Raw genomic sequence first — 109,909 nt, forward strand, 5'->3', positions numbered from 1 at the left:
CGGTTGGCGATGAGCAGCTCGCCCGGGACGCGGGGCCGGGTGGCGCCGGTGCGTGGCGCCCGGCGGGCACGGCCGGTGCGCAGCGCGGTGTGCAGGTCCTTGCGCAGCGACCCGCGGCCCTGGACGTACAGCTCGGTGTAGAGCGTCTCGTGGGAGACCCGCATCGAGCCATCATCGGGGAAGACCACCCGCAGCCGATGGGAGACCTGCTGCGGGCTCATCCGCTGGCTGCCTCCCAGCCACGCCTGCACCGTGGCCGCCAGCACCCGGTGCCGGGAGAGCTTCGTCGGCTTCGGCCGGCGTGCCCGGTCCTCGGTGCGCACCTGCGCGATCCGCGCCGCGTAGGGCCGTAACCCCGGCCTGCCGGCCTGGGTGCCTCCCACCCCCCGGTGGTTACGGGCGACCTCCCGACAGATCGTCGAGCGCGCCCGGCCCGTGGCTCGCGCGATCTCGGCCCGGCTGTGGCCCGCGGCGAGCATCTCCTCGACCAGCTCCCGCTCCTCGAACGAGAGCCGGAACCCACTGTCGGCAACACGCATCCTGATCACCCCGCCAGCCTCGCGGACCCACCGGTACGCCACATGGGTGCCCACCCCGGCAACCTCAGCCGCGACCTCCACCCGTCCGTGCCGGCGGTACTCCCGCCAGAACACATCCTCGAAACGACGAGCCACCTTCAACGTCACAACACACCTCCGCAGGTCGTGTTGCACTCACCCCTTGAAGTCGCCGGCCCGATGCCCTGCGTGTTGCCCGATCTCGACGGCGGAGCGGGACGGACGGTCCGCCGGATGCCGCGCGACCGCGACGCCGTCAGTCGCCGAGGACCGCCATGTAGTGCACGTCGACCCACGCGTCGTCGAGGAGCAGGGCGTCCCGTCCCGTGCCCTCGTGGACGAACCCCGCCTTCTCGTAGACGTGTCGGGCGCGGTCGTTGAAGGCGTACACCTCGAGCGAGATCCGGTGCAGCCCCATCGTCCGCAGCCCGTGCTCGACGACGAGCCGGGTCGCCTCGGTCCCGAGCCCCCGGCCCCGCCCCGCGGCGCCGACCAGCGTCCGGAACCCGCACGACCGGTTGCCCTCGTCCCAGTCGCCCAGCACGACCTCCCCGACGAGGTCCCCGCTCTCCCGGTCGACGACACCCAGGACGAGCCGGTCGTCCGCGACCGCCCACGCCCCGTAGACCTCCCGCAGACGCTCGGGCGGGATCGGATCGGGCGCCTCGCCCCGGCGGTGGACCGACCCCGTCATCCAGGCGATGTCGGGGTCCTCGGCGACGATCCGGTCGATGACGTCGGCGTCCTCGGCCCGGATCGGACGCAGCACGACGAGCTCCCCCTCGAGCGTCGGCTTGTCCGTGAACGGCGTGCTCATCCCCCGCGCTTGACCGACTCGAGCCTCTTCCCCCTCGCGACCTCGTCGACGACCTTGTCGAGCTGGCGGACCTTGCGCATCACGGGGTCCTCGATCTCCTCGACCCGGTGCCCGCAGATGACGCCGGTGATGAGCTCGGCGTGCGGGGAGTAGGCGGGCGCCTGCGCGAAGAACGTCTCCACGTCGGTCTCGTCGTCGAGCACCCGCTGCAGGCCGGCCTCGTCGTACCCGGTGAGCCAGTGGATGACGTCGTCGAGCTCGCCCTTCGTGCGCCCCTTGCGCTCGACCTTCGCGACGTAGTGCGGGTAGATGCTCGCGAACGGCGTCGTGAAGATGCGGTGCCCGGCCATACGCGCAGTGTGCCAGCGCCCGACCCCGTCGCGCCACGGTCTTCCCCGGCGACCGCTGACCCCGCACGCCGGCCGCCGCCGGCCTCACCGGACGTCAGACCCCGCCGCGCTCCAGCCGGTCGAGGTCGCGGACGGCGTAGCGGTGGTGCTCCCACTCCTCCTCGAGGATCGTCTGGACGCAGGACAGCACCGTCTCGGGGTACTCCGGCGCCCACGGGTTGCGGCACTCCGCCACGAGGTCGTCCTCGGTGACCCCGGCGAGGAACGAGCGCACCATCGCGACCCGCTCGTCGCGTGCGGCGAGGACCTCGGACCACGTCGGGTTCGGCGTCGAGAACACCGACGGGTCGTGGCCGTCGGCCTCGTACTCCGCGTTCGGCACGCCGACCGGGTGGTACGGCCGCTCCACCCCCTGGACCGCCCGGCGCAGCCAGGTGTCGGTCGCCATGACGAGGTGGCGGAGGGTCTCGGCGAAGGACCACTCGCCGTCGACCCGCACCTCGAGCGACCCCACCGGCATCGCCTCGGCGCGCTCGACGGTCGCGGCCCACGTGGTCTCCAGGGCGGCCCACGCCGACCGCAGCCCGTCGGGGGTGTCGGCGGTACGCAGCGACCGCCCGGGAAATCGGCGGTCCAGCTCGGCGTCGACGAAGGGGACGACGTCGACACCGTTGACGAGGAGCGGCTCCTCCGGGTCGAGCCACGGGGCGTCGAGATCGGTCCCTCGGACCTCGACCCCGCGCAGGACGGCGCCGGAGAGGTCGCACCGGGTGAAGCGGGCACCGCGCAGGTCGGTGTCGACGAAGCGGCCGGGCTCCTCGCTCATCCCGGCATCGTGGCAGACCGGGTCCGCCGCCGCAGCCCGACCGGCCCGCGGCGGGGCGGCCGGATGAGCCCGCGACGTGGGCGGCCGGATGAGCCCGCGACGGGCGGCCGGGTCAGACCGCGACGGGGATGACCGGGTCATCCCGCGTCGAGGACGCGCTCGACGGCGTCCGCGACGGCGGCCACGGCCTCCTCCTCGAGGATCACCGCGTAGTGGTTCGTGTCGACACCGGTCGTGCGCAGGGCGTCCGGCAGGTCGAGCGCCGCCAGCCGCCCGTCGTCGTAGAGACCTTGCGGCTCGTCCTGGAGGCCCCGGTGGGCCCACACGAGCTCGACGGGCAGTCCGTGCCCGACCGCGACCCGAGCGGCGGCGTGCGCCTCGGGGTCGGCGAGCACGTCCGCGCCGTCCTGGCGCACCGCGTCGAGGACGCACGAGCTGCGCCACCCGGCGCCCGCGTCCTCGGCACTCCCCGCGTCCGCATCGCCCCGGTCCGCGCCGCCCGCGGCGACGAGGTCGTGCAGCACGTAGCGCCGCACCGCCTCCCCCGCCGGCCCGCGCAGCACCGGTCCGATCGCCGGGTGGGCGTCCCAGAAGGCCAGGTACTCGTCCTCGTCGGCGAACCGCATCGACAGCCGCTCCATCGCGGGACCGAGCACGGCGGCCAGCGCGGCGTCGACGTCGAGGTCCGCCGGCGCCGGGAAGGCCAGCCCGCCGTCGACGAGGACCACACCGCCGAACCGGTCGGGGTAGCGGGCGGCGGCGAGCGCCGTGACGAACCCGCCCATCGAGTGCCCGACGAGGACGGGGCGCGCGGCGAAGGCGGAGGCGACGGCGGCGAGGTCGTCGGCGTGCACCCCGAGCCCGTAGGGGCCGGCGGCGTCGGCGCTCGCGGCCCGCCCGCGCAGGTCGGGCGCGAGGACGCGGACGGCTCCCGGGCGACGACGGCCGAGCTCGTCGGCGACCCGCTGCCAGGACAGCCCGTTCGCGGTGATGCCGTGGGCGGCGAGGACGACCGGGGCCTCGGGGTCCACCGGACCGGCGACGAGGTCGTGGACGGCGAGGTGGCCCTCGGGCAGCTCGAGGGCGAACGTCGGCTCGGTGGGGGTCATGGACGCACAGCCTTCCGCACGAGCCGGCCGCCGAGCCCGGTGAGCCCCGTCGGGGCGAAGTACACGACGACGACGAAGAACGTCCCGAGGATGAACAGCGGCTCCCCGAGGACGTCGGCGAGGACGTCCGGCAGCACGTCGAACACCCCGGACCCGCTCGCCTCGACGAGCCGGGCGTCGGCGTAGTGGTAGAGGAACCCGCCGACGAGGGCGCCCCAGCGGCTGCCGGCGCCGCCGAGGACGACCATGACGAGCAGGGCGAGGGTGAACTCCGCCGACGTCAGGTGCGGGCTCGACCCGCCGAGCACGAGGGCGTGGACGACGCCGCCGAGGCCGCCGAGGAAGGCCCCGACGACGATGGCGAGCAGCTTGACCCGGTAGGTCGTGAAGCCGAGAACGGCCGCCCGGCCCTCGTTCTCGCGCACGGCGGCCATCGCGTGCCCGGCGCGGGAGGCGACGAGCGCCTGGACGAGGAGGAAGGCGACGACGACGAACCCGAGCGCCAGCCAGTACCGGTAGGGCGCGTTGGACACCCCGACGAGGATCGACGGGACGGCGTCGCGGGCGAGCGCCTTGCCCTCCTCGCCGCCGGTGACCCCACCCGGGTCGCGCAGGACGATGATCGACGCCGCCTGCGCGAACGCCAGCGTCACCATCGCGAAGGCGATGCCCCCGACGCGCAGCGCGATGCCGCCGACGACGACGGCGAGGAGCGTCGTCCCGCCGAGCGCGACGAGCAGGGCGAGCGGCAGGGGCATCGACCACGACGACACCGAGATCGTCAGCAGGTAGCTGCCGGACGCGACGAACAGCGCGTGCCCGAAGCTCAGCAGCCCGGTCCGGCCGAAGATCACGTCGTAGCTGAGCGCGAAGCCGGCGAACACGAGGCACGTCGCGAGCAGCTGCATCGAGCCGGGCCCGTTGACCCGGCCGGGCAGCAGGCCGGGCAGCTCGACCGGCACGTACGGCAGCCAGGCGAGGACGAGGAGCAGGACGACCGGCGGCAGGTGCCGCAGCCAGGGTGGGCGGCGCCGCGGTCCGGGCTCGGGCTCCACGGCGTCGGGGCGGGTGGGGGTCGCGACGTCGGCGGTCATGCGTGGGCTCCCTGGAGCGAGGACGGACGCAGCAGGAGGACGAGGGCGAGGAGCAGGACGACCGACAGGTCCCCGATGCCGCTCGCCGCGTAGTAGTTCGCGAGCTGCTGGACGAGGCCGACGGCGAACGCGGCGACGGCGGTCCCCGTGAGCGACCCCATGCCGCCGATGACGACGACGATGAACGCGTAGATGAGCAGCGACCCGCCCTGGAGCGGCGAGACCGTCCCGGCGTACTGCGAGAACAGCACCCCCGCGAGCGCGGCGACGGCGCCGCCGAGGCCGAAGACGATCGTGAAGGTCCGCTGCACGTCGATGCCGAGCGCCTCGACCATCGTCCGGTTCTCGACACCGGCGCGGATGACGAGCCCGAGCCGGGTGTACCGCAGCAGCGCGAGCAGCCCGCCGAGCAGGAGGAGGGCCACCGCGAGGTAGACGAACCGGTCGACCGGCAGCCGCGCCCCGAGGACGTCGACCGTGCCGCGCATGAACGACGGCTTGGCGACCGGGTAGGGGTCGCTGCCGAACACGCCCTGGACGGCGGCGACGCTCGCGAGCGAGAGCCCGACGGTCACGAGCACCTGCTGGATGTGGTGCCGGTACAGCGGCCGGATGAGGACGACCTCCACGACGACGCCGACGAGGGTGCCGACGACGAGGGCCACGAGGACGGCGACCAGGAGGCGGAGGCCGACGGCGGTGCTCGACGGCATCGCGTCCATCGTCACCCAGGCGGCGTACGCGCCCGCGGTCATGAACGAGCCGTGGGCGAAGTTGAGGACCCCCATGAGCCCGTAGATGAGGGACAGGCCGGAGGCGGCGAGGAAGTACAGCGCCCCGAGGCCGAGCCCGGTGACGAGGATGAGGAGCAGGTCGCTCATGCCGCCCCCTTCGCCCGCATCGAGACACCGAGCAGCTCGGTCGTCAGCTCCGGGTCCTCGACGAGGGCCGCGGCGTCGCCGCGGTGGACGACGGTGCCCGCGTCGAGGACGACGACGGTGTCGGCGATGCGCCGCACGAGGGGCAGGTTCTGCTCGACGAGGAGGATCGGCGTCGTCGTCGCGACCCGGGCGAGGACGTCGGCGACCTCGGTGACGAGCTTCGGCGCGAGCCCCTTGGTCGGCTCGTCGACGAGGAGCAGGTCGTTGTCGCGCAGCAGGACCCGGGCGAGGGAGACCATCTGCTGCTGGCCGCCGGACAGGGTGCCGGCCCGCTGGTGGCGGCGGGCGACGAGGTCGGGGAAGAGCTCGCCGACGATCGGCGCGTCGACCCCGCTCGCCTGGTCGACGAGGCGGAGGTTCTCGTCGACGGTGAGCCCGCCGAAGACCTCGCGGTCCTCGGGGACGTACCCGACGCCCCCGGCGACGATGCGGTGGGTGCGCTCGCCCTGGACCTCGCGGTCGCGTACCCGGATGGTGCCGGTGCGCGGGGCGAGGCCGAGGACGGCCTTGAGGGTCGTCGTCTTGCCGACGCCGTTGCGCCCGAGCAGGGCGGTGACGCCGGTGTCGGGGACCTCGAAGGACACCCCTTGCAGGACGTGCGAGCCGCCGTAGCGGACGTGCACGTCCTCGAGGGTGAGGACGCTGGTCACAGTGCTTCTCCCAGGTAGGCCTGCTGGACGCGGTCGTCGGAGGTGACCTCGTCGGGGGTGCCGACGGCGAGCATCGACCCGTGGTGCAGGACGGCGACACGGTCGGCGAGACCGAGGACGACGTGCATGTGGTGCTCGACCATCGCGACGGCCACCCCGGAGTCGCGGACGGCGCCGATGATGCCGGTGAGCCCGTCGACGTCCTCGGCCGAGACGCCGGCCATCGGCTCGTCGAGCAGGAGCGCCCGGGGCTCGGACGCCAGGGCCATCGCGAGCTCGAGCTTGCGGCGACCGCCGTGCGAGAGGTCGCCCGCGAGGACGTCGGCGGAGCCGGGCATCGTCACCCGCTCGAGGAGGTCCTCGATCCGGTCCCGCCCGACGGTCCCGGCCCGTCGGAACGCGGTGATCGGCGAGGCGCCGGAGCCCTGGACGGCCAGCCGGACGTTCTCGCCGGCCGTGAGCCCGTCGAAGAGCGCCGAGGTCTGGAAGGAGCGAGCGAGCCCCATCCGGGACCTGCGGGTGGCCGAGGCCCGGCTCACGTCCTCCCCGTCGAGGGTGACCCGGCCGGTGCTCGGACGGGTCACCCCCGAGAGGATGTTGACGAGCGAGGACTTCCCGGCACCGTTCGGGCCGATGATCCCGACGAGCTCACCCGGCGCGACGTCGAGGCTGACGTCGTCGAGGATCTGCGCGCCGCCGACCCGCCAGCCGACGCCCTCCGCCCCGATCACTGGTCCGCGACGGGCGGGGCGACGTCCGCCGGGTCCAGCGTCTCGCCGAGCACCGGGACGACCTTGTCGCCCTGCTGCTCGAGGGTGGCGGTGAACATCGGCTGGAGCAGGGCGTGGTCCTCGGCGCGGATCTCCATCGCGCCCTTCGGCCCCTCGAAGCTCCAGCCCTCGAGGGCCGCGACCATCGCGTCGGTGTCGTCGGGGCTGGCCTCGAGGGCGTGGACGATCATCTGCGCGGCGACGAACCCGTCGTCGGTGAAGAGGTCGACGCTCGCGCCCTGCTCCTCGAGCCCGCTCGCGAGCGCCTGGTAGGCCTCGTTGTCGGCGGCGCCCTCGAAGAAGTGCGACAGGAAGTCGATCTTCGTCGCCGACTCGCCGAACAGCGCGTGGGTCGGCTTGATGTCGAGACCGGTGACGACGGTCGTCACGTCGAAGACGCCCTGCTGGGACAGCGTCGTCCACATCTGGGTGGCGTTCGTCCCGGCCCAGGCGACGAACAACAGGTCCGGCTCGGCGGACTTCACCCGCGAGGCGAACGGGGTGAACTCCGTCGCGGCGGCGGGGACCTCGACGGCGGAGACGTCCGCCCCCTGCTCGCCGAGGATGCTCGTCACGGCGTCGATGTTGGCCTTGCCGAAGGCGCTGTCCTGGGCGAGGACGGTGACCTTCTTGCCGTCGACGTCGCCGATCATCGTCCCGGCGGTCGCGACGTCCTGGTAGGTCTGGCGGCCGGAGCGGAAGGTGTAGTCGTTGACCCCGGTCACCGCGTCGACCGCCGCCGGGCCGGACACGAACAGCACCTGGTTGTCCTGCGCGAGCGGCGCGACCTGGAGCGCGACGCCCGAGGACGTCGAGCCCGCGAGGACCTGGACGCCCTGGCCGATGAGGTCGGTCGCGGCGGCGACGGCCTTCGCGGGGTCGCCCGCGTCGTCCTGCTCGGTGACCTCGATCGTGCGACCGTTCACCTCGCCGCTGCCGTCGGTCGCGTAGTCGAGGCCGGCGGCGAAGCCCTGGCGGTACTGCTCGCCGTAGGACGCGAGCGGGCCGGACTGGGAGTACACGAGGCCGACCTCGATGGGGGCGCCCTCCTCCGCGCCGTCCTCGGCCGGTGCGGAGCCCGGCTGCCCGGGCGACCCGCAGGCCGTGAGCGTGACGGTCAGGGCGGCGCTCGCCAGGGCGAGGGTCAGGCGACGGGACACGGTTCCTCCTCCGGCGGGCGCTCGCGCCATTGCTGCAACGAGATCCGTTGACGCCCGATCCGACCCGGTGACCGTAGCCGCGACGGCCGACCGGACGTCGTGTGGTCGGCGGCCACATTCCGCCGGGGAGGGTGTGGCGCCCGGCCACCGTCGAGGACCGCGACCCGGTCGCCTCCGAGGGTCCGGCCTCCGTGCCGGAACAGCGCCCCCGCCGCGCGCGCCGGGGTGGCAGGCTGGGCGCCGTGCGAGCCCTCACCTACGCCGCGCCCGCGGCCGACCCCGTCGTCGCCGACGTCCCTCCGCCGGTCGCGGCGCCGGGGACGGCGGTCGTCGAGGTCCGCGCGACGGGGCTGTGCCGCAGCGACTGGCACGCCTGGGCCGGCCACGACGACGACGTCTCGGTCTTCCCGCACGTGCCGGGGCACGAGTTCGCCGGTGTCGTCGCGGCGGTCGGCGAGGGCGTCGACCCGGCGTGGGTCGGCCGGCGGGTCACGGCGCCCTTCGTCCAGGCGTGCGGGTCGTGCCCGACGTGCGCGGCAGGGAACGGCCAGGTGTGCCCGGACCAGCGCCAGCCGGGGTTCACCGACCCCGGGTCGTTCGCCGAGCGGGTCCTCGTCCGGGCCGCGGGGACGAACCTCGTCGCCCTCCCGGACGGGGTGGACGACGCGACGGCCGCAGCCCTCGGCTGCCGGGTCGCGACGGCGTACCGCGCGCTCGTCGCCCGGGCCCGCGTCGCGCCGGGCGAGAGGGTGCTCGTCCTCGGGTGCGGCGGGGTCGGCCTGGCCGCCGTGCAGGTGGCCGTGGCCCGTGGCGCGGTCGTCTGCGCCGTCGACACCGACGAGTGCGCCCGCCGGCGAGCGCTCGACGTCGGTGCCGCGGCCACGCTCGACGCCCGGACCGACGAGGGGGAGCTGCTCGAGGCGGTACGCGCCTGGTCCGGGGGCGAGGGGGCGGACGTCGCCGTCGACGCCGTGGGGTCCCCCTCGACGTGCCGCACCGGGGTGCTCGCCCTGCGGCGGCGGGGTCGTCACGTCCAGGTCGGCCTGCTGCCCCCGGCGGCCGGCCGCGCGGAGGTGCCGATGGAGCGGGTCATCGGGTGGGAGCTCGACGTCCTCGGCAGCCACGGGATGGCCGCCTCCGACTACCCCGCCCTGCTCGACGACGTCCGGTCCGGCCGCCTCGACCTCGGCGCCCTCCTCGACCCGGCGGGACCGGTGGGCCTCGCGGAGGCCGGCCGGCGGCTCGCCGCGATGGGGTCCGCCCCGTCGCGGGGTGTCGTCGTCGTGGACCCGGGCCGCTGAGGACGGCGACGGTGGCCCGCGGATTCTGGCGGGAGCGGGTCCTCCCGCGCCTGAACCACCGCGCCCTCGCCGGCGCGGACGCGAGCGCGTGGCGGGCGCCGGTGTGCGCCGGCGCCGTCGGCACGGTCCTCGACATCGGCTTCGGCTCGGGGCCGGACCTGCCGTTCTACGGCGACGCGGTGACCCGGGTGCTCGCGGCCGAGCCGTCGGACGTCGCGTGGCGCCTGGCCGCGGAGCGGGTCGTCACGTTCGGGCGACCGGTCGAGCGGGTCTCCCTCGACGCCGCCGACCTCGCGGGGATGCCGGACGAGGCCGTCGACACCGCCGTGAGCGCCTGGTCGATGTGCACCGTGCCCGACCTCGTCGGGGCCCTCGTGGAGGTCCGGCGCGTCCTGCGGCCGGGGGGCGAGCTGAGGTTCGTCGAGCACGCCCGGTCACCGGACCCGCGGGTCGCCCGGGCCCAGGACCGGGTCCAGCCGGTGTGGGGTCGCGTCGCGGGCGGCTGCCACGTCGACCGGGACCTCGTCGGGATGCTCGACGCGGCCGGCTACGACGTCACGGTCGCGCGCGCCGTCTCCGTCGCGGGCGGACCGGCCCGGCCGTGGTCGTGGTTCGTCACCGGCTCGGCGCGGCCACGCTGACCGCCACTCCGGCGACCGGGTCGCCGCACGTGCCGACCGCCGACCCGCGTGCACCGGACCAGGGGTGGCTGCGGGATGCTCCGGATCCGGAGGGAATGCTCCGGATCCGGAGCATTCCGGGACGACCCCTTGTCGGTCCGCCGTGCGACTCGGCCGCGGCTCAGCACCGCCGTGCGGCTCGGCCGCCGCGGCTCAGCACCGCCGTGCGGCTCGGCGGCCGAGGACCGCACCCTCCGTCCGCCTCAGCGGCCGAGGATCTTGGCGAGGAAGCCGGTACTCGGCTCCCCCTCGTGGCCGCGGCAGCGGTCGCCCGCGGGCACCCCACGCATCACCTGGTCGACGTGCTGGCCGCAGCCGGCCCACGTCGTCTTGCCACAGGTCTTGCAGGTCACGGCTCGGCACACGATGGTTCCTCCGCTCGTCGGTGCGTTCGCGCAACTATACCCCATGGGGTATGTGACGTCAGGCGTCCGACGGATCGCCCAGCCGGCGCAGGACGACGACCGTGTCGAGCGCGGGACGTCCCGCTCCGTCGACGACGCGCTCGCGGACCTCGGCCACCTCGACGTCGACGGGCAGGTCCGCGACGGCGGCGACGACCGCGTCCGGGTCGTGGAGCACCGAGGCGTCCTGTGGACCGCCGACCCCCTCCCCGAGGTTGCGCTCGGCGTGCAGCACGACGACGACCGTCCCACCGGGGGCGCAGGCGTCGACTCCGTGCTCGAGGGCGGTCCGCCACGGCCCGTCGGCGAGCTGGAGGTAGCAGAAGAGGACGAGGTCGAACGACGAGCCGGGTGCGGGCTGCGTCGCGTCGGCGACGACCGCCTCGAGCCGCTCCGCATCGCCGCCGAGCCGGCGGTCGGCGATGTCACGCATCCGCCGGACCGCGACGGGGGAGAAGTCCGCGCCCACGACGCGCCAACCGCGCTCGGCGAGCCACACGGCGTTGCGCCCCTCGCCGGCGGCGACGTCGAGCGCCCGCCCGGGGGTCAGGCGTCCGACGAGGTCGGCCACGTGGACGTTCGGGGAGCCCGACCACACGAGGTCGGCGCCGGAGTACCGCTCGTCCCAGGCCGCGGGGTCCATCGGGTGCCCCGGCTCACGCGAGGGAGAGGAAGAGCTTCTCCATGGACTCGACGTCCATCTCACCGGCCTCGGGATCGGTGATGCACTGCTTGAGCCCGGTCGCGATGACCGCGAAGCCGGCCCGGTCGAGGGCCTTGGACACCGCCGCCAGCTGGGTGACGACGTCCTGGCAGTCCCGGCCGTCCTCGATCATCTTGAGGATGCCGCCGATCTGCCCCTGGGCGCGCTTGAGCCGCTTGACGACGGCCTGCATCTCCTGGGCGTCGAGCTGCACGGCGACCTCCTCGTGGTGGGTGACGACGGGATCATACCCCTCGGGGTACAGGGGCTCAGCCGGCCTGCTGCTCGGCGACCTTGGCCCGGACCTCGTCCATGTCGAGGTCCTTGATGCCCTGGACGACCTGCTCGAGCGCCGCGGGGGGCAGCGCGCCGGCCTCGCGGAAGACGAGGATGCCGTCGCGGAAGCCCATGAGGGTCGGGATCGAGGTGATCTGGACCGCACCGGCGAGCGCCTGCTCGGCCTCGGTGTCGACCTTGGCGTGCACGACGTCGTCGTGCTTCTCGCTCGAGGCCTCGAAGGTGGGGGCGAACTGGCGGCACGGGCCGCACCAGCTGGCCCACCAGTCGACGAGGACGATCCCCTCGTCGGTGACGGTCTTCTCGAAGGTGTCGGCGGTGAGCTCGACGGTGGCCATGACGTCTCCTCTGGGTCGTAGGGTGCCTTCACGACGTGACAACGGATACCCCCTAGGGTATATTCCGTCCCACGCCCTGTCACGGAAGGAACATGCACGATGGTCGAGATCATCCCCGTGGAGACCCCGTCCCTCGGTGACCGCAGCTACCTGGCCCACGACGGCGAGGTGGCCCTCGTCGTCGACCCGCAGCGGGACGTCGACCGGGTGCTCGCGCTCGCGGACCAGCACCAGGTGCGGATCACCCACGTGCTCGAGACGCACATCCACAACGACTACGTGACCGGCGGGCTCGCCCTCGCCGAGCGGACCGGTGCGGCCTACCACGTCAACGCCGAGGACCCGGTGGCCTTCGACCGCACGCCGGTCCGCGACGGTGACGTCATCGAGGTCTCGCCGGCGATGACGCTCACCGTCATCGCGACCCCGGGGCACACGTTCACGCACCTCTCCTACGCCCTGACGTCCGGCGACGAGGACGTCGCCGTGTTCACCGGGGGCTCGCTGCTCTTCGGCTCCACCGGCCGGCCGGACCTCCTCGGCCCGGACCACACCGACGCCCTCGTGCGCCACCAGTACGCCTCGGCGCACCGGCTCGCGGACACCGTCGCCGACACCGCCGCCGTCATGCCGACCCACGGCTTCGGCAGCTTCTGCTCGGCCACCCAGTCGGACGCCACGGAGTCGACGATCGGGCAGGAGAAGCGGACCAACCCGGCCCTGACCCAGGACGAGCAGGACTGGGTGCGCGACATCCTCGACGGGCTCGACGCCTATCCCGCCTACTACGCCCACATGGGCCCGGCCAACCTCGCCGGACCGGACGCGCCCGACCTCGAGGCGCCGAGCCGGGCCGACAAGGACGAGATCCGCCGTCGCATCGAGGCGGGCGAGTGGGTCGTCGACCTGCGTATCCGCACCGCCTTCGCCGCCGGGCACGTCCCCGGGTCCTTCAACCTCGGCATCGACGGACAGCTCGCGACCTACGTCGGCTGGATGAAGCCGTGGGAGACCGAGATCTCCGTCCTCGGCGACACCCCCGAGCAGGTCGCCGAGGCCCAGCGCGAGCTCGTCCGGATCGGTATCGACGAGGTCGCCTCCTCGGCCGACGGGCGCCCGCAGGACTGGACCGACGGCGACCTCGCGACGCTGCGCCGGGCCACCTTCGCCGACCTCGCCGACGTCCGGCACCACCGCCGGGTCCAGGTGCTCGACGTCCGGCGCGCCCCGGAGTTCGCCTCCGGACACATCGAGGGCGCGGTGAACATTCCGATCCACGAGATCGTCGGCCGCGTCGACGAGGTCCCCGACGGCGAGGTGTGGGTGCACTGCGCCGGGGGGTACCGGGCCTCGGTCGTCGGCAGCATCCTCCAGGCCGCCGGCAAGGACGTCGTCGTCGTCGACGACAGCTTCGACAACACCCGCGCGGTGGGACTGCTGCCCACCTGACCCGTCGGCACCCTCGTGAGGGGGAGGATGGCCCGGTGGCCGCCCTCCCCCTCACGCACGCCCTCGACGCCGTGCTCGCCGGTGTCCCGACGGGCGACCTGCACCGGGCGACGGGATCGCTCATCGAGGCGTACCGCTCCGGGGCCCCGCCGGCCGACCTCGTCCTGCGGGACCCCGTGCGCGCGGCGGCGTACGCCGGGTACCGCATGCCCGCCACCGCGGCCGCGGTCGGACGGGTGCTGCGCGAGGCGCGACGGCTCGTCCCGGACCTGCCGGTCGCGACCCTCACGGACGTCGGGGGCGGGACCGGCGCCGCTGCCTGGGCCGCCGCCGAGACTCTCCCCGACCTGCGGGACGTGGAGGTCGTCGACGCCTCCGCCGACGCCCTCGCCCTCGGCGCCCGGATCGCCGCCCACGGCCCGCCACCCCTCACGGGGGCGCGGTGGACGCGGCGGGCGCTCGGCGTCGGCTCCGGCGTCCCGGCGGCGGACCTCATCACCGTCTCCTACCTCCTCGGCGAGCTGCCCGACCCCACGCGGCACGCGGTCGTCGACGCCGCGGTCGGCGCCGCCCGGTCCGTGGTCGCGGTCGTCGAGCCCGGCACCCCGCGGGGGTTCGCTGCTGTCGTCGAGGCCCGCGACCGGCTCCTCGGAGCCGGCTGGCACGTGCTCGCCCCGTGCCCCCACGAGGACGTCTGCCCGCTGGCAGCGGCCGGGGACTGGTGCCATCTCGCGGTCCGGCTCGACCGCACGGCGCTGCACCGTCGGCTCAAGGACGCCGTGCGCGGGCACGAGGACGAGAAGGTCTCCTACGTCGTCGCGACCCGGGAACCCCTGGGCCGGGCGCGGGGCCGCGTCCTGCGACACCCCGTCACCCGCAAGGGGCTCGTACGGCTCGAGGTCTGCCGGGACGACGGCGACGCCGCCCCCGAGGTCGTCACCAAGCGCGACCGGGAGCGCTACCGGGCCGCCCGCGACGTCGCGTGGGGCGACCCCTGGACCCCGTCCGGGTGAGCGGTCCCCGCCGCCCGGACGGGCCGTCCACGGCGCGCCGAACCGCGGCGGAATGCGCGATTTCCCGCGTCGCTGTGTACGTTGGCAACGAAAGACCCCCGAACGAAGGATGACTCCGTGACCAAGAAGGAACTCGCCCAGGCCCTCGCCGGGAAGACCGACCTGTCGGCCAGCGCCGCCGAGGAGGTCCTCAACACCGCCCTCGAGCTCGTCAGCGACTCGCTCGCCAAGGGTGAGGACGTCAAGCTCGCCGGCTTCGGCAACTTCGAGACCCGCGAGCGCGCCGCCCGCACGGGCCGCAACCCGCAGACCGGCGAGGAGATCCAGATCGCCGCGTCGACGTCCGTCGGCTTCAAGGCCGCGACGCAGCTGAAGCGCGCCGTCAACGGCTGACGCTCCACGCACCGTCCGACGGGGCGCCGACCACCACGGTCGGCGCCCCGTCGGCGTGTCCGGGCGCCGGGGGGTCAGCCCTGGCGGGCCTTGAACCGGGGGTTCTGCTTGTTGATGACGTACACGCGGCCGCGCCGTCGCACGACCTGCGAGCCCGGGACGGCCTTGAGCGAGCGCAGGCTGTTGCGCACCTTCATCGCACGACCACCCGCCCCTCGGCGACCGCGCGCACGAGGCGTCGCGGCACGTGGACCTCGCGCCCGTCGACGGTCACGGGCACGAGTCCTGGCACCGACGCCTTCCAGGTCGAGCGGCGGTGGCGGGTGTTGCTGCGGGACAGACGCCGCTTGGGCACTGCCATGGGGATCTCCTTCGGGCTGTCGGGCTGTTGGGCTGTCGGGCCGTTGTGGCCCGCCGGGGGGGTGGGGGCGAGGTCAGGCGACGTGGCGGACCGGGCCGAGCCAGGCCTCGAGACCGTCGCCGGTGACGTCCCAGAACGGACCGCGCTCGGCCAGCTCGGCGTCGGTGAGCAGGGCGCGGTCGAACGCGGCGCGCAGCTCCTGGCGGTGGTCGTCCCTCCGCAGACCGGTGACGAGGATGCGGGTGACCGGTGCCGACCGACCCCAGCGACCCTGGACACCGACGCTCACCTGGCCACCGGCGCCGTCCCAGACGCCGACGTCGCCGGGACGGCTCGCGAGCCAGAAGCAGCCCCGGGTGCGGAACGGCCCGCCTCCGAGGACGTCGAGCTGCTCGTGCAGCCGCCGGGGGTGCAGAGGTCGGTCCGACGTCAGCTCGAGGGTCCACACGAGCCGGCTCTCCGCGGCGCGGCTCGGGCCGTCGTGGACCTCGGCGACCCAGGCCTCCGTCGCATCGTGGTCGTGGACCCCGGGAAGCAGCGTCTCGGCGCGCATCCCGGGCCAGTCCCGCGTGACGAGGGCGCGCGGCCTCGCAAGGAACCTCGTGAGGTCGAGCGCCGCGTCCGGCACGTCGCCGAAGAGGGCGACGGCGTCGGCGTACTCGACCATCCCGCAGAGCACCTCGCCGACCCCTCGCAGGTCCGTCGGGAGGGTGCCGAGGCCTCGTTCGGCGAGGACGTCCTCCCCGAGCAGGTCCTCGAGGGCCGCCTCCCCGTCGAGCGCGGCGACGACGCCACCGACCCGGACGTCCGGTGCGGCATCGGCGTCCCAGGCGAGCACCCGACACACGGACAGCGCGTCGGCCGTGACGGGCAGGTGCGCGACGACCGCCTGCCAGCGACCGAGCTCGGCGAGCCGCTGGAGGGTGGGCACGACGTCCTCGCGGACCGCGCAGCTCGTGCACGGGTGGTCGAGGACGACGACCTCGCGCTCGAGCAGCCCGGTGACGTCGCTGACGGTCCGGACGAGGTGCCCGGCACCCGCGTCGAGGTCGTGCCGGACGACCACCGCCGACGGCAGGTCGAACTGCAGCGCGATCGTCGCGGCGGCCATCGCTGACTCGTCGATGCCGGTGACGAGGAAGGCCGGCACGCGGCTCACGAGCGCGCCCCGTAGCGCCGCCGGTAACGCTCGACCCGGCCCTCGCTGTCGAGGGTGCGGGCGCGGCCGGTCCAGAACGGGTGGGAGTCCGAGGACACCTCGACGTCGATGACCGGGTAGGTGCGCGCCTCGTACTCGACGGTCCGCTCGGGGACCAGCGTCGAGCGGGTGAGGAACATCGCCCCCGTCGTGCGGTCGCGGTAGACGACCTCCTCGTAGCGGGGGTGGATTCCGGAACGCATGGGCATTCTCCGTTCAAGTTGATAACGGTTCTCATTCTATGCCACAGTCGGCGCGTCCCCGCAACCGAACGAGGAGCAGCCATGTCCCGCTTCTGTGTCGTCACCGGAGCCCGTCCGGGCTTCGGTCACCGCATCTCCCACTCCCACCGGCGGACGAAACGGCGCTTCGACGTCAACGTCCAGCGCAAGCGCTACTGGGTGCCCAGCCTGCGCCGGTACGTCCGGCTCACCGTCTCGGCCAAGGGCATCAAGACCATCGACACGCGCGGCATCGACGCCGTCGTCGCCGACCTGCGGCGTCAGGGGGTGCGGCTCTGATGGCGAAGCGATCGGCCGACGCCCGTCCGAAGATCGTGCTCCGCTCGACCGCCGGCACCGGGACGAGCTACGTCACCGAGAAGAACCGGCGCAACGACCCCGACCGACTCGTCCTGCGCAAGTACGACCCGAAGGTCCGCCGACACGTCGAGTTCAAGGAGTCCCGCTGATGGCCAAGCGCAGCCTCGTCGCCAAGGACGAGAAGCGGCGCGAGGTCGTCGCCCGGTACGCCGAACGCCGCGCCGACCTCAAGGCACGCGCCCGCGACCCGCGCGCCACGTCCGCCGACCGGGCCGCGGCCCGTCTCGCGCTCCAGCGACTTCCCCGGGACGCCTCACCGACCCGGCTCGTGAACCGCGACGTCGTCGACGGGCGAGCCCGCTCCGTCCACCGGGCGTTCGGCCTTTCCCGGGTCCGTCTGCGCGAGATGGCCCACCGCGGGGAGCTGCCGGGGGTGACGAAGAGCAGCTGGTGACGCCGCTCGCGCCCGGGACCGCGGTCCTCGTCGCGGAAGGATCGGGGCCGCGCCCCTGTTGGCAGGAGGACAGCCCGTAGTCACCGACGACAGGAGCAGTGATGAGCCTCGACCGACCGGTCGCCCCGAACCCCTACGAGATGCTGCCGCAGGTGCCCTCGTTCACCGTGACGAGCGACGACGTCACCGACGGCGCACCCCTGAAGGACGACCAGGTCGCCAGCGGCGGCAACACCTCCCCGCAGGTGTCGTGGTCCGGCGCCCCCGAGGGCACGCAGAGCTACGTCGTGTCGGTCTTCGACCCGGACGCCCCGACCCCGTCCGGCTTCTGGCACTGGACGCTCGTCGACGTCCCCGCGGACGTCACCTCGCTCGCGGCCGGCGCCGCGTCGGGAGACCTCCCCGGGAACGCCTTCCACGTCCGCAACGACGGCGGCGAGAAGGGCTTCATGGGCGCGGCCCCGCCGGAGGGGGACGTGCCGCACCGGTACTACCTCGTCGTCCACGCCGTCTCGGAGCCGACCCTCGGGGTGGACGCGGACGCCTCCCCGACCGTCGTCGCCTTCAACCTCGCGTTCAAGACCCTCGGCCGCGCGGTGATCCACGGCACGTACCAGGCCTGACGGACGGGCCCCACGACGTCCCGGTCCGGCTAGGGTTCCCGGCGTGGACCGGGACGTCGTCGCCGCGGGCGCCTGGCGCCAGCTGTCGCTCATCGCAGGGGTGCAGGTCCTCGTCCTCGCGTGCTGGTTCGCCGCGTCGGCGGTGTCGCCGGCGTTGCGCGAGGAGTGGGGCGTCACGTCCGTCCAGTCGGCGCTGCTGACCGTCGCCGTCCAGCTCGGCTTCGTCGTCGGCGCGGTCGCCTCGGCCGTCCTCAACCTCGCCGACCGCTTCCCCGCCCACCGGATCGTCGGGACGGCGGCAATCGGCGCGGCCGCCTCGACCGCCGCCATCGCGCTGTTCGTCGACGGGCTCGCCGCGGCCGTCGCGCTCCGGCTGCTCACCGGGATCTTCCTCGCCGGCGTCTACCCCGTCGGCATGAAGCTCATGACGTCGTGGTTCGTCCGCGGCCGCGGCTTCGCCCTCGGCGTGCTCATCGCGTCGCTGACGCTCGGCAGCGCCCTCCCGCAGCTCATGACGAGCGTCGCAACCCTGCCGTGGCGCGGTGTGCTCCTCGCCGCGGCGTCGACCGCGGCCGTCGGTGCGCTCGTCGCCGTCCTCACCCTCCGGCCCGGCCCCTACGCGACCGCGGCCCCGCCGCTCGCGCCCGGGTACGTCGTCACCCTCTTCCGCCAGCGCGGACCGCTGCTCGCGAACCTCGGCTACTTCGGGCACATGTGGGAGCTCTACGCGATGTGGACGTGGGTCCCCGCCTTCCTCACCGCCTCCGTGCTCGCGGATACCGGGACGGAGCCGTCGCGCACCGTCGTCGGTCTCACCGCCTTCACCGTCATCGGCGTCGCCGGGGTCGCGGGCTGCCTCGTGGCCGGGCGGCTCGGTGACCGGATCGGGCGGGCCCGGGTCGCCGGGTGGGCGATGCGGGCGTCCGCGACGTGCTGCGTCCTCGCGGCCCTCGTCTACGGCGCGCCGCTGTGGCTCGTCCTGCCGGTGCTGCTCGCGTGGGGTGTCACCGTCATCGCCGACTCGGGGCTGTTCTCCAGCTGCGTAGCGGACGTCGTCGACCCGCGCTACGTCGGGACGGCCCTCACCACCCAGACGGCCATCGGCTTCCTCCTCACGATCGTCACGATCAACGCCGTGCCCGTCGTCGTCGACCTCGTCGGCTGGCGGGTCGCCGTGGCGATGCTCGCGGTGGGGCCGGTGGCCGGTGCGGTGGCGATGCAGCGGCTCGACGTCATGCTCCGCGCGGAGGAGCCCGCCACCGCCCGGTGACCTGTGGACGGCGTTGCGCGGATGTCCCCGCGGCGTCGTACGGTGGGTCGTTCGGAGGTCGCCACGCCGGGTGGGCGACGGGTCGTGGAGGAGGTCGGGATGCCCCGGGTCGTCGCCGCCCACCGCCTCGCGGCCCTCACCAACCGAGAGCTCGGCGACCTCTGCGGCACGATCACCGTCGCCCGCGGGCTCGCCTACGCCCGAGAGGGCCGCGTCGTCGACCTCGAGCTGTCCGACGACGGGCTCGAGGCCACCGGATGGGTCGGTGGCAGCACCGGACAGACGTACACGACCCGCGTCACGCTGAGCGACGTCGCGGGGACCGCCCGCGGGGCCCGCCGCTGGCACAGCCGGTGCACGTGCCCGGTGGCCGGCGACTGCAAGCACGCCGTCGCCGTCGCCGTGCGTACCCGCGAGGACGACCCGCTCACCGGCGACCGGCCCGACGACTCCGACGCCCCCGCCCCGACGTGGGAGCAGGCGCTCGGCGGCCTGCTCGAGGACGAGACACCGCCGGACATCACCCCGGTCGGGCTGCTCCTCGAGGCGACCGGTCCGGGCAGCCGGCCTCGGGTCACGACCGACACCGGCCGCGGTGGGCTGCGGCTGCGGCCGGTCGTCCCCGGCGTGCGCGGCCAGTGGATCCGTACCGGGGTCTCGTGGGAGACCTTCGCCGGCGGCTACTACGGCTTCGGGCACGTGACGTTCTCCGACGACCACCGCGACGCCCTCACCGCCATCGCCGACGCCCACCGCCGGTCCGCCCGGGGCTTCGGGTACGGCCGGATGCCCGACGCCGTCCCGCTCGACACCCTCGGCCCCGGCTGGGTCGGGCTGCTCCGGGCCGCCGACCGCGCCGGCGTCCGGCTGCTCGCCGACCTCTCCGGCGAGGGCGTCGTCGCCTTCGCCCCCGACCCCGCCGAGCTCGTCGTCGAGATCGAGGCCATCGACGACGGTGCGGAGCTGCGGCCGCGGCTCGACCTGCCCGTCGCGCCCGGCACCGACACCCACCTCGTCGGGTCTCCGGCGACCGGCTTCTGGCTGCGCGACGACGACACCCTCGTCCTCGGCCCGCTCGCCGAGCCCCTCGACGCCAGCAGGCAGCGGCTGCTCGACCTCGGCACCGTCGAGGTCCCCGAGGCCGACTGGGCCCGCTTCTGCGTCACCCACCTGCCGGGGCTGCGCCGCAAGGCCCACGTCCGCAGCCTCTCCCCCGAGCTCGAGCTGCCCGAGGTCGTCCCGCCGCGTCTCGAGCTCACCGTCACGGCCGAGCCGGGCCACCGCACCCACCTCGCATGGGGGTACCGCTACGGCGGGCCGACCGGCGTCACCGTCCCGCTCGACTCCGACGACCCGGATCCCATGCGCGACCGCGCCGCCGAGCGCCGGCTCGTCGACGCCCTCCGCGAGGTCGAGGAGGTCGCCGGGTTCGCCCCGCTGTGGCAGACCGTCGCCCAGCAGCCGCGCCTGGTCCCCGAGATCCGGCTGCACGGGTTCACGACCGTCGCGTTCTCCGAGGTCCTGCCGGTCCTCGAGGAGTCCGACGCGGTCCAGGTCACCGTCGTCGGGGAGGTCGCCGACTACAGCGAGGCCGAGGAGGCACCGCTCATCCAGGTCTCGGCCACGGACCGCCCCGGCGGCCGCGGGTCGACGGGCTCGACCGACTGGTTCGACCTCGGTATCTCGGTGACGGTGTCGGACGAGGACGTCCCGCTCGCCCCCCTCATCGAGGCGATCGCCAAGGGCCAGGAGCACCTCATCCTCGACAGCGGGACGTGGTTCTCGCTCGATCGCCCGGAGCTCGAGCAGCTGCGCCGGCTCGTCGAGGAGGCCCGCTCGCTCCAGGACAAGCCGTCCGACCCGCTGCGGATCTCCGCGGTCCACGTCGGGCTCTGGGAGGAGCTCGCGGCGCTCGGCGTCGTCGAGGAGCAGAGCGAGCGCTGGCAGGCGAGCGTCGGGCGGCTCGTCGACGGCATCGGTCTCGACCCCGCGGAGGTCCCCGTGGGCCTCGACGCGACCTTGCGGCCCTACCAGGTCGAGGGGTTCCGCTGGCTGTCGCTGCTCTGGGACACCGGGCTCGGCGGCGTGCTCGCCGACGACATGGGTCTCGGCAAGACCGTCCAGACCCTCGCGATGGTCCAGCGCGCGCACGAGCGCGGCCAGCTGACCGACCCCGTCCTCGTCGTCGCCCCGACGTCGGTCCTCTCGACGTGGGCCGGCGAGGCCGAGCGCTTCGTCCCCGGGCTGCGGACCGCCGTCGTCGACCGCACCCGCGGCAAGGATCGGCGCTCGCTCGAGGCCGCGGTCGGCGACGCCCACGTCGTCATCACCTCGTACACGGTGGCGCGGATCGACGAGGCGTCGTGGCGCTCGCGTCCCTGGGGGGCGGTCATCCTCGACGAGGCGCAGTTCGTCAAGAACCACCAGGCGAAGACGTACCAGGCGGTCCGGCGGCTCTCGGCGCGGGCGAAGTTCGCGATCACCGGGACGCCGCTCGAGAACTCCCTCATGGACCTGTGGTCGCTGCTGTCGATCGTCGCCCCCGGCCTGCACCCGAAGCCCGGCGCGTTCAAGGAGCAGTGGGCCAACCCCATCGAGCGCGACGGCGACCAGGACCGGCTCGACACGCTGCGCCGCCGGGTCCGCCCGCTCATGCTGCGCCGGACGAAGGAGGCGGTGGCCCGCGAGCTGCCGCCGAAGCAGGAGCAGATCCTCACCGTCGACCTGCACCCGCGCCACCGGGCGGTCTACGACCGGCACCTGCAGCGCGAGCGGCAGCGGCTGCTCGGGCTCATCGACGACCTCGACGGCAACCGGATGGCGGTGCTGCGGGCGCTCACGGCGCTGCGGCAGATGGCGCTCGACCCGGCGCTCGTCGACGACGAGTACGCCGGGCTCGCGACGTCGGCCAAGGTCGACACGCTCGTCGAGTACGTCGGCGAGCTCGCCGAGGAGGGCCACCGGGCGCTCGTGTTCTCCCAGTTCACCGGCTTCCTGTCGATCGTGCGCGAGCGGCTGGCCGCCGAGGGCATCGCGTACGAGTACCTCGACGGGCGCACCCGCGACCGTGCCGACCGGATCGCCGCCTTCCGCGAGGGCGACGCGCCGGTGTTCCTCATCTCCCTCAAGGCCGGCGGGTTCGGCCTCACGCTCACCGAGGCCGACTACGTCTTCGTCCTCGACCCCTGGTGGAACCCCGCCGCGGAGGCGCAGGCCATCGACCGGGCGCACCGGATCGGTCAGACGCGGCCGGTCAACGTCTACCGGCTCGTCGCCCGCGACACCGTCGAGGAGAAGGTCGTCGCCCTCCAGGAGCGCAAGCGCGACCTGTTCCAGAAGGTCGTCGACGAGGGCGCGGCGATGAGCAAGGCCCTCACCGCCGACGACCTGCGCTCCCTCCTCGACGGCTGACCGGTCGTCCACCGACGTCCCTGTGCATCCCGATTCGGGATGCACAGCCGCTACGATGGGTGAATGAGCACGCAGATCGCCGTCCGGCTCCCCGACGCCATGGTCGCCGCGCTGGATCGCGCCGTCGCCGACGGCCGGGCGCCCAGCCGCGCCGCCATCGTCGGGTCGGCCCTCGAGCGGGAGATGCGCCGTCTCGCCGCGGAGCACGACGCCCTCCTGCTGGAGCAGCAGGGAGCCCCGGACGACCTCGATGCCGTCGTCGCGTGGACGGCCACCACCGTGGACCTCGGGGACTGACGTGCGGGACATCCGTCTCGTCCGCCTCGACAAGACCCGCCCGGCCGTGGTCCTCACGCGCGCCGCCGCCCGCGCGGCGATGACGAAGGTGACCGTGGCACCGATCACCTCGACCGTCCGCGGCCTGAGCAGCGAGGTGCCCGTCGGGCCGGCCAACGGGCTGGACCACGAGTGCGCCGTGGCGCTCGACAACGTCGTCACCGTCCCCGCCGACCGGCTCGGCCGGGTCGTCGGTCACCTCACCGCGGCGCAGGAAGCGCAGCTCGCCCGCGCCGTCGTCCTCGCCTACGACCTGGACCTGCCCCTGCTCGACCGCTGATCGCACCGACCGGCGGACGCCGGGGGTCACCTACTCGCAGACGACGCCGTCTCCGTCGCGGTCGGTGTACCAGTGGTACTCCGGGTCGGTGCCCCGGTAGTACGGGCCGAGGCCGGACGGGAGGTCCTTGCAGTACGGGTAGCGCGCGTCGGTGGAGGGCGCCTTCGGCGTCGGGACGGGCTTCGGCTTCGGCTTCGGCGGCGCCACAGCCTTCGGGCTCACCTCCTTGCCACCTCCCAGGGGGACCGCCGTGGACCGGGGGAGCCCTCGCTCCGGACAGGTGCGGAGGATGCGCTCGATGGCATCGCGCTCCGCCGCGGTGACCCACAGGTCGTACTCGCGCTTCACCGCCACCTGCCGGGCGACGTACGCACACCGGTAGGCCTTGCGGGGTGGCAGCCAGGTCGCGGCGTCGCCGTCGCCCTTCGCCGCGTTCGTCGGGCCGTCGACCGCGAGGAGGTTCAGGGGGTCGTTCGCGAACGCGGTCCGGGTGCGCTCGTCGAGCTGCTGGGCGCCCTTCTGCCACGCGTCGGACAGCGCGACGACGTGGTCGACCTGGACGGCAATGGACGTGCTCGCCCCGCGGACGAAGTCGATGCGGTCGCCGGTGTACGGGTCCTCGAGCCGTCCGGTGAGGACGAGGCAGCCGCGGGTCCCTGCCTTGAGGGTGAAGCGGGTGAGGTCGCGCCGCAGGACGTCGTTGCGGGTGTCGCAGCCGTTGCGGTCGGTGTCCGCCCAGGCCTGCCCGAAGCGGTCGCGGTCGTAGCCGGTCTTCGGCGCCCGGCCCTTGACCGGCAGGGCGGCCAGGGCAGCGAGCGCGGTCCCGGCGGCCGGGGCGGAGCGGGTGGGTGACGGGGTCGGCGTGGTCGTCGGTGTCGGCGTGGCCGTCCGAGCCGGGGTGGCGGTCCGGGTCGGCGTCGGCGTCTCCGAGGGGGACGGCGTCGGAGGGGCCGTCGGAGTCGCCTCGTGCGACACCGTCGACTCGGAGGTGGTCTCGTCGTCGGTGGTCGCGACGGCGGCCGCGGTCGACGCACCGTCACCCGGGCCGGCTGCGGCACCGCCGACCCCCGCGAGCACGAGCGCGCCCGCGAGCGCCGCGCCGGCCGCTGCGCGTCCGTTGATCCGCGCCCATCGCACCCGACCTCGGACCAGGGCGACGACCGAGACGACGAGCGCGTAGAGGGCGGCCATGAGCACCGCGTCGGCAGCCCCGCCGACGGCACCTCCGAGGAGTGCGGACACGGCGAGCCCTCCCCAGCCGAACCACGCCGCAGGTCCGCGGGACCGGTGCGCCGCGGCAGCCGGCGACGCCTGACCGGGTGGTCGCGGCGCGACGTGCTCGGTCCAGTCGCTTCCGTCCCAGTACCGGTGGCCCTCCGGCACCGGGTACCACCCGGCCGGTGCGTGGCTGCTCATCCGCGATCCTCCCCGTGTCCCTGTGCCGCTGTGCGCTCGCGGCACGCTACGGACGACGGGCGGGCGGTACCCCACGTTCGGGGTCCGGGTCGTCCGAACGGACGGGAAGCACTCGCCCGTGGGGGCGGTTGCATCGGGCGACGAGGACGTCGGCGAGTGGAGGAGAACGGCATGTCGGACTGGAACCAGCAGATCATCGACGAGTTCCGGGCGAACGGGGGCACGGTCGGGACGATGGGCTTCGGCCGGGCGCTCGTCCTCCTGCACCACGTCGGGGCGCGCAGCGGCACCGAGCGGATCGCCCCGCTCGCGCACATCCGCGACTCCGCGGACCGGTGGTTCGTCGCGGCGTCGAAGGCGGGCGCCCCGGACAACCCGGACTGGTACCACAACCTGCGGGCCCACCCCGAGGTGGCGATCGAGACCCCCGACGACGGCACGGTCGAGGTCCGGGCCCGCGTGCTCGACGGTGACGAGCGCGACGCCGCGTGGGCGCGCTTCGAGGAGATGTCCGACGGCTTCAAGGGCTACCAGGAGAAGACGAGCCGGGTCATCCCCGTCGTCGCCCTCGAGCGCCGCTGACTGCCCGCCCGCGAGGCGTCAGTCGGGGCGGGTCATCGCCTCGGGGTCGACCCACCGGTCGTAGTCGTCCTCGCTCACGTGGCCGGAGGCGACCGCGGCCTCGCGGAGCGTCAGGCCGTCGCGGTGCGCCTGCTTCGCGATGGCCGCGGCGTGGTCGTACCCGATGTGCGGGGCCAGCGCGGTGACGAGCATGAGGTCGGCCTCGAGGTGCTCGGCGATCCGGTCGCGGTCGGCCTCGAGCCCGACGACGCAGTGCTCGGTGAACGAGCGGCAGGCGTCGGCGAGCAGCCGGATCGACTCGAGCACCCCGTGCGCCATGACCGGGGTGAAGACGTTGAGCTGGAAGTTGCCCTGCGTCCCGGCGAACCCGACGGTCGCGTCGTTGCCGAACACCCGGGTCACGACCATCGTCATCGCCTCGGACTGGGTGGGGTTCACCTTGCCCGGCATGATCGAGCTGCCCGGCTCGTTCTCGGGGATGCGCAGCTCGCCGATGCCGGTACGCGGCCCGGAGGCCAGCCAGCGGACGTCGTTCGCCAGCTTCATGAGCCCGCCGGCGAGGGTGCGCAGCGCCGACGACACGGCGACGAGCCCGTCGTGCGCCGCGAGCTGGACGAAGAGGTTGTCGGCCTGCCGGAACTCCAGGCCGGTCTCGGCGGACAGGTGCTCCGCGACCTTCGGCCCGAACGCCTCCGGCGCGTTGAGCCCGGTGCCGACCGCCGTCCCGCCGATGGCGAGCTGGAGCACCCGGTCGCCGGAGCGCCGGACGTCCCGCCACGCCTCGCGCAGCTGACCGGACCAGGCGCCGATCTCCTGGCCGAGCGTCACCGGCGTCGCGTCCTGGAGGTGGGTACGGCCGACCTTGACGACGTCGCCGAGCTCCTCGGCCTTGGCGTCGAGCGCGGCGACGAGACCGTCGACCGCGGGGAACAGACGCTCGGTGAGCTCGAGGGCGACGGCGACGTGGACCGCCGTCGGGAAGGTGTCGTTGCTCGACTGGCTGCGGTTGACGTGGTCGTTCGGGTGGACGGGATCCTTCGAGCCCAGCTCGCCGCCGAGGATCTCGATCGCCCGGTTCGCGACGACCTCGTTCGTGTTCATGTTGCTCTGGGTCCCGGACCCGGTCTGGAAGACGACGAGCGGGAAGTGGTCGTCGAAGTCGCCCTGTGCCACCTCGTCCGCGGCCCGGACGACCGCGTCGGCGATCTCGTCCGGCAGCAGACCGAGGTCCCGGTTCGCCTGCGCGGCGGCCTTCTTCAGCAGGCCCAGCCCGCGGACCACCGGCCGGCCCCAGACGAACGTGTCGCGCCCGATGTCGAAGTGCTCGAGGCTGCGCTGGGTCTGGGCTCCCCAGTAGCGACCGGCGGGCACCTCGATCTCGCCCATCGTGTCGCGCTCGGTCCGGGTTGTCGTGCTGCCGCCGTAGGACGTGGTGCGGTCCGTGCTCATGTCCCCACGGTAGTCCGGGGTCCTGCGGTCTCCGAGCGTCGACCGCACCGTCGCGGGTCGAGCGCCGGTACCGTCGGACGATGAGCCGCCGGTTCCGCGACGACCCGGACCTGGTCTACCTCGTCCGCGACTACGACGCGGTCTACCGGCGCGGCTCGGCCGGGGGCAGCCGGGTCATCCGCGGCCATCTGCGGACCGTGCGCGAGGCGGTCTCGGACGTCTTCGAGGCCAACCCCGAGGTCGCCGACCGGCCACCGCAGGCCCTCCCGGTCTGCGCCCACCTGCCCCGCGCGCTGCACGCCGGGACCCGGGGGCCGATGGCGGACATGAGCCACTCGCTGCTGCGAGTGGCGGACCGGTTGCACTGGGAGTACGGCTACGAGCGGGTCCCGCGGGGGCTGACGGAGAAGTACGGATACTGCGAGGTCGTGGGTCCGCGCGGCCCGGTCCTCGCGGACGACCTCGTCCTCGGGCTCGTGCTCTTCGCGCCGAGCACCACCTACCCGCAGCACCACCACGCGGACATCGAGGAGTCCTACGTCGCGATCAGCGGCGCGTGGTCCGAGAACGACGCCGCCGTCTACGCCCCCGGGTCGCTCATCCTCAACGTCGCCGCCCACGACCACCGGATCACGACGGGCTTCTCCGAGCCGACCCTCCTCGCCTACGCCTGGGTCGGGCCTGCCGAGCGGCTGCGCGACCCGGCGATGCGCTTCTCGCCGAGACGCCGCTGACCTGCGGGGACGCCGGTGGCGTCGCGCCTTCGACGACCACGGCGACCGGCCGTCTCCACAGGCTCCGGCCCCATCAGCACGACCTAGGGTGAGGCGATGCCGTCATCCCGCTGGGCCACCCCGCTCGACGCGGTCTTCCTCGCCGCGGAGACGGACGAGACGCTCATGCACGTCGGGATCCTGCTGCACCTCACGCCCCCGGACGGCGAGGCCGCCGCCTTCGCCCGCGACCTCGTCGCCGAGCTGCACGCGGGCCCGGTCGAGCCACCGTGGACGCTGCACCTGCAGACCCGACGACTGCTGCGCCAGCTGCTGCACCGCTGGGTCGAGGACCCCTCGTTCGACGTCACCCACCACGTCCGCCTCACCGCGCTGCCGCACCCCGGCGGGGAGCGGGAGCTCGGCGTCCTCGTGTCACGTCTGCACTCCGAACGGCTCGACCTGCGGCGCCCGCCGTGGGAGGTGCACGTCATCGAGGGCCTGGAGCCGGGACGCGTGGCGGTCTACGTCAAGGTCCACCACAGCCTCGTCGACGGCGTCTCCGGAATGCGCCTGCTCGAACGGGGCCTGAGCACCGACCCCGACGACCGGGCCCACCCGCACTTCCTCGGCATCCCGCCCGCGCGGGGTGCGGACCGCTCCGAGAACACCGGCGACGGGCTCGGCCTCCTCCGCACCCTCCTCGGAGGTGCCCGCGCCGCCCCCGTCGCGGTCCGGACCGCCGTCGCGACCCAGCTGCGCCTCGGTGACGACGCGGGGGCGACGGCCGTGCCGTCGTACGTGGCGCCGCGGTCGGTCCTGAACGCCAGGACCGGGCGAGCCCGACGCTTCGCCACCCAGCGCCTCGACCTGACCCGCCTGCGCGCCGTCGCCGCGGTCGGCGGCCACACGGTCAACGACGTCCTGCTCACCGTGTGCTCGACCGCCCTGCGGCGCTACCTCGACGAGATCGACGCCCGCCCCGACGAGCCCCTCGTGGCGCTCGTCCCGGTCGACGTCCGTGCTCCGGAGGGGCACGGCGGCGGCAACTACGTCGGCGGGACGCTCGTCTCGCTCGCGACCGACGTCGACGACCCCGTGGCCCGGCTGGAGGCGGTCGCGGCCTCGGCCGCCGCCGCGAAGGCGCGCACGGCCGACCTGCACCCCGACGCCGTCATCGCGTACAGCGTCCTGCTGCTATTGCCGGCGGCGCTCGAGGCGACCCGCGCGGCGTCCCGGCTGCCGTTACCGGTCCCGACGACCCTCAACCTCACCGTCTCGAACATCCCGGGGCCGCGGGAGGTCCTCTACTGGCGGGGCGCCCGGCTCGACGCCGCGTTCCCCGTCTCGATCCCGGTCCACTCGATGGCCCTCAACATCACGGCGCAGTCGTACGCGGGCTCGCTCGACGTCGGGTTCGTCGGTGACCGGGACGCCCTGCCACACCTCCAGCGGCTCGCCGTGCGCACCGGGGAGGCGCTCGACGAGCTGGAGACCGCCGTCGTCAGGTCGGAGGCCGCCGTCGTCAGGCCGAGGGCGGCTCGCCGGTCCCGAGGTTGACCATCCACGCGATGCCGTAGCGGTCGACGAGCTGGCCGTACTCGTCGCCCCACATCTGCTTCTCGAACGGCAGGGTCACCGTCGCTCCCTCGGACAGGGCCTCCCAGTACCCGCGGATCCGCTCGTCGTCCCCGCTGATCGAGACACTGACGTTCGTCGTGCCGGGCATCTCGCCGCTCTGCCCGGGCGGCATGTCGGAGGCCATGAGGACGAAGCCGTCGTCGGTGCCGAGGTAGGCGTGCATGACGTCGTCGGCACCGGTGCCCTCGGTGCCCATGTCGCCGAAGGTCATCACCTCGAGCGTGCCGCCGAAGACGCGCTGGTAGAAGGTCATCGCCTCGCGGGCCGTGCCGTCGAAGGCGAGGTAGGGGTTGAGACCGATGGACATCGCGTGCTCCCTGCACTGGTCGTCGTCCGGCCCCGTCGGTCGGACGCTGGGACGCTACTCCCGCCCACCGACGGGTGTCACCGACCCGACGCCGTCCGGGCACCGACCTCGGCATACTCCGTCCATGCCGACACGGCATCGGACCGTCGACCTCGTCCACCTGCCCGTGCGCTCCACCGCGACGGACTGGGTGTACGGCAGCGCCGTCGTGCCCGTGCCCGGCACCGCCGCGGTCGCCGTGAGCCCGCCGACCGGCGCCTCCCGGGCGCCCTGGTGCCTCGTCGACGTCGACACCGGTGAGGTGCGTACCGGCACCGGGCTTCCCGGCATGCTCCGGGACCTGCACGTGCCACCCGCAGGTGCGGCCGACCCCCGGTGGTGGGTCCTCGGGGAGCACGGCGTCGGGCGGGTCGACCAGGAGGACCCCCGCCTCGCCGTGACGGACGTCCGGCGCCGGGGTGTGGTCCCCGTGCCGGCCCAGGCCCTCGTCCCGCTCGGACCGGACCTCGTCGGGGTCCGGGGCGGTGCCGCAGGCACGACGGTCGTCCTCGACGCCCGGTCCGGCGAACCCGGGGGACGGCTGCGCACGGCGGGCATCGGCGCAGCGTTCCCGCTCGCCGACGGTCGCGTGCGCCTGTTCGAGCCCTCGCGCGGCCGGGCCGTCGACGTCGACCTCCCGACCCTTCGGACGGTCCGGCGGCATGCCCTACCGCTCGGCAAGCACCCGGTGCTCGCCCCGGGGACGCTCACCTACGTGGGGCTGGCAGAGGTCCCGTCGAGCAGCCTCGGCGGGATCGGGGAGGACCCGGTCGCCGTGCCCGACGCCGTCGTCCGCCTCGACCCGCTGACCCTCCGGACACTCGACGGCCCTCGTGTGCCCGTGGCACGGGACGTCGTCGAGGTGCTCGGGACCGACTCCACCGGTCGGCTCGTCGTGTCCGGGCGGACCGGGCTCGACCTCGCCGACCCGTCGACCGGTCGTGTCGAGCGCCTCCACACCGAACGGCCCTGGTCCGCCGCGGTGCTGCCGGGCCGGGACGTCGCCGTCCTCACGACCGACCGGTCACCCCTCGGCACCCTGGCCGTCGTGCGCTGGTGACCCGGGTCCCGATGCCCCGGACGGTCACCGGATCGCCACGTCCCGTTCCTCCCGCGGGGGCCGTGAGCCGCCTACGGTCGGGTGCCATGTCGAGCACCGTCCCCCGCCGTCGCGCGCTCGTGGCCACCGTCGCCGGTGCCGCGCTCGCCACCTCCGTCGCCGTCGCCCTCCCCGCGTCGGCCGCCCCGGGCGCCCGCGGGCCGGCCGCGGACCGCGGCCCGACGACCCTGCGGGTGGCGACCTTCAACGCCTCGCTCAACCGGTCGGTCGAGGGCGGGCTCGTCGCCGACCTGTCGACGCCGGACGACCCGCAGGCGCAGGCGGTCTCCGAGGTGATCCAGCGCAACGCCCCCGACCTGCTCCTCGTCAACGAGTTCGACCACGACGCCGACGGCCGGGCCCTCGACCTCTTCCGCGAGAACTACCTCGAGGTCGGCCAGAACGGCGCCGGTCCCGTCGAGTACCCCTACGCGTTCTCGGCCCCGGTCAACACGGGCGTCCCGAGCGGCTACGACCTCGACAACGACGGGTCGGTGGGGGGCCCGAACGACGCCTACGGGTTCGGCTTCTTCCCCGGCCAGTACGGGATGGCGGTGTTCTCGAAGTACCCCATCGACGAGGACGCGGTGCGGACCTTCCAGCGGCTGCTGTGGAAGGACATGCCCGGCGCCCTGCTGCCCGACGACCCGGCGACCGGGACCCCGGGTGGGTGGTACTCGCAGGAGGAGCTCGAGCACGTCCGCCTCTCGAGCAAGTCGCACTGGGACGTCCCGGTCGACGTCGACGGCCGCACGGTCCACTTCCTCGTGTCGCACCCGACGCCGCCGGTGTTCGACGGCCCCGAGGACCGCAACGGCCGGCGCAACCACGACGAGATCCGGCTGTGGGCCGACTACGTGAGCCCCGGGAAGCGCTCGGCGTGGATCACCGACGACGCGGGAGCGCGCGGCGGCCTCACGCCGGGCGCGAGCTTCGTCGTCGCCGGGGACCAGAACTCCGACCCTCGCGACGGCGACTCGCTGCCGGGGTCGATCCAGCAGCTGCTCGACGCCCCGCGGGTCAACACCTCGGTGACGCCGTCGAGCGACGGCGCCGTCGAGGCGAGCCTGGCGCAGCGTGGCGCCAACCTCGAGCACGAGAGCCCCGCCCGGTACGACACCGCCGACTTCTCCGAGCCGCCGGGCAACATCCGCGCCGACTACGTCCTGCCGAGCACCGACCTGCGGATCGTCGACGCGGGCGTCTTCTGGCGGACGTCGGACGACCCTCTCTCCCGCCTCACGACGGGCACGTTCCCGAGCGACCACCGGCTCGTCCACGTCGACGTCCGCGTGCCGGGCACCGGGCGGCGCTGAGCCGATCCGGGGGCCGAGTAAGGCCGGGTCCCGTCAGAGGTCGACGGTGTTGCTGCCGCCGGGGTCGGGCCGGTCGCCGGTGACCCGGGCCTTGACCATCTCGACGACGGTCGCGGCCTTGCCGGGGCTGTCCCAGTACTGCGCGGTGTCGCCGTCGACGCGGATCACCGCGACCGACGGGTCGTCCGGCTCGACCTGGAACCAGGTCTCGGCGAACTCGTTCCACAGGTCCTTCGCGCGCTCCGGGTCGTGACGCGCCTCGGCGCGGCCTGCGACCGACACCCACGCGCCCTCCTTCGTGAAGGCGACGTTGACGTCGGGATGGGCCTGGATCTCGTGGGCGGCGGCGCTGTCGGTGGCCCCGAGGAACCAGAGGGTGCCGTCCTCGTCGGCCCGCTGCAGCGTCATCGGCCGGGAGGTCAGCGCCCCGGTCTGCTCGTGGATCGTCGTGAGCATCGCCGTCCGCTGGCCCCCGATGAGCTCGTGGACGTGGGCGGTCTCGTCGTGGTGGGTCATGTCGTGCTCCTCTCGTCGGGGGTCACGTACCCGCTCCGGGGGTCACCCACCCGCCTCGAGCTCCCTCACCCGCCTCGAGGTCGGGCAACACGCAGAGGATCCGGTCCGACGGTCTGCGTGTTGCCCGACGTCGACCAGCCGGGGGTCGGATGCCGGACGGTGGATGCGGCGGTCGGGTCGGAGGCGCGCACCGGCGTCAGGCGTCGACCTCGGACCGGTCCTGCGACCAGAGCGTGTGGAAGGAGCCGTCCTTGTCGACCCGTCCGTAGGTGTGCGCGCCGAAGTAGTCCCGCAGGCCCTGGACGAGCGCCGCGGGCAGCCGCTCGGCCCGCAGGGCGTCGACGTAGGCGAGGACGGCCGAGAACACCGGCGCCGGGGTGCCGGACGCGACGGCCGCGGCGACGACCCGGCGCAGCGCCGGCAGCCGGTCGGCGACGAGCGCGGCGAACGTCGGCGTCGCGAGCAGGCTCGGGGCGTCCGGGTGCTCCTCGACCGCGTCGGCGATGTCACCGAGCAGCCGGGCGCGGATGATGCAGCCGTCCCGCCAGATCCGGGCGAGGTCGGCGGGATCGACGTCCCAGTCGTTCTCCGTCGAGCCGTTGCGGACCATGTCGAGGCCCTGGGCGTAGGACACGACCTTCGCGGCGTAGAGGGCCGCGGCGAGGTCCTCGACGGAGACCTCCGCCCCGGCCGGGTCCTCGGCGACGGCGAGCGCCTCGCGGACGGCGGCCCGGCGCTCGGTGTCACCGGAGGTCGAGCGGGCCATCGTCGCCTCGGCGATGCCGGTGACCGGGACCCCGAGGTCGAGGGCGGTCTGGACGGTCCAGCGCCCCGTGCCCTTCTGCTCGGCGGCGTCGCGGACGACGTCGACGAACGGGCGGCCCGTCTCGCCGTCGGTGTGCGCCAGCACCTCGGCGGTGATCTCGACGAGGTAGGACTCCAGCTCGCCGCCGTTCCACTCCCGGAAGGTGTCGGCGATGGCGGTCGGCTCCATGCCGAGCGGGCCGCGCATGAGGTCGTAGGTCTCGGCGATGAGCTGCATGTCGGAGTACTCGATGCCGTTGTGCACCATCTTCACGAAGTGCCCGGCGCCGTCCGGCCCGATGAGGGTGCAGCACGGCTCGTCGTCGACATGGGCAGACGCGACCTCGAGGAAGGGCCCGAGCTCGGCGTAGGTGTCGGCGTCGCAGCCGGGCATGATCGACGGCCCCTCGAGCGCGCCGACCTCACCGCCGGACACCCCGACCCCGGCGTAGCGGATGCCCTTCTCGGCGAGCGCGGCGTGCCGGCGGCGGGTGTCGGCGAAGTGGGCGTTGCCGGCGTCGGCGACGATGTCGCCCTCGTCGAGCAGCGGAGTGAGCTCGTCGATGACGGCGTCCGTCCCGTCGCCGGCCTTGACCATGACGACGATCCGACGCGGCCGCTCGAGCGCGCCGACGAGGTCCTCGAGCGAGCGGGCCAGGGTGAAGTCGCCCTCGTCCCCGAACTCCTCGACGAGCGCCTCGGCCTTGCTCGTCGTGCGGTTGTGCACCGCGACGCGGAACCCGTTCCGGGCGAAGTTGCGGGCGAGGTTGCGGCCCATGACGGCGAGGCCCGTCACCCCGATCTGGGCGGTGCCCTCGGTGGCCTCGGTGCTGTGCTCGCTCACGGGATGCTCCTGTCGTCGCTGAGAGGTGTGCTCGTCCTCCGCAACAGGTACCAGTCCGGCGCTCTTCCCCGCGGGGACGTCCCACCGCTCGACCGGCCGGCCTACAGGCGGCGGACGACCGCGCGTGAGCGCTTCAGCAGCGCCTCCCGCTTGTCCTCGTCGAACCCGTCCCACGTCCGGGTCACCATCTTGGAGCGGTGGTTGCTCTCGAAGACCTCGCGGTGGTGGTCGACGAACCCCCAGTAGAGGGCGTCCCAGTCCTCGCGCCACTCGCCGGTGCCGAAGTCCGTCATCTTCGTGAGGTAGTTGCTGCCCGAGACGTAGGGCTTCGTCGTGATGCCGGTGCCGGCCGCGAACTGCGACATCGCGTAGACGTTCGGGACCATGACCCAGTCGTAGGCGTCGACGAAGAACGCCATGAACCACTCGTAGACCTCGTCGGGGTCGGTGCGCAGCAGGCACATCGCGTTGCCGAGGACCATGAGCCGCTCGATGTGGTGGGCGTACCCCCGCTCGATGACGCCCGCGACGACGTGGTCGACGGGGTCGAGGCCGGTGCTCGCGTCCCACCAGCCGTCCGCGAGCGAGCGCCGGTGGTGCAGGTGGTTCGAGGTCCGCATCCGCCGTCCGTAGAGGTGGTACGTCGCCCGCATGTACTCGCGCCAGCCGATGACCTGGCGGACGAACCCCTCGAGGGACGGCAGGTCGACACCCTGCTCCTCGGCCCCGTCGAGAACGGCGTCGAGCACCTCGCGCGGCGAGAGCAGCCCGCAGTTGAGCATCGGGGTGATGACGGCGTGGAAGACGAACGGGTGCTCCGTCGACACGGCGTCCTCGTACGGGCCGAACTCCGCGAGCCGCTCGTCGACGAACTCCCGCAGCGCCTCCCGGGCCTGCTCGTGCGTCACCGGCCAGTCGAAGGTGTCGGCCCGGCCGGGGGCGTCGGGGAAGGCCTCGCCGACCCAGGCGATCGCCTCGTCGACCTCGGGCAGCCGGTCCGGGGAGGACCGGGTCGGCACCTGGTGCTTCTTCGGTAGCTTCTTGCGGTTCTCGGGGTCGAACGACCACTGCCCCCCGACGGGCCGGTCGCCGTCCTTCCCCTCGACGAGGACGTCGAAGCGCCGGCGCTGCCACTGGTAGAAGGACGCCATCCGCGCCCGGTTCTCGCCGAACCACTCGGTGAGCTCGGGCCGGGTCGTGAGGAAGTTCGGGGTCTCCTCGACGTCCTCGGGAGTCAGCTCGACCCCCGCCTCGTCGAAGGCCTTGCGGACGTCGCGCAGCAGCCAGTCGTCGACGACGTCGTGCAGCCGCACCTCGTCGGGGTCGGCCTCCTTCAGCAGGTCCCGCAGCCGGGTCCGGGTCTTGCGGCGGGCGTCGGTCTCGATGACGTCGACGTCGAAGCCGGCGTCCCGGAGCCGCCCGGCGAAGAGCCGCATCGACGCGCGGTGCAGGACGAGCTTCTGGGCGTGGAACGGCTGCTGGCGGAAGAGCAGGTCGTCCTCGACGAGCACGAACCGCGTCCCCTCGGGCTCCTCGAGGTGGGACGCGAAGAGCTGGTGCGGGAAGACGACGCGCAGTCGTCGCGGGGAGCCGGCCATGCCCCGACCGTAGACCGCCGCACCGGCCCTTCCGCCCCCGCCGGCCGGCTGTCGAATCTTTGCCGGCGCCCACTTCGCCCTCACCGTCCCCGATGGTTAGATCGAGACCCAGCACGCACGACGGATTGGTGACACCACGGATGAGCGCGCAGGCCACGCCATCGACCGCTGCCCCGGGCGCGGACCCGGAGGCCCGTGCGGTCATGGCCGAGGTCGACGGCGTGCTCGACCGGGTCCTCGACGACGTCGCCGCCCTCCTCGCGGAGGCCACGGACCACGACACCGACCCGGCCCGCGCCACCCCCGGCCCCCTCGTCGTCGACCTCGTCGACGAGCTGCGCGAGCGGGTCCACCACCCCGGGAAGCGGCTCCGCCCGCTCGTCGCCCACCTCGGCTGGTCGGCTGCCGGCGGGGACGACGCGACCCGCGGCCGCCTCGTCGAGGTCGCCGCCGCGCTGGAGCTGCTCCATCTCTTCGCCCTCATCCAGGACGACGTCATGGACCGGTCGGCCGCCCGTCGCGGCCGGCCGACCCTCCACGTCGTCGGCGCCGAGCGGCACCGCGAGCGCGGCGGTCTCGGCGACCCCGAGCTCTTCGGGGACAGCGTCGCAACCCTCGTCTCCGACCTCGCCCTGTCCGAGGCCACGCTGCTCGCGGCGACCGGCGGCCCCCGGGTGGCCAGGACCTGGCGGCTCATGGCGGCGGAGCTCGTCGAGGGGCAGCTCCTCGACGTGTCGCACACGGCGGGGCGCGGCCGCGACCTCACGACGTCGATGCGGATCGCCCGGGCCAAGAGCAGCCGGTACACGATCGGCCGCCCGCTCCAGCTCGGCGCGCTCGTCGCCGGCGCCGACGACGACCTCGTCGCCCGCCTCCTCAGCTGGGGTGACCTCGTCGGCGACGCGTTCGCCGTCCGCGACGACGTCCTCGGCGTCTGGGGGGACCCGACCCTCACCGGCAAGCCGGCCGGGGACGACCTGCGCTCCGGCAAGCCGACGGCGCTCCTCGTCTGGGCGGCCGAGATGCTGCCGGACTCCGAGCGCTTTCTCCTCGAGCGGTGCGACGCCGGCCGCCTCGACGACCTCGACGTGGCCCGCCTCCAGCGCGCGATGGAGGAGGCCGGGGTGTACCGCCGCGCCGAGGCCCTGCTGCGCGACCTCCTCGAGCAGGCGGACGAGGTCCTCGCCGACCTAGACCCCGACGAGCGCACCGCCGCGTCGCTGCGCGGCCTCGCCGAGACCGTGGCGTGGCGCGACCGATGAGGGTCGTCGTCCTCGGCGCCGGGCTGTCCGGCCTCGCCGCCGCGTGCCACCTCGTCGGCGACGGCCACGACGTGACCGTCCTCGAGCGCGACGACGTCGTCGGTGGGCGCGCCGGGCTGCTGCACCTCGGCGACTTCCGCATCGACCCGGGACCCGTCGTCATGACGATGCCCGAGCTGCTGCACCGTCCGCTGCGGGCCGCCGGCGTCGCCGACCCCGAGGCGTACGCCCCGATGCGCCGGCTCGACCCGGCCTACCGCGCCGTGTTCGACGACGGGTCCGAGCTGTCGGTGCGCGCCGACATGGCCGACCTGCGCGAGGAGGTCCGCCGGCTCTCCGGCCCGGCCGACGCGGCGTCCTTCGACCGCTTCCTCGACTGGCTCGAGGAGCTGCACGACGTCGAGTTCGACACCTTCATCGACCGGAACATCGACTCCCCGCTCGACCTCGTCCGCTCCCCCGTGACGGCCGCCCGGCTGCTGCGGCTCGGCGGGCTGGGGGCGCTCGGCCCGAAGGTCGCCTCGTTCTTCGACGACGAGCGGCTGCACAAGATCTTCGGCTTCCAGTCCCTGTACGCGGGGGTCGCCCCCGCGTCGGCCCGCGCCGTCTTCGCCGTCATCACGTACATGGACACCGTCCGCGGCGTCTTCTACCCCGACGGCGGCATGCACGCCGTGCCGCGCGCGATGGCCCGCGCGCTCGACGAGGCCGGGGTGCCGGTCCACCTCGGGGTCGAGGCCGCCGAGGTGCTGCGCCGGGCCGACGGCGCGGTCGCCGGCGTCCGGACCGCCGACGGTGAGCGCGTCGCCGCGGATGCCGTCGTCTGCACCCTCGACCTGCCGGTCGCCTACGACCGGCTGCTCCCGGGCGTCACCGCCCCGCGTGCCGCGCGCCGGGGCGAGTTCTCGCCGTCGGCCGTCGTCTGGCACGTCGGGGCGAACGGGGCGCCGGGCCCGCACCTCGGCCACCACAACATCCACTTCGGGGCGGAGTGGGACGGCGCCTTCGAGGCCCTCATCGACCGCCGCGAGCTCATGCCCGACCCGTCCCGGCTCGTCACCGTCCCGTCGGTGACCGACCCGACGGCGGCCCCGGAGGGCTCCAGTACCCTCTACGTCCTCGAGCCGGTCCCGCACCTCGGCTCGCGCCTGGACTGGTCCCGCGAGGCCGGGCCGATGCGCGAGCGGCTGCACGCTTTCCTCGAGGCCGGCGGCTACCCGAGCGACGTCGTCGAGGAGCGGCTCGTCACCCCGCAGGACTGGGCCGACCAGGGCCTGCACCTCGGCACCCCCTTCGCTCTCGCCCACACCTTCGGCCAGAGCGGCCCGTTCCGCCCGAGCAACGTCGACCGCCGCGTCCCCGGCCTCGTCTTCGCGGGGTCCGGGACGACCCCGGGCGTCGGGGTGCCGATGGTCCTCGTGAGCGGCCGGCTCGCCGCCGAGCGGGTGCAGGACTACGCCGGCGCGGCCCGGCCCTCGCGGCGGCCGGCGGGCCGACCCGCCAGAATGGCCCGGTGAGCACGCCCGGACCCGCCGACCTGACCGAGGGCTACCGGCGGTGCGCGGACGTCACGCGCCGGTACGGCACGACGTACTGGTGGGGCGCCCGACTGCTGCCGACGACCTCTCGCCGGCACGTCCACGCCGTCTACACCCTCGCCCGGCTCGCGGACGACATCGTCGACGACGCGGGGCCGCGGCCCGGCCCGGGGACCGCGGCCGAGCTCGACGCCTTCGAGGCCCGGTTCCACGACGCCGTCGACACCGGGAGCTCGAGCGACCCGGTCATGGCGGCGATCGGGCACTCGGTGCGGGCGTGCGACATCCCCCGTGAGGCGTTCGACCGCTTCTTCGGCGCGATGCGGGCCGACCTCACCCAGCGGACCTACGAGACGTGGGACGACCTCCTCGGCTACATGGACGGCAGCGCGGCCGTCATCGGCGAGATGATGCTGCCCGTCCTCGAGCCGCGGCGCGAGGCCCGCGCACCGGCCCGCGCCCTCGGACTCGCCTTCCAGCTGACGAACTTCCTCCGCGACGTCGACGAGGACCTGGACCGCGGCCGGGTCTACGTCCCGCAGGAGGACCTGCGCCGGTTCGGGGCCGACCCGTGGGCCCGCGCCGCGACCCCGGAGTGGCGGGCGCTCATGGCCTTCGAGATCCAGCGCAACCGGGCCCTCTACCGCGAGGCCGACGCCGGCATCCCGCTCCTGCCCCCGGCCTCGCGCCGCTGCGTCGCGACCGCCCGGGTCCTCTACGCCCGCATCCTCGAGCGGATCGAGGCCGCCGACCACGACGTCTTCGCCGGGCGGGTCCGGGTGCCGACCTCCCGCAAGCTCGGCCTCGCCGGGCGGATGGTGCTCTCCCGCGACCCGATGCGGCTCGTCCGGCGGGACCGGGCCGCCCTCGTGACCGACGGGGCGGTCTGAGCGTGGACGACCGCTACCAGTACCTGCTCCTCATGGCCGGCTGCCTCGCGATCACGCTGCCGCTCGAGGTCGTCCTGCGCGCCCGGGTCTACCGGCGGCCGCGGCGGCTGCTCCTCGCGATGCTGCCGATGCTCGTCGTCTTCGTCGCGTGGGACCTGCTCGGCATCCACCGGGGGCACTGGACCTACAGCGAGCAGTACACGACCGGCATCCTCCTGCCCTTCGACATGCCCCTCGAGGAGCTCGTCTTCTTCGTCGTCATCCCGGTCTGCGGGCTGCTGACCTACGAGGCCGTCGGGACCGTCCTCGACCTCGCCCGCCGGTGGTCGCGTCGCGGTGAGCCGGAGCGGAGCGGCGCCGATGCCTGAGTACACGATCCTCGCCGTGCTGTCCGTGCTGCTCACCGTCGCGGTGGAGCGGCTGTGGCTGCGGACCGGCATCTTCGGCACGGCGAAGTACTGGGTGGCGATGGCCATCGTCTTCGCGTTCCAGGTCCCCGTCGACGGATGGCTGACGAAGCTGTCGGCGCCGGTCGTCATCTACGACGAGGCATTCAGCTCCGGCGTGCGCTTCCCCTGGGACATCCCCGTCGAGGACTTCCTCTTCGGGTTCAGCATGGTGACCCTGACGATCATGACGTGGGTCCGGCTCGGCCGGCGCACCACAGACGAGGAGACTGGATGAGCACTGACGACTGGGTCCTCGCCGAGGCGTTCGACCGCGCCGCGCCGACGTACGACGCGATGGTCGCGCTCTCGCCCGGCTACCACGACCAGCTGCGGACGGCCGCCGAGGCGCTCGTCGACGGGCTGCCGACGACCGGGTCCGACGCGCACGTCCTCGACCTCGGCTGCGGCTCCGGCGCCTCGACCCGGGCGGTCCTCGACGCGTGGGAGGTCTCGTCGTTCGACGGCCTGCTCTCGGTCACCGGGGTCGACGCGTCCGAGGGGATGGTCGCGCAGGCCCGGGCCAAGACCTGGCCGGAGGAGGTGTCCTTCGTCGTCGAGGACGCCGTGACCCACCTGCGGACGCTGCCGGACGACTCGGTCGACGGCGTGCTCGGGGCGTACCTGCTGCGCAACGTCCCGGACCGGCAGGCCGTCGTCGACGAGGTCGCCCGCGTCCTGCGACCCGGTGGGGTGTTCGTCGTCCACGACTACTCGGTCGCCGGCAGCGCGCGCGCCCGGGCGGTCTGGGCGGCCGTCTGCCACGGCATCATCATCCCGCTCGCCGCGGTGAAGCGGTCCGACGTCCCGCTGCACCGCTACCTCTACACGAGCGTCCGCGACTTCGACTCCGTCGCACGGGTCTGCGAGCGCCTGCAGGCCGCCGGGCTCGTCGGGGTGCGCCACCGGTCCTACCCGGGATGGCAGGACGGCGTCGTCCACACCGTCGTCGGGAGCGCCCCGGCGTGAGGCCGTTCTCGTCGCGGACCTTCCGGCCGGGGCTCGACCCGCGGGCGGAGTACCACCCGCCGCCGGCGCCCGTCGGGTCGCCGGTCGCGCCGGGCGAGCGGCACGTCGCGGTCGTCGGCGGTGGCATCGCCGGGCTCACGGCGGCGCTCGCCCTCGCCGAGCGCGGGGTGCGGGTCACGGTGCTCGAGCGCGAGGGGCGGCTCGGTGGACGGGTGCGGTCCTGGCCGGTCGACCTGGCGGACGGGTCGTCGAGCCACATGAGCCGCGGCTTCCACGCCTTCTTCCGGCAGTACTACAACCTGCGGACCGTGCTGCGGCGGACCGACCCGACGCTGGAACGGCTGCGGCCCCTCGAGGACTACCCGCTCGTGCGGGCCGGCGGCGGTCGGGACTCCTTCGCCGGGGTCCCGCGGACACCCCCGTGGAACCTCGCCGTGTTCGTCGCCCGCAGCCCCAGCTTCGACGCGGCCGGGCTCGCCGGGGTCGACGTCGACGCGGCCCTCGGGCTGCTCGACGTCCGCTTCCCCGAGACCGTCGAGGCGCTCGACGGGGTGAGCGCCGCCGAGGTGCTCGACCGGCTGCGCTTCCCCGAGCAGGCCCGGCACCTCGCGCTCGAGGTGTTCGCCCGCAGCTTCTTCGCCGACCCGCGGGAGTTCAGCGGCGGCGAGCTGCTCGCGATGTTCCACACGTACTTCCTCGGCTCGTCCGAGGGCCTGCTCTTCGACGTCCCCCGCGACGACTACGACACGACGCTGTGGGCGCCCCTCGGCCGGTACCTCGCCGGGCTCGGGGTCGACGTCGTCACCGGCCGGGAGGTCGGGTCGGTCGAGCCGTCGGGCGACGGGACCGGCGACGGTTTCGTCGTGCGGCACTCCACGGCCGGTGGTGGTGACGATGCCGGGCTCGTCGTCGACGGGGTCGTCCTCGCCCTCGACCCGGTCGGGCTGCGCGGGGTCGTCGGGCGCTCCCCCGGGCTCGGCGGCGACGACGCCGCGGGCGACGCGTGGCGGGCGTCGGTCGCCGGGGTGCGCTCGGCGCCGCGGTTCGCCGTGTGGCGGCTGTGGCTGGACGGCCGGGTCCGGCCGGACCGGGCCCCGTTCCTCGGGACGAGCGGGTACGGCCCACTCGACAACGTCTCGGTCATGGAGCGGTTCGAGGACCACGCCACGGCGTGGTCCGGCGAGCACGACGGCTCGGTCGTCGAGCTGCACGCCTACGCCGTCCCGGACGACGCCGACGAGGAGTCGCTGCGGGCGTCGATGCTCGCCGCGCTCCACGAGGTCTACCCGGAGACCGCGGCGCTCGGCGTCGTCCACGACGAGTGGCTGCTCGAGGCGGACTGCGTCCTCGTCGGGCTCGAGCCGCACCGCTCGCGTCCGGGGGTGACGACCCCCGACCCGTGGGTCGTCCTCGCCGGCGACGCGGTCCGGACCGACCTGCCGGTGGCGCTCATGGAGCGGGCGGCGACGACCGGCTGGACCGCCGCCGACGCGTTGCTCACGTCGTGGGGGCTGCCCGGGCACGGGGTGTGGTCGGTGCCGACGTCCTCCCGGATGGGCCGCGCACCGGCCCTCGCCCGTCGCGGCGTCCGCGCCCTCCGCTCGGCGACCGCCCGCCGCTGACCACCAACTCCGCGGCCCGGGCCCACCCCCTTGCGCCACCAGGAACCGTTCCTGGGGTGGGAACCCGGGTGGTGGACGCTCCTGGGGAGGATCGACCCCGCTGCAGCGGGGTGGATCCTCCCTCAGGGCATCCCTACCCGTCGGCGGCGTCGATGAGGCGCCGGACGACGGCGTCGATCCGGGGCCGGTCCGGCACCGGCAGACCGGTGACGGCCGAGAGGTACAGACCGTCGCCGGCGAGGCGGACGAGGTCCGCCGTCACCGGGTCGTCGATGGCCTCGCCGAGCAACCGGCCCCACACCTCGAACACCTCGGCGACGGCCCGCCGGGTGTCGGCGCCGACGTCCTGCCCGCCTGCTCGGACCGCGGCGAAGACGGCCCAGTAGTCACGCGCCTCGGCCTCGTCGGGTGTCGACGTCTCGAGGAAGACCCGCACCGGGTCCCCCTCCTCGGCCCGGTCCACGTTCCGCCGCGTCGACTCCCGCAGGCGCTCGGCGAGCCCGTCGACGAGCGCGCGCTTGCTCCCGAAGTGGTAGAGCAGGCCGCCCTTCGACACGCCGGCTCGACGCGCGACCGCCTCGAGGGTGGCACTGGCGACGCCGTCGTCCGAGACCTGGTCGCGGAAGGCGTCGAGGATCCGGTCCCGGGTCTGGCTCATGCCTGGACTGTACCGGCCGGACGGTGTATACACGAACTATACCGTCCAGACGGTCAACACCGAAAGGAGCACCATGACCCCCACCGACCACCGGCCCGTCGTCGTCCTCGTCCCCGGCGCCTGGATGGGCGCCTGGATCTGGGAGGACACCGTCGAGCGCCTCCACGCGGACGGACACGCCGCCGAGACGCTCACCCTGCGCGGGCTGGGCCGCTCGGACGACGACGACACCCGCGCCTCGACCACCCTGGAGGACCACGTCCTGGACGTCGTCGCCGTCGTCGAGCGGCTGCGCCCCGCGTCGGTCGTCCTCGTCGGTCACTCCTACTCCGGAGCGGTCGTCGGCCAGGTCGCCGACCGGATGCCCGACGCCGTCGCCCACACCGTCCACGTCGGCTCGTTCCTCCCCCGCGCCGGCCGCTCGCTCCTCGACGACTGGGGCGACGACGAGGAGGCCCGCGGTCAGGAGAAGCGCCAGGTCCGCGACGACGGTGACCTGTGGGCGGCCCCGCCCGCCGAGGCGCTCGAGATGGAGACCGACCTCGATCCGTCGCAGCGGCAGTGGCTGCTCGACGGTTTCGTCCCGCACCCCGGGCGTACCGTGCTGGACCCCGCCGTCATGGTCCGCCCGGTGACCTCACGTCCGGCGACGTTCGTCGCCGACGCCGCCGACGACTTGCCCCCCGAGCTCGCCGCCGGGCCTCCTGAAGGCTGGACCCTCGAGGTCGTCGGCGGCGGTCACTGGCCGATGCTCACCCGGCCGGAAGCCCTGGACCGCGTCCTCCGCGAGGCGGTCGGGCGCGCAGGCGCCTCGGGCTGATCGACGTCCCCGTCCACGCCATCGGCCTCGCCGGGAGGGTTCACCCCGATGCGGCGGGGGAGATGCTCCCCCTCCGTGGATGGAACCACACGCGCCACCGACCCGCAGCGTCAGATGAACGCGCGTCGGCGACGCGCCCCCCGGGGAGGATCGACCACGCTGCAGCGGGGTGAATCCTCCCCCGAAGATCGCGACGACCCGCGGAGGGCCTCAGGCGGTGCCGGCCTGCCGCAGCTCGTACCGGCGTGCGGCGTACTCGAGGTCGTCGGCCCACAGCTGGCGCTGCGAGGCGCGCATCCCCGGACGGACGAGCGACCCGAGCGCCTGCGCGACCCGGAACCCGCCGCGGTCCGACGTCGCGACGACGGCCTCGGTCATGACGGTCCGGGCCGGGTGGGTCCCCGGTGCGGTGATGCGGGTGGCGTGCGTCTCGACGACGCTGCCGACCCCTTCACCCTCGGTGATCGTCATGACGACGGTCGCGGCGTCGGGGCAGGTGAACTCCGCCCGGACCGGGACGGCGAAGGTGCGGCCGAGCCGGTAGGCGACGTCGAGGACGAGCCGGTCGTCGCTCGAGGCGACGTCGTCGACGGTGAGGTCGCTGAAGGCGTACGGGTGGAACCACGCGCCGTGCCACGGGTCGAGCCGGTTGGCGACGATGTCGTGCGGCTCGCACGTCGCGACGAGCGAGACGACGGACGCGAGCGAGACCGCAGGGTCCGGCCGCTCGGCGAGCACGGGGCGGTCGGTGGGCTCGGCGCCCTCCTCGACCGGACCGAGCTGCACCCAGGCGAGCACCCCGTCGTCGTACGCGGCGAACGTCGCCCACGGCGGGTCGGTGTCGCGGCCGAGCGGCATCCCGTGCCAGCGGCAGAGGACGGTGCCGCCGACGACGTCGCAGCCGTCGAGCCGGGCCCCGAGGTGGGGGCACGCCCCCGGCCCGGCGAGCAGCCCGCCGGACTCGTCACGCCACAGGACGACCTCGCGCCCCATGACGGTCCGCACGAGCGAGCGCCCCCGCGGGACGTCGGTGGAGGCGCCGACGACCACCCAGCCGTGGGTCGGACGCTCCAGCGCCGACGCGAGCGCGGCCTCGATCCGGGCGGGCCTGGCGTCACGCCAGGTGCCGCACATCCGGTCCGGGGTCTGCTGCGGCATGTAGCGCAGCGGGGACCTGCGACGGACCTCCTCGCGGATGGCTCGGTCGACTCGCATGAGGCTCACCCGTCCAAACTACCCGCGGGTCAGCGGCGGGGACGAGCGGTCGCGGCGTCCTTCGACACCGTCCGCGACGGGCCGGTGGACCCGGCTCAGCCGGCGGCGAGCTCCGCGAGGACGGCCCCCGCGACGCGGTCCCCGGAGACGAGCGCGCCCTGGATCGACGCGGTGTCCCGGTGGTCGCCGGCGACGAACACCCCGGCGTCGACCCGGGCGGGCGAGGTGAGCCGCAGCGGCGGGAGCTGGGCCGGGAGGGCGTCGTGGACGTCGTCGCGCCGGACCGCCTCCCACGGGCCGGTCGGGACGCCGAACACCTCGGCGGCCTGCCGCCGGACCTCGTCCTCGGTCGGGTCGTGCCCGTCGCCGAGCAGCGTCGTCACCTGGACGAGATGGGACCCGGCCGGCGCGTAGGACGGGACGGCGTTGCTCACGACGGCGGCGTTGACCATCGGGCCGCGCCGCCGGCCGTCGACGACGACCATCGTCGAGTCACTCGGGGCCTTGGGGGCGGAGAACCACCACGTCCGCAGCCCTCGGGTGACCGGCGCCGGGACGTCGACGAGGCCGCCGACGGCCTCCGGTCCGACGGCGACGACGACGGCGCGTGCCGTGAGTGTCGTCCCGTCGGCGCACACGACCTGCGGCTCCCGCCCGGCCCGGACCCCGAGCACGGGGGTCGACAGCCGCAGGTCCGGACCGTCGGGACGGCGCCGGGACCGGTCCGCGATCCACTCGGGCAGCGCCTGGATGCCGCGGGCCGGCAGCCCCGGGACCCCGAGCGCGAACATCCGCACGAGGAGGCGGACGAACGCCTCCGAGGTCTCGCCGCGGTCCTCGGCGACGACCCCCGCGAGGAACGGCTCGAGCACCTCGGTCCGCAGCGCGCCGGTGACGCCGGCCGCGTCGAGCCCCTCCCGCAGCGACCGGTCCTGCCCGCGCTTCAGCCCGCGCGGCGAGGTGAGTGCCGGGGCGGCCCACCGGGCGAGCGCAGCGGCCTCGGCCGGGGCGAGGAGCCGCGAGCGCAGCGTCGCCGGCAGCCCGCGGGGGCGCCGCAGGGGGTGCGCGAGCTCGGCGAGGCCGTCGTCGCGCCGGACGAGCAGGCCGGCGCCGAACGGCCGCAGCCCGAGGTCGTCGACGTCGACGAACCGTCGCACCGCCGGGTAGGCGGGGTTGAGCACCTGGAACCCCCGGTCGAGGAGGAACCCGTCGACCTCGTCGGTCCGCTGGCGCCCTCCGACGACGTGGTCGCGCTCGACGTGGACGACCGCCCGCCCCGCCGCCGCGAGCCGGTCCGCGCAGCGCAGTCCGGCGAGGCCCGCTCCGATGACGACGACGTCCGCATCCACCCTGCTCACCCTAGCCGCGCGCTCCCGGTCACTGGTGCGCGACGATGGTGGCGTGGACTCCGACAGCGGCCTGCGGGTCAGTGCCTCCGGCGACGCCGACCCCGACACGGTGTGGGCCCGGTACACCGAGCCCGCCCGCTGGTCGACGTGGGCGCCGCAGATCCGCGAGGTCGACTACCCGCACCGCACCGTGCGGCCCGGCACCTCCGGACGGGTCGCAGGGCCGGCCGGGCTCGTCGTCGTCTTCACCGTCGACGCGGTCGACGAGGCCGCCCGGACGTGGGCGTGGTCGGTGCGCTCCGGTCCGCTCCGGCTGCGGTTCGACCACGGCGTCGAGCCCCACGGGTCGGGCAGCACGGCGTGGGCGGTCGTCCACGCCCTGCGGCCGGTGGCGCTCGCCTACTCCCCGGTGGCCCGCCTCGCGCTCGGGCGGCTCGTGCGCCCCTGACGGCCTCGATGCGACGGATCGGGGGTCCGACGCCTAGGGTGGGGCGCAGTTGTTGAGCAGTTCCGCATGTGACGTAGGAGCAGGACGGCCCCGCCGGGGCCCGCAGGCACTTTCTGAGCAGAGGTACGCACCACGCATCACCAACACGGGGCGGACCGACCCGCGGCCCGCCCGGACTCAGGAAGAAGGCCTCCCATGGCTACTGGCACCGTCAAGTGGTTCAACGCCGACAAGGGCTTCGGCTTCATCGCCCCCGACGACGGCAGCGCCGACGTCTTCGCCCACTTCTCGGCGATCAACTCCAGCGGCTACCGCTCGCTCGACGAGAACGACAAGGTCGAGTTCGAGACCCAGCAGGGCCCGAAGGGTCCGCAGGCCGCGAACATCACCGTCCTGCGCTGACCTCGCGGCGCCGTGGGCGCCGCACCCCGAACCGCCGTCCGGGTCTCCCGGGCGGCGGTTCCTGCGTTCCCGGCCGGGCGGACGGCGCGTCAGCGGGCGCGGTCCGTCAGTGCACACCGTCCGAGACCGCCCGCGCCGCGGCGTTCGCGCGGCGGAGCAGGGGCCAGAGCATCAGGAGCAGGAGCACGTTCGGCGCGAACGCGACCCAGAAGCCCGTCTCCGGCCACCCGAGCAGCCACAGCACCACCCCGAGTGCGGCCCCGGCGCCGAACACCAGGGCGACGAGCCGCGCCGTCGGCAGCGCCGCCGCGTGCCCCGCCCGCCAGGCCGCGTCGCTCGCACCCGTCGCGGGCGTGCGGATGCCCGCGAACCCGTTCCGGTCCAGCCGGCCGTCGGCCGCCGCGGCGGTCACCCGCACGAGCAGTGCCGCAACGAGCACGTCCGAGAGGGCGACGACGAGCAGCGCGACCGTCACGGGGCGTGGGCCTCCTCGTCGAGGTGGATGACGATGCCGGCCCGCGGCTTGGTACGGATGTTGAGCCGGCGCGTGAGGGCGTTCACGGCGTCGAAGCCCCGCGCCTGCATCCCGTACTTGGCGACGATCGCGCGGCGGACGGCCACGACCGACGGGCCGTCCCGGACCACGGACGCCTCGCCGGTCGCCACCGGCGCGTCCTCGGGCACCCGGCCGCGCACGTCGCAGGGCCGCAGCTCGACCCGGGCGGTGTGCCCGAGCCGCTTCGTCTTGCCGGTCTCGTCGACCGTGATGACGACGAGCCCGTCTCCGTCGAGCGCCGGGGCCACCCAGACCGGCGTGCTCACCGGGGTCCCCGACCGCCGGAACGTCGTGAGCGAGACGTACTTCTCGTCCGCGATCGGGTGCGCCGCCGGGTCCATGTCCCCACGGTACGACGGGGCGGCGCGGCGCCGGCCCCGGCGGGCGCGAAACGGCGTCGCGGGAACAGGGAGGCGGGACGTACGGTTGCGGACATCGCCATGAACGCACCCGACCCCGCCCCCGCCCCGGTCTCCGCCGCCCCCGTCGCGCCCGAGCCCGTCGACTCCCCGACCCCCGGCGCGCCCGGCGACCCGGTCGTCACGAAGGGCTCGTACCCCGTGCTGCGCTGGCTCGTCGCCGCGACGTTCACGGTCATCCTCAACGAGACGATCATGATCAACGCGATCCCCCGGCTCATGGCGGACTTCGGGGTCACGGAGCGGGCCGCGCAGTGGCTCTCGACCGCCTTCATGCTCACGATGGCCGTCGTCATCCCGGTGACCGGGTGGTTCCTCCAGCGGGTCACCACCCGTGCGGCGTTCACGACCGCGATGTCGGTCTTCACGCTCGGCACGGTCATCGCCGCCGCGGCCCCGACCTTCCCCATCCTCATCGGCGGCCGGGTCGTCCAGGCGGCCGGCACCGCGGTCATGGTGCCGCTGCTCATGACGACCCTCATGACCGTCGTCGCCCAGCAGGACCGCGGCCGGATCATGGGGAACGTGACGCTCGCGATCTCCGTCGCCCCGGCCCTCGGTCCGACGCTCAGCGGGTTCGTCCTGGCCGTCGCCGGGTGGCGCTGGCTCTTCATCGTCGTCCTGCCGGTCGTCGCGCTCGTGACCGCCGCCGGCCTGCGCCGCCTCGAGAACGTCGGCGAGGCGAAGGTGAGCAGCGTCGACTGGGCGAGCGTCCTGCTCGCCGGCCTCGGCTTCGGGGGACTCGTCTACGGCCTCAGCCGGTTCGGCGAGGTCGAGGGCGGCTTCCTTCCGGCGCCGCTGTGGATCGTCGGCGGCCTGGCGGTCGTCGGCGCCTTCGCGCTGCGCCAGCGGCTGCTCGTCCGCCGCTCGACGCCGCTGCTCGACCTGCGCACCCTCGGCTACCGCGTCTACGCCACGGCCGTGTCGATGCAGTCGCTCGCGTTCCTGTCGATGCTCGGTGCGGGCATCCTGCTGCCGCTGTACCTGCAGAACCTGCGCGGCCTCACCCCGCTCGAGACCGGGCTGCTCGTCGCCCCCGGTGGCCTCGCGATGGGGCTGCTCGGCCCGGTCGTCGGCCGCATCTACGACCGCGTCGGCGCCCGCCCGCTCGTCCTTCCGGGCTCGGTCGGCGTGCTGCTCGGCCTGCTCGGCCTCAGCCGCATCGGTGAGACCACGCCGTACGTGCTCATCCTGCTGCTCCAGGTCGTGCTCATGGTGAGCATCGCGGGCCTGATGACCCCGGCCTTCACGCTCGGCCTCGGCTCGCTCCCGGCGCGGCTGTACTCGCACGGCAGCTCGCTGCTGGGCACGACGCAGCAGGTCGCGGCGGCCGTCGGCACGGCGCTCACCGTCACCGTGCTGTCCTGGCGCGAGCGGGTCGCGATCGAGGGCGGGGCGTCGGACGCCGCCGCCTACGTGGGCGGGGTCCAGGCCGCGTTCCTCGTCATGGCGGTCCTCGCCGTCGGGGTCATCGTCCTCGCGGCGATGCTGCCGTCACGTCCCTCGGAGGTCGAGGGCGAGGAGGCCGCCGACGCCTCCGCCGTCGCCGCGCACTGAGCGCTCACTGACCGGCCTCGGCCGGCCGTCGCACCGGCTCGTCGCCGCGGGCACCGAGACGTCCCGCGTCACCCTCTCCCGCCGACGGCACGGAGAGTGAGGGCGCCGGCGTCAGCTGAGGTGGTACGGCTCGACGTCGCTTCGGTTGCTCTCGTCGTCGTTCGCCTCGCAGCTCGACCCGTTCGAGCCCGAGCCGCCGCCCTCACGTCGCGCGAAGCGGACGACGACCGCCTTGGACGCGGGGCAGTTGCTGCCCTCGGCGACGTGGTCGAGGGGAACGAGGACGTTGCACTCGGGGTAGTACGCCGCCGCGCACCCGCGGGCCGTCGGGTACTCGACGACGCGGTAGCCACGGGCCACCCGCTCGCTGCCGTCGGTCCACACCGACACGACGTCGTAGAGCTCGCCCGCGGTGAGACCCAGCTGGGTGACGTCGTCCGGGTGGACCATGACGACGTTCCGGCCGCCGGCGAGGCCGCGGTAGCGGTCGTCGTGCCCGTAGATCGTCGTGTTGAACTGGTCGTGGCTGCGCATCGTCTGCAGCAGCAGGTGCCCCTCCGGCGCCTCGAGGACGGCGATCGGGCTCACCGACAGCTCGGCCCGGCCGCTGTCGGTCGTGAACGTGCGGGTGTCGCGCGGCGGGTGCGGCAGGGTGAAGCCGCCGGGCCGCATGACCTTCTCCTGGTAGGCCTCGCAGCCAGGGACGGTGTTCGCGATGTGCCGGCGGATCGCCGTGTAGTCCTCGGCCATCGCGGCCCAGTCGATGGACGACCCCTCGGGACCGTCGCCGAGCGTCGCCTCCGCGACCCGGCAGACGATCCAGGGCTCGCTGCGCAGGTGCTCGCTGGCGGGCTCGTTGCGTCCGACCGACAGGTGCACCTCGGACATCGAGTCCTCGACGGTGACGCCCTGCCACCCGCCGGCCCGGATGTCGCGCTCGGTCCGGCCGAGGCACGGCAGGATGAGCATGCTCCTCCCGGGTAGGACGTGGGTGCGGTTGAGCTTGGTCGACACCTGGACGCCGAGGTCGACGGTGCGCAGCGCCTCGAAGGTCGCGTCGGAGTCGGGGCTCGCGGAGGCGAGGTTGCCACCGAGCCCGAAGAGCACCTTGACCTTGCCCTCGGCGAGCGCCCGGAGGGTGTTGACGACGTCGTAGCCGCGCTCGGTCGGCGGGTCGAACCCGAACTCGGCGCGCAGGTTCGTCGCGTAGTGCTTCGGCAGCTTCTCCCAGATCCCCATCGTCCGGTCGCCCTGGACGTTGGAGTGTCCGCGGACGGGGCACAGCCCGGCGCCCGGCTTGCCGATGTTGCCCTGGAGCAGGGCGACGTTCGTGATCTCCTTGACGGTCGCGACGGCGTGCCGGTGCTGGGTGACCCCCATCGCCCAGCAGAAGACGGTCCGCGACGACGCGGCGAGCAGGTCGGCGAGCTCCTCGATCTGCTCACGCGGCAGGCCCGTGGCGCGCAGCACGACGTCCCAGTCGAGGTCGGCGACGTGGGCGCGGTACTCCTCGAGGCCGTTGGTGTGCCGGGCGAGGAAGTCCTCGTCGACGGCTCCCCGCTCGAGCAGGAGCGCGCCGAGGGCCTGGAAGAGGGCGAGGTCCCCGCCGAGGCGGATCGGCAGGTAGAGGCTCGCGAGGTCGGTGCCGACGCCCGCGAGGCCCTTGACCTTCTGCGGGTTGTCGAACTTCATGAGCCCTGTCTCGGGCAGCGGGTTGACGGCGACGACCTTGCCGCCGCCCTGGACGCACTTCTCGAGCGCGCTGAGCATGCGCGGGTGGTTCGTCCCGGGGTTCTGCCCGGCGATGACGACGAGCTCGGCCTCGTGGAGGTCCTCGAGCGAGACCGACCCCTTGCCGATGCCGATGGCCTCGGCGAGCGCGACGGACGTCGACTCGTGGCACATGTTCGAGCAGTCGGGCAGGTTGTTCGTCCCGAAGGCACGGGCGAAGAGCTGGTAGGCGTACGCGGCCTCGTTCGACGCGCGGCCCGAGGTGTAGAAGACGGCCTCGTCCGGGGAGTCCAGGCCCTGCAGCGCGCCGGCGACGACGCCGATCGCCTCGTCCCACGAGACCGGCTCGTAGTGGGTCCCGCCCTCGCGCAGGAGCATGGGCTCGGTGATCCGCCCCTGCTGGCCGAGCCGGAAGTCGGACCACGTGGCCATCTCGGCGACGGAGTGGTGGGCGAAGAAGGCCCGGTCGGCCTTGCGCTTCGTCGCCTCCTCGGCGACGGCCTTCGCCCCGTTCTCGCAGAACTCGGCGAAGCTGCGGTGCTCCGGGTCCGGGTCGGGCCACGCGCAGCCCATGCAGTCGAAGCCGTCGGCCTGGTTGAGCCGCCGCAGGGTGTTCAGGGTGCGCACCGGGCCCATCTGCCCGGCGCTGCGGTTCATCGAGACGGCGACGGCCTCGATGCCCGCCGCGGCCTTGCGCCGCTCGTGGACGTCGACGTCCGTGGCGTCCACGTCGTCACGGGGCGCGCCCCGCCACGGCTCGAGAAGGCGGCTCATCCGGGTGCTGTCGACCATGTCCCCACTCTCGCACCGATGGACCCGGGCGGGGACCCCCGGCGCCGACATTCCACAGGGGATGACCTGGACGTTCGGTCACGTCTCGCGGATCGGCCGCGTCGGGTGCCGGATCGTCCCTATCCTGGCTCACGCTGCCCACCCCTCCAGCCCTCCGGAGCCCCTCATGCGCGGTTCGACCCGTGGTCTCGTCGTGTCCCTGCTGGGGACCGTCCTCGTGGTCACCGCCCAGGCCCCGACCGTGTCCGCGCCGCGGGGCGACACCGTCTCCGGGACGCTCGTGGCGACCGTCGCCGACGACTTCGCGGCGGGCGAGGACACCGACGGGCTGGGCATCATCCCGGACGAGGACCCGACCCGGTTCGTCCCGCTCGCCGGCGTCGAGGCGGCCGACCTGGCCGTCGCGCCCGGCGAGCGGGTGCGCGCGCGGGGACGCCTCGCGGCGGGGGGCCTGCGCACGGCTGCGTCCGGGGTCCGCCCGCTCACGGCGCGGTCCGCGCCGTCCGAGGGCTCGACGCCGCTGGTCGCGCCCTTCGAGGAGCCGGAGGTGGCCGCGGCGGCCCGGACGACGTCGCTGCTCGCCATCACGGTCCGCTTCTCCGACGGCTCCGGCGGGACGGTGGACAAGGCCCGGCTGTCCCGCACGCTCTTCGGCGACGGGGACTCGGTGTCCACCTACTACTCGGAGACCTCGCGCGGGTCCTGGACGACGAAGGGCCGGGTCGTCGGCCCGTTCACCGTCTCCGGCTCGACCCGGGGGTGCGACTGGGAGGGCTGGGGGGACTCGGCCCGCGACCAGGCCGGGCGCACGGTCGACCTCTCGGCGTACACGAACGTCATGGTCGTCTGGCCGACGGCGGCCTGCGGGTGGGCCGGTCTCGGCCACGTGCGGGGCCCGTACTCCTGGATCAACCAGAGCACCCCCTCGGTCCTCGTCACCGCGCACGAGCTGGGCCACAACTACGGCCTGCCGCACGCCTCGTCCTACGAGTGCCGCGACGCGTCCGGGCGACGGGTCACGATCTCCGACCGGTGCTCGGTCGTGGGGTACGCCGACCCCTTCTCGGCGATGGGCAACCGCGGCGCTCGGCTGCACCACGGGATCCATCGGCAGGACCTCCGGCTGATGTCGACGCGGAACGTCGCCTACGACGAGGCGACCGAGGTCGACCTCGCCCCGCTCTACGCCGCGGGCGGCGTCCGGGCGCTGCGGATCCCGCGCGACGGCCGCTCGTCGTACGTCGTCGAGTACCGGCGTCCGTACGCGACGTTCGACGACTTCGCCTCCGCGAGCGCGGTCGCCACCGGGGTGACGATCCGGGTCGACCAGGGCGGTGACGACTCCCTGCTCCTCGACACCACGCCGGACACGCGCTCGCTCGACGACGCGGCCCTCCAGGTCGGTCGGGTCTTCGAGGACCCGACGACCGGGATGCGGCTCACCCTCGAGGCTCGCACGAGCAGCCTGGCGTCGGTGTCGGTCTCCTGGCCCTCGACCCGCACCCCTCCGGCGTGGCTCGAGGGCGCCGGGCGCAGCCGCGCGAACGTCCCGGTCTGGAGGCCGCCGGCGGACCTCCTGCGGCCGTGACCTCGGACGACGTCGACCCGTCTGTGCGGCGACGGGTCCTCGAGGAGAGCCTCGGGGCGCTGCGCCGCGCCGGCTTCCCCGCCGCGGCGCTGCGCGACGTCGACCGTCTGCTCCGTCCCCACGCGGAGCCGGGCACGGTCCCGGCAGCCGCCGGCACGGGGCCCGTCGACGTCGTCGCGCCCGTCCTCGGCGTCGACGGGTGCAAGGCCGGCTGGGTCGGCGCCCTCCTGGAGCCGGGCGCCCCCCGACCGAGCGTCGTCGTCGCCGCGACGATCGTCGAGCTCGTCGAGGCCGTCCGCGAGCGCACCGGCGTGCGGGTTGTCGGCATCGACATCCCCATCGGGCTGCCCGACGGCTCGACCCGGGCGGCGGACGCCCTCGCCCGCCGTGCCCTCCCCGGCAAGGCCTCGTCCGTCTTCTCCACCCTGACCCGGGCCGCCTACGAGCAGCCGGACCGCGCCGCCGCGGACCGGGTGAACCGCGAGCGCTGCGGCCAGGGGGTCGGCGCCCAGGCCTTCGCGCTGCGGGCCAAGATCCTCGAGGTCGACGCCTGGGTGCGAGCCCGGCCCACCGTCGAGGTCGTCGAGGTGCACCCGGAGGTCTCGTTCGCGGCGATGGCCGGCGGCCCCCTCGTGGCCGGCAAGAAGACCGACGCCGGGCGGCAGGCACGCGTCGAGGCCCTCGCCGCGGTCGGGCTGGCCCGCCCGTCGGTACTCGAGGGCCGCGGGTACGCCGCCGACGACGTCCTCGACGCGTGCGCCGTCGCGTGGACGGCGGCCCGTCGGGCGTCCGGCCTCTCGCACTCGTTGCCCGAGGTCCCCGAGGTCCACTCCGACGGCATCCCCGCGGCCATCCACGTCTGAACCGGACGGAAACCCCCTGGCGTCGGACGCCGACGGCGAGCACGATGCGCCCATGACCAGCCGCGTGTCCCACACGAGCGTCGACTGCCACGACGCCTACGCCCTCTCACAGTGGTGGAAGGGGGTCCTCGGCTACGTCGACGTCGAGGACGACCCGAACCTCCCCGGCCACGAGGAGTGCATGATCCTCGCCGCGGACGGGTCGCACCGGCTGCTCTTCATCGAGGTGCCCGAGGGCAAGACCGGGAAGAACCGGATGCACCTCGACCTCGAGCCGACGGACCGCACCCGCGACGAGGAGGTCGACCGGCTGGTCGCCCACGGGGCCGTCCTCGTCACCGACCACCGCGGCATCCGGGGTCCGGGGACGGGGTGGGCCCTGCTCGCCGACCCCGAGGGCAACGAGTTCTGCGTCCTGCGCAGCGCCGCCGAGCGCGTGACGAGCGCCTGACGCCCGGACCTCCCGGAACACCGGAGGGTGCCACGCGGTTGGCCCGGACGACCACTGGGTGTCGCCGCGCCGTCGCGCGGTGGCACGCACGCCCCCGACGAGAGGCACGCATGAGCCGCTGGACCTTCGACGACATCCCCGACCTCACCGGCCGCCGCGCCGTCGTGACCGGGGCCAACTCGGGCATCGGCCTCGTCGAGGCCCGTGAGCTGGCCCGGCACGGTGCCGACGTCGTCATGGCCGTCCGGAACATGGAGTCCGGCGAGAAGGGCGCGGACCGCATCCGGGCCACCGGTGTCCCCGGCTCGGTGACGGTCGAGGAGCTCGACCTCGCGTCGCAGGACTCCGTGCGACGGTTCGCGGACCGGGTCGAGGGGCCGCTCGACCTCCTGCTCAACAACGCCGGGGTCATGATGCCGCCGCGCTACCGCGAGACCGAGGACGGCTTCGAGCTGCAGTTCGGCACCAACCACCTGGGCCACTTCGCGCTCACCGGCCGGCTCCTCCCGCAGCTGCTCGCGGCCGAGGCGCCCCGGGTGACGACGGTGTCGTCGATCGCCCACCACAACGGCGACGGCGCCGTCTGCGAGGGCAACCCCCGTGAGGGGTACGACCCGCAGACCTCGTACGGGCGTTCCAAGCTCGCCAACCTGCTCTTCGCGACCGAGCTGCAGCGTCGGGCCGCCGCGGCCGGCTCGCACCTGACCTCGACCGCCGCCCACCCTGGCATCTCGTCGACGAACCTCATCGCGAGCAAGGACGGCCTCGGCGCGATCCCCGTCGTGGGGACGGTCATGCAGCTCGTGTCCAAGGTCGTCTTCCCGGGCGCCGAGAAGGGGGCCGAGGCGGAGGTCTACGCGGCCACCGTCGCCGAGCCCGGCTCCTACACCGGTCCGACCGGGTTCCAGGAGACCCGTGGCGCCGTCGGCGAGGCCCGACGCTCGAGCCTGGCGCAGGACGAGACGCTCGCCCGGCTGCTCTGGGAGCGGTCCGAGGAGCTCACCGGCGTCACGATCTCGGTCGAGGGGCGGTGACCGGGGTGCGCGTCCTCCTCACCGGTGGCAGCGGCAAGGCCGGCCACCACGTCGCCCACCACCTGCGCGACGCGGGGCACGTCGTGACGAACGTCGACCGGGTGCCGCTCGGGCTCGACGGGGTCACCGACCTCGACGTCGAGCTCACCGACCTCGGCCAGCTCGTGTCCGTCCTGCGCATGCCGGCCGACCTCGCGGAGCTCGACACCGACGTCGCGCCGGGGTACGACGCCGTCGTCCACCTCGCGGCGATCCCGCGTATCGGGCTGCGCCCCGACAACGAGACCTACGCGAACAACGTCCTCACGACGTGGAACGTCCTCGAGGCCGCGGCGCTGCTCGAGGTCCCCAAGGTCGTCTTCGCCTCGTCGGAGACGACGTACGGCATCTGCTTCGCGAAGGGCGAGCGGCGGCCCGAGTACCTGCCGGTCGACGAGGAGCACCCGACGGTACCCGAGGACGCGTACGCGACGTCGAAGGTCGCGAACGAGGTGACGGCCCGGTCGGTCCAGGCCCGGACCGGCGCCGACGTCTACGGGCTGCGGATCAACAACGTCATCGAGCCGCACGAGTACGCCGAGCTGTTCCCGGCCTTCCTCGAGGACCCGACCCTGCGGCGGCGGAACATCTTCGCCTACATCGACGCCCGGGACCTCGCGCACGCCGTCGAGCGGTGCCTGCTCACCGACGGGCTCGGGTACGAGGTGTTCAACATCGCGAACCCCGACCACTCCGTCGCGGCGCCGACGTCCGAGCTCGTCGCGCGCTTCTACGACGACGTGCCGCTGCGGCGGGAGATGGGCGAGACCGAGACCTTCTACGCCATCGACAAGGCGCGACGGATGCTCGGGTACGACCCGCAGCACTCGTGGCGGGACGTCCTCGACGACCCGCGGGCCGGCTGACCCGTCAGGTGCCGAGCGTCCACCGCTCGTAGCCGAGGCCGCTCGGCCACGCCTGCGCCTCGGCGACCCGGGCGCCGCGCAGCGTCATCCCGTCGGGGAAGAGGCAGCGCCCCTCGCCCTGGACGACGGGGTACCGGAAGAGGCGGACCTCGTCGACGAGCCCGGCCTCGAGGAGGGCGTGGACGAGCCGGACCGACCCGGTGCACACGACGTCGCCGCCGTCACCGTCCTTGAGCCCCCGGACGGCGGCGAGCCAGTCCCCGTCGAGGACGGTCGTGCCCGACCAGTCGGGGTCAACGAGGGTCGAGGACACGACGTACTTGGCGACCCGGTTGAGGTAGGCGCTGACACCGGTCGTGTCGCCGTCGAGGTCGCGCCAGTAGCCGCGGAAGGACTCGAAGGTGTCCCTCCCGACGAGCAGGGCGTCGGCGGCGTCGCGCTGCCGGGCGTTCTCCGCCCGCATCTGCGGGTCCTCGGCCTGGTCGTCGAACCAGTCGCCGAGCATGTCGATCCGGCCGTCGAGCGTGATGTTCTGGGTCACCGCGAGTGTGCGCACCTCCCCACGGTGCACCTCCCGACGCCCGTCCGGGGCTTTCGCCGCCCGCCAGGCCGGGAGGGGCGGCGGGCGGCGAGCCTCGACGGGCCTGACGACCCACGGGTGGGACGACCTAGGCTGGGGGCATGAGCCTCCGCTCCACGACCATCGACCGGATCGACGGCGGGTTCTTCGACGTCCTCGTCGTCGGCGGCGGGATCAACGGCGCCGTGTCCGCGGCCGCCCTCGCGGGACGCGGCGCCTCGGTGGCGCTCGTCGACCGCGGCGACTTCGGGGCGTTCACGAGCCAGGAGTCGAGCAACCTCGTCTGGGGCGGCTTCAAGTACCTCGAGAACTACGAGCTCCCGCTCGTCTTCGGCCTGTGCCGCAGCCGTAACCGCCTCATGAAGTCCTACCCGGACAACATCAGGGAGATCGGCTTCCTCGCCTCGCTCGACCACGGCTCGCCGTACCCGCCCTGGTTCGCGGGCCTCGGGGCGACGGCGTACTGGGGCATCGGCCAGTTCGGCACGAAGCCGCCGAAGCTGTTCTCCGCCGAGAAGGTCAAGGAGGAGGAGCCGGTCATCGACACGAGCGGGGTCCGCGGCGCCATCCAGTACCAGGACGCCTACCTCGTCGACAACGACGCGCGCTTCGTCTTCTCCTTCGTCCGCAGCGCCCTCGAGGCCGGCGCGGCGGCCGTCAACTACGTCGAGCTCGTCTCGACCGAGCGCGACCGCGACCGCTGGATCGCCCGGCTGCGCGACGTCGACACCGGCCGCGAGCTCACGACGTCGGCGCGGGTCATCGTCAACGCCACGGGTCCCTTCGCTGACGACGTCAACGAGATCTGGGGCACCCGCACCGACCACACGATCGTCTGCTCCAAGGGCATCCACCTCGTCGTCCCGCGGCTCACCACCGCTCGGCACGACCGGGTGCTCGCCTTCTTCGACGACGAGCAGCGGTTGTTCTACGTCATCCCGATGGGCCGCCGCTCGGTCATCGGCACGACCGACACCCGCGTCGACTCCCCGTACACCGAGGTGACCGACGAGGACCGCGACTTCCTCCTCGAGCAGATCAACAAGCGGCTCGACCTGCAGGAGCCGCTCACGCGGGACGACGTCATCTCCGAACGGTGCGGTGTGCGGCCGCTCGTCGTCGAGCGGGGCGACGGCGACCACGAGAACACCGACTGGACCTCGCTGTCGCGCAAGCACGTCATCGAGCGCGACGACCGGCACAAGGTCGTCAGCGTCCTCGGCGGCAAGCTCACCGACTGCCTCAACGTCGGCGAGGAGGTCGCCGCCGAGGTGCAGCGTCTCGGGGTGCCGCTCGAGAAGGATCTCGGCAACTGGTACGGCGAGCCGGCGAAGCAGACCCGCGCCGAGTTCTTCCGCCAGGCCCGGCTCATGCACCTCGACACGCTGCGGACCAAGCCCGACACCGAGCCGCTCACCGACCGGCTGTGGCGGCGCTACGGGCGGCGGGCGTTCGACCTGCTCGAGACGATCCGGGCCGACCCGTCGATGGGCGAGGACGTCATGGGCTCGGCCGACTACCTGCGGGCCGAGATCTACCAGGCGGCCGAGCACGAGATGGTCGTGACGCTCGACGACTTCATGCGGCGGCGCAGCAAGATCGACCTCGTCGTGCGCGACCACCGCCAGGTCGACTCCGACGGGATGCGCGAGGTCGCCCGGATCCTCTTCGGGGACGACGCCGACCGACGACTCGAGGAGTACCTCGAGGCCAAGTCCGGCGCCCAGCGGGCCTGAGCCGCAGGGGTTCGGGCCCCGGCTCGCCGGCGCGCGTCAGGGAGCGGGGACCCAGCGGAAGGCGACGGCGTCACCGGGGCGCAGCTGAGCGGCGCGGTCGACGTCCGCGTCGACGACGACGGCCACGACGGGGTACCCGCCCGTCACCGGGTGGTCGGCGAGGAAGAGCACCGGTTCGCCGCTCGGCGGCACCTGGACCGCACCCCGCCAGACGCCCTCGCTCGGCAGCTGGTCCTGCCCGGTGTGCCGGAACCTGCCGCCCTCGAGCCGAGCGCCCACCCGGTTGCTCCGGTCCGTCGTGCGCCAGGTCGTGCGCACGAGGAGGTCGGCGTCCTCGACCCGGTCCTCGCGCGGACCGCGCACGGCGTGCAGGACGACCGGGTCCGCCGCAGGCGGCCACGGGACGACGTCGGCCCCGGGGAGGGTCGTCCCGGGATCGGCGCCGACGGCGAGGACGGCACCGACGGAGAGCGGCTCCGGCCCGAGGCCCGAGAGGACGTCCCGGCTCGCGGACTCGAGGACCGGGTCGGCGACCACCCCCCCGCGGACCGCCAGGTAGGACCGCAGGCCGACCTCCGGCGGGCCGAGCCGCACCCTGCTGCCGGCCGGTGCGTGGACGACGCCGTGGCTGCCGACCGCCCGCCCGTCCACGGTGATCTCGCCACGCGCCCCGCTGACGCAGAACGTGACGGCCGCGTCGCCGACCTCGAGGTCGAGCCCACCGGCGGTCACCTCGACGCAGGTGGCGCCCTCGGGGTTGCCGAGCAGCCGGTTCGCCAGGCGCAGCGCGCCCCGGTCCGCCGCCCCCGACCGGCCGACCCCGAGGCCCGCCAGACCCGGCCGTCCCAGGTCCTCCAGGAGCGCCAGCGGCCCGGTCGCCCGGACGGTGAGGGTGCGTCGGAGGCCGCCCGCGCCGCCGGCGTCCCCGCTCACCGGCCGACCTCGACGAAGCGGACCCGGACGCCCGGCCGCAGCAGCGCGGGCGGGTCGCGGTCGAGGTCCCACATCACGGCGTCGGTCCGCCCGAGCAGCTGCCACCCCCCGGGCGACTCGCGGGGGTAGACGCCCGCGTACTCCCCGGCGAGGCCGACAGCGCCCGCGGGCACCCGCGTGCGCGACTCCTCGCGTCGCGGCACGTGCAGGCGGTCGTCCTCCCCGACGAGGTAGCCGAACCCGGGGGCGAACCCGCCGAAGGCGACCCGCCACGTCTGACCGGTGTGCGCGGCGACCACCCCGTCGCGGTCGAGACCGGTGAGCCGGGCGACGTCGTCGAGGTCGGCGCCGTCGTAGACGACGGGGATCTCGACGACCTCCTCCACCCCGGCCGGCCCCCCGCCGCCGAAGGGCACGGCGCCCACGGAGGCACCGCCGGAGGCGTCCCCGGGGGACGCGGCGCGGGGGGCGACCTCCGCCAGCACGTCCCGCAGCCCGGAGACCGGCGTCCCGTCGGCCGCGACGACGAGCACCGTGCACGCCGCCTCGACGACGGCACCGACGCCCGGCGCGTCCGCGTCCCGCACCGCCGCCGCGAGCGCCACCGCCTCGTCGGTCCCGGCGACCTCGACGAGCACGGCCCGGTCCCCGTACGGCAGCGTCCTCATCCGACCGTCTTCACGCGAACGTCCGGACGTCGACGCCCGCGTCGTCGAGGGCGGCCCGGACGGCGGTCGCCATGCCCACCGCACCCGGGGTGTCGCCGTGCAGGCACACCGACTCGGCGTCGACGGCGACGTCGCTGCCGTCCACCGCCGCGACGACCCCCTCTCTGACGAGCCGCAGCACGCGGGCCGCGACCTCGTCGACGTCCTCGAGCAGCGCCCCCGGCTCAGACCGCGGCACGAGCGTCCCCTCGGGGGTGTACCCGCGGTCGGCGAAGGCCTCCCGGACCGGACGCAGTCCCGCCGCCTCGGCCCGACGCAGCAGCTGCGACCCCGGCAGGCCGAGCACCGGCAGCGACGGGTCGTAGGCGCGCACGGCGTCGACGACGGCCTGCGCGTGTCCCTCGTGGTGGACCGCGGCGTTGTACAGGGCGCCGTGCGGCTTGACGTACGACACCCGGGTGCCGGCGACGCGGGCCATCGCCTCGAGCGCGCCCACCTGGTAGGTCACGTCGTCGGCGAGCTCGCCCGGGTCGACGTCGACGAAGCGCCGCCCGAAGCCGGCGAGGTCGCGGTAGCCGACCTGAGCCCCGACGGCGACGCCCCGGGTGGCCGCGGTCTCGCAGCACCGGCGCAGCGTCGTCGGATCCCCGGCGTGGAAGCCGCACGCGACGTTCGCGCTCGTGACGAGGGCCAGGACGGCGTCGTCGTCGCCGAGGCGCCAGCGGCCGAAGGACTCGCCGACGTCGCTGTTGAGGTCGACGGAGGCGGGCGCGCTCACCGGTCGGCCCCCGGGGGCGGCGGTCATCGCGGTCTTCGCGGTCATGCCTCCCGATCATGGCAGCCCGGAAGGTCGTGGGCCCGGCTCAGACCTCGACGAGCACCTCGTCGAGCGGTTTCCGGGTGATCGCGGGCACCCGCGCCCCCGGCGCGGGCAGGCCCACCGGGACGAGGACGAACGGCCGCTCGTTGCGGGGCCGACCCAGCACCTCGGTGAGGAAGCGCATCGGCGACGGGGTGTGCGTCAGCGTCGCGAGGCCGGCCTCGTGGAGGGCCGCGAGCAGCAGGCCGACCGCGATGCCGACCGACTCCTTCGCGTAGTACGGCTTCGGCTCGGTGTCGCTCGCGTGCACCTCGAGGACGACGACGAGGACGGGCGCGGTCTCGAGGAACGGCTTGTCCGCGCCGGTGCCGAGGGGCGCGAGGGCACCGAGCCACTCCTCCCCGGCCCGCCGGCCGTAGAACTCGCGCTCCTCGGCCTCCGCGGCCTCGCGGATGCGGCGTCTGACGGCCGGGTCGGTGACGACGACGAAGCGCCACGGCTGGACGTTCGCCCCGCTCGGTGCGCTCGCGGCGGCCCGCACCGCCTCGCGGACGGCGTCCAGCGGCACGGGGTCGCGGGCGAGGTCACGGACGGTGCGGCGGGTCCGCATCCGGTCGGCGAAGGCCCGGGCGCGGGCAACCCGCTCGGCGTCGGTGAGGTCCGGGCCGCGGGGGGCGGGCTCGGTGGGGATGGCGTCGTCGGCGCTCACCGCCGCATCCTCGCGCACCGGGAGGGTCCCGCGACGGCCGGCGGCCGGCACCGTGCACCGCCGTGCGACGTGGCGCCGAGGTTCGACACCGCCGGTCCGGTCCGGCCCGGGCGCGGGGCGTGCTCGTGGCCGGACCGGAGAGGATGTCGGCATGGCCCTCGACGTCCACGCCCCGGCACTCACCGGGCCACGCCTCATGCGCCAGCGCTGGGTCGACATCACCTTCGTGCACTGGGCCGTCGACCCCGACCGGGTCGCCCCGCTGCTGCCCCGGGGTACCCGCCCGGACGTCCTCGACGGCGTGACGTACGTCGGGCTCATCCCCTTCCGGATGGTCGGTGCCGGGCTCGGCGCCGGACCACCCGTCCCGTGGCTCGGGACCTTCCTCGAGACGAACGTGCGGTACTACTCGCGCGACGACGCCGGTCGGCACGGGGTGGTCTTCGGATCGCTCGAGGCGTCCCGGCTGCTCGTCTCCCTCGGCGCGCGTGCGGTCTTCGGGACCCCGTACACGTGGGCGTCGATGCGCTCCAGCCGCAGCGGCACGCGCATCACGTACTCCTCCCGCCGCCGCTGGCCCGGCCCCCGCGGAGCCCGGACGCACCTCACCGTGGACGTCGGCGACCCGGTGGACGAGCCGATGCCCCTCGACCGGTTCCTCACCGCCCGCTACGGGCTGCACTCGCGCGTCCTCGGCCGCCCCTCCTGGGTCCCGAACGAGCACCCACCCTGGCCGCTGCGCCGGGCCGAGCTCGTCGACCTCGACGACGAGCTCCTCGCGGCCGCCGGCTTCCCCGACCTGGCGCGCACCCCTCCCGCCAGCGTCCTGCACTCGGTCGGGACACGGACCACCTTCGGGATGCCCGTGCGGCTGCGCCCGGCCGGCCGATGAGCCCCGACGTCCCCGCCGTCGTCCTCGCGGTCGTCGCGGCCTGGCACGCGGCCTTCCAGGTGACGGTCACCGCGCTCGTCTACCCCGTGCTGCTGGCGCGCTCGACGCGGGAGTTCGCGGCCTCGCACGACGCGCACTCGCGGCGCATCACGCTGGTCGTCGGACCGACGTACCTCGCCGTCCTCCTCGCCTGTGGCTGGGCGGTCGCCGCGGGTGGTCTCGGTCCGACGGGGGTCCTCGCGGTGCTCGCGCAGGCCCTCGTGCTCGCCCTCACCGCGGTCGCCGCGGCCCCGACGCACGGTGCCCTCGGCCGCCGCGGTCCGGACCCGGTGCTCGTGCGGCGGCTGCGCCGGGCCGACCTGGCCCGGACGGTCGTGGCGCTCGCCGGGCTCGTCGCGGCCTGCGTCGCGGTCGCGAGCGGATGAGGACGCCGTCCTCGGCACCAGGAACACCCGCGTCCGCCGCTCTGTTGGCCCCGACATGAAGGTCATCGTCATCGGAGGCCACGGCAAGGTGGCCCGTCATCTGCACCCCCTGCTCACCGAGCGCTCCCACGAGGTCACCGCCGTCGTGCGCAACCCGGACCACGTCGCGGACGTCGAGGCCGACGGCGCGACGGGCGTCGTCGCCGACGTCGAGTCGATGGACACGAGCGCCCTCGAGAACCTGCTGCGCGGCAGCGACGCCGTCGTGTGGTCGGCGGGCGCCGGCGGGGGCGACCCCGCCCGCACGTGGGCGCTCGACCGCGACGCGGCGATCCGGTCCATGGCCGCCGCGGAGCAGGCCGGCGTCGACCGGTACGTCATGGTGTCCTACTTCGGGGCCGGCCCCGACCACGGCGTCCCGGAGGACGAGCCGTTCTTCGCCTACGCCGAGTCCAAGACCGCCGCCGACGCCCGTCTGAGCGAGACCGCGCTCGGCTGGACGATCCTGCGCCCGAGCCGGCTCACCGACGACCCGTCGACCGGCCGCGTCGCGACCGCGCGCTCCGGCGCCACCGCGGGTGAGGTCCCGCGTGCCGACGTCGCCCGGATGGTCGCGGAGGTGCTGGACCGCCCCGGCACCGCCGGCGCCGTCATCGAGTTCAACGGCGGCGACACCCCCATGGACGAGGAGCTCGACGCGGTCGCCGCCGCGCTGCGCTGACCCTCTCCGGACCACCGAGGGGCCGCCGGTCCGTGCCACGACACGGACCGGCGGGCCCCCCGCGGGGGGGGGGGGGGTGTGGCGGGGGGGCCCCCCCCCCCCCCCCCCCCCCCCGGGGGCGCCCCCCCCGCCCGGGGGGGGGGGGCGCCCCCCCCCCCCCCCGCTTCGTGAGGGCCGCGACCGACCGGACCCGGTCGGACCGGGGGTTGGTCAGCATCGGGGCGTGGTTCAGGCGGAGGCCTTCGCCGGGGTGCCCTGGTGGGCCTTGGCGATCTCGACGAGCGCGGTGAACGCGGCCTCGTCGTTGACCGCGAGCTCGGCGAGCATGCGACGGTCGACCTCGACCTCGGCGGCCTTGAGGCCCTGGATGAACCGGTTGTACGTCATCCCGTTCGCGCGGGCCGCGGCGTTGATCCGCTGGATCCACAGCCGACGGAAGTCGCCCTTGCGGGCGCGACGGTCGCGGTAGGCGTAGCCGAGGGAGTGGGTGACCTGCTCCTTGGCCTTGCGGTACAGCCGCGAGCGCTGCCCGCGGTAGCCGCTGGCCTGCTCGAGGACGACCCGGCGCTTCTTCTGGGCGTTGACCGCCCGCTTCACGCGTGCCACGTGAGTTCTCCTTGCTTCTGTTCTACGTCAGGGGGGTGTGGGGTCGGCTCACTTGCCGAGGAGCTTCTTGACCTTCTTGACGTCGGCCGGGGCGACGAGGACGTCCTTGGAGAGGCGGCGCGCCTTCTGCGGGGTCTTCTCGTGGAACTTGTGCACGTGGCCGGCCTGCTCGCGCATGACCTTGCCCGAGCCGGTGACCCGGAAGCGCTTCTTCGTGCCGCTGTGCGTCTTGTTCTTCGGCATGGTGCCGATCTCCTTGGGTGTGCTGTTCGGTGGTGGGTGGACGGGGGCGGTCAGCCGGCGTCGGCGGTCTCGCTGGGCTGCTCGGCGGGCTCGGCCGCCTCGGTGCCCTCGGCGCCGCGCGCCGCCTCGTCGCGCCGCTTGCGCTCGGCCTTCTGCTCGGCCATCGCCTGCGCCTTCTTCTTCGTCGGCGCGAGGACCATGACCATGTTGCGGCCGTCCTGCTTCGGCTGGGACTCGACGGTGCCGAGCTCGACGACGTCCTCCGCGAGGCGCTGGAGCAGCCGGAAGCCCAGCTCGGGGCGGGACTGCTCGCGTCCGCGGAACATGATCGTCACCTTGACCTTGTCGCCGCCCTTGAGGAAGCGGACGACGTGGCCCTTCTTCGTGCCGTAGTCGTGGGGGTCGATCTTCGGTCGGAGCTTGATCTCCTTGATGACCGTGTTGACCTGGTTCTTGCGCGCCTCCCGCGCCTTCATGGCGGCCTCGTACTTGTACTTGCCGTAGTCCATGAGCTTGGCGACCGGGGGCTTGGCCATCGGGGCGACCTCGACGAGGTCGAGGTCGGCCTCCGCCGCGAGGCGGAGCGCGTCCTCGACGCGCACGATGCCGACCTGCTCGCCGTTCGGGCCGACCAACCGCACCTCGGGGACCCGGATGCGGTCGTTGATACGTGGCTCGCTGATGTGCTTCTCCTTCGTCACTGACAGGTGTCCGGACCGTGACACGAAAGAAGGCCCCTCGCGCCGTGTGCACGAGGGGCCCTGTGGATCCGACCGGGCCGGGGCGGGATGCCACGGCGCCACCCCGTGGGGCACGCTCGTGACCTCTCGTCACGGACCGGGACCCGGCGACCTGCTGGTCGGACGCGGGTGGAAGCGGGGCTTCTCTTGCACACCGCACCCGGTCACGGGCGCGGTCGGTCCCGATCAGGATAGCAGCGGGGCCCGGCGGCGCCGAATCCCGGCTCGCGCCCCGGCCGGTCACCCGATGCGGAAGGCGAGCCCGTCGATCCGCGCCCGCAGCTCGCCGTCGGTCGCGATCCGTTCGCCGACGCGGGTGGCGACCGCCCGGACCTCCTCGGCGGTGAGCCCCGGCCGGAGGGTGAGGGCGAGCCCGAGGACACCCTCACCCGCGGGCTGCCCCTCGGCGAGGTCGTGGGCGAGCACGTCCGGCTCGTCGGCGAGCGCCGCCGCGACGCCGCGGGCGACGACGGGGTCGGTGTGCGCGGGCTCCCACGGCCGCTGCTGTGCCAACGCCCACAGCATCGAGGGTCGCAGCACCCGGGTCGCCGGGCCCGCCACGTCGGCGACGAGCACGTCGCAGCGCTCCTGGACGGCGGCCTGGGCGGCCCGGCTCGGGGTCACGGGCACGGGCCTGGCCTCCGGGTCCCATGCGGCCAGCGAGCCGGTGCCGCTGAACACCGGCAGCGCGCGCCGGCCGTCCGGCGCGACGAGGGTCACGGCGGCCATGTCGACGCTCTTCTCGACCGCGGGGTCTCCGGTGGCGTCGACGCCCGTCGGGTCCGCGACGACGGGGACGACGAACCGGGAGGCCTCGACGGCCCGCATGAGGGCGGTGTCGTCGGGTGCTGCCGCGAGGGCGGTGAGGAGCGCGGGGTCGGCGGCGCCGGTGTCGCCCTCGAAGCCGCCGGCGCCGAGCTCGCGGCGGGCCCAGGGAGTGCCCGCGGAGTCGGCCGGCCCGTCGGGCCCCGTCACGGGCGACCCGCGACGTCGAGCGCCTCGGGCAGGGTGAAGGCGCCGCGGTACAGGGCGGAGCCGACGATCGCGCCCTCGACCCCGTCGCCGACGAGGGCCCGGACCGCGGCGACGTCCTCGAGCGTCGAGATACCGCCGGAGGCGACGACGGGGCGGTCGGTCCGGGCACAGACCTCGCGGAGGAGGTCGACGTTCGGGCCCTTCATCATCCCGTCCTTCGCGACGTCGGTGACGACGTACCGGGCGCAGCCCTCGCCGTCGAGGCGGGCCAGGGTCTCCCAGAGGTCACCGCCCTCGGAGGTCCACCCACGGGCGGCGAGCGTCGTGCCCCGCACGTCGAGGCCCACGGCCACCCGGTCGCCGTGAGCGGCGATGGCGCGGGCGGTCCACGCGGGGTCCTCGAGCGCCGCGGTCCCGACGTTGACCCGCCGGCAGCCCGTGGCGAGGGCGCGGGTGAGGGTCTCCTCGTCGCGGATACCGCCGCTCATCTCGACGTCGATGTCGAGCCGGCCGACGATCTCGGCGAGCAGGTCGGCGTTGCTGCCGCGCCCGAACGCCGCGTCGAGGTCGACGAGGTGCAGCCACTCCGCGCCCTGCTCCTGCCACCGCAGGGCGGCCTCGACCGGGTCACCGAACTCGCCCCCGCTGCCGGCGACGCCCTGGACGAGCTGCACGGCCCTCCCCTCGACGACGTCGACGGCGGGCAGCAGCTCCAGGCGAGGGCTGTCGGGAACGGTCACGGTCGCGGTCCTCCGGGGGTGCGGCGCGGGTCGGGCGACACCAGTCTGCCGTCCGGCCCGACCGGTCCGGGAGCCGGTCCGCGCGTCAGAGCGAGCGCACCCAGTTCTCGAGGAGGGCCAGCCCTGCCTCCCCCGACTTCTCCGGGTGGAACTGGGTCGCGGCGAGCGGCCCGTTCTCGACGGCGGCGACGAACCGCTCGCCGTGGCGGGCCCACGTGACCCCGGGGGCGACGACGGCCATCGCCCCGTCGGCGGGCGGCAGGTCCCACGACCGGGCGGCGTAGGAGTGCACGAAGTAGAACCGCTCGTCCTCGACGCCGGCGAACAGCCGGCTGCCCGCCGGCGGCTCGACCGCGGACCAGCCCATGTGCGGCACGACGGGCGCCTCGAGCCGGGTCACGGTGCCGGGCCACTGGCCGAGGCCGGGCACCGGGGCGCCGCTCGGTTCCGCGGAGCCGTCGAACATCACCTGCATCCCGACGCACACCCCGAGCACGGGACGTCCGCCTGACAGGCGCCGTTCGACGATGCGGGGGCCGTCGGCGGCGGCGAGCCCGGCCATGCACGCGTGGAAGTTCCCGACCCCGGGGACGAACAGCCCCTGCGCGGCGAGCGCGGCGGCCCGGTCCCCGGTGAGCTCGACGTCGGCCCCGACGTGCTCGAGGGCGCGCACGGCGGAGCGGACGTTCCCGCTGCCGTAGTCGAGGACGACGACGGAACGGCTCACGAGGCGTCCCGGGAGGTCGTGCCGGGCGGGCGGCCGTTCCAGGCCGCCTCCCACTCGGCGCGGTGCTGGGCCTCGTCGGCGACGAGCCGGTCGAACATCAGCACCCCCCGGCTCGACGGCTCGACGTCGCTCGCGCCCGTGCAGTCCCGCCCGACGAGCAGCTCGCGTCCGGGCAGGCGCAGGACCCCCACGAGGGTGTCGAGGAGGTCGAGCGGGCTGCCCTCGCCGGTGCGGAGCACGGCCGAGACGTCGGCCGGTCGCACGCCGTCCGGCGACCCGGCGGCGGCGAGGAGCGTCTCGATGCCCAGGCGGTGCAGCGACGGGGTCTCGACGACGCCGTCGTCCGGCTGCCACACGAGCCACAGCTGCGGACGGCGCAGGCCTGCGGGGTGGACGGTGACGGCCGCCCGGCCGTGCACCTCGAAGAGCCCGATCGCGGGACGGGCCCGCCGGGGCACCGGTCGGGCCGCGAGGACCTCGACGGCGACGTCGAAGGGGGCCGCGGTGTGCGCGGTGTCGTGCGCGACGGTGACGCCGGTCCACCCCTCGAGCGGCGCGACGGTCGTCGCGACGAGGCCGGTGCGCAGCCACCGGCCGACGGCACCCGGCGACCGGCGCACGAGCAGCAGCCCGTGCCCCGGTGCGCCGCGACCGTCGGCGGCCACGGGGTTACAGCGCGCCCTTCGCGCTCGGCACGCCCTCGACCCGCGGGTCGCGGGCGACGGCGGCACGCAGGGCCCGGGCGAGAGCCTTGAACTGGGCCTCGACGACGTGGTGCGGGTCGCGGCCGGAGAGGACGCGCACGTGCAGGGCGACCTGGGCGTGGAAGGCGAAGGACTCCAGGACGTGCCGGGTCAGCGAGCCGATGTAGTGCCCGCCGATGAGGGCGTACTCCTGGCCGGCCGGCTCTCCCTCGTGGACGACGTACGGGCGTCCCGCGACGTCGACGACGGCCTGGACGAGCGCCTCGTCGAGCGGCACCGTCGCGTCGCCGAAGCGGGCGATGCCCGACTTGTCGCCGAGCGCCTCGCGGACCGCCTGACCGAGGACGATCGCGACGTCCTCGACGGTGTGGTGCGCGTCGACGTGGGTGTCGCCGTCCGCGCGGACGGTGAGGTCGACGAGCGAGTGCTTCGCGAGGGACAGGAGCATGTGGTCGTAGAAGGGCACCCCGGTCGAGACCTCGCCGCGGCCGCTGCCGTCGAGGTCGACGGTCACCTCGACCGTGCTCTCGGACGTGCCGCGGCGCACGGTGGCGGTGCGGTGGGGCTGGGCGGTGCTCACGAGGCTGCTCCTGCGGTGGACGTGACGAGCGCGGACAGGGCGTCGAGGAAGGCGGTCGTCTCCTCCGGCGTCCCGGCCGTGACACGAAGATAGTGGGGAATGCCGACGTCGCGGACGAGGACGCCCCGGTCGAGCAGGTCCTGCCACGTCGACCGGCTGTCCTCGAGGCCTCCGAAGAGGACGAAGTTCGCGTCGCTGGGTACGGGGTGGAGCCCCAGCGCGGCGAGCCCGCCGACGATCCGGTCGCGCTGGTCCTTGACGACGTCGACGGTGTCGAGCATGCGGTCGGCGTGGGACAGCGCGGCGAGCGCGACCGCCTGCGTCGGGGTCGAGAGGTGGTAGGGCATCCGGACCAGGCGCAGCGCGTCGGCGACAGCGGGGTCGGCGGCGAGGTAGCCCAGCCGGCCGCCGGCGAGCGCGAACGCCTTGCTCATCGTCCGCGTCACGACGAGCCGGGGGCGCCCTGCGAGGAGGGTGAGGGCCGAGGGGGTGCCGGGGCGGGCGAACTCGGCGTAGGCCTCGTCGACGACGACGAGCGCCTCCCCCGCGTCGTGGACGGCCTCGACGACGTCCAGCCCGAGCGCGGTCCCCGTCGGGTTGTTCGGGGAGCAGAGGAAGACGACGTCGGGACGGTGCTCGCGGACCTGCGCGACCGCGGACGCGGCGGTGAGGTCGAAGGCGCCGGGCCCGTCGACGCCGCGCGCCCCGTCGACCCACCTCGTCCCGGTCGTCGTCGTGATGATCGGGTGCATCGAGTAGGCCGGGGTGAACCCGAGGGCGGTCCGCCCGGGCCCGCCGAAGGCCTGGAGCAGGTGGAGGAGGACCTCGTTCGAGCCGTTCCCGGCCCAGACCTGCTCCGGGGCGATCGGCGCGCCGGCCCGCGCCAGGTAGCCGGCGAGCGCCTCCCGCAGCCGGGTGAACTCGCGGTCCGGGTAGCGGTTGAGCCCCCGGGCGGCCTCCTCGACGGCGCGGGTGATCGACGCGACGACGTCGTCGGGGACCGGGTAGGAGTTCTCGTTCGTATTGAGCGCGACCGGCACGTCGAGCTGCGGGGCGCCGTAGGCGGTCCGCCCCCGCAGGTCCGGGCGCAGCATCGACTCGACGGTCTCGCGGGCGTCCATGCGCGGAAGTCTAGGAGGGCGGGGTCAGGCCCCCGGCTCGACGTCCGGGACACGGGCCAGGACGGCCTCGCCGTGGGCCGGCAGGTCCTCGGCACGGGCGAGGGTGACGACGTGCCCGCCGACGTCCCGCAGCGCGGCCTCGTCGTACTCGACGACGTGGATGCCGCGCAGGAAGGACTGCACGGACAGGCCGCTGCTGTGGCACGCGCAGCCCCCCGTCGGCAGGACGTGGTTCGAGCCCGCGCAGTAGTCGCCGAGGCTCACCGGGGCGAACGGCCCGACGAACACCGCCCCGGCGTTGCGCACCCGGGCCGCGACGGCTGCGGCGTCCGCGGTCTGGATCTCGAGGTGCTCGGCGGCGTAGGCGTTGACGACGTCGAGGCCGACCTCCACGTCGTCGACGAGGACGATCGCCGACTGCCGCCCGGACAGGGCCTCTGCGACCCGCTCGGTGTGCTTCGTCGCGGCGACCCGTCGGGCGAGGGCCTCGTCGACGGCGTCGGCGAGGGCCGGGCTGTCGGTGACGAGCACCGCCGCGGCGAGCGGGTCGTGCTCGGCCTGGCTCACGAGGTCGGACGCGACGTGCTCGGCGTCGGCGGTGTCGTCGGCGAGGACGGCGATCTCGGTGGGTCCGGCCTCGGAGTCGATCCCGATGACGCCCATGAGCATCCGCTTCGCGGCGGTGACGTAGACGTTGCCGGGTCCGGTGACGAGCGACGCCGGCTCCCGGACGACCCCGTCCTCCTCGAAGCCGTACGCGAAGGCGGCGACCGCCTGGGCGCCCCCGACGGCCCAGACCTCGTCCACCCCGAGCAGCGCGCAGGCCGCGAGGATCGTCGGGTGCGGCCAGCCGCCGTTGTCGCGCTGCGGCGGGCTCGCGACGACGAGGCTCGGCACGCCGGCCTCCTGGGCGGGGACGACGTTCATGACGACGCTGCTCGGGTAGACCGCCCGTCCGCCGGGGACGTAGAGCCCGACCCGGTCGACCGGGACCCAGCGCTCGGTGACCGTCCCGCCGTCGACGACCCGGGTGCTCGTGTCGGTCCGCCGCTGGTCGCGGTGGACGACCCGCGCCCGGCGGATGGACTCCTCGAGCGCGGCGCGCACGGCCGGGTCGAGGGAGTCGGCGGCGGCCGCGACGACGTCGGCGGGCACCCGCAGCGAGGGGGGCGCGACGCCGTCGAAGCGCTCGGACGCCTCGAGGAGCGCGGCGGCGCCGCGGTCGCGGACGTCCTCGACGACAGGGCGCACGGCCCCGAGCGCGGCCTCGACGTCGAACTCGGCGCGGGGGACGGCGGCGCGCAGCTCGCGCAGCCCCGGCCGCGAGCCGCGCAGGTCGAGCCGCGCGATGACGCGGGAGGTGCTGTCGGTCATGGTCCGCAGTCTAGGTTCGCCCACCGGGCGGTGGACGCGGGCGTCCGGTCAGCCGGCGTCGGCCGCGCCGTCGAGGTCGGGGTCGACCGAGCCGAGGGCCCGCTCGAGGACGTGGAGCAGCGAGCCCTCGGTCCCCGGTGTCGGCTGGTCGCCGAGGAGCTCGGCGGCGCGCCGCGCGACGACGGCCAGCTTGACGTTGCCCCGCTGGGAGTACCGGGTGAGCACCCCGAAGGCGGCGTTCGCGTCGAGGCCGTAGGCGAACATCAGCGCCCCCTTGACCTGCTCGATGGCGGCCCGGTCGGCGGTGGCGGCGGTCACCGCCTCCGCGGCCGCGACACGGGCGGCGACGGACACGTCGAACCCCATGCCGCGCAGTCGCACGGGTCGGCCGCCGGCGTCGAGGACGGGCGCGCCGTCCGGGCCGCGCTCAAGGTCGCCGACGAACGCGATCGAGCGCTCCCGGCCCGCGTCGTCGAGCACCCGGTACTGCCCGGCGAACGGGCCGGGGTCGGCGAGGACCCGGTCCAGCGTGGCGCGCACGCTCTCGACGTCGCCCGGGGCCATCCGCGCGAAGACCAACCGCTCCGCGGGCGTGCCGTCGTCGGTGAGACCGAGCACCCGGTACATGTCGGCGTTCCAGGTCCACTGCCGTGAGGCGAACTCGTAGAACCCCTCGCCGAAGATCGGTGCGGGTCCCTGACCTGCACCTTCCTCGGTCGCTGCGCGGTCGTCGGTCACGCGGGAATGATGCCACGGGCGCGGCAGGAACCTGCCACCGATGTCCGGATCGGCGCACCCGGTCAGGTGCCGTCGCCGTAGAGCTCGTCCTCGAAGGCCGTGCGGGCGCGGCGGGCGACCCGGCGGTAGCGCTCCGCCAGCTCCTGGGAGGTGCCGGCGGGGAACCCCAGCACACGCCCGATGCCGTCGGCGTCCCGGTCGCTCGTCGGGACCGCGTCGACGCCCTTGCCGCGGTAGAGCACCGCCGCGTTCCGCATCGCCGACGCGAGCCGCCACGCCTCCTCGAGCGCCGCGGCGTTCGCCTCCTCCACGAGTCCGAGCCGGGCGGCGGCCCGCAGCGCCTCGAGGGTCGAGGTCGTCCGCAGGTCCGCGTGCTCGTGGGCATGCCGCAGCTGGACGAGCTGCGCCACCCACTCGACGTCCGACAGCCCCCCGTGGCCGAGCTTGAAGTGGGTCTTGCGGTCGGCACCCCGCGGCAGCCGCTCGGACTCCATCCGCGCCTTGAGGGTGCGGATCTCCCGGACCTGTCCGGCGTCGAGACCGCCCTCCGGCCAGCGCAGCGGTGCGACGAGGTCGAGGAACCGCCCGGCGAGGTCCGCGTCGCCTGCGACCGGTGCGGCGCGCAGCAGGGCCTGCGCCTCCCAGACGAGCGACCAGCGCGAGTAGTACTCGCGGTAGGAGGCGAGGGAGCGCACGAGCGGGCCGCTCTTGCCCTCGGGCCGCAGCCCCGCGTCGACCTCGAGCGTCGGGTCCGGCCCGGGGCGGCCGAGGAGGGCGACGAGCCGCCGCACGACCTCCATGGCCTGCTGCTGGGCCTCGACCTCGTCGGCGCCCTCGAGCGGGTCGTGGACGAAGAGGACGTCGGCGTCGCTGCCGTACCCCTGCTCCCGGCCGCCCAGCCGCCCCATCCCGACGACGAGCACCCGCGTGAGCACCTCACCCGAGGCCGCGACCTCGGCGAGGCACTGCTCGAGGGTGACCTCGAGCAGTGCCGAGGTGAGGTCGGTCATCGCCCCGCCGAGCCCCTCGGTGTCCAGGACCCCGGCGAGGTCGGCGACCGCGACGCGGAAGAGCTCCGAGCGACGGATCGTGCGCGCGGCGAGCATCGCGGACTCCGGGTCGTCCTTGCGCCCCGCGGCGGAGCGCATCCGCCGCAGGATCTCCTCCCGCGAGCGCGGCGCGATGCCCTCGGCCGTCCCGAGGAACTGCACGCACTCGGGAGCCTGCTCGAGCAGTCCGGCCGCGTACCGGCTGCGCGCGAGGGTGTGGGCGAGCCGTTCGGCCGCCGACCCCTCGTCCCGGAGCAGCCGCAGGTACCAGTGCGTCGAGCCGAGCTCGTCGCTGATCTTGCGGAAGGCGAGCAGCCCGGCGTCCGGGTCGGCCTCGTCGGCGAACCAGCCGAGCATGACCGGCAGCAGCTGGCGCTGGATCGAGGCCCGTCGGCTGACCCCGTCGGTGAGCGCCTCGAGGTGGCGCAGCGCCCCGGCGGGGTCGCGGAAACCGAGGGCGGACAGCCGCTCCCGGGCGGCCTCCGGGGTGAGCCGGACGTCCTGGTCGGAGAGGCGGGCGACCGCCGAGAGCAGCGGGCGGTAGAAGATCCGTTCGTGCAGCCGTCGGACCTCACGGCGCCGGGCCCGCCACTCCTTGTCGACAGTCTCGGCCGGCGAGGTGCGCAGGCCCATCGCCCGGCCGAGACGCCTCAGGTCGGCGTCCGCCGCGGGCATCAGGTGGGTGCGCCGCAGCCGGGACAGCTGGATCCGGTGCTCCAGGGCCCGCAGGTAGCGGTAGGCGGTGCCGAACGTCGCGGCGTCCTCCCGGCCGATGTACCCGCCGGCGGACAGCGCCCCCAGCGCCTCGAGGGTCGACGGGGAGCGCAGCGACGGGTCGGCCCGGCCGTGGACGAGCTGGAGCAGCTGGACGGAGAACTCGACGTCCCGCAGGCCACCGGCGCCCAGCTTGAGCTGCCGGTCGGCCTCGGCCGCGGGGATGTGGTCCTCGACCCGGCGGCGCATCGCCTGCACGTCGGCGACGAAGTGCTCCCGCGTGGACGCCTGCCACACCATCGGCTGCACCGCCTCGTGGTAGGCCCGGCCGACGTCGGGGTCGCCGGCGACGGGGCGGGCCTTGAGCAGGGCCTGGAACTCCCACGTCTTGGCCCAGCGCTCGTAGTACGCCCGGTGGCTCTCGACGGTGCGCACGAGCGGGCCGTGCTTGCCCTCGGGCCGCAGCGCGGGGTCGACCTGCCACAGCGAGCCGGCCGCGGTGGAGGCCGAGCACAGCCGCATGAGCCGGGTCGCGAGGTCGGTCGCGACGGCGATCGCCTCGTCCTCGGGCACGCCGTCGGCGGGCTCCGCGGCGAAGATGACGTCGACGTCGGAGACGTAGTTGAGCTCGTGGCCGCCCGCCTTGCCCATGGCGACGACGGCGAGCCGGGCCTTGTCGGCGTCCGGCCCGACCTGCGCGCGCGCGATCGTCAGCGCCGCCTCGAGCGCGGCGGCTGCGAGGTCCGCGAGAGCCTCGGCGGTGTCCCAGAGGACCTCGAGCGGGTCGGCGGCGGTGAGGTCGAGCGCCGCGATGCCGAGCAGCTGCTCGCGGTAGCCGACCCGGAGCGCGTCCGCCCCGTCCTCCGGGCCCGCCGCGGTCACCGCCTCGACGAGCCGGCGGGTGCGCTCGGCCGGTTCGAGGGGGGTGGCCCCGGTCGCCGCGGTCCAGTGCTCCGGATGGGCGACGAGGTGGTCGGCGAGGGCGCTGGACCCTCCGAGGACGGCGACGAGCCGGGTCCGCGCCACCGACTCGTCGCGCAGGGCGGCGACGACCTCGGTGCGCATGCCGTCGTGCTCGGCGACCGACTCCATGAAGCGCACGAGCCCGAGCAGCGCCCCGTCGGGGTCGGCGACCCGGGCCAGGGCCTCGCTCAGCCCCCCGGCGTCCACCCGGTCGGGGGACCCGGCGAGGCCCTCGAGCGCGGGGTCGTCGAGCAGCGCGTTCGCCCGGCGTGGGTCGTCGAAGCCCAGCCGGGCGATCGCCGCCGGGACGGACTCGGGGGTACGGGAAGCGACCACGCCCGCCTCAGAGGCTCGGCAGGTAGCGCTCGAGCTCGAAGGCGGTGACCTGGTTGCGGTAGTCCGCCCACTCCGCCCGCTTGTTGCGCAGGAAGAAGTCGAAGGTGTGCTCGCCGAGGGTCTGCGCGAGGAGCTCGCTGTCCTCCATGATCTCGATGGCCTCGAGCAGGCTCGCCGGCATCGACTCGATCCCCATCGCCCGGCGCTCGCCGTCGGTGAGGCTCCACACGTCGTCCTCGGCCTCCGGCGGCAGCTCGTAGCCCTCCTCGACGCCCTTGAGCCCGGCGGCGAGCATCACCGCGAAGGTGAGGTAGGGGTTGCACGCGGCGTCGATGCTGCGGACCTCGACCCGGGTGCTCTGCCCCTTGTCCGGCTTGTACATCGGCACCCGCACGAGCGCCGAGCGGTTGTTGTGCCCCCACGTGAGGTGGGCGGGCGCCTCCCCCCCGCCCCACAGCCGCTTGTAGCTGTTGACGTACTGGTTCGTCACGGCGGCGCACTCGGCACCGTGCCGTAGCAGACCGGCGATGAACTGCCGGCCGACCTTGGACAGCTGGTACGGGGCGCCCGGCTCGTGGAAGGCGTTGGCGTCGCCCTCGAAGAGCGACATGTGGGTGTGCATCCCGGAGCCCGCGTGCTCGGCGAACGGCTTGGGCATGAACGTCGCGTAGATGCCCTGCTCGAGCGCGACCTCCTTGACGACGGTGCGGAAGGTCATGATGTTGTCGGCCGTCGTCAGGGCGTCGGCGTAGCGCAGGTCGATCTCGTTCTGGCCGGGGGCCGCCTCGTGGTGGCTGAACTCGACGGAGATCCCCATCGTCTCGAGCATCGTGATCGCCGCGCGGCGGAAGTCGGCGCTCGAGCCGTGGGGGGTGTGGTCGAAGTAGCCGGAGGTGTCGATCGGCTCGGGGCTCGCCCCGGGGACCCAGCCCTGCTTGAGGAGGAAGAACTCGATCTCGGGGTGGGTGTAGAAGGTGAAGCCCAGGTCGGACGCGCGGCTCAGCGTGCGCTGCAGGACGTGGCGCGGGTCGGCGAGGCTCGGGCTGCCGTCGGGGAGGCGGATGTCGCAGAACATCCGGGCCGTCCCCCCGGTCTCGCCGCGCCACGGCAGGACCTGGAAGGTGCTCGGGTCCGGCTTGGCGAGCATGTCCGCCTCGTAGACCCGGGCGAAGCCCTCGATGACCGACCCGTCGAAGCCGATGCCCTCGGCGAAGGCCCCTTCGAGCTCGGCCGGGGCGACGGCGACGGACTTCAGGGTGCCGAGGACGTCGGTGAACCACAGCCGGACGAACCGGATGTCGCGCTCTTCGATGGTGCGGAGGACGAACTCCTGCTGACGGTCCATGGCGTCCATCCTGCCGCATCGGAGGTGGCCGGCACACGGCCGAGGGGCCCGAGCGCGTCGCGCCCGGGCCCCTCGATCTGGTGCGGCTGAGCCGTCAGTCGGCGAAGGAGATGGAGATGTCCATCTCGGACGCGTTCTTCTTGCTCGTCTTGTCCACCGTGATGGACGTCCCGGACCCGGCGACCTTCGTCGACGCGAGCGGGTTGTCCGCGCTCCAGTAGCGCTCCGGGTCGCTGTCGTCGAAGGTCGGGATGCCCTTCGAGGACGGGACCGTCGTCGGGACACCGTTGCGGTGGAAGGTGACCTCGTCGGTCTTCTCCCGGCCGAAGGTGGCGTCGAACGGCTGGCGGCGGTTGCCGAGCAGCGAGCCGTCGGGGAACGTCACCGGGGCGGGACGGGCGTCGACCGGCAGGACGAGACCCGCACCCGGGTGGGTGATCGTGTTGTTGTCCGAGTACTCACCGTTGGCGAACCACACGAGCATGCCGTTCTGGTACGGGAAGCGCTCGACCCAGTCGGGCCGCGAGTCCGACCAGCCGAAGTTGTACGGCCCGGTCTCCAGCGTCGCGTCGTAGCCGGAGTAGACCCGGTTCTCCGCGAAGTACTGGTCCTGGACCGTCTCGGTCGTCGTGCCGTCGATGATCTGGAAGCCGCCCGCGGCGGTCCACTCACCGGTGCCCGACTCGAGGTCGTTCGTCGTGGTCTCGCCGTCGACCGTCACGGAGACGTCGTCGATGAAGACCTCGCTGCTCACGCCACCGTCGGTCGCGAAGCGGAACCGGAACTGCACGTCCTGGCCCGCGTACTCGTCGAGGTCGAAGGAGACCTCGGTCCAGTCGATGACCGAGCTGGTGTCGTCACCGTCGACCGAGCCGTCGATGCCGTCGCCGACCTGGCTCCACGTGGAGCCGCCGTCGGTCGAGACCTCGCCGTAGAGGTAGTCGTAGTCGATCTCGAGGTCGCCCTCGATCCACGCGCTCACCGAGGCGCTGGAGGCGCCGGTGAGGTCGAGGTCGCGGGTCACGGTCGCCTGGAGGTCGTCGTCGCGGGTGCTCCACAGCTCCGCCTCGCCCGAGTGCGGGGTGTTGCGCTCGGTGACGAGGGTGCGCTCGGGCAGGTTGACGATGACGGCCTGCGGGAGGACGCCGTCGCGCTTGCCCTTCTGCTTCACGACCTTGTCGGCCGGGCCGAGCGTCAGCGAGGTGTCCTCGCCGTACTCGACGGTCTCGTAGTCGAGCCAGCCGAGCTGGAGCTTCTCCCACGGACCCATGTAGCCGGGCGTCGTGCCGATGGCGTCCTCGCCGCGGTTGAGCCAGGAGCCACCCGACATGAGCGTCCAGAACGCGGTGCCGTTGTCGCCACCGGCGGTGTCGTAGAGGTCCGGCAGACCGAGGTCGTGGCCGAACTCGTGCGCGAAGACGCCGAGGCCGCCGTTCTCCGGCTCGGTCGTGTAGTCGCCGATCCAGATGCCGGTGTCGCCGATCTCGATGCCGCCGAGCTTGTTGCCGTCGGGGCCGGCCTGACCGATGAGGTTGCTGTTGACGTACCAGCGGTGGGACCAGATGGCGTCCTCGCCCTGGGCGCCGCCACCGGCCTCCTCGCCCTCCCCGGCGTGGATCGCCTGGAAGTGGTCGATGTACCCGTCGGGCTCGCCGTACGCGCCGTCCTCGGCGGCGTAGCGGCTCACCTTGTCGAACTGCTGGAGGTACTCGCGGATCTCGTCGACGGACTTGCCCTGGGCGACCTGGTCGTCGTACCACGCCTGGGCGGTGTCGTCGATGTAGGCCCAGTAGCCGTCGCTCTGCGGGATCTCGTTCGAGCCGTAGCGCGCCTCGTTGAAGGGCACCTGCACCCAGTCGGAGACGTCACCCTGCGCGAGGAAGCGCCCGTTGGACTGCTTGAGGTAGAAGTCGCGGAAGGACTCGCCCTCGCCGAACATCATGTCCATGTAGTGCTCGCGGTCGAAGTCCTCGAGCCAGTACGTGGAGTTGTCGTCCGTGGCGTCGCCGTCCCAGTCGCGGTCCGGCTCCTCGATCTGGTTGTGCACCGGGCCGGCCTCGCCGCCGGTGCGCTCGTCGACCTGGTCGCCGAAGTCGGTGAGGATCGTGAAGATGTCCTCCTCGCGCTCCACGGGGTAGTCGACGTACTTGGACTTGCCCTTGCCCTTGCCCTTGGCGCCGGGCGCGGCGTCGCTCTTCAGCTCGATGACACGGCGGCCGTCGACGGTCGTCGTCTCGGCCTCGCCGGTGACGAGCTTCTTCACGGCGTCCTCGCGGAGCGCGTTCTGCTTGTCGGCGAGCGGGTTGGGCAGGTTGTCGTGCCGGGCGGTGCTCTGCTCCGGGGTGTCCGGGGCCGGGGGCACCGCCGTGGCGGTGGTAGGCGCGAGCGTCAGGGCGAGGGCGGTGGCCGCCATGCCTGCGACAGCGCTGACCTGTCGTCTCTTCACGAGATCTCCTCCATGGATGGGTCGCTCCGGGTCGTTCGAGGCGGAGCGGGCGCGACGTAACCACACCGGTGTCGTCCGCTGAACCATCCGACCGTCAGGATTCGGTCAAGCGCAGGTCAAGACCGCCCGGACGCGACACCCCCGGCGGTATCGGCCGAACGGCTGATTCCGCACCGTTGCTGGGATCGGCCACCTCGTGGCCGTAAGCGGACATGCCCGGGTCACGATTGGGTAACGTCGATACTCTGACCGCCACATCCGCCACACCCGCCCCACGGCGGACGGGGCCTACCATCGGCCCATGAGCGAGCCGCAGCGTCCCGCCTCCGAGTCCACCGCCCCCTACGGCACCGGGGCCCAGGCCGCCCCGCAGCGCCGTGTCCGGGTGCCCCACCTGCACCGGATGAAGGAGCGCGGCGAGAGGTGGGCGATGCTCACCGCGTACGACATGTACACCGCCGAGATCTTCGACGAGGCCGGCATCCCCGTGCTGCTCGTCGGGGACTCCGCCGGGAACAACGTCTACGGCTTCGAGACGACCGTCCCCGTGACCGTCGACCACCTCGTCCCCCTCGCCCGCGCCGTCGCGAGCGCCACCCGCCACGCGATGGTCGTCGGCGACCTGCCGTTCGGCTCCTACCAGGCGAGCCCGCAGCAGGCGCTCGCGACGGCGACCCGCTTCATGAAGGAGGGCCTGTGCCACGCCGTGAAGCTCGAGGGCGGCGCGCCGATGGTGCCCGAGGTCGAGCTCCTCGTGCGGGCCGGCATCCCCGTCATGGGCCACATCGGCTTCACCCCGCAGAGCGAGCACGTCCTCGGCGGCTACAAGGTGCAGGGACGCGGCGACGACGCCCGCCGGCTCGTCGAGGACGGCCTCGCCCTCCAGGCGGCCGGGTGCTTCGCCGTCGTCGTCGAGATGGTCCCCGCGTCGGTCGCCGCGGAGCTGACCGCGGCGCTCGACATCCCCGTCATCGGCATCGGCGCCGGGCCGCACTGCGACGCCCAGGTCCTCGTGTGGCAGGACATGGCCGGTCTGCGGGGCGGACGGGCACCCCGCTTCGTCAAGAAGTTCGCCGACCTGCGCGGAGAGCTGCTGCGCGCCGCGCAGGACTACGCGACCGAGGTGGGTGACGGGTCCTTCCCCGCCCCCGAGCACTCCTTCGAGTCCTGAGGGGAACGCGGTGTCCTCGTTCGAGCGTCCCACCGGCATGTGGAGCTCCACTCCCCCGCCCGCGCGGCCCGGGCCCCCCACCCGCTGGGCCGGCACCGGTCGCGGCCCCGAGGCCGCCCGCGCCTACCGGCAGCGCTTCCTCGACCTGGAGGCCGCGGGGAGCGACGTCCACGGGGAGGCGCGGTTCGTCGGTGACCTCGTCCCGCCGCCCTCCCGGGTCCTCGACGCCGGGTGCGGCTTCGGGCGCGTCGCGAGCGAGCTGACCCGGCGGGGACACCGCGCGGTCGGCGTCGACGCCGACCCCGACCTCGTCGCGCTGGCCCTCGAGGACGACGACACCCCGTTCGTCGTCGCCGACCTCTCGACCCTCTTCCTCGGGCACGACCAGGAGTTCCACTGCGCCGTCATGGCCGGCAACGTCGTCCCCTTCCTCGCCGACGGCACGCTCCCGGCGACGCTCGAGCGGCTCACCGCCCACCTCGTCCCCGGCGGCTACCTCGTCGCCGGGTTCGGGCTCGGCACGAACGTCCCGGAGGGCGCGGCGGCGGTGGACCTGCGCCGGTACGACCGGCTCGCGACGTCGTGCGGGCTGTCCTACATCGCGCGGTACGCGACGTGGGACAAGGCCCCGTTCGTCGCCGGCGGCGACTACGCGGTGAGCGTGCACCGGCTCGTCAACGGCTGACGCGACCCCGACCCGGCCAGGCCGGCCCAGGCCGGCTCAGGGCACCGGCTCGCTCGCCGGCTCGCCTCCGGCGTGGCTCAGGCCCCGTCCCGGGGCGAGGGCCCGCGCTCGTCCCACTCCCGGTCCTCCTCGTCCCACTGCTCGGTGCGCTCGCGAGCCGTCGCGAGGGCGTTCCGGGCGGCCTCCTGCGTGTCGTACGGCCCGAGGACGTTCGCGTCGCGGTCGCGGGTCTCGTCCGTCTCGACCTGCCCGGTCGCGACGTTGTACCAGTAGGACATTGGGGTTCTCCTTCCCGTGGGCGGGGTGCCTAGACTCCACCGTATGCCGCCGACGTCCGCCCGTGTCGCTCCCGGCGTGGTCTCCCCGCGTCGGCCCGTCCCCGACCGCATCGTCCGTCCCGAGTACGTCGACCTCCCGCAGCCCGCGCCGTTCACCGGACCCGAGGTCAAGGACGCCGAGACGGTCGAGAGGATGCGTGTCGCCGGCCGCATCGCCGCGAACGCGATGGCGGCCGCCGCGGAGGTCATCGCCCCCGGCGTGACGACCGACGAGGTCGACCGGGTCGGGCACGAGTACCTCCTCGACCACGGCGCCTACCCCTCGACGCTCGGCTACCGCGGGTTTCCCAAGTCGCTCTGCACCTCGGTCAACGAGGTGATCTGCCACGGGATCCCCGACGACCGCCGCATCGAGGACGGCGACATCGTCAAGGTCGACCTCACCGCCTACGTCGAGGGGGTCCACGGCGACAACTGCGCCACCTACCTCGTGGGCGACGTCGACGAGGAGACCCGGCTGCTCGTCGAGCGGACGAAGGAGGCGATGATGCGCGGCATCCGCGCCGCCCGCCCCGGGCGCGAGGTCAACGTCATCGGCCGGGTCATCGAGTCCTACGCCCGCCGGTTCGGCTACGGCGTCGTCCGCGACTTCACGGGCCACGGGATCGGCTCCGCGTTCCACAGCGGGCTCATCATCCCGCACTACGACGCCGCCCCGTCCTACGACACGGTCATCGAGGCGGGGATGACCTTCACCGTCGAGCCGATGCTCAACCTCGGGACCGCCGACTGGCGGATGTGGGACGACGGATGGACGGTCGTGACGAAGGACCACCGCCGTTCGGCACAGTTCGAGAACACGATCCTCGTCACCGAGGACGGCCCGGAGATCCTCACGTTGGGAGACGCAGCATGACGACCGCCCACCCGCTCGGAATCGACGTCGGAGGCAGCGGCATCAAGGGGGCCCCGGTCGACCTCGACGCCGGGGCGTTCGCCCAGAAGCGGCTGCGCATCGACACCCCGGAGACCTCGACCCCGGAGGCGGTGTGCGACGTCATCGCGCAGGTCGTCGACCACTTCGACGAGGTCCGCGGGTCCTCCCCCATCGGGGTGACGATCCCGGGTGTCGTCCAGCACGGCGTCGTCAAGACCGCCGCGAACATCGACAAGTCCTGGGTCGGCTGCCACATCGAGGACCTCCTCGAGCAGCGCCTGCAGCACGACGTCGTCGTCGTCAACGACGCGGACGCCGCCGGGGTCGGCGAGCTGCACTACGGCGCGGCCAAGGGCCACGAGGGCCTCGTCGTCCTCACGACGCTCGGGACGGGCATCGGGACGGCGATCTTCAACGAGGGCGTCCTCGTCCCGAACTCCGAGCTCGGGCACATCCAGATCGACGGCAAGGACGCCGAGCCGTCGACGGCGAGCTCGGCCAAGACCCGCGAGGGCCTGTCCTACCCCGAGTGGGCCGAGCGGCTGCAGAAGTACTACCGCGCCCTCGAGGACCTGCTGTGGCCGGACCTCTTCGTGGTCGGCGGCGGGGTGTCCAAGGACTCCGACGAGTTCCTGCCGCTGCTCGACATCCGCACCCCCATCGTCCCGGCCACCCTGAAGAACAAGGCCGGCATCATCGGTGCCGCCGTCCTCGCCACCCGGACGCAGGACGCCCGGGGTCAGCACACGCAGGACTGAGCCGGACCACCCGGTCCCGGCGGCGTCCGCGGCCCCCGGGCCGCGCCGTCACTCCCCGGCGCGGAACTCCGTGGCTCCCTCGCCCGCGAGGTCGTGGACCCGGGTGCGCTCGCCCCCGAGCTGCTCGGCCTGGCCGAGGTAGACCGCGCGTCCGCGGTCCTGGAGCAGCCCGTCGTGGATCGGCACGGCGTGGGCCGGGTCGATGCGGCGCAGGAAGGCCGTCGTGTCCCGGCTCGCGGCCCACGGGGCGCTGAGCGGGAAGCAGAGGACGTCGACCTCGCCCGGCTCGGCGTCGAGGGCGTCCCCGGGATGGACGAACGACGGCTCGCCGTCGGCGTCGAGGCGGACGCCGACGTTCGGGATCCGCGGGACGTCCTCGTGGATGAGGGCGTGCGTCTCGCCGAGCGGCGTGACCGTGAGGTCGCGGACCGTCGTCGGCCCGTCGTGGACCGTCGCCTCGACCCCGGCGTCCGCGAGGACCGGAGCGCTCCCCGGGTCGCAGAGGACCCGGGCGGCCGGGTTGGCCGCGACGAGGGCCGGCAGCCGGTCGACGTCGAGGTGGTCGGGGTGCTGGTGGGTGACGATCACGAGGTCGAGGTCGCGCACCCCGGTGAGGTCGTGCGCGAAGGTCCCGGGGTCGACCAGGACCCGCACGTCGGCGGACTCGACGAGGACGCAGGAGTGTCCGAGGTGGGTGAGGCGCACGTCAGCCGACCGCCGATCCGGTGTCCTGGCCCGCGACGGGCACGGTCGGGGCGTCGGGGGTCCCCACCGCCTCCTCGCGCAGCCCGTCGACGGTCTCGGCGGCCTCGACGAGGTCGTCCGAGAGGACGGTCGCCCCGGGTGGCGGGCTGCCGAGGTTCTTCGTGCCCTCACCGGCGATGAACAGCGGGGTGGAGCGGGCCAGGCGGGTCAGGGACGGGATGCGGGCCTCGAAGGCGGTGCGGCGGACCCCGGCGACGACGACCGCGTGGGCGTTCGTGAAGCGGGCGGCCTCGGCGATCGCGGTCATCGGGGAGTTCGCCCCGAGGCTCACGACGCGCCACCAGCGGGCGTGCAGCATCGCGCCGAAGAGCTCGAGCGGCAGGTCGTGCAGCTCGCGCGGGGGGCAGGCGAGGACGACGGTGCGGGCCTGGTCCCCCTCGACGGGGAGCCGCAGCTCGCCGAGGACCCCGCGGAAGGCGGAGGAGACGAAGTGCTCGTGGACGACACCGAGCCGTCCGGACTCCCAGTCGTCGCCGACCTGCTTGAGCACCGGCATCATGACCTGCACGACGGTCGCGTCGACGCCGGCGACGAGGAGGGTGTCGAGGAGGACGTCGCGGACGGTCGAGCCGTCCAGCGCGGCGGTGGCCTCCATGACCCGACGACGGGCGTCGTCGAGGTCGATCGTGGTGTCCTGGCTCACGGGGTGGTGCTCCGTCCGTCCGGTGCGGGGTTCCGTCACCCTAACGAACGTCGGGGGTGGAAACTTCCGGTCGGGTCCACGAGTGCGCTGGTCAGCGCCTCGGGCGGGGGACGAGTCGGGCTGTAGGCCGGGTTCTGTCCCGGTTCGTCGTCGCCGACGGACCGGTGACGGTCATCCATCTCGGGTGGCCGTTGCCGACCACCTCCAGCGCCCTACCCGCGTGCTCGGGCGGGCCGCCCTCGGTCGCACGCTGTCTGGGCTTGCTCCGGATGGGGTTTACCGAGCCGACCTGGTCGCCCAGGCCGCTGGTGGTCTCTTACACCACCGTTTCACCCTTGCCCGCCGCTGACGCGGTGGGCGGTCTGTTCTCTGTGGCACTGTCCCGCGGGTCGCCCCGGGTGGCTGTTGGCCACCATCCTGCCCTTCGGAGCCCGGACCTTCCTCGGCGGCGGGTCACCCCGCCGACGCGACCGTCCGCCCGACTCGTCCGGGGCCCAGTCTAGGGCTCACGCGAGGGCGAGGACGACCCGTCCGGCCGCGACGTCCGCCTCCTCGACGCGCAGCCTCACGGCCGAGCCGAGGTCGGGCTGCTCACCCGGGACGCGGGCCAGGACGGGCAGCTCGACGAGCTGGACCTCGATGCCGGACTCCCGGTGGTCGACGACGACGCCGTCGAGGACGTCGCCGACCCGCCCGGTGAGGACCGCGGCCTCGGCGGCGTCGGCGCACAGCCGCTCGGCGGTGCGGGCGACCCGGTCGGTCTCGCGCATCGCGGCGGGCAGGTCGGGCAGGGCCGCGCGGACGTCGCCGGGCACGTCGGTCCCGGCGCAGGAGGCGGCGCACACGACGAGGCCGAAGCGGTCCACGAGCCGGCGCAGCGGCGCCGTCACGTGCGCGTAGGGCGCGGCGACGGCGGCGTGCTCCCGCTGCTCGGGCGGCTCCCCGTCGAAGGCGGTGTACGCCGCGCCGCGGAACAGGGCGGTCGCCTCGTGGATGAGGGCGAGGTGGTGCGGGTCGTGCCGGTCCAGTCCCCGGACGAGGTCGCCGTACGTCGTGCCCTCGGGCCAGTCGACGCCGAGCGCCCGGGCGGCGCGGCGGAACGTCGCGACCGACCGGTCGTCCGGCGGGGGCATCGTGCGCAGGACGCCGACCCCGGCCTCGAGCATGAGGTCGGCGCCCGCCATCCCGGTCATGAGGGACAGCTGGGCGTTCCACTCCTCGGCGGCGACCGGGGGCCGGAACTCGAGGGTGAAGCCTCCGTCCGCACGCTGGGAGACCTGCTGCTCGGGCATCGGCAGGCTGGCCCCGCCCCGCGCCTTCTCCTGCGCGATGCGCCGCTCCCCCACCTCGCGGAGCAGCAGGAGGCGCTCGTCGCCGGTCCCGGCGTCGACGGCGGCCTGGACCGAGGCGTAGTCGAGCCGCTCGACGCTGCGGACCATCGCCCGGCCGATGCGGGCCGAGGTGAGAGCCCCGTCGCCGTCCAGCCGCAGGTCCCACACGTAGGCCGGCCGGACCTCGCCCGGCAGCAGGCTGGCCGCCGCCTCGGACAGCACGGGCGGGTGCAGCGGCACCCCGGTGTCGGGGCAGTAGACCGTCTGGCCGCGCTCGCGGGTGACGCGGTCGAGGGCGCCGCCGGGGTGGACGAAGGCCGGCACGTCGGCGATGGCGTAGCGCACCCGGTGACCGGCACCGTCACGCTCGATGTGCAGCGCCTGGTCGAGGTCCATCGAGCCCGGCGGGTCGAGCGTCACGTACGGGACGTCGGTGCCGTCCTCGGTCGGCAGGTCGACGTCGGCCACCACCCGCTCGGCCTCGGAGACGGCGTCGGCCGGGTAGGGACCGTCGATCCCGAGCTCGGCGCGGACGGCGGCGAACCGGTCACGGAGGGCGCGTTCGACGCCCCGGTCCGTGTCGACGTCGGTGGGGCGCAGGACGACCGTGGACCGGGGCATGGAGCGACCCTACGACGGGGCGGCGGCGTCGGCCCCCGTCCGCGACCGTCGTGCGCTGCGGCGTCGCCAGCCCGTCACGGCGAGCCCGAGGAGGAGCAGCGCGTAGAGGCCGACCGAGATCGGGCTGCTCACGAGGGTCGTCGGGTCGTTCCCGGAGTTCCCGAGCGCGTCGCGCAGGCTGTACTCCGCGAGCGGCCCGAGGATGACCGCGATGAGGACCGGCGCGAGCGGCAGGTCGTAGCGGCGCATGACGAAGCCGACGAGGCCGAGCGCCACCATGAGGCCGAGGTCGAAGCCGCTCGCCCCCGTCGCGTACACCCCGAGCCCGGCGAACACGGTGATCCCGGCGTAGAGGTAGCCCTGCGGCAGCTCGAGGAGCTTGGCCCACAGCGGCGAGAACGGCAGGTTGAGCAGGAGCAGCGTGACGAGCGCGACGAAGAGGCTCGCGAGCAGCGCCCAGACGAGGTCGCCGGACCGCTCGAAGAGCAGCGGCCCGGGCTGGAGCCCGTACTGCTGGAACGTCGCGAGGAGGAGGGCGGCGGTCGCCGAGGTCGGCAGGCCGAGCGCGAGGAGGGATCCCATCGCACTGCCCGCCGTCGCGTTGCCCGCGGCCTCGGGGGCGGCGACGCCACGGATCGCGCCGGTGCCGAACTCCGGCTCCTCGCGGCGGGCGTCGAGGCTGCGCTCGGTGCCGTAGGCGAGGAAGGTCGGGACCTCGGCCCCGCCCGCCGGGATGAATCCGAACGGCACGCCGAACCCGGCGCCGCGCAGCCAGGCCGGCAGGGCCTTGCGCAGGTCGGCGCGCGAGAGCCACGGCCGTCCGCGGGAGGGCACGAGCTCGCGGGCGCCCGCCCGGCCGGTGCGGCTCGCGACGTGCAGGACCTCGCCGAGAGCGAGGAGCGCGACGGTGATGACGACGATGCTCACGCCGTCGAAGAGCGCGGGCACCCCGAACGCGTACCGCTCGGTGCCCGTCGACTGGTCGATCCCGACGACGGCGAGCGCCAGGCCGACGGACAGGGCGGCGAGGCCGCGGACCGCCGACTCGCCGACGACGGCGGCGATGGCGACGAAGGCGAAGAGCGCGAGGGCGAAGTACTCCCCCGGGCCGAACCGGGTCGCGAGGTCCGCGAGGGTCGGCGCGGCGAGGACGACGAGGCACGTCGCGACGAGCCCGCCGAGGAACGCGCCGATGGCCGCCGTCGCGAGGGCCTGCGGCGCCCGGCCGGCGAGGGCCATCCGGTGCCCCTCGAAGGTCGTCGCGATGGCGGTGGAGTTGCCCGGGGTGTTCATGAGGATGCCGGCCGTCGAGTCGCCGAACAGCCCGCCGAAGTAGATGCCGCTGAACATGATGAGCGCCGCGAGCGGGTCGAGGGCGAAGGTGAGCGGCAGCAGGAGGGCGACGGCCATCGAGGACCCGAGGCCCGGCAGGACGCCGACGGCGGTGCCGAGGAAGGCCCCGAGGACGATCCAGAGGACGTTTGCCGGGGTGAGGACGTCCCCGAAGCCCCCGAGCAGCGCCGTGAGCTGGTCCATCAGAGCCACCCGAGGACGCCGGACGGCAGGGCGAGACCGAGCGCGGCTCCGAAGAGCAGCTGGAGCACGCAGGCCATCGCGAACCCGACGGCCGCGTTGCGCAGCAGCGGGCGGCTGCCGAGCGCGCTCGACACGGCGAAGAACAGTCCGGTGGCGCTGAGCAGCCACCCGAGCGGCTGGAGCAGCACCGCGAAGCCGACGAGTCCCCCGAGCGCCCCGAGGAAGGCGGGGACGTTCATCTCCCGGGTCGGGTCGGCGGCCTCCTGCGCACGCTCGGCGGCAGGGCGGCGCACGGCCCGGGCCGCGATGGCGACCGAGGTCCCGAGGGCGAGCGCCGCGACGAGCCAGCCGAACCCGGCCGGGCCGAGGACGCTCGTGCCGTCCTCCCCGACGACGTCCATCGTGAGGTTGCCGACGACGAGGACGACGCCGACGACGGCGAGCAGGGCGGCGACGACGAGGTCGCCGCGGCCGGCGGTCACGGGAAGGTTCGCGGCGGTGTCGGCCCGGGGGTCGGCCGGGTGGTCGGAGTCCGGTCGGGGCGTCATGACAGCTGCAGCTCCTCGAGGAGGGCGTCGATCCGGTCCTGCTCGCTCACGAGGAACTCCTCGAACTCGTCGGGTCCGGCCCAGCTGCGCTCCCAGCGGTTGCGCGCGACGGCCTCGTCCCAGGAGCCGGTGCGGGTCGTCTCCTCGACGATCGCCGCGAGCTCGGCCTGCTCGTCGTCGCTGATGCCGGGAGGGGCGACGACGCCCCGCCAGTTGACGAGGTCGACGCCGCCGTAGCCGAGGTCGTCCATCGTCGGGACGTCGACGCCCTCGAGCGGCTCGGGGGCGACGACGGCGAGGGCCCGCAGCCGGCCCCCGTCGATGAGGTCGCGGAAGTCGTTGTAGCCGCTGATCCCGATCGGCACGGTGCCGGACGCCGTCGACAGGAGGGAGAGGGTGAGCTCGCCACCGCCGGCGTGCGGGGTGTAGCGCAGCTCGGCGGGGTCGACCCCGACCTCCTGCGCCAGCTGTCCGGCGACGAGGTGGTCGATGCCGCCGGCGGACCCACCGCCGACGGGGATGCTCGGGTCCTCCTGCCAGTCCTCGACGAAGTCCTCGAGGGTCTGCCAGGGCGAGTCGGCGGGGACGGCGAAGACCTCGAAGTCCTCGGCGAGCCGAGCGATCGGCGTGACGTCCTGCAACGTCGTCGAGGGGTCGTTGAGCCCGATCCCGCCGACCATGACGGTGCCGGTCACCATGAGCGTGTTGGCCTGGCCGGCCCGACGGGCGAGCTGGCTGAGGCCGATGGTCCCCGCCGCCCCCGGCACGTTCGTCACCTGCACCGACCCGACGATGCCGTCGGAGCGCATCGACTGCTGCATCTCCCGGGCCACGAGGTCCCATCCCCCGCCTGCGGACGCGGGGGCGACGACCGTCATCGCCGCGCGGGCGTCACTGCCCTGGGCCGTGTCGGCCGCGTCGAGGACGGCGAAGGTGCCGAGGACCGTCAGCGCGACGACCCCTGCGATCGTGCGGACGGGGCGTGCCACGTCGGTCCTCTCGTCGTCGGGCGGGTCGTCATCGTGTCATCCGGGACGGGGTCGCGCGCGTCGGGCCGACACGCTGTCCGTACCGTGGCGCCGGTGATCGTCCTGCTGCCTCCGTCGGAGACGAAGTGGAACCGTCCACGGGGCGGGCCCGCGGACCCCGGGTCGTGGTCCTTCCCCGAGCTGGCCCCGCTACGGGACGAGGTCGCGTCGGCCCTCGCCGCCGTGAGCGCCCGTCCGGACGCGCCGGCCGTCCTCGGGGTGTCGGAGGGGCTGCGGGCCGACGTCGATCGCAACACCCGGCTCGCCACCCTGCCCGCGACCCCCGCCGCGCAGGTCTACACCGGCGTCCTCTACGACGCGCTCGGCCTGGCCTCCCTCGACGCCACCGCACGGCGCCGGGCGAACCGGCGGCTCGTCGTCGTCTCCGCGCTCCACGGCGCGGTCCGCCCCACCGACCGGATCACCGCGTACCGGCTCGCGATGGGCGTCGACCTGCCGGGCGTCGGCCCGCTCGCGGCACGGTGGCGCGAGGTGCTCGACGGGCCGCTCACGGCAGCCGCCGGGTCCGGGGTCGTCGTCGACTGTCGGTCGGCCGCGTACGGCGCGGCCTGGCGGCCCGGCCCCGACCTCGCCGAGCGCTGGGTGCAGGTCCGTGTCCCGGGCGCGAGCCACATGGCGAAGCACACCCGCGGCCTCGTCGCCCGACACCTCTGCGAGGCCTCGGCCGCACCCCGGTCGGTGCCGGCGCTCGCGGAGGTCGTCGGCGCCGCGTTCACCGTCGACCTGCACGAGCCGGCCCGACGCGGCGCGCCGTGGGTCCTCGACGTCACGACGCCCTGACCGGCAACCTTCGACAACCGGAAGCGTCGCGGGGTGCTCGTCCGTTGGGCACGATGACGACACGACGGGAAGGTCGGCAGTGATCACGACGACGGTGAGGGCGGCCCAGCGCCGCCTCGGGCACGCCCTGCGCTCGCGGGTGGCGGGTGACGACGCCACGGAGCGCGCTGCGGTCATCTGGGGCCGGCCGGGCGAGCGGTGGTTCGTCCCGGACGACCCGGTGTGGCGGGTCCACGCCGACGCGGCGATGTTCCCGGGAGGGGTCACCGCGCTGCTCCTGCAGTCGCTCCACCCGTCGGCGATGGCGGGGGTCGCCGGGCACTCGGGCTACCGGGGCGACCCGTGGGGACGCCTGCAGCGCACGTCGCACTTCCTCGCGACGACGACGTTCGGCACGGTCGAGGACGCCGAGCGGGCCATCGCCCGGGTCCGCGGCATCCACCGGAGGGTCAGCGGCGTCGACGACCTCGGCACCCCCTACGAGGCGTCCGACCCGGACCTCCTGCGCTGGGTGCACGTCGCCGAGGCGTGGTCCTTCCTCACGGCCTACCAGCGGTTCTCCGCGACGCCCCTCGCGAGCGCCGAGGCGGACACCTACGTCGAGCAGGCGGCCGTCGTCGCCCGCCGGCTCGGCGCACGGGACGTGCCGACCGACGTGCGCGCCCTCGAGGACGCGCTCGAGGGCTACCGACCCGAGCTGCGCGCGACGGACGCCGCGCGGGACGCGGCCCGCTTCCTCCTGCTCGACCCACCGTTGCCGTGGACGGCGCGTCCCGGCTACGGGCTGCTCGCCTCGGGTGGCGTCGCGCTGCTCCCGCCGTGGGCCCGTGGCGCACTGGGGCTTCCGGTGCCCGCTCCGGTGGCGGGGGCGGCCGGGGCGCTCGGGCTCGTCGGGACCAAGGCCGTGCGCTGGGCGATGGCGGGCATCGCGGAGGAGCGACGGGTCACCGCGGCCGATGGCGCCTGAGGACGACCGGTCAGGCGCCGGTGACGATCTCCTCGATGCGCTCGAGCGTCGAGGCCATGTTGCGGCGGGTCATCCCCTCCATGCGGCGCACGAACGGCTTGCTGAGCGCCGCCTCCTGCGTGATGTCCCACGTCTCCGTCACGAGCGTCCCGCCGTCGACCGGCTCGAGCTCGTAACGCCAGATCCGCCCGCCGAGCGCCTTCGACAGCGGCCCCTCGGCGAGGGTCTGCCAGGCGATGCGCCTGTTCTCCTCGAGCTCGATGACCGTGTTGCTCGTCGCATACGGGGCGCCGATCTTCATGTCCATCCCGAACCGGTCGCCGAGCGCGAGACGGCGACCGCCGCTGCGGGCACCCTGCACCGAGCCACCGCCGTCGATCCGGGCGTGCCCGTCGGGGTCGACGAGCAGGTCGAAGATCGGCTCGGGCGCGGACGGGATGAGGCGCTGGACGGAGACGACGTCGCGGGAGGTCATGTCCCGGACGCTAACAGCCGGTCAGGCACGTCCCGCGGCGGACTCCGCGGCGGTCAGGGCGGCGTCGAGGTCGGTGAGCAGGTCGCCGGTGTCCTCGAGGCCGACGGAGAGCCGGACCGTGCCGTCCGTGATCCCGACCGCGGCCCGCGCCTCCGGCTCGAGCCGCCGGTGCGTCGTCGTCGCCGGGTGGGTCGTGAGGGACTTGGCGTCGCCGAGGTTGTTCGAGATGTCGACGAGCCGGAAGGCGTCGAGCATCGCGAACGCCGCCTCCTTGCCGCCGTCCACCTCGAGGGTGACGACGGTGCCCGCCCCGCCGTCCATCTGCCGCCGGGCGAGGTCGTGCTGCGGGTGGCTCGGCAGCAACGGGTGGACGACCCGGACGAGCCCGCGGCCGGCCTGGCGCCACTCCTCGAGCGTCGTCGCGATCGTCAGCGCCGAGTCCGCCATGGCCCGCACCCGTAGGTCGAGCGTCTCCAGGCCCTTGGCGAGGACCCAGGCGTTGAACGGGCTCATCGACGGGCCGGTGTGCCGCATGAGGTTCTTGACCGGGCCCTCGACGAACTCCGCCGGGCCGAGGACCGCCCCGCCGAGGGCGCGCCCCTGGCCGTCGATGTGCTTCGTCGCGGAGTACACGACGACGTCGGCGCCGTGCCGCAGCGGGTGGCTGAAGACGGGGGTGCCGAAGACGTTGTCGACGACGACGCTCGCCCCGGCGGCGTGCGCGAGGTCGGAGACGGCGGCGATGTCGACGAGCTCCTGCATGGGGTTGCTCGGGGTCTCGAAGAACACGGCGGTCGTCGGGGTCGCGAGCGCCGCGCGCCACTGGTCGAGGTCGGCCCCGTCGACGAGGACGGTCTCGACGCCCCAGCGCGGCAGGATCTCGTCGACGATGACGAAGCAGGACCCGAAGAGGGCCCGGGAGGCGACGACGCGGTCGCCCTGGCCGCAGAGGGCCGCGAGGGCGGTGAAGACGGCCGACATCCCGGACGCCGTCGCGAAGCAGGCCTCGGCGCCCTCGACGAGGCGCATCCGCTCCTCGAAGACGCTGACGGTGGGATTGCCGTAGCGGCTGTAGACGTAGTGGTCGACCTCGTCCTTGAACGCGGCCTCGGCCTGGGCGGCGGACTCGTAGACGAAGCCCGAGGTGAGGTACATCGCCTCGGCGGTCTCGTCGAAGCCGCTGCGGGCGAGGCCGCCCCGGACGGCGAGGGTGCGCGGGTGCAGCCCGTCGGGCAGGCCGGTCATCCCTGCCGCCACGGCAGGCCGGCGTTCTTCCAGCCGCCGAGGGTGCGGTGGTGGGCGGGGTCGTGCGGACCCTCGAACCCGTCGGTGACGTTGTAGGCGGGGCCGAGCCCGGCGGCCGTCAGCGCCTCGGCGGCGGCGAGCGAGCGGACGCCGCTGCGGCACAGGAGGTAGACCGGGCGTCCGGGCTCGAGGCCGGCGGCGCGGACCTCGTCGACGAAGCCCTCGTTCGGGGCGCCGCCCGGCCAGCGGTTCCACTCGACGAACGCGGCCTGCCGCCCGGACCCGGACAGGTCGGGGACGCCGACGAAGGTCCACTCCGCCTCGGTCCGCACGTCGACGAGGAGCGCCTCGTCGGGCCCGGTCACGGCGTCGTAGGCCTCGGTCGGGCTGACGTCACCTGCGTAGCTCATGGTCACCCAGCGTAGGCGGGAGGTCCGCGGCGATGACGGGGCATCTCACCCGCGACCGGACCCCGTCGGGTCGAGGTGTCCGCGCACGCGGAACCGCGCAGGAACACCTCCACCGATGTGGCGCCGGCTCGGGTCGAGGTGCCGCCGCGCGGTACCACCTCGACCGGGTGGTCAGCCGAGGACGAGCTCCCAGCGGCGCAGCACCGGGTACGGCGCGAACGGCGATCGCGAGGTCTCGTCCGTCGGCACCCACCCGCTCCGGCGGTAGAACCGGCGGGCCCGCTCGTTGCCCTCGAAGACCCGCAGCCGGGCGACGGCGACCCCGGCCTCGCGCAGGACGGCGAGCGCCTCGTCGTGGACGTCCCCGGCGAGACCGCTCCCCCACGTGTCGACCGCCGTGCCGAGGTGCAGCACCTCGTCGTCGCACAGGACGACGAACCCGACGACGCGGCCGTCGAGCTCGGCCACCCGGCAGTCGACCCCCGGGTCCTCGACCTCGTGCACCCACCGCTCGCGGACCGCGTCCGCGGGGAACGGATGGGTGTCCTGCGGGAAGACGTCGGCGAGGGTGATGACGGACCCGGCGCGCTGCACCTCGAGGACGTCGTCGACGTCGTCGGCCGTCATCGCCCGCACCAGCGCCATCGTCCGGGCCTCGCTCAGCCCCGGTTCGTGAAGGCGACGGACACCTCGTCGTCGGACCACACCTCGACGCCCGCGAGGGACCCCGGCGAGACGGCGATCCGGCGGCGCCGGTCGTCGGGGACTCCGAGGACGTGGCCGAGCACCGTGCGGACGACCTCGGCCGGCGCGACGACGACCGTCGTGCCGCCGCGGGCCACGACGCGCTCCCAGGCGTCGACGGTGTCGGCGCCCTCGGACCAGCCGCCGTCGACGACGGCGTCGACGCCGAGGCGGTCCCCCACCTCGGCCGAGGTCTCGACGGAGGCGTCGGCCCTCGCGGTGACGAGGCAGCGCGGCGAGCCCCCGAGGAGCGACTCGACGGACCGGGCGGCCGCCGAGGCGTCGTCCTCGGTCGCGGCGACGAGCACGACCCGGACCGGGGTCCCCGCACGCCGCGGCACGGGCGCACAGGCTGCGTCGGGGGCGGCCGTGTCACCGGTCTCCGCGTCGTCCCCGTCGTCGTCCGAGGCTCCGGCGCCGTCGTGCCGACGGTCGACGGTGAGCCCGTCCATCCCGTCGTTCGACAGGGCGTCGGCGTCGGCGTTCTCGGCCCGCGGGATCCACGCGTAGGACACCGACCCTCCGGCGGCGCGGATCTCGGCGACGAGCTCCCGGGCCCGGAGGGCGAGGCGGCGCATGTCCTCGTGCTTGATCTTCCAGCGGCCGGCCATCTGCTCGACGACGAGCTTGGAGTCCATCCGCACGGCGACGTCGGCGCCCGGGTCGATGGCGAGCACCGACTCGAGCCCGGCGATGAGCCCGCGGTACTCGGCGACGTTGTTCGACACCTTCCCGAGCGGCTCGGCGCGCTCGGCGAGGAGGGCACCGGTGTCACCGTCCCGGACGAGGGCGCCGTAGCCCGCGACCCCGGGGTTGCCGCGGGAGCCCCCGTCGGCCTCGACGACGAGGCGCCGGCTCACAGCCCGGACTCGGGGGTGCGCACGAGGATGCGGGTGCACTCCTCGCAGCGGAGCACCTCGTCCTCCTCGGCGGACCGGATGCGCGACAGCTCGACCGGGTTGAGCTCGAGCTGGCAGCCGCCGCAGCGCCGCTGGCGCAGGGCCGCGGCCCCGGTGCCGGTGTTGGCACGGATCCTCTCGTAGAGGGCGACGAGGTCCTCACCCGTCTCCTCGACGACCTTCGGACGCGGCGCGCCGACCTCGGCCTCCTCGGTCGCGAGCTGCGCGAGCCGCTCGTCGCGGGCGGCCTCGACCCCGGCGATCCGCTCGGCGAGCTCGCCCCGGCCGCGCTCGAGCTCGGCGACGTCGTGCTCGGCGGCCTCGGCACGTTCCATGACCTCGAGCTCGACGTCCTCGAGCTCGGACTGCCGCCGGGCGAGCGAGGTCATCTCGTGCTGGAGGGCCTGGAGGTCCTTCGCCGTACCCACCCCGCTGTCGAGCCGCTGCTGGTCGCGCGCCGCGCGGTCGCGGACGAGCTGGACGTCGGCCTCGGCCTTCGCGACGTCGCGCTGGACGTCGTCGAGCTCGGTCCGCGAGCGCACGAGCTGGTCGTCGATGAGCCGCGCCTTGCCGGTGAGGTCCTCGAGCTCGGCGTGCTGCGGCAGGGTGCGGCGCGCGTGGGCGATCTGGGCCAGCCGCGTGTCGATCGCCTGCAGGTCGAGCAGGCGCTGCTGGCGGGCGGGATCGGCCTTCACGCGGTACCTCCGGGGTCGGCACCGACGACGAACGTCCAGGGGTCGGTGCGCACTGTGCTGATGTGGGTCTCCACCCTAGTCGCGAGCGGGCCCAGCTCCGCGAGCAGCGCCCGCTCCGCGCGGGCGAGCCACACCTGCTCGCTCGCCCAGTGGCCGGCGTCGACGAGGTACGGGGTGCCGCCCCGGGCCTCCTCCCGCGCCTCGAGCGCCGGATGGTGGCGCAGGTCGGCGGTGACGTAGACGTCGGCACCGCTCGCGCGGACGGCGTCGAAGAGGTCGTCCCCGCTACCCCCGAGCAGCGCCACCCGCCGCACCGGGGCGTCGGGCGGGCCGGCGACGCGCAGGCCGCCGGCCGTCCTGGGCAGCCGGTCCGCGAGTCCCCGGACGAAGGTCCGCAGGTCCACGGGCTCCGGCAGGTCGCCCACCCGCCCGAGCGGCTGGTCCTCGACGACGACGAGGGGCTCGCTCGACGGGAGGTCGCACGCGTCGGCGAGCGCCTCGCAGACCCCCTCAGCCGCCACGTCGGCGTTCGTGTGGGCGACGTACAGCGCGACGTCCCCGACGACGAGCTCGGTGACGGTGGCCCCCTTGGCGGACGTCGTCGCGACGGTGTGCACCCCCCGCATGAGGAGCGGGTGGTGCGTGAGCAGCAGGTCCGCCCCGAGCGAGCGCGCCTCGGCCACGACCTCGAGCGTGGGGTCGACAGCGAGGAGCACCCGCGCGACCGGCTGGTCCGGATCGCCGGTGACGAGCCCGACCCGGTCCCACGACTGGGCGGACCCGGGCGGGTACAGGCGCTCGACCGCGTCGAGCACCTCGCGCAGGGACGGGGGCGCGGCGTCGTCGCTCATGTGGGCCCGGCCGGGATCGAACCGACGACCGACGCGGTGTAAACGCGGCGCTCTACCAGCTGAGCTACAGGCCCCAGGGTGGGCTCACCCTGCCACGGGGGCACGGGCGGCCGTGAGCATTGTGCCAGGACGGCGTCCGGCCGAGGGCGGCTCAGACCGGCAGGGCCGCCACCTGCTCGGGGAGCCCGCCGAAGTCGCGCGGCTCACCGATGCCGTGGACGACCGACCAGCGCACCCGACCGTCGCGGCCGACGAGGAAGGTCCCCCGGATCGGCGCCCCGCTGCGCTCGTCGAGCACGCCGTAGGCCCGGGCCACCTCGCCGTGCGGCCAGGCGTCGGACAGCAGCGGGAAGAAGTAGCCCTGGATGTCGGCCCAGGCCCGCAGGCTGAACATGGCGTCGCACGAGATGCAGACGACCTGGAGGTCGTCGGTGACGAACCGCTCGAGGTGGTCGCGGATCTCGTCGAGCTCGCCGGTGCAGATGCCCGAGAAGGCCCACGGGAAGAAGACGACGACGACGTTCTTCTCGGCGACCAGGTCGCCGAGCGTGACGTCGGCTCCGTTCTGGTCCCGCAGGGTGAAGTCCGGCGCCGTCGACCCGGGCTGCAGCGGGCTGGTCTGGGTCATGCCCCAATCCTGCCAGGACGTCGGCCCGGGGCGCGCGTCCGAGGTGGGTCCGTCGAGGGTCAGCGCCGGGGACCCTTCGGGGCGACGAGCTTGTGGGCCCGCCAGTCCTCGGAGGCGTTGAAGGTCCCGGACAGGTGCAGGCCGGTGACGACCGCCGCCTCGTCGATGTCCGTCGGGTCGACCTCGTCGTCCCCCCGCGGGGTGAGCAGCACGACGAACCCGCCCTCCTCGAGGACGCCGACCATGTCGACGAGCGCGTCGCCGAGGTCGCCGTCCTCGGGACGGAACCACAGCAGCACGGCGTCGGCCGCACCGGTGTACTCGTCGTCCTCCATGGGGGCGCCGCAGGCGCCCTCGACGGCGTCGCGGAAGGCGTCGTCGACGTCGGTGTCGTAGCCGAACTCCTGGACGACCTGGTCCTGGACGAACCCGAGCCGGTCCACGACTCCGTTGCCGGTGGAACCCGGGTCCACCGGCGGGGCGGGGGTGTTCACGCTGTCCAACCTCTCATGTGCGGGGATCGTGCGGGGAGGGCCAGTCCACCAACGTAGACGTGGTCGGTGCAAGAGGAGGCCCGTTCCCGGGCGAGTCCCCACGAGCCGTCGCGGCGGCGTCCGGCGCCGGCCCGGGGACCGACCGGCGGGCCCGCCGGGCCGCCTCGCCGACGACGTCGAGGAAGGCCTCGGCGTCGGCCACCGACAGGTGGCGCACCGCCGCCGACACCGGACCGGGGGTCGAGACCACCCGCGCCTCGGCGAGGCCCCGCCGACGTTCCCACGGTCCCTGGGACAGGGTGAGCGACTGCACCCGCGCGTAGGGCACGAGGACCATCCGCCGGGAGAAGCGACCGGTGCGCACGTGCAGGACCTCGTCGCCGAGGGCGTAGCCGTTGCGTTCCCAGGACCACGGGTCGAAGAGGCGGGCGGCAGGCGGTGGGCCGGTCCAGCCGCCGTCGCGGCCGGTGCCGTGCAGTGCCGCGCGCACGAGCGGGTCGTGCGGGTCGGCCCCGAGCGGGGCGAGGACCGCGTCGACGTCCGCGATCGTGCCGACGGGCAGGAGCGCCGCCTGCACCTCCTGGCCCTCGCTCTGTCCGGTCCCGGCGACGTTGACCCGCATCCGCCACCACCCGAAGGGCCGCCACAGCACCGGCTGGACGGCCTCGACGGCCTGGACACGGTGCAGCGGGACGACGGAGGCCCGCAGCTCGGTGAGCCCGTGCCGCATCCGCAGGGCGTTCGAGGTCCGGGTCATCCGGAAGTTGCCGTGGAGCAGCAGCTCGCGGACCCGCCCGACGCCGAAGGCGAACGCGGCGGGCAGGAGGGCCGGGACGGCGGCCAGGACCCCCGGACCGACGTCGAAGAGCACCGAGGACACCCCGCCCGCGACGACGAGGAGCACGAGCAGGACGGCCGCGACGACCGTCGGGCCGTGCAGCAGCGTCGACGCGACGAGCCGCCCGTTGGGCACCGCGACGACGGGGGTCCCCTCGTCGGTCCGGTCCCGGGCCCCGGCTGGCACCTGCGCGGGCGCCGCACCGTCCGGGACGTCGGCGTCCGCCGCCGCGGGGCCGGGACCCTCGTCGGTGCGGCTCGCGAGATCGAGGAGCTCGGCGCGCAGCGCCTCCGCCCGCGGCTCGGCGAGGAAGGCCAGCGTCAGGTGCGAGTCGGAGCCCCCGGCCGACTGGACGACGACCTGCGAGAGACCGACGAGGCGCGCGAGGATCGGCCGGGTGGTCTCGACGGCCTGGATGCGCTCGAGCGGGACCTGCCGGTGCTGCCGGAAGAGCACGCCGTTGCGCAGCTCGACCTGGGCTCCGGTGACCCGGAAGCGGGTGAAGCGCCAGCTGACGTGGAACGCCCCCGCGATGGCCGCGACGACGACGACGAGGACGGCGAGCGCGATGAACGGGTGGTCGACGACGGCGAGGCCGACCCCGCCGTCGGCCCCACCCGGCAGGTCGTCGGTGGGGTCCTCCCCCGGGTCGAACGAGGACAGGACCCGGTCGACGAGCTGGCTCACGAAGTAGCCGAGGACGGCGAGCAGCACCACGCCGCCGCGCAGCAGCGGCGAGAGCGGGTGCAGCCGCTGCCATCCGTCGTCGGAGGCCTGGTCGACGACGGGGACCTCGGGCGCCGTCACAGGCCGGCCCGCTGCGCCTCGCCCCGGGCGGACAGCCGGGTCCGCAGCGCCTCCGCATCGTCGACGGGCAGCCCCGGCAGCGACCCCCCGCTCTCCGGGGACGCCGTGTGGATCTCGCAGGACGCGATGCCGAGGGCACGGGCGAGCGGCCCGGACTGGATGTCGACGTACTGGAGTCGGCCGTAGGGGACGCTCACGAGGGTGCGGAAGAGCCGTCCCTTGCGGATGACGATCTCCTCGTCGAGCTCGACCCAGGAGATGGCCGACACCTGCCGGGTCACGAGCCAGGCCCCCCAGGCCCCGACGAGCACGACGGCGGCGGGCACCGCCCACAGCCACGGGGTGAGCACGAGGGCGAGGACGACGCCGACGACGAGGGGCACGGCGAGGACGATCCCGAGGACGAGGAGCCGGGCGGTGACGAGCGAGCGGGACACCGGGCGCCACGCGAGGTCGCCGCCGTGCAGCGTGACCCCCGCGCCGGGCCCGGTCTCCACCGGGTGGGGACTCGGGTCGGACATGGACCCAGTGTGCACGAGCGTCCCGACGCCCGAGGTGCGCCCGCGGGACGGGCCGTGTGTTTGGATGCGGCCATGGGCCGGGTGACGACACGGGTACCGCGCACGCGCGTCGACCTCGAGATCGGCAGCAGCGTGCGACGTCCCGACACCGTCGCCGTCGAGGAGCCGCTCGAGGTGCGGGTCGACGACGTCGCGCTCGCGACGACGATGCGCACGCCGGGGGACGACTTCGACCTCGCCCTGGGCCACCTGCTCACCGAGGGGCTCGTGCGCTCGGCCGCCGACGTCGCGACGATGATGCACTGCACGGACCTCGCCGAGGACGGTTCCCCCACGTTCAACGTCGTCGACGCCACCCTGGCGCCCGGCGTGACGCTCGACCGTCCGGCGCGCGAGCGCACCGAGACGATGACGAGCGCCTGCGGCGTCTGCGGGTCGGCCTCGATCGACGCCGTGCGGACCGCGAGCCGGGTCGACGTGGCCGCGGACCCCGTCACCGTGCCGGGCGCGGTGCTGGCCGGCCTCCCCGACGCCCTGCGCGAGCAGCAGCAGACGTTCGACCGGACCGGCGGGACGCACGCGGCGGGGCTGGCGGACTCCACGGGCCGTCTGCTCGTCGTGCGCGAGGACGTCGGACGGCACAACGCCGTCGACAAGGTCGTCGGCGCCGCGGCTCGCGAGACGCTGCCCCCGTTCTCCGGGACCGTGCTCGTCGTGAGCGCCCGGGCCAGCTTCGAGATCGTCCAGAAGGCGGCGGTCGTCGGCATCCCGGTCGTCGTCGCCGTCGGGGCGCCGACCTCGCTCGCGGTCGAGTTCGCCGAGGAGTCCGGCATCACCCTCTGCGCGTTCGTTCGAGCCCCTCGCTACTCGGTGTACAGCCGTCCGGACCGGCTCGCGACGGCCTGACCGAGGAGCCCGGTCGGGCACACCGGACCTCGACGTACCGTCCAGTAGCGCGACCCGGGTTGTGACGGGGGGCACGTCAGGGTGAAGGATGGGGCGACCGGCCCCCTCACCCGGGGGCGCGGCCCACGACCGCTGAAAGGACGAGCCCGTGGAGCTCCACGACGACGTCGGCCCCATCCTCAACGGCATCCCGACGCACCTGCCGGACATCGACCCCGAGGAGACGTCGGAGTGGCTCGCGAGCCTCGACTCCGTCATCGACGGTCCGGGGCGGATGCGGGCGCGCTACCTCATGCTGCGCCTGCTCGAGCGGGCACGCGCGATGCAGGTGGGCGTCCCCTCGCTGACGACGACGGACTACGTCAACACGATCAGCCCCGAGCAGGAGCCGTGGTTCCCCGGGGACGAGGACGCCGAGCGGCGCTTCCGGGCCTACCTGCGGTGGAACGCCGCGATGGTCGTCCACCGCGCCCAGCGCCCGGGGGTCTCGGTCGGCGGTCACATCTCGACGTACGCGTCCGCGGCGACGCTCTACGAGGTCGGGATGAACCACTTCTTCCGCGGCAAGGACCACCCCGGCGGCGGTGACCACGTCTTCTACCAGGGCCACGCCTCCCCCGGCATGTACGCCCGGGCCTACCTCGAGGGCCGGCTCGGCGAGCAGCAGCTCGACGGGTTCCGCCAGGAGAAGTCGCACGTCGTCGACGGGTCCCCGCTCGCCCTGCCGAGCTACCCCCACCCGCGCCTCATGCCGGACTTCTGGGAGTTCCCGACGGTGTCGATGGGCATCGGCCCGATGAACGCCATCTACCAGGCGCAGTTCGACAAGTACCTCCACAACCGCGGCATCAAGGACACCTCCGAGCAGCACACGTGGGCCTTCCTCGGCGACGGCGAGATGGACGAGCCGGAGTCCCGCGGCCTGCTGCAGCTCGCGGCGCAGGAGGAGCTCGACAACCTCACGTTCGTCGTCAACTGCAACCTGCAGCGCCTCGACGGCCCGGTGCGCGGCAACGGCAAGATCGTCCAGGAGCTCGAGGCGTTCTTCCGCGGCGCGGGCTGGAACGTCATCAAGGTCGTCTGGGGCCGCGGGTGGGACCCGCTGCTCGCCGCCGACGGCAACGGCGCGCTCGTCCACCTCATGAACTCCACCTCGGACGGTGACTACCAGACCTTCCGGGCCAACGACGGTGCGTACGTGCGCGAGCACTTCTTCGACCGCGACCCGCGCACCCGCAAGCTCGTCGAGGACTGGTCCGACGAGGACATCTGGTGGAAGCTCAAGCGCGGCGGCCACGACTACCGCAAGGTCTTCGCGGCGTACAAGGCGGCCCTCGGCCACACCGGCCAGCCGACGGTCGTCCTCGCCAAGACGATCAAGGGCTACGGCCTCGGCCAGAGCTTCGCCGGGCGCAACGCGACCCACCAGATGAAGAAGCTGAGCCTGGACGACCTCAAGGGGCTGCGCGACTCGCTCAAGCTGCCCATCGAGGACGACCAGCTCGAGAAGGACCCGTACAACGCGCCGTACTTCCACCCCGGCAAGGACGACGAGGTCATCGAGTACGCCCTCGAGCGGCGCCGGAAGCTCGGCGGCGGCATCCCCGAGCGCCGGACGAGGTACACCCAGGTGCAGCTGCCGGAGAACGACGCCTACAAGCAGGTGCGCAAGGGCTCCGGCAAGCAGGAGGTCGCCACGACGATGGCGTTCGTCCGGCTGCTCAAGGACCTCATGCGGGACAAGGAGTTCGGCAAGCGGATCGTGCCGATCATCCCCGACGAGGCCCGCACGTTCGGGATGGACAGCTTCTTCTCGACGATCAAGATCTACAACCCGCACGGCCAGCGCTACACGCCGGTCGACGCCGAGCTCATGCTCGCCTACCGCGAGGCCAAGGACGGCCAGATCCTCCACCTCGGCATCAACGAGGCGGGGTCGATGGCGGCCTTCACCGCCGCGGGGACGAGCTACGCCACGCACGGCGAGCCGATGATCCCGATCTACGTCTTCTACTCGATGTTCGGGTTCCAGCGCACCGGCGACTCGATCTGGGCGGCCGCCGACCAGATGACCCGCGGCTTCCTCATCGGGGCCACCGCCGGTCGCACGACGCTCACCGGCGAGGGCCTGCAGCACGCGGACGGCCACTCTCCCCTGCTCGCGTCGACGAACCCCGCCGTCGTCCACTACGACCCGGCGTTCTCCTACGAGGTCGCGCACATCATGCAGGACGGCCTGCACCGCATGTACGGCTCGGACGACGCCCTCACCGACGAGCAGCGCAACGTCATCTACTACCTCACGGTGTACAACGAGCCGATGGCGCAGCCGGCCGAGCCGGAGAACCTCGACCGCGAGGGCGTCCTCAAGGGCATGTACCTCTACTCCGAGGGCTCCGGCGAGGGGCTCGGCGATGACTCGCCGCGCGTGCAGCTGCTCGCCTCCGGCGTCGGCATGCCGTGGGTCCTCGAGGCCCAGGAGCTGCTGCGCACCGACTGGGGCGTCGCCGCCGACGTCTGGTCGGTCACCTCGTGGAACGAGCTGCGGCGCGACGGCCTCGACGCCGACGAGCAGGCGTTCCTCCATCCCGAGCAGGAGCGTCGGGTCCCGTGGGTCACGGCGAAGCTCATGGACCGCAAGGGTCCGGTCGTCGCGGTGTCGGACTACATGCGGGCGGTGCAGGACCAGATCGCCCAGTACGTGCCCGGCGACTTCGCCTCGCTCGGCGCGGACGGGTTCGGCTTCTCCGACACCCGCCCCGCCGCCCGGCGGTTCTTCCACATCGACGGTCCCTCCGTCGTCGTCCAGGCCCTCGCGAGCCTGGCGCAGCAGGGCCAGGTCGACGCCGGTGCCGCCGCGCAGGCGATCGAGAAGTACTCGTTGCACGACGTGACGGCCGGCTCCTCCGGCAGCACGGAGGGCGGCGCGGAGTGATCGCCGCGTTCAGCATCGCCGGGGCCCCGGACGACTCCGGGTCCTACGCCGTCGGCGTCGCCGAGGCCGTGCGCATCGTGCGCGACTCCGGCCTGCCCTACGAGACGAACTCGATGTTCACGAACATCGAGGGCGAGTGGGACGAGGTGATGGCCGTCATCGGGCGCTGCGTCGACGCGATGACGGCCGTGAACCCGCGCGTCTCGCTCGTCGTCAAGTGCGACATCCGGCCCGGCCACACCGGCCAGATCGAGCACAAGGCCGCCCGCGTGCAGGCCCTCCTCGACGAGGACTGACCTCCACGAGGCCGCCCCCGTGCGGGCCTCCCTCGGGGGTCACCGACCTCGACGCGACAGCGCGCCCCGTCCCTGCCGGGACGGGGCGCGCTGTCGTGCGACGCGGCTCAGCCGTGCAGGTCGAACCGGTCGTTCTCCATGACCTGGACCCACGCCCCGACGAAGTCGTCGAGGAAGCGCTGCTCGCCGTCGGCGCTGCCGTAGACCTCGGCGATGGCGCGCAGCTGGGCGTGCGAGCCGAAGACGAGGTCGGTGGCGCCGGCGGTCCAGCGGCCGTCGCTGCTCTCGTAGACGTTCTCCTCGGCCGCGGTCGACCAGGTGACGCCCGGGGTGAGCAGGGTGGTGAACCAGCCGTTGTCGAGCCGGCCCGTGCTCTCGGTGAGCGTGCCGACGGCGCTGCCGCCGACGGTCGCGCCGATCGAGCGCAGACCACCCATGAGCGCGGTCATCTGCGGGGCGGTGAGCCCGAGCATGAAGGCTCGCTCGAGGAGCAGCTGCTCCGGGCGCGCCTTGTCACCGGCGCGCAGGTACTGGCGGAAGCCGTCGGCGCGCGGCTCGAGCCACGCGACGGAGTCGACGTCCGTCATCTCCTGCGTCGCGTCGGTCCGGCCCGGGGTGAACGGGACGGTGACGTCGTGCCCGGCGTCCTTCGCGGCCTTCTCGATCCCGGCGGAGCCGCCGAGGACGATGAGGTCGGCGAGCGAGACGGTCCGGCCACCGGCGTCGTCGAAGTCCTTCTTCAAAGCCTCGAGGGTCGACAGGACGGAGGCGAGCTCCTCGGGCTCGTTGACCTCCCACGAGCGCTGCGGCTCGAGGGCGATCCGGGCGCCGTTGGCGCCGCCGCGCATGTCGGTGCGGCGGAACGAGGCGGCCGAGGCCCACGCGGTCTTCACGAGCTGCTGGACGGTGAGGCCGGAGCCGAGCAGCGCCTGCTTGAGCTGCGCGACGTCCTCGTCGGTCAGCTCGTCACCGGAGCGGGCCGGGACCGGGTCCTGCCACAGCTGGGCCTCGGGGACCCACGGGCCGAGGAAGCGCTCGACCGGACCCATGTCGCGGTGGAGCAGCTTGTACCAGGCCTTGGCGAAGGCGAGGCGGAACTCCTCGGGGTTCTCGTGGAAGCGCCGCGAGATCTTCTCGTAGGCCGGGTCCATGCGCAGCGACAGGTCCGTCGTGAGCATCGTCGGCTGGCGCTTCGGCGACTCGGCGTCCGGGCCGGGCACCGACCCCTCGCCACCGCCGTCGACCGGACGCCACTGCCAGGCGCCGGCCGGGGACTTGTGCAGCTCCCACTCGAACCCGAAGAGGTTGTCGAAGTAGAGGTTGCTCCACTCCGTCGGGCGCTGGGTCCACGTGACCTCGAGGCCGGAGGTGATGGCGTCGCGACCGACGCCGCTGCCGTGCTCGCTCTTCCAGCCCAGGCCCATCGAGTGCACCGGGCAGCCCTCGGGCTCGGGGCCGACGAGGTCGGGGTCGCCGGCGCCGTGGGTCTTGCCGAAGGTGTGGCCACCGGCGATGAGGGCGACGGTCTCCTCGTCGTTCATCGCCATCCGGCCGAAGGTCTCGCGGATGTCCCGCGCGGCCTTCACCGGGTCGGGCTCGCCGTTGGGGCCCTCCGGGTTGACGTAGATGAGGCCCATCTGGACCGCGCCGAGCGGGTTGGACAGCTCGCGGTCGCCGCTGTAGCGCTCGTCGCCGAGCCAGGTGTCCTCGGTGCCCCAGTTGACCTCCTCCGGCTCCCACACGTCGGGGCGGCCGAAGGCGAAGCCGAAGGTCTCGAAGCCCATGTCCTCGAGCGCGACGTTGCCGGCGAGGACGAGCAGGTCGGCCCAGGAGACCTGCTGGCCGTACTTCTGCTTGACCGGCCACAGCAGGCGGCGGGCCTTGTCGAGGTTGCCGTTGTCGGGCCAGGAGTTGAGCGGCGCGAAGCGCTGCTGGCCCCGGCCACCACCACCGCGGCCGTCCTCGACGCGGTAGGTGCCGGCGGAGTGCCAGCTCATCCGGATGAAGAGCGGGCCGTAGTGGCCGAAGTCGGACGGCCACCAGTCCTGCGAGGTGCGCATGACCTCGACGAGGTCGGCCTTGAGCGCGTCGACGTCGAGACCGGAGACGGCCGCGCGGTAGTCGAAGGACCCCCCGAGCGGGTCGGCCTTGCGGTCGTTGGTGTGCAGGACGGAGACGTCGAGCTGGTCGGGCCACCAGTCCTGGTTGGTGCGCGGTCGGGTGCCGGTCGCCGGGCTCGGGGAGGAGAGCGCGGGGTTCTCGCTCTCGCTGCCCTCGGCCGTCACGCCGGTGCTCTGGTCGGTCACGTGGTCCATCTCCTGTTCGGTGGTGGTGCTTGCGGTCGGTCGGTGGTCAGGCGGGCTCGGCGGCCCGCCGGGTCTCGCAGTCCGGGCAGAGCCCCCAGTAGACGACCTCCGCCTCGTCGATGACGAAGCCGTGGTCGTCCGACGCCGTGAGGCACGGGGTCTCCCCCGTCGCGCAGTCGACGTCGGCGATCGTGCCGCAGTGTCGACAGACGACGTGGTGGTGGTTGTCCCCGACCCGGGCCTCGTACCGCGCCGCCGAGCCCGAGGGCTGGATGCGTCGCACGAGGCCGGCGTCGGTGAGGGCACGCAGGACGTCGTAGACGGCCTGGTGCGACACCGCCCCGACGTCCTCGCGCACGGTGCGCGCGATGGTGTCGGTGTCGGCGTGCGGGTGGTCGTGCACCGCCGCGAGGACCGCCAGCCGGGGCCGCGTCACGCGGAGCGAGGCCCCGCGCAGCATGTCCGGGTAACGGTGGTCGGTCGGCATACCCGTGAGCATGCCAGTTTTCTGGAACGAGTCAAGAATCGCAGGTGGCGGCCGGGGCGACGACCGACGCCGCCCACCGGGTCGCGGTGGACGGCGTCGCGTCGAGGGGCGCCCGTCCCGGTCGGGCGGGTCGGCGGTCGGACGGGACGGCGGTCAGCCCGCGGCGACGGCGAGCCGGTCCCGGGCCTCGAGGCAGAGGTCCGGCTGGTCGCAGAAGACCCCGTCGACCCCGGTCCGCAGGTAGGCCTCGACCTCGTCGACCATCCGCCCGTGCGCCGCAGGGTCGTCCCCGACGCGCAGGTCGGCGGGGAGGAAGACGTTCTCGGCGCGGAAGGTGTACGGCGTGACGGCGAGGCCGGCCGCGTGGGCGTCTGCGACGAGCGAGGTCGGCGTCCCGAGGCTGCCGTCGGCCTCCCACGGGATGACGCGTCGCTTGTCCGGGCCGATGGCGTCGACCGTCCGGGCGAGCTCACGGAGGGAGTGGGGGCGGAGCATCTCGGTGTACGTGCGCGGGGTGCCGGCAGCGGCGAGGTCGTAGGGCCCCCCGCTGTTCGAGGCGAGGAAGACAAGACGCGCGCGGTACCGGTGGTCCTCGCGGAGGTCGACGAGGTTCGTCCACTCGAACGACTGCGTCCACAGCGGCGCCGTCGGCCGGTTGAGGCCCGCCCGGGTCACCTCGCGGACGAGGGCGGCCTCGGGGTCGAGACCGGCGTCGTGGAGGTAGGTCGAGTGCTTGATCTCCGGGATGACGCCGATGGTGCGGCCGGCCTCGCGGCTCAGGCGGGCCCGCAGGTCGAGGACCTCCGCCAGCGTCGGCACGGTGAAGCGGCCGTCGTAGGAGGCGCTCTCCGGCCGCAGCTCGGGTAGCCGCTCGACGGCGCGCAGGGTGCGCAGCTCGGCGAGGGTGAGGTCCTCGACGAACCAGCCGGTCACGGGGCGGCCGTCGACCTGCTTCGTCGTGCGGCGGTCGGCGAGCTCGGGGTGGTCGGCGACGTCCGTCGTCCCGCTGATCTCGGGCTCGTGCCGGTCGACGAGGACACCATCCTTGGTCATGACGAGGTCGGGCTCGATGACGTCGGCTCCCTGCTGCACGGCGAGCTCGTAGGCGGCCAGGGTGTGCTCCGGGCGGTAGCCGGAGGCGCCGCGGTGGGCGATGACGAGGGGGTCGGCGAGGGCGCGCGGACCGGCCGGCGGGGCGGTCGTCGGCTGCGGCGACGGGGGCGCCGCGACAGCGCTCGAGGGGGCGAGCAGGGTGGCGAGGGCGAGGGTGGCCACGGCGAGTCCTGTCCTGTGTCGGGTCATGTCGTGGACGCTAGGGAGGCGGCAGCCAACCCCGGCCGACGTCGCCGTGACGGTCCGGTGAAGCGTCGGCGACGGGGTGGGGTGCACTCTCCGCCGCGACACCCGATTCGCTGTTTATGCGGAGCAGTGCATATAGTTGCACCCGTGTCCAAGGTACTCACGTCACTGCCCGCCGGCGAGCGCGTCGGCATCGCCTTCTCCGGGGGTCTCGACACCTCCGTCGCCGTCGCGTGGATGCGCGAGAAGGGCGCCGTCCCCTGCACGTACACGGCCGACCTCGGCCAGTACGACGAGCCCGACATCGACTCCGTCCCCGGCCGCGCCGGGCAGTACGGCGCCGAGGTCTCCCGGCTCGTCGACTGCCGCGCGGCCCTCGTCGAGGAGGGGTTCGCCGCCATCGCGTGCGGCGCCTTCCACATCCGCAGCGGTGGCCGCACGTACTTCAACACCACCCCCCTGGGCCGGGCCGTCACCGGCACGCTCCTCGTGCGGGCGATGCAGGCCGACGACGTCCAGATCTGGGGCGACGGCTCGACCTTCAAGGGCAACGACATCGAGCGGTTCTACCGCTACGGCCTGCTCGCGAACCCGGACCTGCGGATCTACAAGCCGTGGCTCGACCCGGACTTCGTCGCCGAGCTCGGCGGCCGGCACGAGATGAGCGCCTGGCTCACCGAGCGCGACCTGCCGTACCGGGACAGCCAGGAGAAGGCGTACTCGACGGACGCGAACATCTGGGGCGCCACCCACGAGGCGAAGACCCTCGAGCACCTCGACAGCTCGCTCGAGATCGTCGAGCCGATCATGGGCGTGCGGTTCTGGGACCCCGCCGTCGCCATCGAGACCGAGGACGTCACCGTCTCCTTCCGCGAGGGCCGCCCGGTCGCGATCGACGGTGAGGAGCTCGACCCGGTGGCGCTCGCCGACGCCGCGAACCGCATCGGCGGGGT

The 109,909-nt window shown here is 74.2% G+C and carries 118 protein-coding genes, 1 tRNA gene and 1 other RNA gene (1 of these 120 cut by a window edge); 48 read left to right on the top strand and 72 right to left on the bottom strand.

Annotated features, from left to right (window positions below):
* The 10 genes from KC207_RS11685 to KC207_RS11730 all read right to left on the bottom strand — a co-directional run.
* The coding region (locus tag KC207_RS11685) for a helix-turn-helix domain-containing protein (RefSeq protein WP_249138772.1) at positions 1-539 on the bottom strand (539 nt) is incomplete at its 3' end.
* Between the two features lie 274 nt (positions 540-813).
* Entirely contained in the window at positions 814-1,374 is a 561-nt protein-coding gene (locus tag KC207_RS11690; protein WP_211603237.1) for a GNAT family N-acetyltransferase, read from the bottom strand.
* Complete coding sequence (locus tag KC207_RS11695) at positions 1,371-1,724, bottom strand: DUF2200 domain-containing protein (protein WP_211603238.1); 354 nt, start codon at positions 1,722-1,724, stop codon at positions 1,371-1,373. Before KC207_RS11695 ends, KC207_RS11690 begins: the two co-directional genes overlap by 4 nt.
* A gap of 94 nt (positions 1,725-1,818) precedes the next feature.
* Complete coding sequence (locus tag KC207_RS11700) at positions 1,819-2,550, bottom strand: DinB family protein (protein WP_211603239.1); 732 nt, start codon at positions 2,548-2,550, stop codon at positions 1,819-1,821.
* A 137-nt stretch (positions 2,551-2,687) separates the two neighbouring features.
* A complete protein-coding gene (locus KC207_RS11705) occupies positions 2,688-3,659 on the bottom strand; it encodes an alpha/beta fold hydrolase (protein ID WP_211603241.1) in 972 nt (323 codons plus the stop codon).
* On the bottom strand, positions 3,656-4,753 hold the full coding sequence (locus KC207_RS11710) for a branched-chain amino acid ABC transporter permease (RefSeq protein ID WP_211603243.1): 1,098 nt from the start codon (positions 4,751-4,753) through the stop codon (positions 3,656-3,658). Before KC207_RS11710 ends, KC207_RS11705 begins: the two co-directional genes overlap by 4 nt.
* A complete protein-coding gene (locus tag KC207_RS11715; RefSeq protein ID WP_211603244.1) occupies positions 4,750-5,634 on the bottom strand; it encodes a branched-chain amino acid ABC transporter permease in 885 nt (294 codons plus the stop codon). Before KC207_RS11715 ends, KC207_RS11710 begins: the two co-directional genes overlap by 4 nt.
* Positions 5,631-6,344 (bottom strand): ABC transporter ATP-binding protein, encoded by a 714-nt coding sequence (locus tag KC207_RS11720; protein ID WP_211603245.1) that lies wholly within the window; start codon positions 6,342-6,344, stop codon positions 5,631-5,633. Before KC207_RS11720 ends, KC207_RS11715 begins: the two co-directional genes overlap by 4 nt.
* Positions 6,341-7,075: an ABC transporter ATP-binding protein gene (locus KC207_RS11725; protein ID WP_211603247.1), complete on the bottom strand. Its 735-nt coding sequence runs from the start codon at positions 7,073-7,075 to the stop codon at positions 6,341-6,343. Before KC207_RS11725 ends, KC207_RS11720 begins: the two co-directional genes overlap by 4 nt.
* Positions 7,072-8,274 carry a substrate-binding domain-containing protein gene (locus KC207_RS11730; RefSeq protein WP_211603249.1) on the bottom strand — a complete coding sequence of 401 codons (1,203 nt, stop codon included), beginning with the start codon at positions 8,272-8,274 and terminating at the stop codon, positions 7,072-7,074. The genes KC207_RS11725 and KC207_RS11730 overlap by 4 nt, the downstream gene beginning before the upstream one ends.
* Positions 8,275-8,516: 242 nt before the next feature.
* Between KC207_RS11730 and KC207_RS11735 the strand changes: the two genes are divergently transcribed.
* On the top strand, positions 8,517-9,575 hold the full coding sequence (locus KC207_RS11735; RefSeq protein WP_211603251.1) for a zinc-binding dehydrogenase: 1,059 nt from the start codon (positions 8,517-8,519) through the stop codon (positions 9,573-9,575).
* 11 nt (positions 9,576-9,586) lie between these two features.
* Positions 9,587-10,216, top strand: coding sequence for a class I SAM-dependent methyltransferase (locus KC207_RS11740; RefSeq protein WP_211603252.1), 630 nt, complete (start codon positions 9,587-9,589; stop codon positions 10,214-10,216).
* Between the two features lie 242 nt (positions 10,217-10,458).
* On the opposite strand, the gene KC207_RS11745 is transcribed toward KC207_RS11740, so the two are convergent.
* From KC207_RS11745 to trxA, 4 genes are read right to left on the bottom strand one after another with little or no spacing between them, the layout of a single operon-like run.
* On the bottom strand, positions 10,459-10,620 hold the full coding sequence (locus KC207_RS11745) for a DUF8730 family Cys-rich protein (RefSeq protein WP_507164783.1): 162 nt from the start codon (positions 10,618-10,620) through the stop codon (positions 10,459-10,461).
* Between the two features lie 58 nt (positions 10,621-10,678).
* Positions 10,679-11,302: a class I SAM-dependent methyltransferase gene (locus KC207_RS11750; RefSeq protein ID WP_211603254.1), complete on the bottom strand. Its 624-nt coding sequence runs from the start codon at positions 11,300-11,302 to the stop codon at positions 10,679-10,681.
* A 13-nt stretch (positions 11,303-11,315) separates the two neighbouring features.
* Positions 11,316-11,576, bottom strand: a complete 261-nt coding sequence (locus tag KC207_RS11755) for a metal-sensitive transcriptional regulator (protein ID WP_211603256.1) — start codon at positions 11,574-11,576, stop codon at positions 11,316-11,318.
* Positions 11,577-11,631: 55 nt separating this feature from the next.
* Complete coding sequence (trxA, locus tag KC207_RS11760) at positions 11,632-11,997, bottom strand: thioredoxin (RefSeq protein ID WP_211603257.1); 366 nt, start codon at positions 11,995-11,997, stop codon at positions 11,632-11,634.
* Positions 11,998-12,096: 99 nt separating this feature from the next.
* On the opposite strand from trxA, the gene KC207_RS11765 reads away from it, so the two are divergent.
* The 3 genes from KC207_RS11765 (at position 12,097) to KC207_RS11775 (ending at position 14,852) form a co-directional block, all read left to right on the top strand.
* Entirely contained in the window at positions 12,097-13,446 is a 1,350-nt protein-coding gene (locus KC207_RS11765) for a rhodanese-like domain-containing protein (RefSeq protein ID WP_211603259.1), read from the top strand.
* A 35-nt stretch (positions 13,447-13,481) separates the two neighbouring features.
* A complete protein-coding gene (locus tag KC207_RS11770) occupies positions 13,482-14,459 on the top strand; it encodes a small ribosomal subunit Rsm22 family protein (RefSeq protein ID WP_249138707.1) in 978 nt (325 codons plus the stop codon).
* 117 nt (positions 14,460-14,576) lie between these two features.
* Positions 14,577-14,852, top strand: coding sequence for an HU family DNA-binding protein (locus KC207_RS11775; protein WP_211603262.1), 276 nt, complete (start codon positions 14,577-14,579; stop codon positions 14,850-14,852).
* A gap of 74 nt (positions 14,853-14,926) precedes the next feature.
* Here the strand turns inward: KC207_RS11775 and ykgO are convergent, their stop codons facing one another.
* From ykgO to KC207_RS11795, 4 genes are all read right to left on the bottom strand, one after another.
* The gene (gene ykgO / locus KC207_RS11780; protein WP_211603264.1) at positions 14,927-15,049 is read right to left on the bottom strand and encodes a type B 50S ribosomal protein L36; all 123 of its coding nucleotides are present in this window, start codon (positions 15,047-15,049) and stop codon (positions 14,927-14,929) included.
* Positions 15,046-15,213 (bottom strand): 50S ribosomal protein L32, encoded by a 168-nt coding sequence (gene rpmF, locus KC207_RS11785; protein WP_211603266.1) that lies wholly within the window; start codon positions 15,211-15,213, stop codon positions 15,046-15,048. Before rpmF ends, ykgO begins: the two co-directional genes overlap by 4 nt.
* 73 nt (positions 15,214-15,286) lie before the next feature.
* Positions 15,287-16,372 (bottom strand): CobW family GTP-binding protein, encoded by a 1,086-nt coding sequence (locus KC207_RS11790; protein ID WP_211603267.1) that lies wholly within the window; start codon positions 16,370-16,372, stop codon positions 15,287-15,289.
* Positions 16,369-16,614 (bottom strand): type B 50S ribosomal protein L31, encoded by a 246-nt coding sequence (locus KC207_RS11795; RefSeq protein ID WP_211603268.1) that lies wholly within the window; start codon positions 16,612-16,614, stop codon positions 16,369-16,371. The genes KC207_RS11790 and KC207_RS11795 overlap by 4 nt, the downstream gene beginning before the upstream one ends.
* A gap of 81 nt (positions 16,615-16,695) precedes the next feature.
* Between KC207_RS11795 and rpmB the strand changes: the two genes are divergently transcribed.
* The 8 genes from rpmB (at position 16,696) to KC207_RS11835 (ending at position 23,327) form a co-directional block, all read left to right on the top strand.
* Positions 16,696-16,932: a 50S ribosomal protein L28 gene (gene rpmB / locus KC207_RS11800; protein ID WP_211603269.1), complete on the top strand. Its 237-nt coding sequence runs from the start codon at positions 16,696-16,698 to the stop codon at positions 16,930-16,932.
* The gene (rpmG, locus tag KC207_RS11805) at positions 16,932-17,102 is read left to right on the top strand and encodes a 50S ribosomal protein L33 (RefSeq protein ID WP_211603270.1); all 171 of its coding nucleotides are present in this window, start codon (positions 16,932-16,934) and stop codon (positions 17,100-17,102) included. The genes rpmB and rpmG overlap by 1 nt, the downstream gene beginning before the upstream one ends.
* Positions 17,102-17,407 (top strand): 30S ribosomal protein S14, encoded by a 306-nt coding sequence (gene rpsN, locus KC207_RS11810; RefSeq protein ID WP_211603271.1) that lies wholly within the window; start codon positions 17,102-17,104, stop codon positions 17,405-17,407. The genes rpmG and rpsN overlap by 1 nt, the downstream gene beginning before the upstream one ends.
* Before the next feature lie 101 nt (positions 17,408-17,508).
* Positions 17,509-18,030 (top strand): YbhB/YbcL family Raf kinase inhibitor-like protein, encoded by a 522-nt coding sequence (locus KC207_RS11815; protein WP_211603273.1) that lies wholly within the window; start codon positions 17,509-17,511, stop codon positions 18,028-18,030.
* Between the two features lie 43 nt (positions 18,031-18,073).
* Positions 18,074-19,300 (top strand): MFS transporter, encoded by a 1,227-nt coding sequence (locus KC207_RS11820; protein WP_211603276.1) that lies wholly within the window; start codon positions 18,074-18,076, stop codon positions 19,298-19,300.
* A gap of 99 nt (positions 19,301-19,399) precedes the next feature.
* Complete coding sequence (locus KC207_RS11825; RefSeq protein ID WP_211603277.1) at positions 19,400-22,711, top strand: DEAD/DEAH box helicase; 3,312 nt, start codon at positions 19,400-19,402, stop codon at positions 22,709-22,711.
* A 63-nt stretch (positions 22,712-22,774) separates the two neighbouring features.
* Positions 22,775-23,008 (top strand): YlcI/YnfO family protein, encoded by a 234-nt coding sequence (locus KC207_RS17045; RefSeq protein ID WP_211603279.1) that lies wholly within the window; start codon positions 22,775-22,777, stop codon positions 23,006-23,008.
* Between the two features lies 1 nt (position 23,009).
* A complete protein-coding gene (locus KC207_RS11835) occupies positions 23,010-23,327 on the top strand; it encodes a type II toxin-antitoxin system PemK/MazF family toxin (RefSeq protein ID WP_211603280.1) in 318 nt (105 codons plus the stop codon).
* 30 nt (positions 23,328-23,357) lie between these two features.
* Here KC207_RS11835 and KC207_RS11840 read toward each other — a convergent pair whose 3' ends face one another.
* Positions 23,358-24,743: a GmrSD restriction endonuclease domain-containing protein gene (locus KC207_RS11840; protein ID WP_211603282.1), complete on the bottom strand. Its 1,386-nt coding sequence runs from the start codon at positions 24,741-24,743 to the stop codon at positions 23,358-23,360.
* 171 nt (positions 24,744-24,914) lie between these two features.
* Here KC207_RS11840 and KC207_RS11845 point away from each other — a divergent pair, with 171 nt between their 5' ends.
* Complete coding sequence (locus KC207_RS11845; RefSeq protein WP_211603284.1) at positions 24,915-25,325, top strand: nitroreductase/quinone reductase family protein; 411 nt, start codon at positions 24,915-24,917, stop codon at positions 25,323-25,325.
* An 18-nt stretch (positions 25,326-25,343) separates the two neighbouring features.
* Here the strand turns inward: KC207_RS11845 and fumC are convergent, their stop codons facing one another.
* Positions 25,344-26,774, bottom strand: a complete 1,431-nt coding sequence (gene fumC / locus KC207_RS11850) for a class II fumarate hydratase (protein WP_211603286.1) — start codon at positions 26,772-26,774, stop codon at positions 25,344-25,346.
* 80 nt (positions 26,775-26,854) lie between these two features.
* Between fumC and KC207_RS11855 the strand changes: the two genes are divergently transcribed.
* A complete protein-coding gene (locus tag KC207_RS11855; protein WP_211603287.1) occupies positions 26,855-27,508 on the top strand; it encodes a dimethylsulfonioproprionate lyase family protein in 654 nt (217 codons plus the stop codon).
* Positions 27,509-27,604: 96 nt separating this feature from the next.
* Positions 27,605-29,047 (top strand): wax ester/triacylglycerol synthase family O-acyltransferase, encoded by a 1,443-nt coding sequence (locus tag KC207_RS11860; RefSeq protein ID WP_211603288.1) that lies wholly within the window; start codon positions 27,605-27,607, stop codon positions 29,045-29,047.
* Here the strand turns inward: KC207_RS11860 and KC207_RS11865 are convergent.
* A complete protein-coding gene (locus KC207_RS11865) occupies positions 29,013-29,435 on the bottom strand; it encodes a VOC family protein (RefSeq protein WP_211603289.1) in 423 nt (140 codons plus the stop codon). The two genes, KC207_RS11860 and KC207_RS11865, sit on opposite strands and share 35 nt — an antisense overlap.
* Positions 29,436-29,559: 124 nt before the next feature.
* Here KC207_RS11865 and KC207_RS11870 point away from each other — a divergent pair, with 124 nt between their 5' ends.
* Together KC207_RS11870 and KC207_RS11875 are read left to right on the top strand one after the other, a co-directional pair.
* Positions 29,560-30,534: a hypothetical protein gene (locus KC207_RS11870; protein ID WP_211603290.1), complete on the top strand. Its 975-nt coding sequence runs from the start codon at positions 29,560-29,562 to the stop codon at positions 30,532-30,534.
* Positions 30,535-30,620: 86 nt separating this feature from the next.
* Complete coding sequence (locus KC207_RS11875; RefSeq protein WP_211603291.1) at positions 30,621-31,889, top strand: endonuclease/exonuclease/phosphatase family protein; 1,269 nt, start codon at positions 30,621-30,623, stop codon at positions 31,887-31,889.
* A gap of 33 nt (positions 31,890-31,922) precedes the next feature.
* Here KC207_RS11875 and KC207_RS11880 read toward each other — a convergent pair whose 3' ends face one another.
* From KC207_RS11880 to KC207_RS11890, 3 genes are all read right to left on the bottom strand, one after another.
* Positions 31,923-32,405 (bottom strand): pyridoxamine 5'-phosphate oxidase family protein, encoded by a 483-nt coding sequence (locus KC207_RS11880; protein ID WP_211603292.1) that lies wholly within the window; start codon positions 32,403-32,405, stop codon positions 31,923-31,925.
* Between the two features lie 196 nt (positions 32,406-32,601).
* Positions 32,602-34,053, bottom strand: a complete 1,452-nt coding sequence (gene gnd, locus KC207_RS11885; protein ID WP_282958974.1) for an NADP-dependent phosphogluconate dehydrogenase — start codon at positions 34,051-34,053, stop codon at positions 32,602-32,604.
* Between the two features lie 101 nt (positions 34,054-34,154).
* The gene (locus KC207_RS11890; protein WP_211603294.1) at positions 34,155-35,651 is read right to left on the bottom strand and encodes a cryptochrome/photolyase family protein; all 1,497 of its coding nucleotides are present in this window, start codon (positions 35,649-35,651) and stop codon (positions 34,155-34,157) included.
* Between the two features lie 203 nt (positions 35,652-35,854).
* Between KC207_RS11890 and KC207_RS11895 the strand changes: the two genes are divergently transcribed.
* Genes KC207_RS11895 through KC207_RS11925 form a run of 7 tightly spaced genes read left to right on the top strand, consistent with a single transcriptional unit; the run spans position 35,855 to position 42,378 of the window.
* A complete protein-coding gene (locus tag KC207_RS11895; protein ID WP_211603296.1) occupies positions 35,855-36,913 on the top strand; it encodes a polyprenyl synthetase family protein in 1,059 nt (352 codons plus the stop codon).
* On the top strand, positions 36,910-38,430 hold the full coding sequence (gene crtI, locus KC207_RS11900; RefSeq protein ID WP_211603298.1) for a phytoene desaturase family protein: 1,521 nt from the start codon (positions 36,910-36,912) through the stop codon (positions 38,428-38,430). The genes KC207_RS11895 and crtI overlap by 4 nt, the downstream gene beginning before the upstream one ends.
* Positions 38,427-39,341 (top strand): phytoene/squalene synthase family protein, encoded by a 915-nt coding sequence (locus tag KC207_RS11905; RefSeq protein WP_211603300.1) that lies wholly within the window; start codon positions 38,427-38,429, stop codon positions 39,339-39,341. The genes crtI and KC207_RS11905 overlap by 4 nt, the downstream gene beginning before the upstream one ends.
* Before the next feature lie 2 nt (positions 39,342-39,343).
* Complete coding sequence (locus KC207_RS11910; RefSeq protein WP_211603310.1) at positions 39,344-39,709, top strand: lycopene cyclase domain-containing protein; 366 nt, start codon at positions 39,344-39,346, stop codon at positions 39,707-39,709.
* Positions 39,702-40,025 (top strand): lycopene cyclase domain-containing protein, encoded by a 324-nt coding sequence (locus KC207_RS11915; protein ID WP_211603312.1) that lies wholly within the window; start codon positions 39,702-39,704, stop codon positions 40,023-40,025. Before KC207_RS11910 ends, KC207_RS11915 begins: the two co-directional genes overlap by 8 nt.
* A complete protein-coding gene (locus KC207_RS11920; protein ID WP_211603314.1) occupies positions 40,022-40,756 on the top strand; it encodes a class I SAM-dependent methyltransferase in 735 nt (244 codons plus the stop codon). The genes KC207_RS11915 and KC207_RS11920 overlap by 4 nt, the downstream gene beginning before the upstream one ends.
* Positions 40,753-42,378, top strand: a complete 1,626-nt coding sequence (locus tag KC207_RS11925) for an FAD-dependent oxidoreductase (RefSeq protein WP_282958975.1) — start codon at positions 40,753-40,755, stop codon at positions 42,376-42,378. Before KC207_RS11920 ends, KC207_RS11925 begins: the two co-directional genes overlap by 4 nt.
* A 133-nt stretch (positions 42,379-42,511) precedes the next feature.
* Here KC207_RS11925 and KC207_RS11930 read toward each other — a convergent pair whose 3' ends face one another.
* A complete protein-coding gene (locus tag KC207_RS11930; protein WP_211603318.1) occupies positions 42,512-43,036 on the bottom strand; it encodes a TetR/AcrR family transcriptional regulator in 525 nt (174 codons plus the stop codon).
* 73 nt (positions 43,037-43,109) lie between these two features.
* Here KC207_RS11930 and KC207_RS11935 point away from each other — a divergent pair, with 73 nt between their 5' ends.
* Positions 43,110-43,856 carry an alpha/beta fold hydrolase gene (locus KC207_RS11935; protein WP_211603320.1) on the top strand — a complete coding sequence of 249 codons (747 nt, stop codon included), beginning with the start codon at positions 43,110-43,112 and terminating at the stop codon, positions 43,854-43,856.
* Between the two features lie 210 nt (positions 43,857-44,066).
* On the opposite strand, the gene KC207_RS11940 is transcribed toward KC207_RS11935, so the two are convergent.
* Both KC207_RS11940 and KC207_RS11945 read right to left on the bottom strand, forming a co-directional pair.
* Positions 44,067-45,071, bottom strand: a complete 1,005-nt coding sequence (locus KC207_RS11940) for a Rieske (2Fe-2S) protein (RefSeq protein ID WP_249138719.1) — start codon at positions 45,069-45,071, stop codon at positions 44,067-44,069.
* Between the two features lie 95 nt (positions 45,072-45,166).
* The gene (locus KC207_RS11945; RefSeq protein ID WP_367616048.1) at positions 45,167-46,420 is read right to left on the bottom strand and encodes an NAD(P)/FAD-dependent oxidoreductase; all 1,254 of its coding nucleotides are present in this window, start codon (positions 46,418-46,420) and stop codon (positions 45,167-45,169) included.
* 52 nt (positions 46,421-46,472) lie between these two features.
* Between KC207_RS11945 and KC207_RS11950 the strand changes: the two genes are divergently transcribed.
* Together KC207_RS11950 and KC207_RS11955 are read left to right on the top strand one after the other, a co-directional pair.
* Complete coding sequence (locus tag KC207_RS11950) at positions 46,473-46,868, top strand: SRPBCC family protein (RefSeq protein WP_211603326.1); 396 nt, start codon at positions 46,473-46,475, stop codon at positions 46,866-46,868.
* Positions 46,869-47,063: 195 nt separating this feature from the next.
* Positions 47,064-47,270, top strand: a complete 207-nt coding sequence (locus tag KC207_RS11955; RefSeq protein ID WP_211603328.1) for a cold-shock protein — start codon at positions 47,064-47,066, stop codon at positions 47,268-47,270.
* A 106-nt stretch (positions 47,271-47,376) separates the two neighbouring features.
* Here KC207_RS11955 and KC207_RS11960 read toward each other — a convergent pair whose 3' ends face one another.
* Together KC207_RS11960 and KC207_RS11965 are read right to left on the bottom strand one after the other, a co-directional pair.
* Entirely contained in the window at positions 47,377-47,745 is a 369-nt protein-coding gene (locus KC207_RS11960; protein ID WP_211603330.1) for an SdpI family protein, read from the bottom strand.
* Positions 47,742-48,167 (bottom strand): PPOX class F420-dependent oxidoreductase, encoded by a 426-nt coding sequence (locus KC207_RS11965; RefSeq protein WP_211603331.1) that lies wholly within the window; start codon positions 48,165-48,167, stop codon positions 47,742-47,744. The genes KC207_RS11960 and KC207_RS11965 overlap by 4 nt, the downstream gene beginning before the upstream one ends.
* A gap of 99 nt (positions 48,168-48,266) precedes the next feature.
* On the opposite strand from KC207_RS11965, the gene KC207_RS11970 reads away from it, so the two are divergent.
* Positions 48,267-49,802 carry an MDR family MFS transporter gene (locus tag KC207_RS11970; protein ID WP_211603333.1) on the top strand — a complete coding sequence of 512 codons (1,536 nt, stop codon included), beginning with the start codon at positions 48,267-48,269 and terminating at the stop codon, positions 49,800-49,802.
* Between the two features lie 111 nt (positions 49,803-49,913).
* Here KC207_RS11970 and KC207_RS11975 read toward each other — a convergent pair whose 3' ends face one another.
* A complete protein-coding gene (locus KC207_RS11975) occupies positions 49,914-52,325 on the bottom strand; it encodes an FdhF/YdeP family oxidoreductase (RefSeq protein ID WP_211603335.1) in 2,412 nt (803 codons plus the stop codon).
* 166 nt (positions 52,326-52,491) lie between these two features.
* Here KC207_RS11975 and KC207_RS11980 point away from each other — a divergent pair, with 166 nt between their 5' ends.
* The 5 genes from KC207_RS11980 to KC207_RS12000 all read left to right on the top strand — a co-directional run bounded on the left by KC207_RS11980 (position 52,492) and on the right by KC207_RS12000 (position 57,166).
* A complete protein-coding gene (locus tag KC207_RS11980; protein WP_211603337.1) occupies positions 52,492-53,913 on the top strand; it encodes a metallopeptidase domain-containing protein in 1,422 nt (473 codons plus the stop codon).
* Positions 53,910-54,776 carry a DUF429 domain-containing protein gene (locus KC207_RS11985; protein WP_211603338.1) on the top strand — a complete coding sequence of 289 codons (867 nt, stop codon included), beginning with the start codon at positions 53,910-53,912 and terminating at the stop codon, positions 54,774-54,776. Before KC207_RS11980 ends, KC207_RS11985 begins: the two co-directional genes overlap by 4 nt.
* Before the next feature lie 52 nt (positions 54,777-54,828).
* Positions 54,829-55,227: a VOC family protein gene (locus KC207_RS11990; protein WP_211603339.1), complete on the top strand. Its 399-nt coding sequence runs from the start codon at positions 54,829-54,831 to the stop codon at positions 55,225-55,227.
* Between the two features lie 110 nt (positions 55,228-55,337).
* Positions 55,338-56,261, top strand: coding sequence for an oxidoreductase (locus KC207_RS11995; RefSeq protein ID WP_211603340.1), 924 nt, complete (start codon positions 55,338-55,340; stop codon positions 56,259-56,261).
* On the top strand, positions 56,258-57,166 hold the full coding sequence (locus KC207_RS12000) for an NAD-dependent epimerase/dehydratase family protein (protein ID WP_249138708.1): 909 nt from the start codon (positions 56,258-56,260) through the stop codon (positions 57,164-57,166). Before KC207_RS11995 ends, KC207_RS12000 begins: the two co-directional genes overlap by 4 nt.
* 4 nt (positions 57,167-57,170) lie before the next feature.
* Here KC207_RS12000 and KC207_RS12005 read toward each other — a convergent pair whose 3' ends face one another.
* On the bottom strand, positions 57,171-57,722 hold the full coding sequence (locus tag KC207_RS12005) for a dihydrofolate reductase family protein (RefSeq protein WP_211603341.1): 552 nt from the start codon (positions 57,720-57,722) through the stop codon (positions 57,171-57,173).
* Between the two features lie 125 nt (positions 57,723-57,847).
* On the opposite strand from KC207_RS12005, the gene KC207_RS12010 reads away from it, so the two are divergent.
* Entirely contained in the window at positions 57,848-59,482 is a 1,635-nt protein-coding gene (locus KC207_RS12010; RefSeq protein ID WP_211603342.1) for a glycerol-3-phosphate dehydrogenase/oxidase, read from the top strand.
* Positions 59,483-59,518: 36 nt separating this feature from the next.
* Here the strand turns inward: KC207_RS12010 and KC207_RS12015 are convergent, their stop codons facing one another.
* Genes KC207_RS12015 through KC207_RS12030 form a run of 4 tightly spaced genes read right to left on the bottom strand, consistent with a single transcriptional unit; the run spans position 59,519 to position 62,612 of the window.
* The gene (locus tag KC207_RS12015; protein WP_211603343.1) at positions 59,519-60,415 is read right to left on the bottom strand and encodes a 5-oxoprolinase subunit C family protein; all 897 of its coding nucleotides are present in this window, start codon (positions 60,413-60,415) and stop codon (positions 59,519-59,521) included.
* Positions 60,412-61,083 carry a 5-oxoprolinase subunit B family protein gene (locus KC207_RS12020; RefSeq protein WP_211603344.1) on the bottom strand — a complete coding sequence of 224 codons (672 nt, stop codon included), beginning with the start codon at positions 61,081-61,083 and terminating at the stop codon, positions 60,412-60,414. Before KC207_RS12020 ends, KC207_RS12015 begins: the two co-directional genes overlap by 4 nt.
* 10 nt (positions 61,084-61,093) lie before the next feature.
* Positions 61,094-61,888 carry a LamB/YcsF family protein gene (locus KC207_RS12025; RefSeq protein ID WP_211603512.1) on the bottom strand — a complete coding sequence of 265 codons (795 nt, stop codon included), beginning with the start codon at positions 61,886-61,888 and terminating at the stop codon, positions 61,094-61,096.
* A 58-nt stretch (positions 61,889-61,946) separates the two neighbouring features.
* Complete coding sequence (locus tag KC207_RS12030) at positions 61,947-62,612, bottom strand: nitroreductase family protein (RefSeq protein WP_211603345.1); 666 nt, start codon at positions 62,610-62,612, stop codon at positions 61,947-61,949.
* A gap of 151 nt (positions 62,613-62,763) precedes the next feature.
* Here KC207_RS12030 and KC207_RS12035 point away from each other — a divergent pair, with 151 nt between their 5' ends.
* Genes KC207_RS12035 through KC207_RS12045 form a run of 3 tightly spaced genes read left to right on the top strand, consistent with a single transcriptional unit; the run spans position 62,764 to position 64,650 of the window.
* Positions 62,764-63,504, top strand: a complete 741-nt coding sequence (locus KC207_RS12035; RefSeq protein ID WP_211603346.1) for a YqjF family protein — start codon at positions 62,764-62,766, stop codon at positions 63,502-63,504.
* Positions 63,501-63,929, top strand: a complete 429-nt coding sequence (locus tag KC207_RS12040; RefSeq protein WP_211603347.1) for a hypothetical protein — start codon at positions 63,501-63,503, stop codon at positions 63,927-63,929. The genes KC207_RS12035 and KC207_RS12040 overlap by 4 nt, the downstream gene beginning before the upstream one ends.
* 55 nt (positions 63,930-63,984) lie before the next feature.
* Positions 63,985-64,650, top strand: a complete 666-nt coding sequence (locus KC207_RS12045) for an SDR family oxidoreductase (protein WP_211603348.1) — start codon at positions 63,985-63,987, stop codon at positions 64,648-64,650.
* 228 nt (positions 64,651-64,878) lie between these two features.
* On the opposite strand, the gene rplT is transcribed toward KC207_RS12045, so the two are convergent.
* The 14 genes from rplT to KC207_RS12115 all read right to left on the bottom strand — a co-directional run bounded on the left by rplT (position 64,879) and on the right by KC207_RS12115 (position 80,051).
* The gene (gene rplT, locus KC207_RS12050) at positions 64,879-65,256 is read right to left on the bottom strand and encodes a 50S ribosomal protein L20 (protein WP_211603349.1); all 378 of its coding nucleotides are present in this window, start codon (positions 65,254-65,256) and stop codon (positions 64,879-64,881) included.
* Positions 65,257-65,304: 48 nt separating this feature from the next.
* The gene (gene rpmI, locus KC207_RS12055; protein ID WP_211603350.1) at positions 65,305-65,499 is read right to left on the bottom strand and encodes a 50S ribosomal protein L35; all 195 of its coding nucleotides are present in this window, start codon (positions 65,497-65,499) and stop codon (positions 65,305-65,307) included.
* 50 nt (positions 65,500-65,549) lie between these two features.
* Entirely contained in the window at positions 65,550-66,224 is a 675-nt protein-coding gene (infC, locus tag KC207_RS12060; RefSeq protein WP_249138709.1) for a translation initiation factor IF-3, read from the bottom strand.
* 255 nt (positions 66,225-66,479) lie between these two features.
* Complete coding sequence (locus KC207_RS12065) at positions 66,480-67,214, bottom strand: SseB family protein (RefSeq protein ID WP_211603351.1); 735 nt, start codon at positions 67,212-67,214, stop codon at positions 66,480-66,482.
* Positions 67,211-67,954, bottom strand: coding sequence for a bifunctional 1-(5-phosphoribosyl)-5-((5-phosphoribosylamino)methylideneamino)imidazole-4-carboxamide isomerase/phosphoribosylanthranilate isomerase PriA (priA, locus tag KC207_RS12070; RefSeq protein ID WP_211603352.1), 744 nt, complete (start codon positions 67,952-67,954; stop codon positions 67,211-67,213). Before priA ends, KC207_RS12065 begins: the two co-directional genes overlap by 4 nt.
* A gap of 85 nt (positions 67,955-68,039) precedes the next feature.
* The gene (hisH, locus tag KC207_RS12075; RefSeq protein ID WP_211603353.1) at positions 68,040-68,681 is read right to left on the bottom strand and encodes an imidazole glycerol phosphate synthase subunit HisH; all 642 of its coding nucleotides are present in this window, start codon (positions 68,679-68,681) and stop codon (positions 68,040-68,042) included.
* Positions 68,678-69,346: a hypothetical protein gene (locus KC207_RS12080; protein WP_211603354.1), complete on the bottom strand. Its 669-nt coding sequence runs from the start codon at positions 69,344-69,346 to the stop codon at positions 68,678-68,680. The genes hisH and KC207_RS12080 overlap by 4 nt, the downstream gene beginning before the upstream one ends.
* 4 nt (positions 69,347-69,350) lie before the next feature.
* Positions 69,351-69,965, bottom strand: a complete 615-nt coding sequence (gene hisB / locus KC207_RS12085; RefSeq protein WP_211603355.1) for an imidazoleglycerol-phosphate dehydratase HisB — start codon at positions 69,963-69,965, stop codon at positions 69,351-69,353.
* The gene (locus tag KC207_RS12090) at positions 69,962-71,086 is read right to left on the bottom strand and encodes a histidinol-phosphate transaminase (RefSeq protein ID WP_211603356.1); all 1,125 of its coding nucleotides are present in this window, start codon (positions 71,084-71,086) and stop codon (positions 69,962-69,964) included. The genes hisB and KC207_RS12090 overlap by 4 nt, the downstream gene beginning before the upstream one ends.
* Positions 71,087-71,110: 24 nt before the next feature.
* Complete coding sequence (hisD, locus tag KC207_RS12095; protein ID WP_211603357.1) at positions 71,111-72,460, bottom strand: histidinol dehydrogenase; 1,350 nt, start codon at positions 72,458-72,460, stop codon at positions 71,111-71,113.
* 48 nt (positions 72,461-72,508) lie between these two features.
* The gene (locus tag KC207_RS12100) at positions 72,509-73,198 is read right to left on the bottom strand and encodes a PAS and ANTAR domain-containing protein (RefSeq protein ID WP_211603358.1); all 690 of its coding nucleotides are present in this window, start codon (positions 73,196-73,198) and stop codon (positions 72,509-72,511) included.
* A 62-nt stretch (positions 73,199-73,260) separates the two neighbouring features.
* Positions 73,261-76,260 (bottom strand): bifunctional [glutamine synthetase] adenylyltransferase/[glutamine synthetase]-adenylyl-L-tyrosine phosphorylase, encoded by a 3,000-nt coding sequence (locus KC207_RS12105; protein ID WP_211603359.1) that lies wholly within the window; start codon positions 76,258-76,260, stop codon positions 73,261-73,263.
* A gap of 7 nt (positions 76,261-76,267) precedes the next feature.
* Positions 76,268-77,605: a type I glutamate--ammonia ligase gene (gene glnA / locus KC207_RS12110; RefSeq protein WP_211603360.1), complete on the bottom strand. Its 1,338-nt coding sequence runs from the start codon at positions 77,603-77,605 to the stop codon at positions 76,268-76,270.
* A gap of 94 nt (positions 77,606-77,699) precedes the next feature.
* Positions 77,700-80,051: an immune inhibitor A domain-containing protein gene (locus tag KC207_RS12115; protein ID WP_249138710.1), complete on the bottom strand. Its 2,352-nt coding sequence runs from the start codon at positions 80,049-80,051 to the stop codon at positions 77,700-77,702.
* 301 nt (positions 80,052-80,352) lie between these two features.
* Between KC207_RS12115 and panB the strand changes: the two genes are divergently transcribed.
* On the top strand, positions 80,353-81,222 hold the full coding sequence (gene panB / locus KC207_RS12120; RefSeq protein ID WP_211603361.1) for a 3-methyl-2-oxobutanoate hydroxymethyltransferase: 870 nt from the start codon (positions 80,353-80,355) through the stop codon (positions 81,220-81,222).
* Between the two features lie 10 nt (positions 81,223-81,232).
* Positions 81,233-81,907 (top strand): class I SAM-dependent methyltransferase, encoded by a 675-nt coding sequence (locus tag KC207_RS12125; RefSeq protein ID WP_211603362.1) that lies wholly within the window; start codon positions 81,233-81,235, stop codon positions 81,905-81,907.
* A gap of 77 nt (positions 81,908-81,984) precedes the next feature.
* Here KC207_RS12125 and KC207_RS12130 read toward each other — a convergent pair whose 3' ends face one another.
* A complete protein-coding gene (locus KC207_RS12130; RefSeq protein ID WP_211603363.1) occupies positions 81,985-82,185 on the bottom strand; it encodes a methionine aminopeptidase in 201 nt (66 codons plus the stop codon).
* 43 nt (positions 82,186-82,228) lie between these two features.
* Here KC207_RS12130 and map point away from each other — a divergent pair, with 43 nt between their 5' ends.
* Positions 82,229-83,101 (top strand): type I methionyl aminopeptidase, encoded by an 873-nt coding sequence (gene map, locus KC207_RS12135; protein ID WP_211603364.1) that lies wholly within the window; start codon positions 82,229-82,231, stop codon positions 83,099-83,101.
* Positions 83,098-83,880, top strand: coding sequence for a polyphosphate--glucose phosphotransferase (ppgK, locus tag KC207_RS12140; protein WP_211603365.1), 783 nt, complete (start codon positions 83,098-83,100; stop codon positions 83,878-83,880). Before map ends, ppgK begins: the two co-directional genes overlap by 4 nt.
* Positions 83,881-83,928: 48 nt before the next feature.
* On the opposite strand, the gene KC207_RS12145 is transcribed toward ppgK, so the two are convergent.
* The 7 genes from KC207_RS12145 to KC207_RS12175 form a co-directional block, all read right to left on the bottom strand.
* The gene (locus tag KC207_RS12145) at positions 83,929-84,585 is read right to left on the bottom strand and encodes an MBL fold metallo-hydrolase (protein WP_211603366.1); all 657 of its coding nucleotides are present in this window, start codon (positions 84,583-84,585) and stop codon (positions 83,929-83,931) included.
* Between the two features lies 1 nt (position 84,586).
* A complete protein-coding gene (locus KC207_RS12150; RefSeq protein WP_211603367.1) occupies positions 84,587-85,288 on the bottom strand; it encodes a cobalamin B12-binding domain-containing protein in 702 nt (233 codons plus the stop codon).
* 107 nt (positions 85,289-85,395) lie between these two features.
* Positions 85,396-85,774, bottom strand: an RNA gene (rnpB, locus tag KC207_RS12155) — RNase P RNA component class A.
* Positions 85,775-85,794: 20 nt separating this feature from the next.
* Entirely contained in the window at positions 85,795-87,240 is a 1,446-nt protein-coding gene (locus KC207_RS12160) for an RNB domain-containing ribonuclease (protein WP_211603368.1), read from the bottom strand.
* A 9-nt stretch (positions 87,241-87,249) separates the two neighbouring features.
* On the bottom strand, positions 87,250-88,776 hold the full coding sequence (locus tag KC207_RS12165) for a tripartite tricarboxylate transporter permease (protein WP_211603369.1): 1,527 nt from the start codon (positions 88,774-88,776) through the stop codon (positions 87,250-87,252).
* Positions 88,776-89,324: a tripartite tricarboxylate transporter TctB family protein gene (locus KC207_RS12170; RefSeq protein WP_211603370.1), complete on the bottom strand. Its 549-nt coding sequence runs from the start codon at positions 89,322-89,324 to the stop codon at positions 88,776-88,778. The genes KC207_RS12165 and KC207_RS12170 overlap by 1 nt, the downstream gene beginning before the upstream one ends.
* On the bottom strand, positions 89,321-90,313 hold the full coding sequence (locus KC207_RS12175) for a Bug family tripartite tricarboxylate transporter substrate binding protein (RefSeq protein WP_211603371.1): 993 nt from the start codon (positions 90,311-90,313) through the stop codon (positions 89,321-89,323). The genes KC207_RS12170 and KC207_RS12175 overlap by 4 nt, the downstream gene beginning before the upstream one ends.
* Before the next feature lie 93 nt (positions 90,314-90,406).
* Between KC207_RS12175 and KC207_RS12180 the strand changes: the two genes are divergently transcribed.
* Together KC207_RS12180 and KC207_RS12185 are read left to right on the top strand one after the other, a co-directional pair.
* Positions 90,407-91,153: a YaaA family protein gene (locus KC207_RS12180; RefSeq protein WP_211603372.1), complete on the top strand. Its 747-nt coding sequence runs from the start codon at positions 90,407-90,409 to the stop codon at positions 91,151-91,153.
* A 79-nt stretch (positions 91,154-91,232) separates the two neighbouring features.
* Positions 91,233-92,120 carry an oxygenase MpaB family protein gene (locus tag KC207_RS12185; RefSeq protein WP_211603373.1) on the top strand — a complete coding sequence of 296 codons (888 nt, stop codon included), beginning with the start codon at positions 91,233-91,235 and terminating at the stop codon, positions 92,118-92,120.
* A gap of 10 nt (positions 92,121-92,130) precedes the next feature.
* On the opposite strand, the gene KC207_RS12190 is transcribed toward KC207_RS12185, so the two are convergent.
* The 12 genes from KC207_RS12190 to KC207_RS12245 all read right to left on the bottom strand — a co-directional run bounded on the left by KC207_RS12190 (position 92,131) and on the right by KC207_RS12245 (position 100,727).
* Positions 92,131-92,595 (bottom strand): SRPBCC family protein, encoded by a 465-nt coding sequence (locus KC207_RS12190; RefSeq protein ID WP_211603374.1) that lies wholly within the window; start codon positions 92,593-92,595, stop codon positions 92,131-92,133.
* A gap of 21 nt (positions 92,596-92,616) precedes the next feature.
* Positions 92,617-93,840 carry an O-succinylhomoserine sulfhydrylase gene (locus KC207_RS12195; RefSeq protein ID WP_211603375.1) on the bottom strand — a complete coding sequence of 408 codons (1,224 nt, stop codon included), beginning with the start codon at positions 93,838-93,840 and terminating at the stop codon, positions 92,617-92,619.
* Positions 93,837-94,250: a rhodanese-like domain-containing protein gene (locus KC207_RS12200; RefSeq protein ID WP_211603376.1), complete on the bottom strand. Its 414-nt coding sequence runs from the start codon at positions 94,248-94,250 to the stop codon at positions 93,837-93,839. Before KC207_RS12200 ends, KC207_RS12195 begins: the two co-directional genes overlap by 4 nt.
* A 171-nt stretch (positions 94,251-94,421) precedes the next feature.
* Complete coding sequence (locus KC207_RS12205) at positions 94,422-94,895, bottom strand: GNAT family N-acetyltransferase (RefSeq protein ID WP_211603377.1); 474 nt, start codon at positions 94,893-94,895, stop codon at positions 94,422-94,424.
* Positions 94,896-94,909: 14 nt separating this feature from the next.
* Complete coding sequence (locus tag KC207_RS12210) at positions 94,910-95,854, bottom strand: reverse transcriptase-like protein (protein WP_211603378.1); 945 nt, start codon at positions 95,852-95,854, stop codon at positions 94,910-94,912.
* On the bottom strand, positions 95,851-96,588 hold the full coding sequence (locus tag KC207_RS12215) for a zinc ribbon domain-containing protein (protein WP_211603379.1): 738 nt from the start codon (positions 96,586-96,588) through the stop codon (positions 95,851-95,853). Before KC207_RS12215 ends, KC207_RS12210 begins: the two co-directional genes overlap by 4 nt.
* A complete protein-coding gene (locus KC207_RS12220; RefSeq protein WP_211603380.1) occupies positions 96,585-97,439 on the bottom strand; it encodes a Nif3-like dinuclear metal center hexameric protein in 855 nt (284 codons plus the stop codon). The genes KC207_RS12215 and KC207_RS12220 overlap by 4 nt, the downstream gene beginning before the upstream one ends.
* Position 97,440: 1 nt before the next feature.
* Positions 97,441-97,513, bottom strand: a tRNA-Val gene (locus KC207_RS12225).
* A gap of 77 nt (positions 97,514-97,590) precedes the next feature.
* Positions 97,591-98,067, bottom strand: coding sequence for a peroxiredoxin (locus tag KC207_RS12230; RefSeq protein ID WP_211603381.1), 477 nt, complete (start codon positions 98,065-98,067; stop codon positions 97,591-97,593).
* A 59-nt stretch (positions 98,068-98,126) separates the two neighbouring features.
* Positions 98,127-98,561: a DUF3052 domain-containing protein gene (locus tag KC207_RS12235; RefSeq protein ID WP_211603382.1), complete on the bottom strand. Its 435-nt coding sequence runs from the start codon at positions 98,559-98,561 to the stop codon at positions 98,127-98,129.
* A 13-nt stretch (positions 98,562-98,574) separates the two neighbouring features.
* Positions 98,575-100,206 (bottom strand): PH domain-containing protein, encoded by a 1,632-nt coding sequence (locus tag KC207_RS12240; RefSeq protein WP_211603383.1) that lies wholly within the window; start codon positions 100,204-100,206, stop codon positions 98,575-98,577.
* Positions 100,203-100,727 carry a PH domain-containing protein gene (locus KC207_RS12245; protein WP_211603384.1) on the bottom strand — a complete coding sequence of 175 codons (525 nt, stop codon included), beginning with the start codon at positions 100,725-100,727 and terminating at the stop codon, positions 100,203-100,205. Before KC207_RS12245 ends, KC207_RS12240 begins: the two co-directional genes overlap by 4 nt.
* Positions 100,728-100,799: 72 nt before the next feature.
* Here KC207_RS12245 and fdhD point away from each other — a divergent pair, with 72 nt between their 5' ends.
* From fdhD to KC207_RS12260, 3 genes are all read left to right on the top strand, one after another.
* Positions 100,800-101,633, top strand: coding sequence for a formate dehydrogenase accessory sulfurtransferase FdhD (gene fdhD, locus KC207_RS12250; protein ID WP_211603385.1), 834 nt, complete (start codon positions 100,800-100,802; stop codon positions 101,631-101,633).
* A gap of 148 nt (positions 101,634-101,781) precedes the next feature.
* Positions 101,782-104,568 (top strand): pyruvate dehydrogenase (acetyl-transferring), homodimeric type, encoded by a 2,787-nt coding sequence (gene aceE, locus KC207_RS12255; RefSeq protein WP_211603386.1) that lies wholly within the window; start codon positions 101,782-101,784, stop codon positions 104,566-104,568.
* Positions 104,565-104,864 (top strand): thiamine-binding protein, encoded by a 300-nt coding sequence (locus tag KC207_RS12260; protein WP_211603387.1) that lies wholly within the window; start codon positions 104,565-104,567, stop codon positions 104,862-104,864. Before aceE ends, KC207_RS12260 begins: the two co-directional genes overlap by 4 nt.
* Positions 104,865-104,971: 107 nt before the next feature.
* Here KC207_RS12260 and katG read toward each other — a convergent pair whose 3' ends face one another.
* From katG to KC207_RS12275, 3 genes are all read right to left on the bottom strand, one after another.
* A complete protein-coding gene (gene katG, locus KC207_RS12265; protein WP_211603388.1) occupies positions 104,972-107,179 on the bottom strand; it encodes a catalase/peroxidase HPI in 2,208 nt (735 codons plus the stop codon).
* A 37-nt stretch (positions 107,180-107,216) separates the two neighbouring features.
* Positions 107,217-107,657 (bottom strand): Fur family transcriptional regulator, encoded by a 441-nt coding sequence (locus KC207_RS12270; RefSeq protein ID WP_211603389.1) that lies wholly within the window; start codon positions 107,655-107,657, stop codon positions 107,217-107,219.
* Positions 107,658-107,810: 153 nt separating this feature from the next.
* A complete protein-coding gene (locus KC207_RS12275; protein ID WP_211603390.1) occupies positions 107,811-108,959 on the bottom strand; it encodes a glycerophosphodiester phosphodiesterase in 1,149 nt (382 codons plus the stop codon).
* 144 nt (positions 108,960-109,103) lie between these two features.
* Here KC207_RS12275 and argG point away from each other — a divergent pair, with 144 nt between their 5' ends.
* A protein-coding gene (gene argG / locus KC207_RS12280; RefSeq protein ID WP_211603391.1) for an argininosuccinate synthase crosses the window boundary here: on the top strand, positions 109,104-109,909 show its 5' portion. Its footprint extends 622 nt past the window's final position; 806 of the gene's 1,428 nt are visible here — the first part of the coding sequence; its start codon is at positions 109,104-109,106; the stop codon falls past the right edge of the window.

The organism is Phycicoccus avicenniae (assembly GCF_018139485.1).
GTDB lineage: Bacteria > Actinomycetota > Actinomycetes > Actinomycetales > Dermatophilaceae > Phycicoccus > Phycicoccus avicenniae.

What these genes read in the sequence shown, in the direction of transcription:
- KC207_RS11690 (WP_211603237.1), bottom strand. Translation starts at nt 1,374, where the DNA reads ATGAGCACGCCGTTCACGGACAAGCCGACGCTCGAGGGGGAGCTCGTC.
- KC207_RS11695 (WP_211603238.1), bottom strand. Translation starts at nt 1,724, where the DNA reads ATGGCCGGGCACCGCATCTTCACGACGCCGTTCGCGAGCATCTACCCG.
- KC207_RS11700 (WP_211603239.1), bottom strand. Translation starts at nt 2,550, where the DNA reads ATGAGCGAGGAGCCCGGCCGCTTCGTCGACACCGACCTGCGCGGTGCC.
- KC207_RS11705 (WP_211603241.1), bottom strand. Translation starts at nt 3,659, where the DNA reads ATGACCCCCACCGAGCCGACGTTCGCCCTCGAGCTGCCCGAGGGCCAC.
- KC207_RS11710 (WP_211603243.1), bottom strand. Translation starts at nt 4,753, where the DNA reads ATGACCGCCGACGTCGCGACCCCCACCCGCCCCGACGCCGTGGAGCCC.
- KC207_RS11715 (WP_211603244.1), bottom strand. Translation starts at nt 5,634, where the DNA reads ATGAGCGACCTGCTCCTCATCCTCGTCACCGGGCTCGGCCTCGGGGCG.
- KC207_RS11750 (WP_211603254.1), bottom strand. Translation starts at nt 11,302, where the DNA reads ATGGACCCCGCGGCCTGGGACGAGCGGTACTCCGGCGCCGACCTCGTG.
- trxA (WP_211603257.1), bottom strand. Translation starts at nt 11,997, where the DNA reads ATGGCCACCGTCGAGCTCACCGCCGACACCTTCGAGAAGACCGTCACC.
- KC207_RS11765 (WP_211603259.1), top strand. Translation starts at nt 12,097, where the DNA reads ATGGTCGAGATCATCCCCGTGGAGACCCCGTCCCTCGGTGACCGCAGC.
- ykgO (WP_211603264.1), bottom strand. Translation starts at nt 15,049, where the DNA reads ATGAAGGTGCGCAACAGCCTGCGCTCGCTCAAGGCCGTCCCGGGCTCG.
- rpmF (WP_211603266.1), bottom strand. Translation starts at nt 15,213, where the DNA reads ATGGCAGTGCCCAAGCGGCGTCTGTCCCGCAGCAACACCCGCCACCGC.
- KC207_RS11795 (WP_211603268.1), bottom strand. Translation starts at nt 16,614, where the DNA reads ATGCGTTCCGGAATCCACCCCCGCTACGAGGAGGTCGTCTACCGCGAC.
- rpmB (WP_211603269.1), top strand. Translation starts at nt 16,696, where the DNA reads ATGTCCCGCTTCTGTGTCGTCACCGGAGCCCGTCCGGGCTTCGGTCAC.
- rpmG (WP_211603270.1), top strand. Translation starts at nt 16,932, where the DNA reads ATGGCGAAGCGATCGGCCGACGCCCGTCCGAAGATCGTGCTCCGCTCG.
- rpsN (WP_211603271.1), top strand. Translation starts at nt 17,102, where the DNA reads ATGGCCAAGCGCAGCCTCGTCGCCAAGGACGAGAAGCGGCGCGAGGTC.
- KC207_RS11815 (WP_211603273.1), top strand. Translation starts at nt 17,509, where the DNA reads ATGAGCCTCGACCGACCGGTCGCCCCGAACCCCTACGAGATGCTGCCG.
- KC207_RS11825 (WP_211603277.1), top strand. Translation starts at nt 19,400, where the DNA reads ATGCCCCGGGTCGTCGCCGCCCACCGCCTCGCGGCCCTCACCAACCGA.
- KC207_RS17045 (WP_211603279.1), top strand. Translation starts at nt 22,775, where the DNA reads ATGAGCACGCAGATCGCCGTCCGGCTCCCCGACGCCATGGTCGCCGCG.
- KC207_RS11840 (WP_211603282.1), bottom strand. Translation starts at nt 24,743, where the DNA reads ATGAGCAGCCACGCACCGGCCGGGTGGTACCCGGTGCCGGAGGGCCAC.
- KC207_RS11845 (WP_211603284.1), top strand. Translation starts at nt 24,915, where the DNA reads ATGTCGGACTGGAACCAGCAGATCATCGACGAGTTCCGGGCGAACGGG.
- fumC (WP_211603286.1), bottom strand. Translation starts at nt 26,774, where the DNA reads ATGAGCACGGACCGCACCACGTCCTACGGCGGCAGCACGACAACCCGG.
- KC207_RS11855 (WP_211603287.1), top strand. Translation starts at nt 26,855, where the DNA reads ATGAGCCGCCGGTTCCGCGACGACCCGGACCTGGTCTACCTCGTCCGC.
- KC207_RS11860 (WP_211603288.1), top strand. Translation starts at nt 27,605, where the DNA reads ATGCCGTCATCCCGCTGGGCCACCCCGCTCGACGCGGTCTTCCTCGCC.
- KC207_RS11865 (WP_211603289.1), bottom strand. Translation starts at nt 29,435, where the DNA reads ATGTCCATCGGTCTCAACCCCTACCTCGCCTTCGACGGCACGGCCCGC.
- KC207_RS11870 (WP_211603290.1), top strand. Translation starts at nt 29,560, where the DNA reads ATGCCGACACGGCATCGGACCGTCGACCTCGTCCACCTGCCCGTGCGC.
- KC207_RS11875 (WP_211603291.1), top strand. Translation starts at nt 30,621, where the DNA reads ATGTCGAGCACCGTCCCCCGCCGTCGCGCGCTCGTGGCCACCGTCGCC.
- KC207_RS11880 (WP_211603292.1), bottom strand. Translation starts at nt 32,405, where the DNA reads ATGACCCACCACGACGAGACCGCCCACGTCCACGAGCTCATCGGGGGC.
- KC207_RS11890 (WP_211603294.1), bottom strand. Translation starts at nt 35,651, where the DNA reads ATGGCCGGCTCCCCGCGACGACTGCGCGTCGTCTTCCCGCACCAGCTC.
- KC207_RS11895 (WP_211603296.1), top strand. Translation starts at nt 35,855, where the DNA reads ATGGCCGAGGTCGACGGCGTGCTCGACCGGGTCCTCGACGACGTCGCC.
- crtI (WP_211603298.1), top strand. Translation starts at nt 36,910, where the DNA reads ATGAGGGTCGTCGTCCTCGGCGCCGGGCTGTCCGGCCTCGCCGCCGCG.
- KC207_RS11915 (WP_211603312.1), top strand. Translation starts at nt 39,702, where the DNA reads ATGCCTGAGTACACGATCCTCGCCGTGCTGTCCGTGCTGCTCACCGTC.
- KC207_RS11920 (WP_211603314.1), top strand. Translation starts at nt 40,022, where the DNA reads ATGAGCACTGACGACTGGGTCCTCGCCGAGGCGTTCGACCGCGCCGCG.
- KC207_RS11930 (WP_211603318.1), bottom strand. Translation starts at nt 43,036, where the DNA reads ATGAGCCAGACCCGGGACCGGATCCTCGACGCCTTCCGCGACCAGGTC.
- KC207_RS11935 (WP_211603320.1), top strand. Translation starts at nt 43,110, where the DNA reads ATGACCCCCACCGACCACCGGCCCGTCGTCGTCCTCGTCCCCGGCGCC.
- KC207_RS11940 (WP_249138719.1), bottom strand. Translation starts at nt 45,071, where the DNA reads ATGCGAGTCGACCGAGCCATCCGCGAGGAGGTCCGTCGCAGGTCCCCG.
- KC207_RS11955 (WP_211603328.1), top strand. Translation starts at nt 47,064, where the DNA reads ATGGCTACTGGCACCGTCAAGTGGTTCAACGCCGACAAGGGCTTCGGC.
- KC207_RS11965 (WP_211603331.1), bottom strand. Translation starts at nt 48,167, where the DNA reads ATGGACCCGGCGGCGCACCCGATCGCGGACGAGAAGTACGTCTCGCTC.
- KC207_RS11970 (WP_211603333.1), top strand. Translation starts at nt 48,267, where the DNA reads ATGAACGCACCCGACCCCGCCCCCGCCCCGGTCTCCGCCGCCCCCGTC.
- KC207_RS11975 (WP_211603335.1), bottom strand. Translation starts at nt 52,325, where the DNA reads ATGGTCGACAGCACCCGGATGAGCCGCCTTCTCGAGCCGTGGCGGGGC.
- KC207_RS11980 (WP_211603337.1), top strand. Translation starts at nt 52,492, where the DNA reads ATGCGCGGTTCGACCCGTGGTCTCGTCGTGTCCCTGCTGGGGACCGTC.
- KC207_RS11990 (WP_211603339.1), top strand. Translation starts at nt 54,829, where the DNA reads ATGACCAGCCGCGTGTCCCACACGAGCGTCGACTGCCACGACGCCTAC.
- KC207_RS11995 (WP_211603340.1), top strand. Translation starts at nt 55,338, where the DNA reads ATGAGCCGCTGGACCTTCGACGACATCCCCGACCTCACCGGCCGCCGC.
- KC207_RS12010 (WP_211603342.1), top strand. Translation starts at nt 57,848, where the DNA reads ATGAGCCTCCGCTCCACGACCATCGACCGGATCGACGGCGGGTTCTTC.
- KC207_RS12020 (WP_211603344.1), bottom strand. Translation starts at nt 61,083, where the DNA reads ATGAGGACGCTGCCGTACGGGGACCGGGCCGTGCTCGTCGAGGTCGCC.
- KC207_RS12025 (WP_211603512.1), bottom strand. Translation starts at nt 61,888, where the DNA reads ATGACCGCCGCCCCCGGGGGCCGACCGGTGAGCGCGCCCGCCTCCGTC.
- KC207_RS12035 (WP_211603346.1), top strand. Translation starts at nt 62,764, where the DNA reads ATGGCCCTCGACGTCCACGCCCCGGCACTCACCGGGCCACGCCTCATG.
- KC207_RS12040 (WP_211603347.1), top strand. Translation starts at nt 63,501, where the DNA reads ATGAGCCCCGACGTCCCCGCCGTCGTCCTCGCGGTCGTCGCGGCCTGG.
- KC207_RS12045 (WP_211603348.1), top strand. Translation starts at nt 63,985, where the DNA reads ATGAAGGTCATCGTCATCGGAGGCCACGGCAAGGTGGCCCGTCATCTG.
- rpmI (WP_211603350.1), bottom strand. Translation starts at nt 65,499, where the DNA reads ATGCCGAAGAACAAGACGCACAGCGGCACGAAGAAGCGCTTCCGGGTC.
- KC207_RS12090 (WP_211603356.1), bottom strand. Translation starts at nt 71,086, where the DNA reads ATGGACGCCCGCGAGACCGTCGAGTCGATGCTGCGCCCGGACCTGCGG.
- hisD (WP_211603357.1), bottom strand. Translation starts at nt 72,460, where the DNA reads ATGACCGACAGCACCTCCCGCGTCATCGCGCGGCTCGACCTGCGCGGC.
- glnA (WP_211603360.1), bottom strand. Translation starts at nt 77,605, where the DNA reads ATGGACCGTCAGCAGGAGTTCGTCCTCCGCACCATCGAAGAGCGCGAC.
- panB (WP_211603361.1), top strand. Translation starts at nt 80,353, where the DNA reads ATGAGCGAGCCGCAGCGTCCCGCCTCCGAGTCCACCGCCCCCTACGGC.
- KC207_RS12130 (WP_211603363.1), bottom strand. Translation starts at nt 82,185, where the DNA reads ATGTCCTACTGGTACAACGTCGCGACCGGGCAGGTCGAGACGGACGAG.
- map (WP_211603364.1), top strand. Translation starts at nt 82,229, where the DNA reads ATGCCGCCGACGTCCGCCCGTGTCGCTCCCGGCGTGGTCTCCCCGCGT.
- ppgK (WP_211603365.1), top strand. Translation starts at nt 83,098, where the DNA reads ATGACGACCGCCCACCCGCTCGGAATCGACGTCGGAGGCAGCGGCATC.
- KC207_RS12160 (WP_211603368.1), bottom strand. Translation starts at nt 87,240, where the DNA reads ATGCCCCGGTCCACGGTCGTCCTGCGCCCCACCGACGTCGACACGGAC.
- KC207_RS12165 (WP_211603369.1), bottom strand. Translation starts at nt 88,776, where the DNA reads ATGGACCAGCTCACGGCGCTGCTCGGGGGCTTCGGGGACGTCCTCACC.
- KC207_RS12170 (WP_211603370.1), bottom strand. Translation starts at nt 89,324, where the DNA reads ATGACGCCCCGACCGGACTCCGACCACCCGGCCGACCCCCGGGCCGAC.
- KC207_RS12190 (WP_211603374.1), bottom strand. Translation starts at nt 92,595, where the DNA reads ATGACCTCCCGCGACGTCGTCTCCGTCCAGCGCCTCATCCCGTCCGCG.
- KC207_RS12195 (WP_211603375.1), bottom strand. Translation starts at nt 93,840, where the DNA reads ATGACCGGCCTGCCCGACGGGCTGCACCCGCGCACCCTCGCCGTCCGG.
- KC207_RS12200 (WP_211603376.1), bottom strand. Translation starts at nt 94,250, where the DNA reads ATGAGCTACGCAGGTGACGTCAGCCCGACCGAGGCCTACGACGCCGTG.
- KC207_RS12205 (WP_211603377.1), bottom strand. Translation starts at nt 94,895, where the DNA reads ATGGCGCTGGTGCGGGCGATGACGGCCGACGACGTCGACGACGTCCTC.
- KC207_RS12220 (WP_211603380.1), bottom strand. Translation starts at nt 97,439, where the DNA reads ATGAGCGACGACGCCGCGCCCCCGTCCCTGCGCGAGGTGCTCGACGCG.
- KC207_RS12230 (WP_211603381.1), bottom strand. Translation starts at nt 98,067, where the DNA reads ATGACCCAGACCAGCCCGCTGCAGCCCGGGTCGACGGCGCCGGACTTC.
- KC207_RS12245 (WP_211603384.1), bottom strand. Translation starts at nt 100,727, where the DNA reads ATGTCCGACCCGAGTCCCCACCCGGTGGAGACCGGGCCCGGCGCGGGG.
- fdhD (WP_211603385.1), top strand. Translation starts at nt 100,800, where the DNA reads ATGGGCCGGGTGACGACACGGGTACCGCGCACGCGCGTCGACCTCGAG.
- katG (WP_211603388.1), bottom strand. Translation starts at nt 107,179, where the DNA reads ATGGACCACGTGACCGACCAGAGCACCGGCGTGACGGCCGAGGGCAGC.
- KC207_RS12270 (WP_211603389.1), bottom strand. Translation starts at nt 107,657, where the DNA reads ATGCCGACCGACCACCGTTACCCGGACATGCTGCGCGGGGCCTCGCTC.
- KC207_RS12275 (WP_211603390.1), bottom strand. Translation starts at nt 108,959, where the DNA reads ATGACCCGACACAGGACAGGACTCGCCGTGGCCACCCTCGCCCTCGCC.